The 114,662-nt window shown below is 70.6% G+C and carries 98 protein-coding genes, 1 tRNA gene and 6 pseudogenes (2 of these 105 cut by a window edge); 62 read left to right on the top strand and 43 right to left on the bottom strand.

The window, feature by feature from the left end; genetic code table 11:
• From OG390_RS13555 to OG390_RS13540, 4 genes are all read left to right on the top strand, one after another.
• Positions 1–551: the 3' end of an NYN domain-containing protein gene (locus tag OG390_RS13555; RefSeq protein WP_406167799.1), read on the top strand. The gene continues 667 nt to the left of window position 1, outside the view; 551 of the gene's 1,218 nt are visible here — the last part of the coding sequence; the start codon falls outside the window, past its left edge; its stop codon occupies positions 549–551.
• A gap of 149 nt (positions 552–700) precedes the next feature.
• Positions 701–1,672, top strand: a complete 972-nt coding sequence (locus tag OG390_RS13550; protein ID WP_406177647.1) for an ABC transporter ATP-binding protein — start codon at positions 701–703, stop codon at positions 1,670–1,672.
• 346 nt (positions 1,673–2,018) lie between these two features.
• On the top strand, positions 2,019–2,840 hold the full coding sequence (locus tag OG390_RS13545; RefSeq protein ID WP_189187726.1) for an ABC transporter permease: 822 nt from the start codon (positions 2,019–2,021) through the stop codon (positions 2,838–2,840).
• 34 nt (positions 2,841–2,874) lie between these two features.
• Complete coding sequence (locus OG390_RS13540; protein WP_406167797.1) at positions 2,875–3,546, top strand: AAA family ATPase; 672 nt, start codon at positions 2,875–2,877, stop codon at positions 3,544–3,546.
• Positions 3,547–3,865: 319 nt separating this feature from the next.
• Here OG390_RS13540 and ybaK read toward each other — a convergent pair whose 3' ends face one another.
• The 4 genes from ybaK to OG390_RS13520 all read right to left on the bottom strand — a co-directional run bounded on the left by ybaK (position 3,866) and on the right by OG390_RS13520 (position 7,941).
• Positions 3,866–4,369: a Cys-tRNA(Pro) deacylase gene (gene ybaK / locus OG390_RS13535; protein WP_406167795.1), complete on the bottom strand. Its 504-nt coding sequence runs from the start codon at positions 4,367–4,369 to the stop codon at positions 3,866–3,868.
• Between the two features lie 14 nt (positions 4,370–4,383).
• The gene (locus OG390_RS13530) at positions 4,384–5,121 is read right to left on the bottom strand and encodes an LON peptidase substrate-binding domain-containing protein (RefSeq protein ID WP_406167793.1); all 738 of its coding nucleotides are present in this window, start codon (positions 5,119–5,121) and stop codon (positions 4,384–4,386) included.
• Between the two features lie 11 nt (positions 5,122–5,132).
• Complete coding sequence (locus OG390_RS13525; RefSeq protein ID WP_406167791.1) at positions 5,133–6,164, bottom strand: hypothetical protein; 1,032 nt, start codon at positions 6,162–6,164, stop codon at positions 5,133–5,135.
• A 196-nt stretch (positions 6,165–6,360) separates the two neighbouring features.
• Positions 6,361–7,941 (bottom strand): oxidoreductase, encoded by a 1,581-nt coding sequence (locus OG390_RS13520; RefSeq protein ID WP_406167790.1) that lies wholly within the window; start codon positions 7,939–7,941, stop codon positions 6,361–6,363.
• Between the two features lie 265 nt (positions 7,942–8,206).
• Between OG390_RS13520 and hisD the strand changes: the two genes are divergently transcribed.
• The 10 genes from hisD (at position 8,207) to OG390_RS13470 (ending at position 16,219) form a co-directional block, all read left to right on the top strand.
• Positions 8,207–9,547, top strand: coding sequence for a histidinol dehydrogenase (gene hisD / locus OG390_RS13515; RefSeq protein WP_406167788.1), 1,341 nt, complete (start codon positions 8,207–8,209; stop codon positions 9,545–9,547).
• A 6-nt stretch (positions 9,548–9,553) separates the two neighbouring features.
• Positions 9,554–10,660 carry a histidinol-phosphate transaminase gene (locus OG390_RS13510; RefSeq protein ID WP_406167786.1) on the top strand — a complete coding sequence of 369 codons (1,107 nt, stop codon included), beginning with the start codon at positions 9,554–9,556 and terminating at the stop codon, positions 10,658–10,660.
• The gene (hisB, locus tag OG390_RS13505) at positions 10,657–11,250 is read left to right on the top strand and encodes an imidazoleglycerol-phosphate dehydratase HisB (protein WP_406167784.1); all 594 of its coding nucleotides are present in this window, start codon (positions 10,657–10,659) and stop codon (positions 11,248–11,250) included. Before OG390_RS13510 ends, hisB begins: the two co-directional genes overlap by 4 nt.
• 121 nt (positions 11,251–11,371) lie before the next feature.
• The gene (locus OG390_RS13500; RefSeq protein ID WP_189187717.1) at positions 11,372–11,536 is read left to right on the top strand and encodes a hypothetical protein; all 165 of its coding nucleotides are present in this window, start codon (positions 11,372–11,374) and stop codon (positions 11,534–11,536) included.
• Complete coding sequence (hisH, locus tag OG390_RS13495; protein WP_406167782.1) at positions 11,527–12,174, top strand: imidazole glycerol phosphate synthase subunit HisH; 648 nt, start codon at positions 11,527–11,529, stop codon at positions 12,172–12,174. Before OG390_RS13500 ends, hisH begins: the two co-directional genes overlap by 10 nt.
• Complete coding sequence (priA, locus tag OG390_RS13490; RefSeq protein ID WP_406167780.1) at positions 12,174–12,902, top strand: bifunctional 1-(5-phosphoribosyl)-5-((5-phosphoribosylamino)methylideneamino)imidazole-4-carboxamide isomerase/phosphoribosylanthranilate isomerase PriA; 729 nt, start codon at positions 12,174–12,176, stop codon at positions 12,900–12,902. Before hisH ends, priA begins: the two co-directional genes overlap by 1 nt.
• Entirely contained in the window at positions 12,899–13,294 is a 396-nt protein-coding gene (locus OG390_RS13485; RefSeq protein ID WP_406167778.1) for a RidA family protein, read from the top strand. Before priA ends, OG390_RS13485 begins: the two co-directional genes overlap by 4 nt.
• Positions 13,291–14,046 carry an imidazole glycerol phosphate synthase subunit HisF gene (gene hisF, locus OG390_RS13480; protein WP_399078089.1) on the top strand — a complete coding sequence of 252 codons (756 nt, stop codon included), beginning with the start codon at positions 13,291–13,293 and terminating at the stop codon, positions 14,044–14,046. Before OG390_RS13485 ends, hisF begins: the two co-directional genes overlap by 4 nt.
• Positions 14,047–14,177: 131 nt before the next feature.
• Positions 14,178–14,765 (top strand): ArsR/SmtB family transcription factor, encoded by a 588-nt coding sequence (locus OG390_RS13475; RefSeq protein ID WP_406167776.1) that lies wholly within the window; start codon positions 14,178–14,180, stop codon positions 14,763–14,765.
• 26 nt (positions 14,766–14,791) lie between these two features.
• On the top strand, positions 14,792–16,219 hold the full coding sequence (locus OG390_RS13470; protein WP_406167774.1) for an MFS transporter: 1,428 nt from the start codon (positions 14,792–14,794) through the stop codon (positions 16,217–16,219).
• Positions 16,220–16,222: 3 nt separating this feature from the next.
• On the opposite strand, the gene OG390_RS13465 is transcribed toward OG390_RS13470, so the two are convergent.
• Positions 16,223–16,858 (bottom strand): TIGR03085 family metal-binding protein, encoded by a 636-nt coding sequence (locus OG390_RS13465; RefSeq protein ID WP_406167772.1) that lies wholly within the window; start codon positions 16,856–16,858, stop codon positions 16,223–16,225.
• A gap of 155 nt (positions 16,859–17,013) precedes the next feature.
• Between OG390_RS13465 and hisI the strand changes: the two genes are divergently transcribed.
• The 11 genes from hisI (at position 17,014) to lgt (ending at position 26,267) form a co-directional block, all read left to right on the top strand.
• Positions 17,014–17,412: a phosphoribosyl-AMP cyclohydrolase gene (hisI, locus tag OG390_RS13460; protein WP_406167770.1), complete on the top strand. Its 399-nt coding sequence runs from the start codon at positions 17,014–17,016 to the stop codon at positions 17,410–17,412.
• An 11-nt stretch (positions 17,413–17,423) separates the two neighbouring features.
• Complete coding sequence (locus OG390_RS13455; protein ID WP_406167768.1) at positions 17,424–18,902, top strand: anthranilate synthase component I; 1,479 nt, start codon at positions 17,424–17,426, stop codon at positions 18,900–18,902.
• Positions 18,903–18,978: 76 nt separating this feature from the next.
• Positions 18,979–19,632, top strand: coding sequence for a TIGR02234 family membrane protein (locus OG390_RS13450; RefSeq protein ID WP_406167766.1), 654 nt, complete (start codon positions 18,979–18,981; stop codon positions 19,630–19,632).
• 234 nt (positions 19,633–19,866) lie between these two features.
• The gene (locus tag OG390_RS13445) at positions 19,867–20,115 is read left to right on the top strand and encodes an HGxxPAAW family protein (protein ID WP_406167764.1); all 249 of its coding nucleotides are present in this window, start codon (positions 19,867–19,869) and stop codon (positions 20,113–20,115) included.
• 96 nt (positions 20,116–20,211) lie between these two features.
• Complete coding sequence (locus OG390_RS13440) at positions 20,212–20,658, top strand: DUF2752 domain-containing protein (protein ID WP_406167762.1); 447 nt, start codon at positions 20,212–20,214, stop codon at positions 20,656–20,658.
• 166 nt (positions 20,659–20,824) lie between these two features.
• Positions 20,825–21,634, top strand: a complete 810-nt coding sequence (trpC, locus tag OG390_RS13435) for an indole-3-glycerol phosphate synthase TrpC (RefSeq protein ID WP_399078070.1) — start codon at positions 20,825–20,827, stop codon at positions 21,632–21,634.
• 7 nt (positions 21,635–21,641) lie between these two features.
• Positions 21,642–21,959 (top strand): tryptophan biosynthesis modulator TrpM, encoded by a 318-nt coding sequence (trpM, locus tag OG390_RS13430; RefSeq protein ID WP_406167760.1) that lies wholly within the window; start codon positions 21,642–21,644, stop codon positions 21,957–21,959.
• Between the two features lie 225 nt (positions 21,960–22,184).
• The gene (trpB, locus tag OG390_RS13425) at positions 22,185–23,477 is read left to right on the top strand and encodes a tryptophan synthase subunit beta (RefSeq protein ID WP_406167758.1); all 1,293 of its coding nucleotides are present in this window, start codon (positions 22,185–22,187) and stop codon (positions 23,475–23,477) included.
• The gene (gene trpA / locus OG390_RS13420; protein ID WP_406167756.1) at positions 23,474–24,289 is read left to right on the top strand and encodes a tryptophan synthase subunit alpha; all 816 of its coding nucleotides are present in this window, start codon (positions 23,474–23,476) and stop codon (positions 24,287–24,289) included. The genes trpB and trpA overlap by 4 nt, the downstream gene beginning before the upstream one ends.
• Before the next feature lie 102 nt (positions 24,290–24,391).
• Complete coding sequence (locus OG390_RS13415; RefSeq protein WP_406167754.1) at positions 24,392–25,168, top strand: DsbA family protein; 777 nt, start codon at positions 24,392–24,394, stop codon at positions 25,166–25,168.
• Between the two features lie 118 nt (positions 25,169–25,286).
• Positions 25,287–26,267 (top strand): prolipoprotein diacylglyceryl transferase, encoded by a 981-nt coding sequence (gene lgt / locus OG390_RS13410; RefSeq protein ID WP_406167752.1) that lies wholly within the window; start codon positions 25,287–25,289, stop codon positions 26,265–26,267.
• 286 nt (positions 26,268–26,553) lie between these two features.
• Here the strand turns inward: lgt and OG390_RS13405 are convergent, their stop codons facing one another.
• From OG390_RS13405 to OG390_RS13375, 7 genes are all read right to left on the bottom strand, one after another.
• Positions 26,554–27,390, bottom strand: a complete 837-nt coding sequence (locus OG390_RS13405; protein WP_406167750.1) for an HpcH/HpaI aldolase/citrate lyase family protein — start codon at positions 27,388–27,390, stop codon at positions 26,554–26,556.
• Positions 27,387–28,592: a CaiB/BaiF CoA transferase family protein gene (locus tag OG390_RS13400; RefSeq protein WP_406167748.1), complete on the bottom strand. Its 1,206-nt coding sequence runs from the start codon at positions 28,590–28,592 to the stop codon at positions 27,387–27,389. Before OG390_RS13400 ends, OG390_RS13405 begins: the two co-directional genes overlap by 4 nt.
• Positions 28,589–29,509 carry a ribokinase gene (rbsK, locus tag OG390_RS13395; RefSeq protein WP_406167746.1) on the bottom strand — a complete coding sequence of 307 codons (921 nt, stop codon included), beginning with the start codon at positions 29,507–29,509 and terminating at the stop codon, positions 28,589–28,591. Before rbsK ends, OG390_RS13400 begins: the two co-directional genes overlap by 4 nt.
• Positions 29,506–30,936, bottom strand: coding sequence for an ADP-ribosylglycohydrolase family protein (locus tag OG390_RS13390; RefSeq protein WP_406167744.1), 1,431 nt, complete (start codon positions 30,934–30,936; stop codon positions 29,506–29,508). Before OG390_RS13390 ends, rbsK begins: the two co-directional genes overlap by 4 nt.
• Positions 30,924–32,093 carry an ADP-ribosylglycohydrolase family protein gene (locus OG390_RS13385; RefSeq protein WP_406167743.1) on the bottom strand — a complete coding sequence of 390 codons (1,170 nt, stop codon included), beginning with the start codon at positions 32,091–32,093 and terminating at the stop codon, positions 30,924–30,926. The genes OG390_RS13390 and OG390_RS13385 overlap by 13 nt, the downstream gene beginning before the upstream one ends.
• A gap of 7 nt (positions 32,094–32,100) precedes the next feature.
• Positions 32,101–33,525, bottom strand: coding sequence for an ADP-ribosylglycohydrolase family protein (locus OG390_RS13380; protein WP_406177645.1), 1,425 nt, complete (start codon positions 33,523–33,525; stop codon positions 32,101–32,103).
• 344 nt (positions 33,526–33,869) lie between these two features.
• Positions 33,870–35,087, bottom strand: coding sequence for an ADP-ribosylglycohydrolase family protein (locus OG390_RS13375; protein WP_406167741.1), 1,218 nt, complete (start codon positions 35,085–35,087; stop codon positions 33,870–33,872).
• Between the two features lie 298 nt (positions 35,088–35,385).
• Here OG390_RS13375 and OG390_RS13370 point away from each other — a divergent pair, with 298 nt between their 5' ends.
• The 3 genes from OG390_RS13370 to OG390_RS13360 all read left to right on the top strand — a co-directional run bounded on the left by OG390_RS13370 (position 35,386) and on the right by OG390_RS13360 (position 42,567).
• Positions 35,386–36,117 (top strand): VIT1/CCC1 transporter family protein, encoded by a 732-nt coding sequence (locus OG390_RS13370; protein ID WP_399078048.1) that lies wholly within the window; start codon positions 35,386–35,388, stop codon positions 36,115–36,117.
• A 398-nt stretch (positions 36,118–36,515) separates the two neighbouring features.
• Positions 36,516–41,114: a glutamate synthase large subunit gene (gene gltB / locus OG390_RS13365; protein ID WP_406167738.1), complete on the top strand. Its 4,599-nt coding sequence runs from the start codon at positions 36,516–36,518 to the stop codon at positions 41,112–41,114.
• Positions 41,107–42,567: a glutamate synthase subunit beta gene (locus OG390_RS13360; protein ID WP_406167736.1), complete on the top strand. Its 1,461-nt coding sequence runs from the start codon at positions 41,107–41,109 to the stop codon at positions 42,565–42,567. Before gltB ends, OG390_RS13360 begins: the two co-directional genes overlap by 8 nt.
• A 352-nt stretch (positions 42,568–42,919) precedes the next feature.
• Here OG390_RS13360 and OG390_RS13355 read toward each other — a convergent pair.
• Positions 42,920–43,401 (bottom strand): annotated as a pseudogene (locus tag OG390_RS13355) (chitosanase); the annotation flags it as partial.
• A 201-nt stretch (positions 43,402–43,602) separates the two neighbouring features.
• Positions 43,603–44,523 carry a rhomboid family intramembrane serine protease gene (locus tag OG390_RS13350; RefSeq protein WP_406167735.1) on the bottom strand — a complete coding sequence of 307 codons (921 nt, stop codon included), beginning with the start codon at positions 44,521–44,523 and terminating at the stop codon, positions 43,603–43,605.
• Between the two features lie 165 nt (positions 44,524–44,688).
• Between OG390_RS13350 and OG390_RS13345 the strand changes: the two genes are divergently transcribed.
• Genes OG390_RS13345 through OG390_RS13335 form a run of 3 tightly spaced genes read left to right on the top strand, consistent with a single transcriptional unit; the run spans position 44,689 to position 47,715 of the window.
• Positions 44,689–45,408: a vWA domain-containing protein gene (locus OG390_RS13345; RefSeq protein ID WP_406167733.1), complete on the top strand. Its 720-nt coding sequence runs from the start codon at positions 44,689–44,691 to the stop codon at positions 45,406–45,408.
• Positions 45,405–45,980: a HutD family protein gene (locus tag OG390_RS13340; protein WP_406167731.1), complete on the top strand. Its 576-nt coding sequence runs from the start codon at positions 45,405–45,407 to the stop codon at positions 45,978–45,980. Before OG390_RS13345 ends, OG390_RS13340 begins: the two co-directional genes overlap by 4 nt.
• A gap of 58 nt (positions 45,981–46,038) precedes the next feature.
• On the top strand, positions 46,039–47,715 hold the full coding sequence (locus tag OG390_RS13335; RefSeq protein WP_406167729.1) for a cytochrome bc complex cytochrome b subunit: 1,677 nt from the start codon (positions 46,039–46,041) through the stop codon (positions 47,713–47,715).
• Here OG390_RS13335 and OG390_RS13330 read toward each other — a convergent pair.
• The 3 genes and pseudogenes from OG390_RS13330 to OG390_RS13320 all read right to left on the bottom strand — a co-directional run.
• Positions 47,690–48,217 (bottom strand): annotated as a pseudogene (locus OG390_RS13330) (acyl-CoA dehydrogenase family protein); the annotation flags it as partial. The gene OG390_RS13335 and the pseudogene OG390_RS13330 overlap by 26 nt on opposite strands.
• A 525-nt stretch (positions 48,218–48,742) precedes the next feature.
• Positions 48,743–49,216 (bottom strand): annotated as a pseudogene (locus OG390_RS13325) (acyl-CoA dehydrogenase family protein); the annotation flags it as partial.
• Positions 49,216–50,361, bottom strand: coding sequence for an acyl-CoA dehydrogenase family protein (locus OG390_RS13320; RefSeq protein WP_406167727.1), 1,146 nt, complete (start codon positions 50,359–50,361; stop codon positions 49,216–49,218). The gene OG390_RS13320 and the pseudogene OG390_RS13325, both read right to left, overlap by 1 nt.
• A gap of 72 nt (positions 50,362–50,433) precedes the next feature.
• Here OG390_RS13320 and OG390_RS13315 point away from each other — a divergent pair, with 72 nt between their 5' ends.
• From OG390_RS13315 to OG390_RS13305, 3 genes are read left to right on the top strand one after another with little or no spacing between them, the layout of a single operon-like run.
• A complete protein-coding gene (locus tag OG390_RS13315; protein WP_406167725.1) occupies positions 50,434–51,225 on the top strand; it encodes an SDR family oxidoreductase in 792 nt (263 codons plus the stop codon).
• 15 nt (positions 51,226–51,240) lie between these two features.
• A complete protein-coding gene (locus OG390_RS13310; RefSeq protein WP_406167723.1) occupies positions 51,241–51,852 on the top strand; it encodes a TetR/AcrR family transcriptional regulator in 612 nt (203 codons plus the stop codon).
• Positions 51,853–51,875: 23 nt separating this feature from the next.
• On the top strand, positions 51,876–53,033 hold the full coding sequence (locus OG390_RS13305; protein WP_406167721.1) for an acetyl-CoA C-acetyltransferase: 1,158 nt from the start codon (positions 51,876–51,878) through the stop codon (positions 53,031–53,033).
• Between the two features lie 119 nt (positions 53,034–53,152).
• On the opposite strand, the pseudogene OG390_RS13300 reads toward OG390_RS13305, so the two are convergent.
• Positions 53,153–53,363: pseudogene (locus OG390_RS13300) on the bottom strand (transposase); the annotation flags it as partial.
• A gap of 457 nt (positions 53,364–53,820) precedes the next feature.
• Between OG390_RS13300 and OG390_RS13295 the strand changes: the two are divergent.
• From OG390_RS13295 to OG390_RS13280, 4 genes are all read left to right on the top strand, one after another.
• Positions 53,821–54,024 carry a cold-shock protein gene (locus OG390_RS13295; RefSeq protein ID WP_356065783.1) on the top strand — a complete coding sequence of 68 codons (204 nt, stop codon included), beginning with the start codon at positions 53,821–53,823 and terminating at the stop codon, positions 54,022–54,024.
• A gap of 324 nt (positions 54,025–54,348) precedes the next feature.
• Complete coding sequence (locus OG390_RS13290; RefSeq protein ID WP_406167719.1) at positions 54,349–55,854, top strand: DEAD/DEAH box helicase; 1,506 nt, start codon at positions 54,349–54,351, stop codon at positions 55,852–55,854.
• A gap of 350 nt (positions 55,855–56,204) precedes the next feature.
• Positions 56,205–56,546: a hypothetical protein gene (locus OG390_RS13285; protein WP_406167717.1), complete on the top strand. Its 342-nt coding sequence runs from the start codon at positions 56,205–56,207 to the stop codon at positions 56,544–56,546.
• A 66-nt stretch (positions 56,547–56,612) separates the two neighbouring features.
• Entirely contained in the window at positions 56,613–56,939 is a 327-nt protein-coding gene (locus tag OG390_RS13280) for an SCO5918 family protein (protein ID WP_406167715.1), read from the top strand.
• A gap of 170 nt (positions 56,940–57,109) precedes the next feature.
• Here the strand turns inward: OG390_RS13280 and OG390_RS13275 are convergent, their stop codons facing one another.
• Positions 57,110–57,484 (bottom strand): hypothetical protein, encoded by a 375-nt coding sequence (locus OG390_RS13275; protein WP_406167713.1) that lies wholly within the window; start codon positions 57,482–57,484, stop codon positions 57,110–57,112.
• 482 nt (positions 57,485–57,966) lie between these two features.
• Here OG390_RS13275 and OG390_RS13270 point away from each other — a divergent pair, with 482 nt between their 5' ends.
• Positions 57,967–58,317: a MerR family transcriptional regulator gene (locus OG390_RS13270; protein WP_406167711.1), complete on the top strand. Its 351-nt coding sequence runs from the start codon at positions 57,967–57,969 to the stop codon at positions 58,315–58,317.
• A 196-nt stretch (positions 58,318–58,513) separates the two neighbouring features.
• Here the strand turns inward: OG390_RS13270 and OG390_RS13265 are convergent, their stop codons facing one another.
• The 4 genes from OG390_RS13265 to OG390_RS13250 are packed head-to-tail and all read right to left on the bottom strand — an operon-like array spanning position 58,514 to position 61,966.
• Entirely contained in the window at positions 58,514–59,578 is a 1,065-nt protein-coding gene (locus tag OG390_RS13265) for an NAD(P)H-dependent flavin oxidoreductase (protein ID WP_406167709.1), read from the bottom strand.
• Positions 59,578–60,354: a CoA-transferase subunit beta gene (locus OG390_RS13260; protein ID WP_406167708.1), complete on the bottom strand. Its 777-nt coding sequence runs from the start codon at positions 60,352–60,354 to the stop codon at positions 59,578–59,580. Before OG390_RS13260 ends, OG390_RS13265 begins: the two co-directional genes overlap by 1 nt.
• Entirely contained in the window at positions 60,351–61,217 is an 867-nt protein-coding gene (locus OG390_RS13255; protein WP_406167706.1) for a CoA transferase subunit A, read from the bottom strand. Before OG390_RS13255 ends, OG390_RS13260 begins: the two co-directional genes overlap by 4 nt.
• A complete protein-coding gene (locus tag OG390_RS13250) occupies positions 61,214–61,966 on the bottom strand; it encodes an enoyl-CoA hydratase family protein (RefSeq protein WP_406167704.1) in 753 nt (250 codons plus the stop codon). Before OG390_RS13250 ends, OG390_RS13255 begins: the two co-directional genes overlap by 4 nt.
• A gap of 101 nt (positions 61,967–62,067) precedes the next feature.
• On the opposite strand from OG390_RS13250, the gene OG390_RS13245 reads away from it, so the two are divergent.
• Both OG390_RS13245 and OG390_RS13240 read left to right on the top strand, forming a co-directional pair.
• A complete protein-coding gene (locus OG390_RS13245; RefSeq protein ID WP_406177643.1) occupies positions 62,068–62,808 on the top strand; it encodes an SDR family oxidoreductase in 741 nt (246 codons plus the stop codon).
• Between the two features lies 1 nt (position 62,809).
• The gene (locus OG390_RS13240) at positions 62,810–63,724 is read left to right on the top strand and encodes an SDR family oxidoreductase (protein WP_406167703.1); all 915 of its coding nucleotides are present in this window, start codon (positions 62,810–62,812) and stop codon (positions 63,722–63,724) included.
• A 462-nt stretch (positions 63,725–64,186) separates the two neighbouring features.
• Here OG390_RS13240 and OG390_RS13235 read toward each other — a convergent pair whose 3' ends face one another.
• The gene (locus tag OG390_RS13235) at positions 64,187–64,693 is read right to left on the bottom strand and encodes a MarR family winged helix-turn-helix transcriptional regulator (protein WP_406167701.1); all 507 of its coding nucleotides are present in this window, start codon (positions 64,691–64,693) and stop codon (positions 64,187–64,189) included.
• Between the two features lie 131 nt (positions 64,694–64,824).
• On the opposite strand from OG390_RS13235, the gene OG390_RS13230 reads away from it, so the two are divergent.
• On the top strand, positions 64,825–66,267 hold the full coding sequence (locus tag OG390_RS13230; RefSeq protein ID WP_406167699.1) for an MFS transporter: 1,443 nt from the start codon (positions 64,825–64,827) through the stop codon (positions 66,265–66,267).
• A 210-nt stretch (positions 66,268–66,477) separates the two neighbouring features.
• On the opposite strand, the gene OG390_RS13225 is transcribed toward OG390_RS13230, so the two are convergent.
• On the bottom strand, positions 66,478–67,221 hold the full coding sequence (locus OG390_RS13225; RefSeq protein WP_406167698.1) for an ankyrin repeat domain-containing protein: 744 nt from the start codon (positions 67,219–67,221) through the stop codon (positions 66,478–66,480).
• Between the two features lie 106 nt (positions 67,222–67,327).
• On the bottom strand, positions 67,328–68,224 hold the full coding sequence (locus OG390_RS13220) for a hypothetical protein (RefSeq protein WP_406167696.1): 897 nt from the start codon (positions 68,222–68,224) through the stop codon (positions 67,328–67,330).
• Positions 68,225–68,443: 219 nt separating this feature from the next.
• On the opposite strand from OG390_RS13220, the gene OG390_RS13215 reads away from it, so the two are divergent.
• The 3 genes and pseudogenes from OG390_RS13215 to OG390_RS13205 all read left to right on the top strand — a co-directional run.
• Positions 68,444–69,226 (top strand): S1 family peptidase, encoded by a 783-nt coding sequence (locus OG390_RS13215; RefSeq protein WP_406167694.1) that lies wholly within the window; start codon positions 68,444–68,446, stop codon positions 69,224–69,226.
• Positions 69,227–69,792: 566 nt separating this feature from the next.
• A complete protein-coding gene (locus OG390_RS13210) occupies positions 69,793–70,269 on the top strand; it encodes a GNAT family N-acetyltransferase (protein WP_406167692.1) in 477 nt (158 codons plus the stop codon).
• A 216-nt stretch (positions 70,270–70,485) separates the two neighbouring features.
• Positions 70,486–72,753, top strand: a pseudogene (locus tag OG390_RS13205) (endo-alpha-N-acetylgalactosaminidase family protein); the annotation flags it as partial.
• On the opposite strand, the gene OG390_RS13200 reads toward OG390_RS13205, so the two are convergent.
• Positions 72,645–74,489, bottom strand: coding sequence for a glycoside hydrolase family 35 protein (locus OG390_RS13200; protein WP_406167690.1), 1,845 nt, complete (start codon positions 74,487–74,489; stop codon positions 72,645–72,647). The pseudogene OG390_RS13205 and the gene OG390_RS13200 overlap by 109 nt on opposite strands.
• A gap of 147 nt (positions 74,490–74,636) precedes the next feature.
• On the opposite strand from OG390_RS13200, the gene OG390_RS13195 reads away from it, so the two are divergent.
• The 6 genes from OG390_RS13195 (at position 74,637) to OG390_RS13170 (ending at position 82,410) form a co-directional block, all read left to right on the top strand.
• Positions 74,637–75,554, top strand: coding sequence for a helix-turn-helix domain-containing protein (locus OG390_RS13195; RefSeq protein ID WP_406167689.1), 918 nt, complete (start codon positions 74,637–74,639; stop codon positions 75,552–75,554).
• 11 nt (positions 75,555–75,565) lie between these two features.
• Positions 75,566–75,934, top strand: coding sequence for a chorismate mutase (locus OG390_RS13190; RefSeq protein WP_399077945.1), 369 nt, complete (start codon positions 75,566–75,568; stop codon positions 75,932–75,934).
• A gap of 142 nt (positions 75,935–76,076) precedes the next feature.
• Complete coding sequence (locus tag OG390_RS13185; protein ID WP_406167686.1) at positions 76,077–76,622, top strand: two-component system response regulator; 546 nt, start codon at positions 76,077–76,079, stop codon at positions 76,620–76,622.
• A gap of 94 nt (positions 76,623–76,716) precedes the next feature.
• Positions 76,717–79,206, top strand: a complete 2,490-nt coding sequence (gene pepN / locus OG390_RS13180) for an aminopeptidase N (protein WP_406167685.1) — start codon at positions 76,717–76,719, stop codon at positions 79,204–79,206.
• A 415-nt stretch (positions 79,207–79,621) separates the two neighbouring features.
• Positions 79,622–80,992, top strand: coding sequence for a pyridoxal phosphate-dependent decarboxylase family protein (locus OG390_RS13175; RefSeq protein ID WP_406167683.1), 1,371 nt, complete (start codon positions 79,622–79,624; stop codon positions 80,990–80,992).
• A complete protein-coding gene (locus OG390_RS13170; RefSeq protein ID WP_406167681.1) occupies positions 80,989–82,410 on the top strand; it encodes a lysine N(6)-hydroxylase/L-ornithine N(5)-oxygenase family protein in 1,422 nt (473 codons plus the stop codon). Before OG390_RS13175 ends, OG390_RS13170 begins: the two co-directional genes overlap by 4 nt.
• A 185-nt stretch (positions 82,411–82,595) precedes the next feature.
• Here OG390_RS13170 and OG390_RS13165 read toward each other — a convergent pair whose 3' ends face one another.
• Positions 82,596–84,401 carry a bifunctional metallophosphatase/5'-nucleotidase gene (locus tag OG390_RS13165; RefSeq protein ID WP_406167679.1) on the bottom strand — a complete coding sequence of 602 codons (1,806 nt, stop codon included), beginning with the start codon at positions 84,399–84,401 and terminating at the stop codon, positions 82,596–82,598.
• Between the two features lie 138 nt (positions 84,402–84,539).
• On the opposite strand from OG390_RS13165, the gene OG390_RS13160 reads away from it, so the two are divergent.
• Both OG390_RS13160 and pyk read left to right on the top strand, forming a co-directional pair.
• On the top strand, positions 84,540–85,277 hold the full coding sequence (locus OG390_RS13160) for an SIMPL domain-containing protein (protein ID WP_406167678.1): 738 nt from the start codon (positions 84,540–84,542) through the stop codon (positions 85,275–85,277).
• A gap of 211 nt (positions 85,278–85,488) precedes the next feature.
• Entirely contained in the window at positions 85,489–86,925 is a 1,437-nt protein-coding gene (gene pyk, locus OG390_RS13155) for a pyruvate kinase (RefSeq protein ID WP_406167676.1), read from the top strand.
• Between the two features lie 205 nt (positions 86,926–87,130).
• On the opposite strand, the pseudogene OG390_RS13150 reads toward pyk, so the two are convergent.
• The 3 genes and pseudogenes from OG390_RS13150 to OG390_RS13140 form a co-directional block, all read right to left on the bottom strand.
• Positions 87,131–87,410, bottom strand: a pseudogene (locus tag OG390_RS13150) (alkyl sulfatase dimerization domain-containing protein); the annotation flags it as partial.
• Between the two features lie 30 nt (positions 87,411–87,440).
• Complete coding sequence (locus OG390_RS13145; protein ID WP_406167674.1) at positions 87,441–88,202, bottom strand: transcriptional regulator; 762 nt, start codon at positions 88,200–88,202, stop codon at positions 87,441–87,443.
• Positions 88,203–88,308: 106 nt separating this feature from the next.
• Positions 88,309–88,383: transfer RNA gene (locus tag OG390_RS13140), tRNA-Leu, on the bottom strand.
• A 97-nt stretch (positions 88,384–88,480) separates the two neighbouring features.
• On the opposite strand from OG390_RS13140, the gene OG390_RS13135 reads away from it, so the two are divergent.
• The gene (locus OG390_RS13135; RefSeq protein ID WP_399077926.1) at positions 88,481–89,137 is read left to right on the top strand and encodes an ANTAR domain-containing response regulator; all 657 of its coding nucleotides are present in this window, start codon (positions 88,481–88,483) and stop codon (positions 89,135–89,137) included.
• A 79-nt stretch (positions 89,138–89,216) separates the two neighbouring features.
• Here OG390_RS13135 and OG390_RS13130 read toward each other — a convergent pair whose 3' ends face one another.
• The 8 genes from OG390_RS13130 to OG390_RS13095 form a co-directional block, all read right to left on the bottom strand.
• Positions 89,217–89,933, bottom strand: a complete 717-nt coding sequence (locus OG390_RS13130) for an ABC transporter ATP-binding protein (protein WP_399077924.1) — start codon at positions 89,931–89,933, stop codon at positions 89,217–89,219.
• Positions 89,930–90,838 (bottom strand): ABC transporter ATP-binding protein, encoded by a 909-nt coding sequence (locus OG390_RS13125; protein ID WP_406167672.1) that lies wholly within the window; start codon positions 90,836–90,838, stop codon positions 89,930–89,932. Before OG390_RS13125 ends, OG390_RS13130 begins: the two co-directional genes overlap by 4 nt.
• A 5-nt stretch (positions 90,839–90,843) precedes the next feature.
• Positions 90,844–92,610 (bottom strand): branched-chain amino acid ABC transporter permease, encoded by a 1,767-nt coding sequence (locus tag OG390_RS13120; RefSeq protein ID WP_406177641.1) that lies wholly within the window; start codon positions 92,608–92,610, stop codon positions 90,844–90,846.
• Between the two features lie 5 nt (positions 92,611–92,615).
• Positions 92,616–93,548, bottom strand: coding sequence for a branched-chain amino acid ABC transporter permease (locus OG390_RS13115; protein WP_406167670.1), 933 nt, complete (start codon positions 93,546–93,548; stop codon positions 92,616–92,618).
• Positions 93,549–93,659: 111 nt separating this feature from the next.
• Complete coding sequence (locus OG390_RS13110) at positions 93,660–94,880, bottom strand: branched-chain amino acid ABC transporter substrate-binding protein (RefSeq protein WP_406167668.1); 1,221 nt, start codon at positions 94,878–94,880, stop codon at positions 93,660–93,662.
• 398 nt (positions 94,881–95,278) lie between these two features.
• The gene (locus OG390_RS13105) at positions 95,279–95,941 is read right to left on the bottom strand and encodes a hypothetical protein (RefSeq protein WP_406167666.1); all 663 of its coding nucleotides are present in this window, start codon (positions 95,939–95,941) and stop codon (positions 95,279–95,281) included.
• 136 nt (positions 95,942–96,077) lie between these two features.
• Positions 96,078–96,539, bottom strand: coding sequence for a PaaI family thioesterase (locus tag OG390_RS13100; protein ID WP_406167665.1), 462 nt, complete (start codon positions 96,537–96,539; stop codon positions 96,078–96,080).
• A gap of 61 nt (positions 96,540–96,600) precedes the next feature.
• Positions 96,601–98,880, bottom strand: coding sequence for an FdhF/YdeP family oxidoreductase (locus OG390_RS13095; RefSeq protein WP_406167663.1), 2,280 nt, complete (start codon positions 98,878–98,880; stop codon positions 96,601–96,603).
• Between the two features lie 124 nt (positions 98,881–99,004).
• Here OG390_RS13095 and polA point away from each other — a divergent pair, with 124 nt between their 5' ends.
• Together polA and OG390_RS13085 are read left to right on the top strand one after the other, a co-directional pair.
• Positions 99,005–101,731 (top strand): DNA polymerase I, encoded by a 2,727-nt coding sequence (polA, locus tag OG390_RS13090; RefSeq protein ID WP_406167661.1) that lies wholly within the window; start codon positions 99,005–99,007, stop codon positions 101,729–101,731.
• 721 nt (positions 101,732–102,452) lie between these two features.
• Positions 102,453–103,436, top strand: a complete 984-nt coding sequence (locus OG390_RS13085) for a serine hydrolase (protein ID WP_406167659.1) — start codon at positions 102,453–102,455, stop codon at positions 103,434–103,436.
• On the opposite strand, the gene OG390_RS13080 is transcribed toward OG390_RS13085, so the two are convergent.
• On the bottom strand, positions 103,357–104,211 hold the full coding sequence (locus OG390_RS13080) for a DUF4184 family protein (protein ID WP_406167657.1): 855 nt from the start codon (positions 104,209–104,211) through the stop codon (positions 103,357–103,359). The two genes, OG390_RS13085 and OG390_RS13080, sit on opposite strands and share 80 nt — an antisense overlap.
• 282 nt (positions 104,212–104,493) lie before the next feature.
• Here OG390_RS13080 and OG390_RS13075 point away from each other — a divergent pair, with 282 nt between their 5' ends.
• The 3 genes from OG390_RS13075 to OG390_RS13065 all read left to right on the top strand — a co-directional run bounded on the left by OG390_RS13075 (position 104,494) and on the right by OG390_RS13065 (position 107,515).
• Positions 104,494–106,182: a lytic transglycosylase domain-containing protein gene (locus tag OG390_RS13075; RefSeq protein ID WP_406167655.1), complete on the top strand. Its 1,689-nt coding sequence runs from the start codon at positions 104,494–104,496 to the stop codon at positions 106,180–106,182.
• Between the two features lie 143 nt (positions 106,183–106,325).
• Positions 106,326–106,460: an SPW_0924 family protein gene (locus tag OG390_RS13070; RefSeq protein ID WP_399077904.1), complete on the top strand. Its 135-nt coding sequence runs from the start codon at positions 106,326–106,328 to the stop codon at positions 106,458–106,460.
• 62 nt (positions 106,461–106,522) lie between these two features.
• Positions 106,523–107,515: a DUF3068 domain-containing protein gene (locus OG390_RS13065; protein ID WP_406167653.1), complete on the top strand. Its 993-nt coding sequence runs from the start codon at positions 106,523–106,525 to the stop codon at positions 107,513–107,515.
• Here the strand turns inward: OG390_RS13065 and hrpB are convergent.
• Positions 107,505–110,051 (bottom strand): ATP-dependent helicase HrpB, encoded by a 2,547-nt coding sequence (hrpB, locus tag OG390_RS13060; RefSeq protein WP_406167651.1) that lies wholly within the window; start codon positions 110,049–110,051, stop codon positions 107,505–107,507. The two genes, OG390_RS13065 and hrpB, sit on opposite strands and share 11 nt — an antisense overlap.
• Before the next feature lie 175 nt (positions 110,052–110,226).
• Positions 110,227–111,087, bottom strand: a complete 861-nt coding sequence (locus tag OG390_RS13055) for a class I SAM-dependent methyltransferase (protein ID WP_406167649.1) — start codon at positions 111,085–111,087, stop codon at positions 110,227–110,229.
• A 337-nt stretch (positions 111,088–111,424) separates the two neighbouring features.
• Between OG390_RS13055 and rpsA the strand changes: the two genes are divergently transcribed.
• Entirely contained in the window at positions 111,425–112,924 is a 1,500-nt protein-coding gene (rpsA, locus tag OG390_RS13050) for a 30S ribosomal protein S1 (RefSeq protein ID WP_399077896.1), read from the top strand.
• Positions 112,925–113,073: 149 nt separating this feature from the next.
• On the opposite strand, the gene OG390_RS13045 is transcribed toward rpsA, so the two are convergent.
• Positions 113,074–114,036 (bottom strand): right-handed parallel beta-helix repeat-containing protein, encoded by a 963-nt coding sequence (locus OG390_RS13045; protein WP_406167647.1) that lies wholly within the window; start codon positions 114,034–114,036, stop codon positions 113,074–113,076.
• Between the two features lie 218 nt (positions 114,037–114,254).
• Here OG390_RS13045 and OG390_RS13040 point away from each other — a divergent pair, with 218 nt between their 5' ends.
• Entirely contained in the window at positions 114,255–114,419 is a 165-nt protein-coding gene (locus tag OG390_RS13040; protein WP_406178364.1) for a hypothetical protein, read from the top strand.
• Between the two features lie 177 nt (positions 114,420–114,596).
• Positions 114,597–114,662 carry the 5' portion of a PAC2 family protein gene (locus OG390_RS13035; RefSeq protein WP_406167645.1) on the top strand. 873 nt of this gene lie beyond the right edge of the window, so the window shows 66 of its 939 coding nt (coding positions 1–66); the start codon lies at positions 114,597–114,599; the stop codon falls past the right edge of the window.

The following is a 114,662-nucleotide window of genomic DNA, read 5'->3' as shown; positions in this document are numbered from 1 at the left end:
AGCACCACGCGGCGGCCGAGTCGCAGAACGGCACGGAGGAGCGCGTGCCCGCGCCCAAGGGCGTCCCCACGCCCAAGGATCTGGCCGCGCTGCGCGGCCCCGGCACCCAGCCCGCCCAACATCCCGCCAGCGCGACGCTGCGCTGGTCCTCCGACAAGGGCTGGATCGAGCGGCCCGGGGGCGCCACCGAGTCCGCGGAGGCCGCCGTGCTGCCCACGCTCGCCCAGCTCACCTCCGCCGAGCAGCGGTGGGCGGATCGCGAGGAGGACATCACCACCGTCGGCGGCGATCCGTACGAGGTGGGGCAGGTCTTCGCGCGCCGCTGGATGGAGCGCCTCACCGACCCGAGCCATCTGCAGAAGCTGTCCACGATGTACCCGCGGATTCCGCACCGGGTGGACGGCGAGCTGCTGCGCTACGCGGCCCGCTTCGGCCTGCTCGCGCACAAGGACGATCAGATCGACGAGCACGACCGGTACGCGATCCGGGCGGGCTTCTGGCGCGAGATCGACGTGCGCACGGCGGCGGAACACGCTCCCGCGGGGGAGTGAGCCGGACCCTGGGCCGAGAGTGAGCCGAAGCGCTCGCCGGGGCTGCGCCGAGGCCCCGGGCGCATAACGGGGCATCGGACCCCGTACTCTCGTCCTTCGTGAGTACGCGCACGGCACAGGCAGTCCGGAACGGACACAAGGGTGATGTCGTGTGCGCCGTGCGCGGTCTGACCAAGACCTATCCGGCGGTGCGCGGACGCCGGGGCACCCCGGCAACGCCCGAGGTGCGGGCCACCGACGGGGTGAGTCTGGACATCCGGCGCGGCGAGATCTTCGGGCTGCTCGGGCCGAACGGCGCGGGTAAGTCGACCCTGGTACGGCAGCTGACCGGGCTGATGCGTCCCGACAGCGGCAGCGTGGACATCCTCGGGCACGACATCGTGCGCCACCCGGAACGCGCGGCGCGGATCCTCGCCTACCTCGGCCAGGAGTCCACCGCCCTCGACGAACTGACCGTGTCGCTCGCCGCCGAGACGACCGGACGGCTGCGAGGCCTGGACCTGCGCGAGGCGCGGACCGAGCGGGACGCCGTACTCGACGAACTGGGCCTCGCGCCGCTCGCCTCCCGCGCCCTGAAGAAGCTCTCCGGCGGACAGCGGCGGCTCGCCTGCTTCGCCGCCGCGCTCGTGGGGGCGCGGCCGCTGCTCGTCCTCGACGAGCCGACCACCGGCATGGACCCCGTCGCCCGCCGCGCCGTGTGGTCCGCCGTCGACCGGCGCCGCGCGGAACACGGCACGACCGTCCTTCTCGTCACCCACAACGTCATCGAGGCCGAGACCGTCCTCGACCGGGTCGCCGTCCTCGACAAGGGCCGCGTCATCGCCTGCGACACCCCCGCCGGGCTGAAGGAGCAGGTCGCCGGCGAGGTGCGGGTCGAACTCGTCTGGCGCGAGAGCGCTCCGCTCGAGGTCCCCGAGGTCGCCGCGCTGCGCGAGCGCGCCGTCGAGTCGGGCCGCCGCTGGACCCTGCGGCTCGCCCCCGAGGAGGCCCGCGCAGCCGTCGCCACGGTCACCGGAGGCGCCGCCTTCGCCGCCCTCGACGACTTCACCCTGGCCACGCCGAGCCTGGAGGACGTGTACCTCGCGCTCGGGGGCAATACGCAGGGGCTGGTGAAAGCGTGAGCGCGAGGAACGCGGAATCCGTACGTGAAGCTGTACGGAAGCCGCTGGACGCCTTGGGCGTCGCGACCGGGGAGGCCGCCGTGGGTGTACGGGACTTGCGGGAGGCCGTGGGTGCGCGGGACGCGCGGGCGGCTGTGGGTGCAGGGAAGGTGCACCGGGGCGTGGGTGCGCGGGGCTTGCGGGAGGCTGTGGGCGTACGGAAGCTGCGGGGGGTCGTGGGGACGCGGAACCCTGGGGAGGCCGTAGGTGCGCGGAACCAGGGGGAGGCCGTGGGCGTGTGGAACCCGGCGAAGGCCGTGGGCGTTGGGAACAGGACGGCTGCCGTACTGAAGGGGAACAGCTCGACGTGAGTGTCGTACCCGCTGGAGTTCTGCCGGGCAGTGCGCTGCCCGTGGCCGAGGACGCCGGCGATGCAGCGGAGCTGGGGCCGCGCGCGCGGCTGTGGCCGTCGCTGGCCGCCGTGTACCGCGCGCAGCTCTCCCGGGCGCGCGTCGCGCGGATCCCGCTGCTGTTCGTGGCCACCTTCCAGTCCGTCGGGATCATGATCCTTATGCGGGGCGTGGTGGACGGCGGGGGCGAGGCGCGAGCCGTGGTGGCCGGGTCGTCGGTCCTGGTCGTGGCCTTCGTCGCCCTCAACCTCCTCGCCCAGTACTTCGGGCAGCTGCGCGCCAGCGGCGGCCTCGATCACTACGCGACGCTGCCCGTGCCGCCGGCCGCCGTCGTCCTCGGCGCCGCGGGCGCGTACGCGTCCTTCACCGTGCCCGGGACCGTCGCCACCGCCGTCTTCGGCTGTGTGCTCTTCGGTTTGCCGATGGCGCATCTGTGGGTGCTCGCCGCCGTGATTCCGCTCGCGGGCGCTGCTCTCGCCGGGCTCGGGGCCGCATTCGGGCTGCTCGCGCCACGGCCCGAACTGGCCACACTGCTCGGGCAGTTGGGGATGTCGGCGGCGCTGCTGCTGGGCGTGCTGCCGGCGGACCGGCTGCCCACGGTCGTGCAGTACGGGCGTGATCTGCTGCCCTCGACCTATGGGGTGGAGGCCTTCGCGCGGACTTTCGGGGCGCATCCCGACTGGGCCGCCGTCCTCGGTGACCTGGCGGTCTGCGCCGGTGTCGGGGTGGCCTCGCTGGCCCTTGCGACCTGGGCTTACCGTCGGGCAGCCGTCCGGTGACGCGGCTGACAGCCGGGCCTGGCACGATGGCAGTGTGACCGCTCCGTTGACTCCGCCGCCGCATGAACACTCCCCGCACAATGCCTGGCAGGCTTCGCCCGTTCCCGGACATGGGGCTCCGCCCGCTTATCCGGCCGCGTACGAAGTCTCGTACGGACAGGACGGCCCCGGGATGAAGACCGAAGTGCGAGAGGCCGCCGTGATCACCGTGGTGGTGGCGGTCGCCGGGGTGCTGCTCGGGGTGCTGTGGTGGTGGCTGGCGCCGCATGTGCCGCTGATCGCGGACGACAGTGCGGTGTATCTGAAGGACACCGAGGGTGAGCAGGCCATCGGGGTCGATGGAACCTTCACTTTGCTCGCGCTGGGGTTCGGTGCGGTGAGTGCGCTGGTCGTTTTCCTGGTGCGGCGGCGTGGGGGCGTGCCGTTGGTCGTCGCGCTCGCCGTCGGGGGGTTGCTCGGGTCGCTGCTGGCCTGGCGGGTCGGGGTCTGGCTCGGGCCCACGCAGAACGTGGTCGCGCATGCCAAGGCTGTGGGCAAGGGGGTCACGTTCTCCGCGCCGTTGAAGCTCGGGGCCAAGGGGGCGTTGCTCACGTGGTCCCTGGCCGCGCTGGTGGTCCACCTCGGGCTCACCGCCCTGTTCGGGCCGCGGGACCCCGATCCGTACCAGAGCCCGTACGGGGCGCCTCCCGCGCCTCCGGCTGGGTAGGCACCCCGATCCGTACCAGAGCCCGTACGGGGCGCCTCCCGCGCCTCCGGCTGGGTAGGCCCCCGGCGCCGGGGCGATCGCGGGTGTTTTTTCGACCCTCCGCACCCCTGCCCGTCCCGTACCCGGGGATCCGCCAGGGCCCCGTTCGCGCAGTTCTCCGCGCCCCTTTCAGGGGCGCGGAGCCCCCAGTTACGGGTGGTGGGTCACGCCGGACGGCTGCCGTGGTTGGAGCGGCCCTTCTTGGTGCGCCACTTGCGTTTCCGTGTTTTCTTCGACATGTCCCTTGTGCTTAACCGAGGACGGGACGGACGTCGAGGGGTCACGCACGGGCGACAGGCGCGCAGACCGCTTCCGTGAGGCTCGCCAGATCGACGGGGGCGAGTTCGACCTCCAGGCCGCGGCGGCCCGCCGAGACGCAGATCGTGGTGTGCGCGGAGGCCGAGGAGTCCAGCACGGTGGGGAGCTTCTTGCGCTGGCCCAGGGGAGAGATGCCGCCGCGGACATAGCCCGTCGTGCGTTCGGCCGCCGCCGGGTCCGCCATCGCCGCGCGCTTCCCGCCCACCGCCGTGGCCAGGGCCTTCAGGTCCAGGGAACCGGCCACCGGGACCACCGCGACGACGAGTGAGCCGTCCACGTCCGCCACCAGGGTCTTGAAGACCCGCTCCGGCGAGACGCCCATCGCCTCGGAGGCCTCCTCTCCATAGGAGGGGTGCGCCGGGTCGTGCTCGTACGCGTGGACCGTGTACGGGACTCCCGCCGCGGTCAGGGCCACCGTCGCCGGAGTTCCCCCGGACTGCTGCTGTTTCTTCGACTTCTTCGCCATCGAGGATTCCGGCCTCAGTTCAGACTCGTCGGACCGCGCGTCAGGTCCGACGCCGGCAACGACGGCAGATTACGGATGATCGCGGTCTCCGCGCGCAGGAGTTTCAGCTCCTCGCGCAGCCGCGTTGCCGTGTCCCGGGCCTGGAGCAGCCGCTGCTTCGCCGGAATGTCCAGCATCGCGGCAGCCGCGACGAGGTAGGAGACCACCGCCGGTTCGTCCGGCAGGTCCGCGCCGGTCGACAGCGAGCGCTCACGGGCGCCCGCGAGGCGCTTCTGATACTGGCGGAAGGCCCGCAGGACCCCCTCGGCGAGCGCCCCGGCCTCCTCGCCGGGGTCCTCGGGCAGCTCCTCCAGCTCGGCCGTGAGGAAGGCGCCGGACGCGTCCACCGACAGCAGCCGTACGCGTGTCGTGCCCGTTGCCAGTACCTCGAAGCTGCCGTCGGCGCGCTCCCGGATGGTCGCCGCGTCCGCGATGCAGCCCACCTCGTGGAAGGCCTTCGCCGGATCGTCGCCGAAGCCGGCCGCGGGCCCGCGTCGGGGCACGGCGGTCTGGTCCGGCATGCCGGGCGCGGTGGGCGCGACCTCGTGGCCGTCGCGGATGGCGACGACGGCGAACCGGCGTTCGTCCTCGGGGGTCTTGAGCAGATCGCGCATCATGGCGCGATAGCGCTCCTCGAAAACGTTCAGAGGAAGCACGAGCCCCGGGAACAGGACCGAGTTCAGGGGGAAGAGCGGGAGCCGGACGGTGGTCACGACGCGAAAGCCTAATGGTCGCCGGAGCGGGCGCGTCCGTCGTGCCCATTCCGTGGATGCAGGGGCATGCCGGAAGCGACCTCCAGACGGACACCGTCGCGCAGCTCCAGGAACTGGCCGAGCGGGTCGTCCGACACCCGGTCCCAGGGGAACGAGGTGGCGTACGGACCGATCAGGCGGAGCTGCTCCAGGGCGTCCGTCCAGCGCTCCAGCCGGATCAGCACATAGGTGAGGAGGTTGCGGACCTCCGCGGGCCAGGCATCGGCGGCGCCGTACGTCGCGGAGACCGCGATCGCGAGGTCGGCTGCCGCGTCGAGGCGCTCGCGCGGCACCGCCGCACCGCCGCCCTCGGTCAGATACGCGAAGGCCGCGCGCACCGGCAGCGCCTGCACCAGGGAGCCCGGCAGCGCGTCCTGCGCCGCCCGCTCGGCGAAGTCGAAGCACTCGCGGTGCGAACCGTACCAGGCGGCCGACAGGTACTGCAGGGCGGCCACATGGCAGCCGTAGTGATGCGGGGAGCGCCGTACGGCCTCGCCCCACAGCTTCTCGAACTCGGTGTGCCCGGCATGTGTGCCGCGGGCGTGGTCGAGCGCGATCCGCCAGGGGACGGGATCGCGCGGATCGCCCTCGGCGGCGGCGAGCACCAGCGGGCCGACCTGGCGCAGCAGCTCGACGCGGGCGGGCGACTCCCAGCCGCGGCGCACCGCGAGCTCGGCCTTGACGAGCAGCGCGTCCGGGTCGTGCGCCGAGGCTTCCTGCCAGTCCCGGAGCCACTGGTCACGGAAGCGCGCGAACGTCGCGAGGCGCATCGTGTACCGGTCGCGGTTCTCCCACTCGGCGGCCTCTCGCGTGGTGGCGAGCAGCTTGGCGGCGGGGCCGTGCTCACTGCGGCCCGCCGCGACGAGCGCGGGACCGAGTCGCTCGTCCGGGGCGTCGAGCAGTACCTCGTCGTCGGCGGGTAGTCCGTCGGCGAGGCGCGAAGTGTTCCTGACCATCCGTGCCGTACGGATGAACGCGCGCAGCAGAACCATGGTGGAGACCATTGAAAGCCGCAGGTCGGAGGTGTGCCAGAGGCGTACGGTGACGCTTTCGTAACCGTCGATTGGTTGTATGCCGGGCGGTCAAGGGCGAGTAAAAGGTGACTGTTGTTCACCTGTTCGATATCTGTGCGGAAAGCTGCCGCGTCAGCCGCGATCCGGCCATCGCTTCGGCTGCCTTCTGTGCGGGGAACCGCTCGCGTCAGCCGCGCCGCAGCAGCCGCGTCGCCCCCGCCGCCACCGTCGTCGCCAGGATCCAGCCAAGGAGGATCACCACCGCGGCCAGCCATTGCCAGCCGCCGCTCAGCTGCCAGAAGCCGACCTGGCCGAGGTCGATGACCGGTAACAGCAGGTCCAGGGCGAACAGCGAGGCGTTCCACGGCGGATGCCCGTCACCGTTGATCGGTGGATGGCCGGCGTGCGAGAAAGCGATCGATGTCGCCGCCCACAGCACCGCCATCCACAGCGCGGCCCGCCCGGGCCGGTATCCGTAGGCGACCGTCCAGTCCTGCGCGTACCCCCAGAGCTTGGCGGCGAGCGGCAGGGTCTCGCGGCGGCGGCGCTGCTTGGCGAGCAGCACCTCTCGCGCGTCCTCGTCCTCTCCGCAGTTGCGCAGCACGGTGGCGAGGCGCTCGTACGGCTCCGGGTTGTACTCGGCGGTCGCCGCCGCCACCCACTCCAGCCGCCGGGTCAGCGGGAACGCGCCCTGCGGTACGAGGCTCTCGTACACGAAGCCGCCCATGTGGAGGCTGCCGGGCGCCGGCCAACTGGACGCGCTGTCCACCAGATTGGCGACCCGCGCGCCCGACAGGACCACCTTGCCGCGCTCGGGTCTCTCCCCGAGGAAGCGCAGCTCGGGCGTCTGGACCCGGCGCAGCGACAGCTCCTGGTCGTCGTCGAAGACGAATCGGGCCCGCTCGAAGTCGACCGCGTCCCCGAAGCGCCCGTCGTCGAGGCGGATCCCGCCCTGGCACTCGAACCGCTGCACCAGCGTGCCGCGCGCCGGGGTCGTGCCGCTGGTCAGCAGCGGATTGCCGACACCCGCGGGGGTCATGTAGAGCGTGCGGTTGACGGTGAGCTGGGGGGCGTTCAGGGCGAGCCGTGTGTACGGGTTGTTCAGCTTGCTGCCGCGCAGGCTCAGCGAGACGCCGACGGTGGCGCCGCGCAGACTCAGCTCGCCGTGCGACTCCAGCATCTCGGCCTGGAGGTCCTGCCCCACGGTCATGCCGTCGCAGGTGAGCGAGCGCCCACGCCGGTCCCGGTAGACCACGGCCTGGTTGAGCAGCAGATCCGTGCCGATGTGCGCGTCGGTCAGCCGGACGCCGTTGTGGAACCGGCAGCGCGGCAGATGCAGATCGCCCTCGGTGTGCACCCGTGCCGCCTCCAGGCGCGGCACCGAGCAGTCGACCAGGCGCACGGTCTGGAACCGCGCCTCCGGCAGCAGGATCTCCTTCTCGAACCGGCACCCCTTCATCTCGACGTAGGGCACCACGGTGCCGCCCGCGAGGTCGAGGACGTCGGTGATCTGCACGCCGGTCAGCTTCAGGGAGGAGACCCGGCCCTGGAGGGCGGGCGGGCCGTCGAGCAGCAGCCACGCCACGATCCGTGCCCGGACGCTGCGCCCGGGGCCCCAGGGATGGCCTCCGTGCGGATCGTCGACGGTCATGTTCCCGCTGCGCAGGTCGTACACGCTGCCGTTGCGGAAGGCCTGCCACATCCCGGCTTCGGCGGCGGTCAGTTCGTCCGGCAGGTCCCCACTGCGGATGCCGGCACCCTCGGTCACGGCACTTACCTTCCTCCCCAGCTACTCGCGGGTTTCGTACAACCGTCCAATGCCCGCTCAGTGACGGCCCGAACGCTACTGGTGAAGGGGATCTTCCGCGGAACCGAAGGTGGCCGGTATCAGCCACTCACCAGCCGGATCACGGCGGTTCACGGTGTCGGGTCAGCCGCGGTTCCCGGCGTCGGGTCAGGCACGGTTCCCGGCGTTGTATCAGCCATTGATACGGCCGTCCGGCGTCTTATCGCCGTCTGAGAGAATTGGGACCGTGATCTCCCGAATCGATCTGCGCGGCGACGCCCTCCCCGAGGGCTCCGCCCTGCGCGACCTGCTGCCCCGAGCCGACTTCGACGTATCGGCCGCCCTGGAGAAGGTGCGTCCGATCTGCGAGGCCGTGCATCATCGGGGCGACGCGGCGCTGATCGACTACGCGGAGAAATTCGACGGCGTACTGCTCGAATCCGTACGGGTTCCGGCCCAGGCCCTCGCCGACGCCCTGGAGCGGCTCGACCCGGCCGTGCGCGCGGCCCTGGAGGAGTCCATCCGCCGTGCCCGTTTGGTCCACCGCGAGCAGCGCCGTACGGCGCACACCACCCAGGTGGTGCCGGGCGGCTCGGTCACCGAGAAGTGGGTGCCGGTCGAGCGCGTCGGTCTGTACGCGCCGGGCGGACGCTCCGTCTACCCCTCCTCCGTGATCATGAACGCGGTCCCGGCGCAGGAAGCCGGTGTCGCGTCCATGGCCCTCGCCTCCCCGCCGCAGAAGGAATTCGGCGGGCTCCCGCACCCGACGATCCTCGCCGCCTGCGCGCTCCTCGGCATCGACGAGGTGTACGCCGTCGGAGGCGCCCAGGCCGTCGCGATGTTCGCGCACGGCACCGAGTCCTGCGCCCCGGCCAACATGGTCACGGGCCCGGGCAACATCTGGGTCGCCGCCGCCAAGCGGTACTTCACCGGCAGGATCGGCATCGACGCGGAGGCCGGTCCCACCGAGATCGCGATCCTCGCGGACGAGACCGCCGACCCGGTGCACGTGGCCTCCGACCTGATCAGCCAGGCCGAGCACGACCCGCTGGCCGCCGCCGTCCTCGTCACGGACTCCCTCCCGCTCGCGGAAGCCGTCGAGAAGGAGCTGGAACCGCAGGTCGCGGCCACCAAGCACATCGAGGACCGGATCGTCCCGGCGTTGAACGGCAGGCAGTCCGCGATCGTGCTGGTCGACGGCGTGGACGAGGGCCTGCGGGTCGTCGACGCGTACGGCGCCGAGCACCTGGAGATCCAGACGGCGGACGCGGCGACCGTCGCGGACCGGGTGAAGAACGCGGGCGCGATCTTCATCGGTCCCTGGGCGCCGGTCTCGCTCGGCGACTACGCGGCCGGCTCCAACCACGTCCTGCCCACCGGCGGCTGCGCCTGCCACTCCTCGGGCCTGTCCGTCCAGTCCTTCCTGCGCGGCATCCACATCGTCGACTACACGAAGGACGCGCTGGCGGACGTGGCGCATCACGTGGTGACGCTGGCGGAGGCGGAGGACCTGCCCGCGCACGGCGCGGCGATCAAGGCTCGTTTTGGCGGAGCCGAACAATGGGCTCAGCGGTTGGAAGGTTCCTGAAGGCAAGTGACTGGCATCGACGATCTCCCCGTACGGGACGAGCTGCGCGGCAAGTCCCCCTATGGCGCGCCCCAACTCGACGTCCCCGTACGGCTGAACACCAACGAGAACCCGTACCCGCTGCCCGAACCGCTCGTCGAACGGATCGCCGAGCGGGTGCGCGAGGCCGCCCGTGACCTCAACCGCTACCCGGACCGGGACGCGGTCGAACTGCGCACGAAGCTCGCCGAGTACCTGACGAAGACCGGCAGGCACCGGGTCGGCCTGGAGAACGTCTGGGCGGCCAACGGCTCCAACGAGGTCATCCAGCAGCTGCTGCAGACCTTCGGCGGACCCGGCCGTACGGCGATCGGCTTCGAGCCCTCGTACTCGATGCACGCGCTCATCGCACGCGGCACGGGCACCGGGTGGATCGCGGGTCCCCGCAACGAGGACTTCACGCTCGACGTCGCGGCCGCCGCACAGGCCGTCGCCGAGCACCGGCCGGACGTCGTCTTCATCACCACCCCCAACAACCCCACGGGCAACGCGGTCCCGCCCGAGGTGGTCCTCGCGCTGTACGAGGCCGCGCAGGCGGCGAAGCCGTCGATGGTGATCGTGGACGAGGCGTACATCGAGTTCAGCCACAGCGCCTCGTTGCTGCCGCTGATCGAGGGTCGGCCGAATCTCGTCGTCTCGCGGACGATGTCGAAGGCCTTCGGCGCGGCGGGGCTCCGCCTCGGCTATCTCGCCGCGCACCCGGCGGTCGTGGATGCCGTCCAGCTCGTACGGCTGCCGTACCACCTGTCGGCCGTCGCGCAGGCCACGGCGCTGGCCGCCCTGGAGCACACCGACACGCTGCTGGGGTACGTCGAGCAGCTGAAGACCGAGCGGGACCGGCTGGTCGCCGAACTGCGTGCGATCGGGTACGAGGTGACCGAATCCGACGCGAACTTCGTGCAGTTCGGGCGATTCGAAGACTCCCACACCGCCTGGCAGAAGATCCTCGACCAGGGCGTTTTGGTCCGGGACAACGGCGTACCGGGGTGGCTGCGGGTCTCCGCCGGAACCCCCGCGGAAAACGACGCGTTCCTCGACGCGGTACGTGAACTGAAGAAGGAGCAGAGCGCATGAACCGCGTAGGACGTGTCCAGAGAACGACGAAGGAGACGTCGGTCCTCGTCGAGATCGATCTCGACGGGTCCGGGAAGGTCGATGTGTCGACGGGCGTCGGCTTCTACGACCACATGCTCGACCAGCTCGGCCGGCACGGTTTGTTCGACCTGACCGTGAAGACCGAGGGCGACCTGCACATCGACTCGCACCACACCATCGAGGACACCGCCCTCGCGCTGGGCGCCGCCTTCAAGCAGGCGCTCGGCGACAAGGTGGGGATCTATCGATTCGGCAACTGCACGGTCCCGCTGGACGAGTCGCTCGCCCAGGTGACCGTCGACCTCTCGGGCCGCCCGTACCTGGTGCACACCGAGCCCGAGAACATGGCGCCGATGATCGGCGAGTACGACACCACGATGACCCGGCACATCCTGGAGTCCTTCGTCGCCCAGGCTCAGATCGCGCTGCACGTGCACGTGCCCTACGGGCGCAACGCGCACCACATCGTGGAGTGCCAGTTCAAGGCGCTGGCCCGAGCGCTGCGCTACGCCTCCGAGCGCGACCCGCGCGCCGCCGGAATCCTCCCCTCCACGAAGGGCGCGCTGTGAGCGACGCACGCGCGGCCGCCGGGCCGCAGACGACTGGGAGTACCTCCCAGGCCCTTAAGGCACTGGGGGAGATGCCCGTCCCGCCGCGCCGCGCGGGCGGAGAAGCGAACGGAAAGACACTGTGACCGGCCTGTCGAGCATCCTGATCGTCGTAGGACTCTTCCTCCTCGGCGGCATCTACTCCTTCGTCAAGCAGCAGATGCCCAAGAGCCTCATCGTGCTGCTCTCCATCGGCGCCGCGATGTGTCTGGTCGCGGGCGTCATGAGGCTGGAGGTGTGGAATTGAGCGCACCCAAAAAGGTCGTCGTCTTCGACTACGGCTTCGGTAACGTCCGCTCCGCCGAGCGCGCCCTCGCGCGCGCGGGCGCCGACGTGGAGATAACGCGCGACTTCGACACGGCCATGAACGCGGACGGCCTGCTGGTGCCCGGCGTCGGCGCCTTCGCCGCCTGCATGAAGGGCCTGAAGGACGCCCGCGGCGACTGGATCATCGGCCGCCGCCTGTCCGGTGGCCGCCCGGTCATGGGCATCTGCGTCGGCATGCAGATTCTCTTCGCGCGCGGAATCGAGCACGGCGTGGAGACCGAGGGACTCGACGAGTGGCCCGGCACGGTCGCACCGCTGCAGGCCGACATCGTGCCCCACATGGGCTGGAACACGGTCGAGGCGCCGGCGGGGTCCCAGCTCTTCGCGGGGCTCGACGCCGACGCGCGCTTCTACTTCGTCCACTCCTACGCCGTCCACGACTGGTCCCTCGAAGTCGCGAACCCGGCGATGCGCACCCCCCTGGTCACCTGGTCGACGCACGGCAAGCCCTTCGTGGCAGCCGTCGAGAACGGCGCCCTGTGGGCCACGCAGTTCCACCCCGAGAAGTCCGGCGACGCCGGAGCGCAGCTGCTGAACAACTGGATCGGAACCCTCTGATGGCTTCGAAGCTCGAACTCCTCCCCGCCGTCGACGTCCGCGACGGCCAGGCCGTCCGCCTCGTCCACGGTGAGTCCGGGACCGAGACGTCCTACGGCTCTCCTCTTGAGGCCGCCCTCGCCTGGCAGAGCGCGGGCGCAGAGTGGCTGCACCTGGTCGACCTGGACGCCGCGTTCGGCACCGGTGACAACCGCGCGCTGATCGCCGAGGTCGCCGAGGCGATGGACATCAAGGTGGAGCTGTCCGGGGGCATCCGCGACGACGACACGCTCGCCGCCGCGCTCGCCACCGGCTGCACCCGCGTGAACCTCGGCACCGCCGCCCTGGAGACCCCCGAGTGGGTCGCCAAGGTCATCGCCGAGCACGGCGACAAGATCGCGGTCGGCCTCGACGTACGCGGCACGACCCTGCGCGGCCGCGGCTGGACCCGCGACGGCGGCGACCTCTACGAGACGCTGGAGCGCCTCAACAAGGAGGGCTGCGCGCGGTACGTGGTGACCGACATCGCCAAGGACGGCACGCTCCAGGGCCCGAACCTGGAGCTGCTGAAGAACGTGTGCGCGGCGACGGACCGCCCGGTGGTGGCGTCGGGCGGGGTGTCCTCGCTGGACGACCTGCGCGCCATTGCCGAGCTGGTGCCCCTCGGTGTCGAGGGCTCGATCGTCGGAAAGGCCCTGTACGCCAAGGCGTTCACGCTGGAAGAGGCCCTGGAGGCGGTAGCCCGGTGAGCGACGTGCGACGCGTCCGGACCGGCGTGCCCTGGGAGGATGCCTTCGGCTACTCCCGCGCGGTGGAGCTGCCGAACGGCCTGGTGCTGGTCTCCGGCTGCACCTCCGTGATAGACGGAGCGATCGTCGCGGGGGACCCGCACGAGCAGGCGGTCAACTCGTTCAACGTCGCGCTCCAGGCGCTGGAGCAGCTCGGCCTCGGCCGCGACGATGTCGTCCGTACGCGCATGTACATCACCCATGCCCGGGACGTGGAGGAGGTCGGGCGCGCTCACAAGGAGCTGTTCGACGCCGTCCGTCCCGCCGCATCCATGATCATCGTCTCCGGCCTCGTGGACCCGCGTCTGGTCGTCGAGGTCGAGGTGGAGGCGTTCCGAGGAGCGCAGTCATGACCCTTGCCGTACGAGTCATCCCCTGCCTGGACGTGGACAACGGCCGGGTCGTCAAGGGCGTGAACTTCCAGAACCTGCGGGACGCGGGTGACCCCGTCGAGATGGCCAAGGTGTACGACGCCGAGGGTGCCGACGAGCTGACGTTCCTGGACATCACGGCGTCCTCCGGCAACCGCGAGACCACGTACGACGTGGTGCGCCGTACGGCCGAGCAGGTCTTCATCCCGCTGACCGTGGGCGGCGGTGTGCGCACCGCCGAGGACGTGGACAGGCTGTTGCGGGCGGGCGCCGACAAGGTCGGGGTCAACACCGCCGCGATCGCCCGGCCGGATCTCATCCGTGAGATCGCCGAGCGGTTCGGGCGGCAGGTGCTGGTGCTGTCGGTGGATGCCCGGCGTACCGAGGGCGGTTCCTTCGAGGTCACCACCCACGGCGGGCGCAAGGGCACCGGTATCGACGCCGTCGAGTGGGCGCACCGGGCCGCGGAGCTGGGTGCGGGGGAGATCCTGCTCAACTCGATGGACGCAGACGGCACGAAGGACGGGTACGACATCGAGATGATCGAGGCCGTACGCAAGCACGTGACCGTGCCACTGATCGCCAGTGGCGGCGCGGGGCGGCTCGCCGACTTCCCGCCGGCCATCGCCGCGGGCGCCGACGCGGTGCTCGCCGCCTCGGTCTTCCACTTCGGGGATCTACGGATCGGTCAGGTGAAGGAGACGTTGCGGGGAGCGGGGCATCCCGTTCGCTGACGTCCGTCTTTTTCAAGGGGTGTCGCTGAGCCCCGGTCACTGAGTGGCCGGGGCTTCGCTCTGGGCGGATGTGAAAGGAAAGTTGCGCAATTTTTCTTGCGCAATTTTCCTTTCACATCTAGCGTGAGGCCATGGCAAGCAAGGAGAACCGCCGGATCACCGACATGGGCACGCTCAAGGCGATCGCCCATCCGCTGCGGATGCAGCTGTTCCGTGCCCTGTTCGTCGCGGGCTCGGCCACCGCCTCGCAGCTGGCCGAGCAGGTCGACGAGGCCCCCTCGCTGGTCAGCTACCACCTGCGCAAGCTCGCCGAGCACGGGCTCATCGAGGAGGCCGAACCACGGAGCGGGGACGGTCGCGAGCGCTGGTGGCAGCCCGCGTCGGACGGTGTGACCGTCCGCGACGAGGACTTCCGGGGCGCGCCCGAGAAGGCGGCCGCACACACCGCGTTCTCCCGGCTTCTCGTCGACCAGCGTGCCGACCTCTACCGGCGCTTCCTGGACGAGCGCCACGCCTGGGGCCCCGAGTGGAGCACCGCCGCCTCCGACTCCGAGTCGACACTGCGGCTGACGGCGGCAGAACTGGCCGCGCTCAACGAGGAGTTGCTAGCCGTCGTCAGGAAGTACGACGCGAAGGGCCGTGAGGACGAAGCGGCCGGTGACACCGAAGGGCGCGAGAACGTCGCGCTGCACCTGTACGGCTTCCCGTTCCGCGTCTGACTCGGCGTCCGAGAGGACCTGGCTCCTTGACCACGACTGTCATACCCCCGGCCCCGGCCACCACCGGCAGACCCGCCCACCGCGACGGCAACGTCCTGCGCTGGCTCGGCGCCTACGCCTCGTCGATGATCGGCGACAACATCTGCTACCTCGCCCTCTCCTGGGCGGCCGTGCAGTCCGGAACGCCCGCGCAGGCAGGGCTCGTGATGACCGTGAGCGCGGTTCCCCGGGCCCTGTTGATGCTCGGCGGAGGTGTGGTCGCCGACCGGTTCGGGCCGCGGAAAGTCGTCATCGGCAGTGACACCGTGCGCTGCGTCGCCGTGCTCGCCCTGGCCGCGCTGCTGTTCGCGACCAGCCCGAGTCTGTGGCTGCTGGCCCTGCTCGCCGTCGTCTTCGGCACCGTCGACGCCGTCTTCATGCCCGCCGTGGGTGCCCTGCCGGCCCGCATCACGAGCCGGGACCAACTCGCCCGCGTCCAGGGCATGCGGGGCCTCGCGATCCGCTGCGCCAATGTGATCGGCGCACCGCTCGGCGGTCTCGGTGTGGCGCTCGGGGGAGCGGCGGCGGCCTTCGGGCTCGCGGGGATGCTGATCGCCGTGTCGGTGCCGCTGCTGATCTCCGTACGGATGCGGGAGCTGCCGGGGGGCGACGTGGACGGGGCAGTCGGGGCAAGTGCCCCGTCGGACACGGGGCACGCGCGGGTGGCTGCCGACACGGGGCACGCGCGGGTGGCTGCCGACAGGGGGCATGCGCGGGTGGCTGTCGGCACGGGGCACGCACGCGTGGTCGGCGGCGAGGACAGTGAGGACGTTGAGGGTGCCGCACAGGGGCAGCCCGCACGGGCCACCGCCTGGCGGGACCTCCGCGAGGGGCTGCGCTACATCCGGCGCCACCGCGTCCTCGCCCCGCTCATCGCCGCCATCGCACTCGGCGACCTCGGATTCGTCGGGCCGCTGAACGTGGGCCTGACCCTCCTGGCCGACCAGCGCGGCTGGGGCGCGTCCGGAATGGGCTGGGTGCTCGCCGGATTCGGCACCGGCGCGGGGGCCGCCGCACTGCTGCTGGCCGTCCGGGGACGGCTGCCGCACGCGGGACGTCTGGCCGCGGTGGCCATCCTGACGGGCTCGGTCGCGATCGGTGCGCTCGCCTTCGTACCGAATGTCGCGGCGGCCATCGGGGTCGCCCTGCTCGTCGGGCTGCTCGCAGGGCTCAGCGGCGCTCTGTGCGGCGCGCTGCTGCAGACCCAGGCGGACCCCGCCTACCTGGGCCGGGTCAGCGCCGTCTCCGGCATCGTCAGCCTGGGTCTCGCCCCGCTCAGCATGCCGCTGACAGCCGCCGCGATCGGCTGGTGGGGCACCGGCCCCGTCTTCGTCACCAGCGCCGGGGTCTGCGGCCTCGGCGGGGTCCTCGCCCTGTGCGTCGGACCCCTGCGCCGGGCCGAACTCCCCGCGTAGCGGTCAGAGCCCCAGCTGCTTCGTCTCGTGCAGCTTCGCGATCGCATCCTTGTCGCCGTCCAGCTCAACGTCGGCCACCTTCTGACGTCCGTATGCGAACAGCAGCAGCTCCGAGGGCTCGCCGGTCGCCGTCACGACCGGCGTGCCCTTGTGCGCCACCACCGTCTGGCCGTTCGGGCGGCGCAGCACAAGACCGGTCGGGGCGCCGCGGCCGGTCAGCCGGGCCGTGCGCTCCAGCCGGGACCACAGGGCCTCCTGGAAGACCGGGTCCAGCTCCCGCGGCGTCCAGTCGGGCTGTGCGCGCCGTACGTCCTCGGTGTGGACGTAGAACTCGATCGTGTTCGACGCCTCGTCGATCTGCTTCAGCGCGAAGGGCGAGAAGCGCGGCGGGCCCGTACGGATCAGCTGGATCAGCTCCTCGTACGGCTTCTCCGCGAACTCCGCCATCACCCGCTCCAGGCGCGGCACGAGCTGCTTGATCAGGATCCCGCCGGCGGCGTCGGCGCGGCGCTCGCGGACCACCACGTGCGCGGCGAGATCCCGGGTGTTCCAGCCCTCGCACAGGGTCGGGGCATCCGGTCCCACGGCTTCCAACAGATCGGCCAGGAGGAGTCGTTCACGCTTGGCATGGGTCGACATGAGAATCAGCCTACGACCGACTCACCGGTCCGCCCAGTGGAGGACGGCGCGGACCCGCCGGTCGAGGGTGGCGAGGTCCGGCCTGTGGACAACGGTGAGGTCCGGCCTGTGGACAACCGCGGGGCACGTCCGTGCGGCGCGGCACAATGGCACCCATGACCAGCACGCCTCCGCCCAGCAGCCTGGACCCCGAGATCGCCGCGCGCCTCAAGCGCAGTGCCGACGGGCTCGTCCCCGCCATCGCCCAGCAGTACGACACCGGTGAGGTGCTGATGCTCGGCTGGATGGACGACGAGGCACTGCATCGCACGCTCACCACGGGCCGCTGCACCTACTGGTCGCGCAGCCGACGGGAGTACTGGGTCAAGGGCGACACATCCGGTCACTTCCAGCACGTGAAGTCCGTGGCCCTGGACTGCGACGCCGACACGGTCCTGGTGAAGGTCGACCAGGTGGGCGCCGCCTGCCACACCGGCGCGCGTACGTGCTTCGACGCCGATGTCCTGACCGTGCGAGAAGACGCCGTGTCCGACGTACAGCCCCTGGATCAGTAAGGTCAGCCGCCATGGACCTCGAGACGTTCCGCAAGCTGGCCACCGACCGGCGCGTGATCCCCGTCAGCCGCAAGCTCCTCGCGGACGGCGACACGCCGGTCGCGCTCTACCGCAAGCTCGCCGCCGAGCGCCCCGGCACCTTCCTCCTGGAATCCGCGGAGAACGGCCGCTCCTGGTCCCGCTACTCCTTCGTGGGCGTCCGCAGCCACGCCACCCTCACAGAGCGCGACGGGCAGGCCCACTGGCTCGGTACGCCACCCGTGGGCGTCCCCGTCGACGGCGATCCGCTCGCCGCCCTGCGCGCCACCATCGAGGCGCTGCACACCCCGCACGGCGAGGGCCTGCCCCCGTTCACCGGCGGCATGGTCGGCTATCTGGGCTACGACATCGTGCGCCGCCTGGAGAAGATCGGCCCCGGCGAGCGGGACGACCTGAACCTCCCCGAGCTGACCATGCTGCTGACCAGCGACCTCGCGGTCATGGACCATTGGGACGGCTCGGTCCAGCTGATCGCCAACGCGATCAACCACAACGACCTCGACACGGGCGTCGACGAGGCCTACGCGGACGCCGTCGCCCGCCTCGACGCCATGGAGGCCGACCTCTCCCGCGCGGTCTCGCAGCCGCCGGCCGCGCTGCCGCCCTCCGAGCTCCCCGAGTACACCGCGCTCTGGGGCGGCCCCGACTTCCAGGTGGTCGTCGAGGACATCAAGGAGCGCATCCGGGCGGGCGAGGCCTTCCAGGTAGTCCCCTCCCAGCGCTTCGAAACCCCGTGCACCGCAAGCGCCTTGGACGTGTATCGCGTGCTGAGGGCGACCAATCCCTCCCCGTACATGTACCTCTTCCGCTTCGATGGCTTCGACGTCGTCGGCTCCTCCCCGGAGGCCCTGGTCAAGGTCGAGGACGGGCAGGCGATGGTGCACCCCATCGCGGGCACCAGGCCGCGCGGCGCCACCGTCCAGGAGGACCAGGCCCTCGCCGACGAACTGATCGCCGACCCCAAGGAGCGCGCCGAGCACCTGATGCTCGTCGACCTGGGACGCAACGACCTCGGCCGGGTCTGCGAACCCGGCACCGTGGAGGTCGTCGACTTCATGTCCATCGAGCGGTACTCGCACGTGATGCACATCGTGTCGACCGTGACCGGGCGGGTCGCGGCGGGCCGTACGGCCTTCGACGTGCTGACTGCCTGCTTCCCCGCGGGCACCCTCTCCGGCGCCCCCAAGCCGCGCGCGATGCAGATCATCGACGAACTGGAGCCGTCCAGGCGCGGGTTGTACGGCGGCTGCGTGGGTTACCTGGATTTCGCGGGCGACTCCGACACCGCCATCGCCATCCGTACCGCCCTGCTGCGGGACGGCACCGCGTACGTGCAGGCGGGCGCCGGGATCGTCGCCGACTCCGACCCCGTCGCGGAGGACAACGAGTGCCGCAACAAGGCGGCGGCGGTGCTGCGCGCGGTGCACACGGCGAACCGACTCGGGCAGTAGACGGCCAATTGCCTTCGGTACTGGGACGAGGCTCACGTGAACCCCGGGTGACGGTTCGCCCGGGGTTCAGGCGATAGTGGAGTACGTGACTGCTGTCCCTCACCCCCGATCCGAAGCCGCCGGGCCCGCCCGGTCCGGCCGCCGCAGCCTCGCTGTCGCCCTGATGGCCGGCGCCCTCGGCGCGGCTGTGGCCCTGCTGTCCACCCGGCAGAGCTGGTCGGAGGGCACCGCGACGGTGGCCGGCGGCGCCTTCCCGCTGACCGCCAAGGGCAGCGACGTCACGGGCGTTCCCGCGGCGCTCGCCATAGTGGGTCTCGCCGCGCTCGTCGCTGTCTTCGCCGTACGCAGCTCCGGCCGCCTCCTGGTCTCCGCGCTGCTCGCGCTCTCCGGCGCGGGCACGGTCGTCGCGGCCGTGCTCGGCGCGAGCGACAGCTCGGCGCTCGACGAGAAGGCCGCGGCGGCCTCCGGCAACACCGCCGCCACCGCGGACGCGCTCAGCCACACCGCCTGGCCGTATGTCGCGGCCGCGGGCGGGGCGCTGATCCTCCTCGCCGGACTGCTCGCGCTGCGCTACGGGCGGCTGTGGCCCGCGATGTCGGGCCGCTACGAGCGCGACGGGACGCCCCGGCCGCGCAAGGCCAAGCCGGTCGACGCGGACCGCCCCGAGGATCTCTGGAAGGCGCTCGACCGCGGCGAGGACCCGACCGGGCCGGACCCGGCCGGGACCTAGTGCCTGTCGTTTGGATCCGGCCGGGGCTCGAGGGACCGGCTCAAAGGTCCGGCGCAAGGGACTTAAGTCCTGCCGTACCCGCGTCCCCAGGGTCCTTCGTCCCAGGACTTACGTCGTGACTTGGCGGAACCGACGCGCTAGCGGAGACCCCCCGCTCACAGGTCGGGCAGTTGTACGGGACAATGGACATCGAGTGTCCGACTCACACACGCACACAGCAACGAGGAGCAAGTCATGGCGGGCAGCAGCCACGGTCACACCCCGGCCGCCTGGACCGGCGTCATCATCGCCTTCATCGGTTTCTGCGTGGCGGGTGCCTTCATGGTGATGGCCAACCCGCTGGGCTTCTGGGCCGGCATGGTCGTCATCGCCCTCGGCGGTGTCGTCGGCATGGCGATGCGGGCCGCGGGCCTGGGTCAGCCGAAGACCCTGCACGCGCAGCCCGCGCGCCCGGTCCGCGAGACCGTGGGCGCCGAGAGCTGATCGCCCCCAGCGCTTCGTGAGAGGCGGTCCCGGCGCAGCCGCCGGGGCCGCCTCTCCCGTGTGCACGGCGGGCGCGGTGCGCGGAGGAAGGGCAGAATGCGTGGGGTGAACGCAGAAACCCAGAGGGTGACGCGGGCCGCGGGCCCTGTCGTGCTGCGGCGGCTCGGCGTCCCCACCGGGGTGCTCGCGTCCGTCGTCGGCGCCTTCGCGTACGTCGGGGCCGTCGACCCCAATCAGCCCGGGCACTACCCCGTCTGCCCGCTGCTGCGCTTCACGGGCCTGTACTGCCCCGGCTGCGGCGGTCTGCGCAGCGCGCACGCCTTCGTGCACGGGGACTTCGCGGCGGCGCTCACCGACAACGCGCTTGCCGTCGCGGGATACCTGGTCTTCGCGGTGATGTGGACCGTCTGGGCGGTCCGCTCGGCGCGCGGCCGGCCGGTGCGGCTGGATCTCGGGCCGGTCCACCTGTGGAGCGTGGGCGCGTTGGTTCTGGTCTTCACCATTGTCCGGAACCTACCGTTCGGCGGCTGGTTGCATCCTTGATCGAATGGCAAATGTCCAGGTAGTGGGACCGGCGTCAACCGGATGCGAGGGCTACGCCTTCCTCCGGATACCATCGCAGTGACCCGTCTTTTCCGTCCGAGGCGGTGAACCCGGGTCAGCTGCTCAACCGCTTCGACTGTCCACCGCAGGGAAGGGGGCCGCTCGCGTGAGTGTGCTCGACGAGATCATCGACGGAGTCCGTGCCGACCTCGCGGAGCGGCAGGCGCGCGTCAGCCTCGACGAGCTCAAGGAGCGCGCGGCGAAGGCTCCGGCTGCCAAGGACGGAGTGGCCGCGCTGCGCGGTGACGGCGTCAAGGTCATCTGCGAGGTCAAGCGCTCCAGCCCGTCCAAGGGCGCGCTCGCCGCGATCGCCGACCCGGCCGCGCTCGCCGCGGACTACGAGGCGGGCGGCGCGGCCGTCATCTCCGTCCTCACCGAGCAGCGCCGCTTCGGCGGTTCGCTCGCGGACCTGGAGGCCGTCCGCGCCCGCGTGGACATCCCGGTCCTCCGCAAGGACTTCATCGTCACGTCGTACCAGTTGTGGGAGGCCCGTGCGTACGGCGCCGATCTCGCGCTGCTGATCGTGGCCGCCCTCGACCAGTCGGCCCTGGAGTCCCTCATCGAGCGCGCCGAGTCCATCGGGCTCACGCCGATCGTCGAGGTGCACGACGAGGACGAGGCCGAGCGGGCGGTGGACGCCGGCGCGAAGGTGATCGGTGTCAACGCGCGCGACCTGAAGACGCTGAAGGTCGACCGTTCGACCTTCGACCGCGTCGCCCCCGAGATTCCGGCCCACATCGTCAAGGTCGCCGAGTCCGGTGTCCGCGGGCCGCACGACCTGATCGCGTACGCCAACGCCGGCGCCGACGCGGTCCTGGTGGGCGAGTCGCTCGTCACCGGCCGCGACCCGAAGACGGCGGTCTCCGACCTCGTCGCGGCCGGGGCCCACCCCGCGCTGCGCCACGGACGGGACTGACCCGCAGGTGCCCACGCCGGCCCCCGCTCCTGCCGCTCCCCGTCCGGGCCCGAGCCCCGACGGCGGCTCGGCGCGCACGGGGGCGGCCGCGCCGGGCTTGGGCGCCGTCCTGGTTCCGGTCGCCGCGGCGGCCAGGGATCCCTATGCCCGCCTTGCCCGCGGCTGTCGTCCGCGAGGCTGCCGGGCGCCCGCACGGCGGGTGCACGGGCGCCGGGTTCGCTATGTCATCGGGGATGAGCCGGGGCAGGTCAACGGCATGCGATGGCCCGAGCGCGTACGCGCGCTCGCGCTCTCCGCGGCCGAGTTCACCCTGCGGGTGGGCTGAGCCGAGTCCGGCACAGTCGGTCCACGCCGTGGGGCTTCTCGCCGTCGCGGTGGAGAGGACTGCCTGCGTTCACCCGGCGACGGCTCTGCCGCCTCGCGGGGCCGGGCGGTTCAGGCGAGGGGCCCCCAGGCGGGGCCCGGTGCCGGAGGCGTTCGCGTGCGTACATGGCTAACGTGACCCATGTCCGACCTTTAACCGGGGCTGACGCCCCTGCGAGGTAACCGCATGCCCAGCGAGTTCTTCATTCCCGACCCGGAGGGTCAGGTCCCCAGCGCCGAGGGCTACTTCGGCGCGTTCGGCGGCAAGTTCATCCCGGAGGCGCTGGTCGCCGCCGTGGACGAGGTCGCAGTCGAGTACGACAAGGCGAAGGCGGACCCCGAGTTCGCCCGCGAGCTCGACGACCTGCTCGTCCACTACACCGGGCGCCCGAGCTCACTCACCGAGGTGCCCCGGTTCGCCGAGCACGCCGGTGGCGCCCGCGTCTTCCTCAAGCGGGAAGACCTCAACCACACCGGATCCCACAAGATCAACAACGTGCTCGGCCAGGCCCTCCTCACCAAGAGGATGGGCAAGACCCGCGTCATCGCGGAGACCGGGGCCGGTCAGCACGGCGTCGCCACCGCCACCGCCTGCGCGCTCTTCGGCCTCGAATGCACCATCTACATGGGCGAGATCGACACCCAGCGCCAGGCCCTCAACGTCGCCCGCATGCGCATGCTCGGCGCCGAGGTCATCGCCGTGAAGTCCGGCAGCCGCACCCTCAAGGACGCCATCAACGAGGCGTTCCGGGACTGGGTCGCCAACGTCGATCACACCCACTACCTGTTCGGGACCGTCGCCGGACCCCACCCCTTCCCCGCCATGGTCCGCGACTTCCATCGCGTCATCGGCGTGGAGGCCCGGCGGCAGATCCTGGAGCGCGCCGGACGGCTCCCGGACGCCGCCATCGCCTGCGTCGGCGGCGGATCGAACGCCATCGGCCTCTTCCACGCCTTCATCCCGGACACCGACGTCCGCCTCGTCGGCTGCGAGCCCGCAGGGCACGGCGTCGAGACGGGCGAGCACGCGGCCACGCTGACGGCCGGCGAGCCCGGCATCCTGCACGGCTCCCGGTCGTACGTCCTCCAGGACGAGGAGGGCCAGATCACCGAGCCCTACTCGATCTCGGCCGGACTCGACTATCCCGGCATCGGGCCCGAGCACTCCTACCTCAAGGACAGCGGCCGCGCCGAGTACCGCGCGGTCACCGACGACGCGGCCATGCAGGCACTGCGCCTGCTGTCGCGCACCGAGGGCATCATCCCGGCGATCGAGAGCGCCCACGCGCTCGCCGGGGCCCTGGAGGTCGGCAAGGAACTCGGCAAGGACGGGTTGATCATCGTCAACCTGTCCGGCCGCGGTGACAAGGACATGGACACGGCCGCCCGGTACTTCGGTCTGTACGACACCGGCGCCGACGCCGTCGTCGCCGCGGACGCCGACAGCGAGAACGCCGAGATCGAGGGGGACGTGAAGTGAGCGGCAACACCCAGCTGTTGAGCGACACCCTCGCGGGGGCCAAGGCGCAAGGGCGGTCCGCCCTCATCGCGTATCTGCCGGCCGGCTTCCCGACCGTCGACGGTGGCATCGCGGCCATCAAGTCCGTCTTCGAGGGCGGCGCGGACATCGTCGAGGTCGGTCTGCCGCACAGTGACCCGGTCCTCGACGGTCCCGTCATCCAGACCGCCGACGACATCGCCCTGCGCGGTGGCGTGAAGATCGCCGACGTCATGCGGACGGTGCGCGAGGCGTTCGAGGCCACCGGCAAGCCCGTCCTCGTGATGACGTACTGGAATCCGATCGACCGCTACGGCGTCGAGCGCTTCACCGCAGAGCTGGCGGAAGCCGGCGGAGCGGGCTGCATCCTGCCCGACCTGCCCGTCCAGGAGTCGGCGCTGTGGAGGGAGCACGCCGAGAAGCACGGCCTCGCGACCGTCTTCGTCGTCGCGCCCAGTAGCAAGGACGCCCGGCTCGCCGACATCACCGCGGCGGGCAGCGGCTTCGTGTACGCGGCCTCGCTGATGGGCGTCACGGGCACCCGGGAGTCGGTGGGGGCCCAGGCCCAGGACCTGGTGCGGCGCACCAAGGCCACCACCGAGCTGCCCGTCTGCGTCGGCCTCGGTGTCTCCAACGCCGCCCAGGCCGCCGAGGTGGCCGGCTTCGCCGACGGAGTGATCGTCGGCTCGGCCTTCGTGAAGCGGATGCTGGACGCGCCGGACGAGGCGGCGGGCCTGGAGGCCGTGCGGGCGCTCGCGGCCGATCTGGCGAAGGGCGTGCGCGGGACGGCGTAACGCAGGATCCGCATAGACACGTAACGGACAATCCGCTCACTCGAACGGGTGGACCTGGGACCGGGGAGGCGCGCTGCGCCTCCCCGGTTCGTTCTGCCGGATGTGAGCGAGAAGAACCGTGACGGAAAGCGCACCGCCCGCGAGCGGCTTGCGGTCGAGCGAGAGAAGCAGAGGGCCGCGGAGAAGCGTCGGCGGGCGTTGATCGTAGGGGCGTCGGTGGTCTGCGTCCTGGGCCTGGCTGCGGTCGTGGGCGTGCTGGCCGCCAACTCCGGCAAGACCAAGAAGAGCGACACATCGGGCCCGCTCGTGTCGCCCTCGGGGGCGATCGGCAAGGACAGTCTCGCGATCCCCGTAGGCAAGGACGGCGCCAAGTCGGCCCTCACGGTGTGGGAGGACTTCCGCTGCCCGGCGTGCCAGGCCTTCGAGACCCTGTACCGCCCGACGATCCAAGAGCTGGTCGACTCCGGTCAGCTGAAGGTCGAGTACCACCTCGTCACGCTGATCGACGGGAATCTGGGCGGCACCGGCTCTCTCCGCGCCGCCAATGCCGCGGCCTGCGCCCAGGACGCCGGGAAGTTCACCGCGTACCACGACGTGCTGTACGCGAACCAGCCCAAGGAAACCGAAGACGCCTTCGCCGACAACAGCAAACTCATCGAGCTGGCGGGCAAGGTCGACGGCCTGGACACCCCGGCCTTCCAGAAGTGTGTCAACGACGGCACGCACGACAGCTGGGTCGAGAAGTCGCAGGCCGCCTTCAAGAGCAGTGGCTTCACCGGCACGCCGACCGTGCTGTTCGGCGGCAAGAACATCAACTCGGACCCGACGATGACTCCCGCCAAGCTGAAGCAGATGGTGGAGGCGGAGAACAAGGGCTGAGCCCTCCGCGGCCCTGGTGCCCCCGGCCGTCGGCTGCTCCGGGGGCGCCGCACGTTATGGACCCGTTGCCGGGCTGCTTGCCGTGGGTGGTGTCCGGCACGGTAGCGTCGACCTTGCCATGGAACTTGCCTTCATTCCCAGCCCGTCGCGCGGTGTGCTGCATCTCGGTCCCATTCCGCTGCGCGGCTACGCGTTCTGCATCATCATCGGCGTCTTCGTAGCCGTCTGGCTCGGCAACAAGCGCTGGGTCGCCCGGGGAGGGCGGACCGGCACGGTGGCCGACATCGCGGTCTGGGCCGTGCCCTTCGGCCTCGTCGGCGGTCGGCTGTACCACGTGATCACGGACTACGAGCTGTACTTCAGCGAGGGCCGCGACTGGGTGGACGCCTTCAAGATCTGGGAGGGTGGGCTCGGCATCTGGGGCGCGATCGCGCTCGGTGCGCTGGGCGCGTGGATCGGGTGCCGCCGCCGTGGCATCCCGTTGCCCGCCTGGGCCGATGCCGTCGCGCCCGGTATCGCGTTCGCGCAGGCGATCGGGCGCTGGGGCAACTGGTTCAACCAGGAGCTGTACGGCAGGGCGACGGACGTTCCGTGGGCGTTGCACATCACGTCCTCCACCGACGGGCGGGTGCCGGGGTACTACCACCCGACGTTCCTGTACGAGTCGCTGTGGTGCATCGGTGTCGGCTTCCTCGTCCTGTGGGCCGACCGCCGCTTCAAGCTGGGCCATGGGCGGGCGTTCGCCCTGTACGTCGCCGCGTACTGCGTCGGCCGCGGCTGGATCGAGTACATGCGCGTCGATGACGCCCACCACATCCTGGGCCTGCGTCTGAACGACTGGACCGCGATCGGTGTCTTCCTTCTCGCGGTGCTGTACATCGTCGTCTCCTCGCGCCGTCGGCCGGGGCGGGAGGAGATCGTGGAGCCCGATGCGGGCGCCTCCGGCGAGGGCGACAGCGAGGGTGAGCGTGCGGGGGACGGCGACGGCGTCGAGCTCGACAAGCCGGCTGCTGCCGAGCCCGAGGGGGCGGTCGAGTCGGCCGAGTCCGTCGAGTCCGTCGAGTCGGCCGAGTCGGCCGAGTCGGCCGAGAAGAGCTGACTGACGGCTTTCGGAGCATCGAAGGGGGCGCCGCGTCCTGGAACGCGGCGCCCCGTTCGCGTGCCCCTGCGGTGGCTGGGGTGGGGTTGTTCGCCCCCTCCGCCCCTGCCCGTCCCGACCAGCCTTTCGGCCGCGGGTGGGTGGGGGTTGTTCGCGCAGTTCCCCGCGCCCCTAAAAGGGGCGCGGGGAACTGCGCGATCTTTTGAGCGGGGGTCTGGGGGCGGCAGCCCCCAGGGACGGGAATGGGCAGGGGCGGAGGGGGCGAGAACGGCCGGCGGCGGGAGGGTCAGCTCAGGCGGCGGGCCAGGGCCAGGGTGCGGTGGGCGCCGACTACCACCGCTGCGTCGATGAAGCGGCCATCGGGCAGGGCCTGGGCGCCCGGGTCGTTGGCAGCGGCCTTCACGATGGCTTCGGCGGAGTCGATCTCCGCCGGAGTCGGGAGGTAGGCCCGCTCGATGATGGGGAGCTGGCGGGGATGGATGGCCGCGCGGCCGAGAAAGCCCAGGGCGCGGCCGTGGGCGCAGGACGCGGCGAGACCCTCCACGTCGCGGATGTCCGGGTAGACGGACTGGACCGGCGGCGGCAGACCCGCCGCGCGGGCGGCCACGATCACCCGGGCGCGCGACCAGTCGAGGCCCGCGTCGTCCCGTACGCCCAGGTCGGCCCGCAGATCGGTTTCCCCGATGGCGATGCCGCGCAGTGCGCGGTGCGACGACGCGATGGCGAAGGCCTGTTCCACCCCGAGGGCGGTTTCCAGGAGGGCGTACACGGGGATCGCCCCACCCTCCGCGGGGGTGGCGCCCTCCGCGACCCGTACGACGTCGGCCGGCGAGCTCACCTTGGGCAGGCGGAGACCGGAAAGGCCGGGGAGCGGGGCCAGGCTCTTGAGGTCGGTCTCGGCCAGGGGGCTGTCGAGGGCGTTCACGCGGACGTGGACCGGCACCGGCGGCGGCTCGGACAGGAGGTCGGCCGTGGCCGCGCGGGCGTACTCCTTGCGGTCCGGGGCGACCGCGTCCTCCAGGTCGACGAGGACGACGTCGGCCCCTGAGGCGAGAGCCTTGACCACGACCTCGGGGCGGTCCCCGGGGACGTACAGCCACGTGAGGGGGAACTCCGCGGTCACAGAGCACCCTCCGCTCGCAGGGCGGCGATCTCGGGCCCCGTCAGGCCGATTTCGGCGAGCACCGTCTCCGTGTCCGCGCCGTGCGGGCGGCCCGCCCAGTGGATCGCACCGGGGGTGGCGGAGAGCCGGAAGAGGACGTTCTGCATGCGCAGGGGGCCCAGTTCGGGGTCGTCGATCGTGGTGATCGTGTCCAGGGCCGCGTACTGCGGGTCGGTCATGACGTCCCTTACGTCCTGGATGGGGGCCACCGCCGCCTCCGCCTTCTCGAAGGCCTCAAGGACCTCGGCCCGGGTGCGGCGGGCGATCCAGGCCCCGACCGCCTCGTCGAGGATGTCCGCGTGGCGTGCCCGGTCCGCGCCCGTGGCGAACCACGGCTCGGCGATCAGGTCCGGGCGCCCGACCAGCCGCATCACCCGCTCGGCGATCGACTGCGCCGACGTCGAGACCGCGAGCCAGGAACCGTCCGCCGTGCGATAGGTGTTGCGGGGCGCGTTGTTCGCGGAGCGGTTGCCGGTGCGCGGCTGGACGTGGCCCAGCTGGTCGTACCAGATCGGCTGCGGGCCGACGACGGTCAGGATCGGTTCGATGATCGCCATGTCGATCACTTGGCCCTCGCCGGTTCGGTCCCGGGCCGTCAGCGCGGTCATCACCGCGTACGCCGTCGCCAGGCCCGCGATCGAATCGGCCAGGCCGAAGGGCGGGAGCGTGGGCGGGGCGTCCGGCTCGCCGGTGATCGCCGCGAAGCCGCTCATCGCCTCGGCGAGCGTGCCGAAGCCTGGGCGGTGCGCATACGGGCCGAACTGGCCGAAGCCGGTGACGCGGGCGAGGACGAGTCGTGGGTTGGCGGCCGACAGCTCCGCCCAGCCCAGGTCCCATTTCTCCAGGGTGCCGGGGCGGAAGTTCTCGATGATCACGTCGGTGGTTTCGGCGAGCCGCAGCAGGGTCTCGCGGCCGCCGGACTTCGACAGGTCGAGCGTGATCGTCCGCTTGTTGCGGCCGAGCAGCTTCCACCACAGGCCGACGCCGTGCTTCGACGGGCCGTGGCCCCGGGACGGGTCCGGCTTGGCCGGATGCTCGACCTTGATGACCTCCGCACCGAAGTCGCCGAGCAGGGTGGCGGCGAGCGGTCCGGCGAAGAGGGTCGCCAGGTCGAGGACGCGCAGACCGGTGAGCGGGCCGCTCCGTTCGGGGTGCCCGCTCATGAGGTGTGCCGCGGGTGCTGCGTGTGCTGCGCCGCCTGGGCGTCGATCTCGGAGCGGTACGGCATCGAGGACGACGCCCCGGGCCGCTGCACGGACAGGGCGGCCGCCGCCGACGCCCGTACGAGCGCCTCCGGCATCTCCCGGCCCTCGACGAGCGCCACCGCGAGGGTGCCGACGAAGGTGTCGCCCGCGCCCGTCGAGTCCACGGCGGTCACCCGGGGCGCGGGCACGGTGAGGGGTGCGGCACCCCGGGCCGCGTACAGGCTGCCCGCGGCGCCCAACGTGACGACGACTTCCGGGACCTGGTCGAGCAGGGCGGTGGCCGCCTCGCGCGGGTCGGTGATGCCGGTGAGCGCGGCGGCCTCGTGCTCATTGGGCACCAACAGGTCGATGGAGGAGAGGAGCTGGGGTGGCAGGGGCTGGGCGGGGGAGGGGGTGAGGACCGTGCGGACGCCGTGGCGGCGCGCGGCCTCGGCGCCAGCGACGACCGCGTCCAGCGGGATTTCGAGCTGGAGCAGCAGCGCGTCGGCGGTGGCGATGAGGGTCTCGTCGCCGGGGGCGAGGGCCGTGACGGTGCCGTTCGCGCCGGGAATGACGACGATCGCGTTGCCGCCCTCGTCGTCGACGATGATGTGCGCGGTGCCGGACGGGCCCTCGGTGGTGCGCAGATGGTCGGTGTCCACGCCCGAGTGCTCCAGCGTGGACCGGAGCTGGCTGCCGAAGCCGTCCGCGCCCACCGCTCCGATCAACGAGACGTCGGCGCCCGAGTGCGCCGCGGCCACCGCCTGGTTGGCGCCCTTGCCGCCGGGGATCGTACGGAACTCGCGTCCCGTCACGGTCTCTCCGCGCTGCGGGGCCTTGGCGACGTACGCGACGAGGTCCATGTTCGTGCTGCCGAGTACGGCGATGTGGGTCATGGGCGACGGGTCTCCCGGTGCGTGAGGTGGGCGAGCATGTCGAAGCCGATGCCGTTGAGGTCGGCGATCGAAGTGGCCAGTCGGTTCTTGAGGGGGCTTGTCCAGTGGTCGGGGAGGGCGCCGGGGCCACCGGCGAGCAGGCCCGCGATGCTGCCGGCCGTGGCGCCGTTCGAGTCCGTGTCCAGGCCGCCGGACACAGCACGGCAGATGGATCCGGTGAAATCGCCGTCCGCGTGGGTGAGGGCGGCGGCGATCAGGGCGGTGTTGGGGACGGCGTGAACCCAGTGGTAGGCGGAGTGGGTGGTGTGCAGTTCGTCGACCACGGTGTCGAAGTCGGCCGTCGTGCCGGCGAGTTGGACGGCGTGACGGATCGCCCGGGCGAGGCGGGAGGCCGGCGGAACGACGGTGAGGCCGGTGCGCAGGCATGCGTGGACGTCGCTCGCTCCGGTGGCCGCCCCGGCGATGGTGGCCGCCGTGAACATCGCCGCGTAGACGCCGTTGGCGGTGTGGGTGAGGGTGGCGTCGCGGTGGGCCTGTTCCGCGGCGGCGGCGGGGTCGCCGGGGTTCGTCCAGCCGTGCACGTCGGCGCGGATCAGGGCGCCGATCCATTCGCGGAACGGGTTGCGATGCCGGGCCGTGCGCGGGGGTTCGATGCCGGTGAGGAGGTTGCGGTAGGCGATGCGTTCCGCGGTGAAGGTGCGGCCGGCCGGGAGTTCGTCCAGCCAGAGGCGGGCCACGTCCGTGGTGGTGAAGGTCCTGCCGTGGCGCTGGAGCAACAGGAGGTTGAGGAGAGGGTAGTTGAGGTCGTCGTCCTCCGGCATGCCGTCGATGTTCTCGGCGAGGGAGGTGGGGGCGGAGCGTTTGTTCCACGGGTACGTGTGCAGGAGGTCGGCGGGGACGCCACGTGCGGTGAACCATGTGCGCAGGGGCCAGTTGCCGGTGGCTCGGGCGAGTTCTCGGATCCCTTGCAGAGGGAGCTTTTCTACCGGTTTGCCCAGGAGGCAGCCGACGGCTCTCCCCAGCCAGGCCGCTTCCAGGCGGGCCTGGGTGGGGGCGGGGGTGGAGGCGCTTGCCGGCGCTTCCAGGGTGCCGCCATTCCTTGGGGCGGGCGCCGCCTCGGCGGCACGATTGCCCGCAGGTAGGTTGGGCCAGTCGGGACAGTGGGCCTTGATCCCGCTCAGGTCCGTCGGTTCCTGGTCCGTCAATCTGCTGGGCAGGTCAGCCAGTTCGTCCAGGAGGTCCTCCGCGAGGACGCGGAGGTACCGGGTCGCCGGATTCGTCGACGCGCCGGTGCGGAGAGGGGCCTGCGGGCCGCCCGCCGCTCGCCAGCGGGTGGCGATGGCGCCCGGCTCGCGGCCGTCCTGGGAGGCCTGGTGGAGTTCGTGGCCGAGGAGGTCCTCCGGTTGGACCCAGGTCAGTCGGAGCATGGCGTTCCCGTCAACGCCGCGTACGCCGACTCGTGGGCGCGGCGGCGGCGTACGTCCCGTTCGAAGACCTCGCGGGTGACCTCCGCGAGGGTCCGCGCCGGGGCGTCCAGGTCGAGGCGGCTCGACTCCGCGACGGTCTTCGCCCAGTCGTGGGGGACCTGGGAGCCGAGGGCGCCGGCGAGGGCGCCGGACATGGTGGCGATGGAGTCGCAGTCGCGGCCGTAGTTGACCGAGCCGAGGACGGCATGGCGGTAGTCGCCGCCGGAGACCACCAACATGGCCAGGGCGATGGGGAGTTCCTCGATGGAGTGAAGACGGGACGGGCGGCGGGCGCCTAGGGACGGGGACCGGTAGTCGGGGCCCACCGTGTCGTAAGGAGCCACCGCCTCTCGTAGTGGACCCAGTGCCGACTCGAAGTCCGTATGCCGGGCGGCGACTTCGCAGACCGCCTGGATGGCCGAACGCGTGCCGTCCTTCGCCAGGGCCAGACAGGCGGCCACGACCGAGTCCGGGGTCGCCCCGGGTGTGCAGGCCGCTGCCACCGCTGCCGCGAAGATCCCCGCCGCCTCACGTCCGTACGAGGACTGGTGGGCGCCCGCGATGTCGAGCGCCTCGGCGTACGCGGCCGTGGGGTTCGCCGCGTTGACCAGGCCGACCGGGGCCATGTACATCGCGGCGCCGCAGTTGACGATGTTGCCGGTGCCTGCCTCGCGGGGGTCCACATGGCCGTGGTGGAGGCGGGCCACCAGCCATTTCTCCGCGAGGAAGATCCGCTGGAGGGGGAGGGCCTCGGCCTCCAGTTCGGGGATCCAGCGGGGGGTGCCCATGAGGTCGGGGACCAGGTGCTCGGCGACGGCGTACGCGTCGAGGTGGTCGCGGACGGTGGCGTACACCCGTACCAGCGCATGGGTCATCAGGGTGTCGTCGGTGACGTGTCCGTCGCCCTTGTGGTACGGGGCGATGGGGCGGGCCGTACGCCAGCGGTCGCCGTTCCAGGGGCCGACGATGCCGTGCACGCGACCGCCGTGGCGTTCGGTGATCTGCTCGGGGGAGTACCCCTCGACGGGGCCGCCGAGCGCGTCGCCGACAGCGGCTCCGACGAGGGCTCCGGTGATCCGTTCGTCGAGGGTTCCTGTTTCTTCTCCTTTGGGCGTCATGCCCGAATCATCCCTCTGGGGTGGCCAGTTCCGTCGCTTCCAGCAGATCGGCGAGTCCGATGAGGTCGGTGCCGGTGAGGCGGGGCAGCGCGCAGCCCGACAGGGTGCGGCAGGCGTCGCGCCAGGCGGCGGGGATCGCGTCGCCGCCGCCGAGCGCGCCGGTGAGCGCGCCCGCGAGCGCCGGGGCCGAGTCGGCGACCCGGGACAGACACGCGGCGGCGGGCACCGCCTCGGCGATCCGGCCGCGCGCGGCGGTGGCGAGGGCGAGGGCGACGGGGACGGTTTCGGCGGCCGCGATGCCGTAACTGTAGACGTGGTCGACGATCTGGTGCTCCAGCAGGGGGACGAGGGCGAAGGTGCCTTCGCTGTCGCGGGCGAGCTTGACCGCGTGCCGGGCGTTGCGGCCGATCTCGGTGGACTCGGGCAGTTCGCCGAGGGCGGCGTCCACGCAGGCGTCGACCTCGACCCCGGCCAGGGCGAGGGCCAGCGCCGAGGCCATGGCGCGGGCGCCGTGCACGCCATCGCCGTCCTGGGTGTACCGGGCGTCGAACTCGGCCAGTTCCGCGGCGAGTCGGGGGTCGCCCGGGTGGGCCACGGCGAGAACGCAGGCTCGTACGCAGGCCGCGTCGTCGAAGTAGTGCGGATTGTCGTGGCCGGTGGCGGGCGGGCGCAGTCCGGTGGCGAGGTTGCCGAGTCCGGCCCGTACGGAGATCCGGGCACGGAGGGGGAGCAGCGCGGACTCGACCTCGGGGGCGCGCTCGGCCGCGGCCGCGACCTCGCTGGCGATGGCGTTCCACGACAGGTCGATGGACGCCCGCATCCGCCGCTCCCGGCTCAGGTCCCCGAGGGCGCTGCCCTCCCCGCCCCGCAGCACGGCCTCCGCCGCGAACGCCGCCCACTCCGCGTCGTCCGAGGGGCCGAGCCGCAGCGGCTCCGGCGGCTGGTTCAGCGCGATCGGCACGGGCAGCGTCGTCGTCGCGTTCTGCTCCGCGAACGTGTCCAGCTCCCGCGTCAGCCGCCGCGTCCACTCGGGCATCCGCGCGGCCCGATGCCGCGCGGCGGGCCACCCGGCGGCGTCACCTGCGGCGAGCCCGAGGAGCAGCCCCTCGATACGGCGGGGGCGCGTACGGGGTGCTTGCGCGCGGAGAGCCGGGGAGAGCCCCTCGGCGGGGGGCGTCGTCGTGCCAGGCGCCGCCGTGTCGGGCAGGCCCGAGGGGGGCTCCGCCGTGGGGAGTTCTGCCGGGCGGGGTGTCGTGGTGCCGGGTGGTGCGGCGAGGGCTTGCTTCGTGTGGGGTGTCGTCGTGCCCGGTGGCTTGGCGACGGGTTTCCTCGTGCGGGGTGTCGCCGAGGGGGATGTCGTCGTGCCGGGTGGCTCGGCGGCGGGTTGCTTCGTTCGGGGTTCCGCCGAGGGGGGTGTCGCCCCGCTGAGCATCTGCGCGAGGGCGTTCTTCGTGCGGGGCTTCGCGGAGCGGGATGTCGGCCTGCTGAGCATCTCCGCGAGGGCTTCCTCCATGCCGGATTCCGCCCAGCGTGACGTCAGTGCGCCGAGCGCCTCCGTGAGAGGCTCCTCCTCCCCGGGCTCCTCTGCTCCCGGGCCCGTCGTGTGGGGCTCCGCCGGCGTCGGGCCCGTCGTGCCGGGCTCCGCCGGCGTCGGCCCCGTCGTGCCGGGCTCCGCTGAGACCGGTCCCGGCGTTCCGGCGTCCACCGCGGCGCCCGCCCCCGCGCCGGCGCCCTCGCCGGTGCCCTCTCCGGGTTCGTCCCCGACCAGGCCGGGCCTCACGGTCGTACCTCGTCGTCATCAATGGCGAGTACGTAGGCGTCCGCTACGGGAAGAACGGTTGCCGGCGCGTAGGGCAGGGCGTACGTGTCCGGGGTGGCCAGCAGGCGGCCGCCCGGGCCGGGGACCGCCCACTCGCCCCCCGGATCCCGCACGAAGCCGGTGCCACCCCCACCCCCACCCGCACCTCGCACGCGCCCCCCGGCCGCCCACTTCCCGTCGTCCCCAGGCGTGAGCAGTTCCGCCACGTCCAGTACGTGGTGGCCCTCCATGGAGGGCAGGCAGCTGCCCCGGGCCGGGCCGATCGCCGCTGCCCAGGCGGGTGGGATCGACGAGGCGCCGCGTGTGGCGCCGGCCAGCGCGCCCGCGACCGCCGCCGTCGTGTCCGCGTCGCGGCCCATGTTCACGGCGGTGAGCACGGACTCGGTGAAGGCGCCGTCGGCGGCCGCGTACGCGCCGAAGGCGAGGGCGACGGCCTCCGGGGCGAGGTCCGTCCATGGGTAGCCGCCGATGACGACCGCGGAGCGGACCGCACGCTCGCCGCGATGGGCGACGGCGACCGCCCGGCGCAGGGAGCGGGCCGTCCAGGAGTCGTCCGGGATCACCGCGAGCGCGGAGGCGACCACCGCGATCGTGGGGGCGCCCGCCATGGCCGCCGCGACGCCCGCCGCGACCGCCTGGCCGCCGTAGATGCCCTCGCCGTCGTGGCTCACCGAGCCGTCGATCGCCACGAGCCGGGCGGCTTCGGCGGGCCGACCGGCCGCGAAGACGCCGAAGGGCGCCGCGCGCATGGCCAGGCCGTCACTCCAGGCGTGCCGGTGTTGCGCCGAGATGGGGGCGGCCAGGCCGCGGCGCAGGTTTTCCAGCGTGCCGCGCTCGCTGAAGCCCGCCCCGCGGAACGGGCCCTCGTCACGGTCCGCGATCCACTGGTGCCAGGCCGACTCGACATGGGCCACGGTGAGCGCCGAACCGTGCCGGGCCAGCAGCAGGCCCGAGAAGATCGCGTACTCGGTGTCGTCCGTCCCGGCCGGGTGCTCGTCGACGTACCCCGTGATCCGGCCCCATTTCGCACGGATCTCCGACGGCTTCATGTTCTCGGCGGGCGCGCCCAGCGCGTCCCCGACGGCGAGTCCGAGCAGCGCACCGCGCGCCCGTTCGCGGAGATCGGTGGCGTCCCCCGGCGCCGGGACCGAGGGAATGCAGGCGATGGAAGCCATACGTGCCTCTCCTCTCAGGGCCCCTGTCAGGACGCGGAGCTCAGTGCTCGGAGCTCGGCGCGCGGAACCCTTTGCGGATCTGTCCCACCTTGGCGGTTGACAGGAGCCTCGCAGGCCGTGACGTCACCCGGTCGACATCTGTGCATGGATCGACACGGATGAGCGTTGCCACGTAAAGCCGCAGGTAAGCCGAGCCTTTCCTTGCTGGCGAGAGGGAAATGAAAGGCATAAGTTCAGTGTTGTCGAAAAGTAGAACTCATCCAAAGTTAGCCTTACCTTAGCAGCCTGGGGGACCCGCATGGCCATCATCGAGACCGAAGCGACACTGCACGAGGCGCACCGTGACAACCACACCCACCGTGACGTCAACGGCGGCTGGCTGCGTCCCGCGGTGTTCGGCGCGATGGACGGCCTCGTCTCCAACCTCGCCCTCATGACCGGCGTCGCCGGCGGGTCCGTCTCTCATCAGACCATCGTCATCACCGGGCTCGCGGGTCTGGCCGCGGGTGCCTTCTCCATGGCTGCCGGCGAGTACACCTCCGTCGCCTCGCAGCGCGAACTCGTCGAGGCCGAACTCGACGTGGAGAGAAGGGAGTTGCGCAAGCACCCCAAGGACGAGGAGCGCGAGCTCGCCGAGCTCTACCAGGCCCGTGGCGTCGAGCCCGAGCTCGCGCTGGAAGTCGCCAGACAGCTCTCCCGCGACCCCGAGCAGGCCCTGGAGATCCACGCCCGCGAGGAGCTGGGCATAGACCCGGGCGACCTGCCCTCCCCGACCGTCGCCGCCGTGTCGAGCTTCGGGTCCTTCGCGCTCGGCGCCCTGCTCCCCGTGCTGCCGTTTCTGCTGGGCGCGACCGCCCTGTGGCCCGCGCTGCTGCTCGCGCTGATCGGGCTCTTCGCGTGCGGCGCGGTCGTGGCCAAGGTGACGGCGAGGTCCTGGTGGTTCAGCGGGCTGCGACAGCTCGCCCTCGGTGGTGCCGCGGCGGGTGTGACGTACGTCCTGGGCAGCTTCTTCGGTACGGCCGTAGGATGATGCATCGAGCACCTATGCAAGGGACTGCATAAGTAGCCGTTACTCGGCGGTTTCGATTCCTTAACCACCGGGCATGAGCCGTAAGCGCCGCGGGCAATGACGCCTGCTCCGCACCACTCGTAGCGGGCGACGAAGCCTGCCGCGAATCGGACCGACGGTCACTGATCTGTCCGCTTAGGTCCCCTAATTCCCACCGCTGCGCGCGGTACCCCGCCGCGCCCCTGCGGTGTCCGCATGTTGGAACGCGGTATCCGGTTCCCGAGAATCGCTCCATCATGTAACCTGCGTGAAATTTTGCACCCCCAGCAGAGGGCCAACGTCGTCCCTCGGCAGATGTCTCCCCCAGAGCCTTGAAGGCCTGGGAGGAGCCCCCAGCCACGACGACGACGGGAGAGCCGATGCGTACGCCGCGCCAGCCGTCCCAGCACTCCGCGAACGGCCAGAACTGGTCCTTCATGGATGCTCGCCCTGCTGCGCAGGGTATGTACGACCCCCGCAACGAGCACGACGCCTGTGGCGTCGGCTTCGTGGCCACCCTCACCGGCGAGGCGAGCCACGCGCTGGTCGAGCAGGCGCTCACGGTTCTGCGCAACCTGGAGCACCGCGGTGCCACCGGCTCCGAGCCCGACTCCGGCGACGGCGCCGGCATTCTCTCCCAGGTTCCCGACGCCTTCTTCCGCGAGGTGGCCGGATTTGAATTGCCCCAGGCCGGTGCGTACGCGGTAGGTACCGCCTTCCTGCCCGAGGACGGCGCCGAGGCCGCTGTCTCGCAGATCGAGACGATCGCCGCCGACGAGGGTCTCACCGTCCTCGGTTGGCGCGAGGTCCCGGTCGCCCCCGAACTCCTCGGCGCCACCGCCCGCTCGACGATGCCCGTCTTCCGCCAGGTCTTCGTGACCGACCGCGAGTCGGCTTCGGAGGGCATCGACCTCGACCGCAAGGCCTTCGTGCTGCGCAAGCGCGCCGAACGCGAGGTCGGCGTCTACTTCCCGTCGCTGTCCGCGCGGACCATCGTCTACAAGGGCATGCTGACCACCGGCCAGCTGGAGCCCTTCTTCCCGGACCTGTCCGACCGCCGCTTCGCCTCCGCGATCGCGCTCGTGCACTCCCGGTTCTCCACCAACACCTTCCCGAGCTGGCCGCTCGCCCACCCGTACCGCTTCGTCGCGCACAACGGCGAGATCAACACGGTCAAGGGCAACCGCAACTGGATGCGGGCCCGCGAGTCCCAGCTCGTCTCGGACCTCTTCGGCGACAAGGGCCTGGAGCGGATCTTCCCGGTCTGTACGCCGGACGCCTCCGACTCGGCCTCCTTCGACGAGGTGCTCGAACTGCTGCACCTGGGCGGTCGTTCGCTCCCGCACTCCGTGCTGATGATGATCCCGGAGGCGTGGGAGAACCACGACTCCATGGACCCGGCCCGGCGTTCCTTCTACCAGTTCCACTCCACGATGATGGAGCCCTGGGACGGTCCCGCCTGTGTCACCTTCACCGACGGCACCCAGGTCGGCGCGGTCCTCGACCGCAACGGTCTGCGCCCCGGCCGCTACTGGGTCACCGACGAGGGCCTCGTCGTTCTCGGCTCCGAGGTCGGCGTCCTGGACATCGATCCGGCGAAGGTCGTCCGCAAGGGCCGCCTGCAGCCCGGCAAGATGTTCCTCGTCGACACCGTCGAGCACCGCATCATCGAGGACGACGAGATCAAGGCCGGCCTCGCCGCCGAGAAGCCGTACGCCGAGTGGCTGGAAGCCGGCGAGATCGAGCTCTCCGACCTCCCCGAGCGTGAGCACATCGTGCACACCCACGCCTCGGTCACGCGTCGCCAGCAGACCTTCGGCTACACCGAGGAGGAGCTGCGCGTCATCCTCGCGCCGATGGCCAAGGCCGCTGTCGAGCCGATCGGTTCGATGGGTACGGACTCGCCGATCGCCGCGCTGTCCGAGCGCCCGCGGCTGCTCTTCGACTACTTCACCCAGCTGTTCGCGCAGGTCACCAACCCGCCGCTGGACGCGATCCGCGAAGAGCTGGTCACCTCCCTGCGCTCCTCGCTGGGCCCGCAGGGCAACCTCCTCGAGCCGACCGCTGCTTCGTGCCGCTCGGTCACCCTGCCCTTCCCGGTGATCGACAACGACGAGCTGGCCAAGCTCATCCACATCAACGCCGACGGCGACATGCCCGGCATGAAGGCCGCGACCCTCTCCGGCCTCTACCGGGTCTCCGGTGGTGGTGACTCGCTCGCCGCGCGCCTCGAGGAGATCTGCGCCGAGGCCGACGCCGCCATCGAGAACGGCGCCCGGCTCATCGTCCTGTCGGACCGCCACTCGGACGCCGAGCACGCGCCGATCCCCTCGCTGCTGCTCACCGCGGCCGTCCACCACCACCTCATCCGCACCAAGCAGCGCACCCACGTGGGCCTGCTGGTCGAGGCGGGCGACGTCCGCGAGGTCCACCACGTAGCGCTGCTCATCGGCTTCGGCGCCGCGGCGGTCAACCCCTACCTGGCGATGGAGTCCGTCGAGGACCTGGTCCGCGCGGGCACCTTCCTGCAGGGCATCGAGTCCGAGCAGGCCATCCGCAACCTGATCTACGCGCTCGGCAAGGGCGTCCTCAAGGTCATGTCCAAGATGGGCATCTCGACCGTCGCCTCCTATCGCGGCGCCCAGGTCTTCGAGGCCGTCGGTCTCGACCAGGCCTTCGTCGAGAAGTACTTCAACGGCACGGCCACGAAGATCGGCGGCGCCGGTCTCGACGTCATCGCCAAGGAGGTCGCGGCGCGTCACGCCAAGGCCTACCCGGCCTCCGGCATCGCGCCCGCGCACCGCGCCCTCGACATAGGCGGCGAGTACCAGTGGCGCCGCGAGGGCGAGCCGCACCTGTTCGACCCGGAGACGGTCTTCCGCCTCCAGCACTCGACGCGCTCCGGCAGCTACGACATCTTCAAGAAGTACACGGACCGCGTGAACGAGCAGTCCGAGCGCCTCATGACGCTGCGCGGCCTGTTCGGTTTCACGTCGGACCGCCCGTCGATCTCGATCGACGAGGTCGAGCCCGTCTCCGAGATCGTCAAGCGCTTCTCGACCGGCGCCATGTCGTACGGCTCCATCTCCAAGGAGGCGCACGAAACCCTCGCCATCGCCATGAACCAGCTGGGCGGCAAGTCCAACACCGGTGAGGGCGGCGAGGACGCGGACCGGCTGTACGACCCCGCGCGCCGTTCGTCCATCAAGCAGGTCGCCTCCGGCCGCTTCGGTGTCACGTCCGAGTACCTGGTCAACGCCGACGACATCCAGATCAAGATGGCGCAGGGTGCCAAGCCCGGCGAGGGCGGCCAGCTGCCCGGCCACAAGGTGTACCCCTGGGTCGCCAAGACCCGGCACAGCACCCCGGGCGTGGGCCTGATCTCCCCGCCCCCGCACCACGACATCTACTCCATCGAGGACCTGGCTCAGCTGATCCATGACCTCAAGAACGCCAACCCGCAGGCCCGCATCCACGTGAAGCTGGTCTCCGAGGTCGGCGTCGGCACGGTCGCCGCGGGTGTCTCCAAGGCCCACGCGGACGTCGTGCTGATCTCCGGTCACGACGGTGGTACGGGTGCCTCCCCGCTCACGTCGCTGAAGCACGCGGGCGGTCCCTGGGAGCTCGGCCTCGCCGAGACCCAGCAGACACTGCTGCTCAACGGCCTGCGCGACCGGATCGTCGTGCAGACCGACGGTCAGCTGAAGACCGGCCGCGACGTCGTCATCGCCGCGCTCCTCGGCGCCGAGGAGTTCGGTTTCGCCACCGCGCCGCTCGTCGTCTCCGGCTGCGTCATGATGCGCGTCTGCCACCTGGACACCTGCCCGGTCGGTATCGCCACGCAGAACCCGGTGCTGCGCGACCGGTTCGCCGGCAAGGCCGAGTACATCGTGAACTTCTTCAAGTTCATCGCCGAAGAGGTCCGCGAGATCCTCGCCGAGCTGGGCTTCCGCTCCATCGAGGAGGCCGTCGGCCACGCCGAGACCCTCGACGTGGCCCGGGCCATCGACCACTGGAAGGCGCAGGGCCTGGACCTGTCCCCGCTCTTCCACGTGCCCGAGCTGCCCGAGGGCGCGGTGCGCCACCAGGTCATCGGGCAGGACCACGGCCTGGAGAAGGCGCTCGACAACGAGCTGATCAAGCTCGCCGCCGACGCGCTGGCCGCGGACTCCGCGACCGACGCCCAGCCGGTCCGCGCGCAGGTCGCGATCCGCAACATCAACCGCACGGTCGGCACCATGCTCGGCCACGAGGTGACGAAGAAGTTCGGCGGCGCGGGTCTGCCCGACGACACGATCGACATCACCTTCACGGGCTCGGCGGGCCAGTCCTTCGGTGCCTTCCTGCCGCGCGGTGTCACGCTGCGCCTGGAGGGCGACGCCAACGACTACGTCGGCAAGGGCCTCTCCGGCGGCCGGGTGATCGTCCGTCCCGACCGGGGCGCCGACCACCTCGCCGAGTTCTCGACGATCGCGGGCAACACCATCGCGTACGGCGCGACGGGCGGCGAGCTCTTCCTGCGCGGCCGCACCGGCGAGCGCTTCTGCGTCCGCAACTCCGGCGCGACGGTCGTGTCCGAGGGCGTGGGCGACCACGGCTGTGAGTACATGACCGGCGGTCACGCGGTGGTCCTCGGCGAGACGGGCCGCAACTTCGCGGCCGGTATGTCCGGCGGTGTCGCGTACGTCATCGACCTGAACCGCGACAACGTGAACGTCGGCAACGTGGGCGCCGTCGAGAAGCTCGACGACACCGACAAGCAGTGGCTGCACGACGTGGTGCGCCGGCACGCGGAGGAGACCGGCTCGACGGTCGCCGAGAAGCTCCTCGCCGAGTGGTCCGTCTCCGTGGACCGCTTCAGCAAGATCATCCCCAGCACGTACAAGGCAGTGCTCGCCGCCAAGGACGCCGCCGAGCGAGCCGGACTCCCCGAGTCCGAGATCACCGAGAAGATGATGGAGGCGGCGACCAATGGCTGATCCCAAGGGCTTTCTGAACCACGGCCGCGAGGTCGCCAGGACCCGCCCGGTCGACGAGCGTGTCAAGGACTGGAACGAGGTCTACGTTCCGGGCTCGCTGCTCCCGATCATCTCCAAGCAGGCCTCGCGCTGCATGGACTGCGGCATCCCGTTCTGCCACAACGGCTGTCCGCTGGGGAACCTGATCCCCGAGTGGAACGACTACGCGTACCGCGAGGACTGGTCCGCCGCGTCGGAGCGCCTGCACGCCACGAACAACTTCCCGGAGTTCACCGGCCGCCTGTGCCCCGCTCCCTGCGAGTCGGCGTGCGTGCTCGGCATCAACCAGCCCGCCGTGACGATCAAGAACGTCGAGGTCTCGATCATCGACAAGGCGTGGGACACGGGCGATGTCGCCCCGCAGATCCCCGAGCGCCTGTCGGGCAAGACGGTCGCGGTCATCGGGTCCGGTCCCGCCGGTCTCGCCGCCGCCCAGCAGCTGACCCGGGCCGGCCACACGGTCGCGGTGTACGAGCGCGCGGACCGCGTCGGCGGCCTGCTCCGCTACGGCATCCCCGAGTTCAAGATGGAGAAGCGGCACATCAACCGCCGTATCGAGCAGATGCGCGCGGAGGGCACCCGCTTCCGTACCGGTATCGAGATCGGCCGCGACCTCAAGGCGACGGACCTGCGCAAGCGGTACGACGCCGTGGTCATCGCCGCCGGTGCGACGACGGCTCGTGATCTCCCCGTCCCCGGACGGGAGTTGAACGGCATCCACCAGGCAATGGAGTACCTGCCGCTGGCCAACAAGGTCCAGGAGGGCGACTACGTGACGCCCCCGATCACGGCCGAGGGCAAGCACGTGGTGGTCATCGGCGGTGGCGACACCGGCGCGGACTGCGTGGGCACCGCCCACCGCCAGGGCGCGGCCTCGGTCACGCAGCTGGAGATCATGCCGCGTCCGGGCGAGGAGCGGAACCCGGGCCAGCCCTGGCCGACGTTCCCGATGCTCTACAAGGTCACCTCCGCGCACGAGGAGGGCGGTGAGCGGGTCTACTCCGTCAACACCACCCACTTCGAGGGCGACGAGGACGGCAACGTCCAGTGGCTGCACCTCGTCGAGGTCGAGTTCGTCGACGGCAAGCTGAACCAGAAGCCGGGCACGGAGCGCAAGATCCCCGCCCAGCTGGTGACGCTGGCCATGGGTTTCACCGGCACGGACGTCGAGAACGGTGTGGTCTCCCAGTTCGGCCTGGAGCTCGACGCGCGCGGCAACATCGCGCGTGACGCCGAGTTCGCGACGAACGTCCCGGGCGTGTACGTCGCCGGTGACGCCGGCCGCGGTCAGTCGCTGATCGTCTGGGCGATCGCCGAGGGCCGCTCGGCGGCCCGTGGCGTCGACCGCTTCCTCACCGGCGCCAGCGATCTCCCGGCGCCGATCCGCCCGACGGACCGCTCGCTGGTGGCCTGACCCCCCGGGCCGACCTCCCTTACGTGACCTGACGGTCACTCAAAAACGTCCCGTACAAAGGCGTACGGAACAACCACGGCGCTCGCCTTGTCCCCGACCGGACGTTGGCGGGCGCCGCTGGCTTTTTCGTCAACTCACCTTCAGGCCTGGAACTGCACCGTGGCATCCTCGGTGTACGCGCCCACCCTGCTCTGGGTGTAAGGGCGTTCGGTGCCGGTGAAGGTCACCAGCAGGCGCGCTCGCCGAGTTCACGCGGGCGAGCCTGGCCAAGCCGGCGCTGTGGACCACCCCGCACCATGCGGGATCCGCCGCCGACTACAAGGTATTCAGTCAGTGGGCGCGCCGAGGGGCGCTACGGCACGTGGTACCTCTCCCCGTAGACCTTCCACTTCAGCGGCGTGTGCAGATCCAGGCTCCCGTCGTACACGAACTGCCGTTGGGCCGTGTCGATGCGGGTGGCGTCGTGGTCCGGGTTCTTGGACTTCATGCTCGTACGGCGGATGTCGAGGAAGATGTCCAGGTACGACTTCTCGCTGCCGCCCTGGGAGGGCAGGTCGGCCTCGCGCAGGCGCGTTCGTGCAGGCCGAAGAAGCTGTCGGGGCTGGGGCCGGGGCCGTGCAGCACCATGGCGTCGTAGTAGATGAACTGGCCGAGGGTGCCGAGGCCGTCGAGTTTGGCGAGGCGGACCGCGGGGTCGAAGTAGACGCGGTCTCGTTCGCTGTCCTGCGCCGCGCGGAACGCGGTGACACCGGCCTCCTTGCGCCAGGCGGCCGGGAAGCCGTCGAGGCCCTCGTGGGAGTCCGTGCCGTCGACCTTGCGCAGGGAGGGGAGGTGCACCTCCGTGCGTCGGCGGGTGCGGGCGCGTGGGGGCGTGCGTCGCCACTGCGGGCGGGCGCAGGCGGATGGGTGCGGGTGCGTGGGGGTGCGCGTCGGCGGCTGTGGGTGCGTCGGGAGTGGGGCCTTCTTCCGGACGGGGCGTGCGGCGGCGACCGCGGGTGTATGGGGGAGCTCGGACTCTTCCGGTCGGGTCTGTTGCTACGCCGTTCCGTTCTTCAGCTCCATCACCTTGCCTACCGCCGACACCACCAGCAGGATCAGCAGCCCCGCGCAGGCCGCCGCCTGGATCGGGGTGCGGCGGCGGTCGCGGGGTGCGTACGCGTAGGCGAGCGTCACGACGCCGCCCGCCAGCAGACCGCCCAGGTGGCCCTGCCAGGAGGTGATCCACGCCGAGATCACCAGCCACACCAGGAGCCCTGCCATGAATTGGTTGACGCTCCGCATATCGGCCCCCAGCCGGCGGGCCATCACGTAGTACGCGGCTCCCAGGCCGAAGATCGCGCCGGACGCGCCGAGCGTGGGGGTGTCCGGCGCGATCAGCAGGACGAGGACGGAGCTGCCGAGTGCCGAGAGCAGATAGAGGGTGATGTAGCGGACGCGGCCGAGCTGGGCCTCCACGACCCGGCCGATGTTCCACAGCGAGACCATGTTCATCACGATGTGCAGGATCCCGAACGTGCCCTCGGTGGGCGGCAGATGGAGGAACGCCCCGGTCAGCAGCCGGTACCACTCACCGTCGATGACGCCCTCGGGGTGGAAGTCCGACGGGTACGGGGCCTGCCACATGTAGTGGCCGCCGTCCGGCCCCACCAGACCGGCGCCCAGCATCTCGAAGCGGTCCACCACCGACGAACGCACCAGCTCGGCCAGATAAGCGAGCACGTTGAGACCGATCAGGGCGTACGTCACCAGGGGCACTGTGGAGATCCGGCCACCGAAGGCGGTGCGGGCCTGGCGGATCGAGCGCGCCCCCTCCTTCACGCACTCCACGCACTGGTGGCCGACCGCTGCCTCGCGCATGCAGTCCGGGCAGATGTAGCGGTCGCACCGGGTGCAGCGCACATGGGACTCCACCTTGGGATGGCGATAGCAGGTGGTGACGGCGGACTCGGGCTCCACGGCCGGCTCCTCGGAGTTCAATGGGAAGGGGGGACGATCAGCCGGTGGGGTCGGCGGCGAACAAAATAGCGAACACCGGGGTGCGGGTGGGACGGCAGGGGCCGGAGTGCCCGTGGTGACGTAATCTCGGCACTCCCGTACCCCTCGTTGCAATGGGAGTCCCGCATGGCCGGAATCAGCCTCACCAAGGTGGAGGCGACCGCGCCCGCGCTGGTCAGTCTGTACAAGAGCGCGGGAGTCTCCCTCACCAAGCACGGGCTGAACGGGCAGCGGGCCGCCGTGTATCTGGTGGTCGACTACTCGGGGTCGATGAAGCCGTACTACCAGGACGGCAGTGTGCAGGCGCTCGCCGACCGGGTGCTCGGCATGGCGGCCCACTTCGACGACGACGGGACGGTGCCGGTCGTCTTCTTCTCGACCGACATCGACGCCGTCACCGACATCGCGCTCGACAACCATCAGGGCCGCGTCGAGCGGATCGTGGCCGGGCTCGGGCACATGGGCAAGACCAGCTATCACCTCGCCATGGACGCCGTCATCGACCACTACCTGGACAGTGGCTCCAAGGACCCCGCCCTCGTCGTCTTCCAGACCGACGGCGGTCCGATCAACAAGCTCGCCGCCGAACGGTACTTGTGCAAGGCGGCGAAACTTCCGCTGTTCTGGCAGTTCATAGGGTTCGGGGATCCGGGCAGCAGGCAGTTCGAATTCCTGTGCAAGCTGGATGAGTTGGCGGTGCCGCAGAAGCGGGTCGTCGACAACGCCGGGTTCTTCCACGCCGGTTCGGATCCGCGGAAGGTGTCCGACGGGGAGCTGTACGACCGGCTGGTGGGCGAGTTCCCGCAGTGGCTGGCGGCGGCCCGGGCGCAGGGGATCGTGCAGTGACGGTACGACCGCTGCCCGCCGCCGAGCGGGTCGCCGTGGCCTGGAAGAACGGGGGAGGGGTGACCCGTGAGATCGCCGCCTGGCCCGAGGGCGCGGGCATGAGCGATTTCGTGTGGCGGGTGAGCCTCGCCGACGTCGGCGCCGACGGGCCGTTCTCGGCGTTCGCCGAGGTGGACCGGATCCTCACCATGGTCGAGGGCGAGGGGATGGATCTGACCGTCGGGGGCGAACATCGTCGTGTCGATACGCGGTATGTGCCGAGGGGCTTCCCCGGCGACCTGCCGACCGACTGCCGCCTGCTCGGGGGCCCGGTCGTGAACCTCAACGTCATGTGGCGCAGGGGCGGCGATGCGACCCCCACCGTCAGGGTCGTGCGTTCTCGGCTGCCCGTCGCCGTCCCGGCGGGGCCGGCCGTGCTGGTCGTCGCACTCGACGGGACCGCCGAGGTGGCCGGACTGACCCTCGGGCGGTACGACGCCGCGCTGCTGACCGGCGAGGACGCCGAGCTGCGCGCGACGGGACGTACCGCTGTCATCGCTCTCCTGCCACAGGGGGCTGAGCTCGGCTCGTGACGCCCCGTTGGCTTCGGCCGGACGCCATGCCACCCTGGGGGGCCGAGGGGAGCGGCGTATGGGTGTGCGAGACGTCAACACCGGTCGGGATACGGGGACTTCACCTGTGGGGACCTCGAGTACCGGGCGGCGGGGCGAGGTGGGCAAAGGTGAGCGGCTCGCGGACTGGGCCGACGGGCGGCTGGGCATCTACGGGCTGGCCAAGGCCAATATGCGCAAGGTCTTTCCGGACCACTGGTCGTTCATGCTCGGCGAGGTCTGCCTCTACAGCTTCCTCATCCTGATCCTCACCGGCGTCTATCTCACCCTGTTCTTCGAGCCGAGCGGCGTCGAGGTCGTCTACCACGGCTCGTACAAGCCGCTGAACGGCATCATCATGACGCGGGCGTACGAGTCCACGCTCGACATCAGCTTCGACGTGCGCGGCGGACTGCTGATCCGGCAGATCCACCACTGGGCGGCGCTCGTCTTCCTCGCCGGGATGCTCGTGCACATGATGCGGGTGTTCTTCACCGGCGCGTTCCGCAAGCCGCGCGAGGTCAACTGGCTGTTCGGCTGGACCCTGTTGATGCTCGGCCTGATCACCGGGCTGACCGGCTACTCGCTCCCCGACGACCTGCTCTCCGGCACCGGCGTCCGCTTCGCGCAGGGCGCCATTCTGTCGGTCCCGATCGTGGGGACGTACCTGTCCTTCTTCCTCTTCGGAGGAGAGTTCCCGGGGCACGACATCATTCCGCGGTTCTTCCCGATTCACGTACTCCTGCTGCCCGGGATCATGCTGGGCCTGGTCGTCGCCCATCTGATCCTGGTCTTCTACCACAAGCACACGCAGTACCCCGGGCCCGGACGGGACCAGAAGTCCGTGATCGGCATGCCGTTCATGCCGGTCTACATGGCCAAGGCGGGCGGCTTCTTCTTCCTCGTCTTCGGCGTGCTGTCGATCATGGGCGCGATCGCGACGATCAACCCCGTGTGGGCCTTCGGGCCCTACCGCCCCGACCTGGTGACCACCGGCGCGCAACCCGACTGGTATCTGGGGTTCTCCGAGGGGCTGATCCGGGTGATGCCGGGATGGGAGATCAACGCCTGGGGCCACACCCTGCAGTTGGGCGTCTTCATCCCCTTCTCCCTCTTCCCGCTCATCATGACCGCCATCGCCGTCTACCCGTTCATCGAGGCGTGGGTCACCGGGGACAAACGCGAGCACCACATCCTCGACCGGCCGCGCAATGTACCCACCCGCACGGGGCTCGGTGTCGCCTGGCTGACGCTGTACGCCGTGCTGCTGGTCGGCGGCGGCAACGACCTGTGGGCCACCCACTTCCACCTCTCGATCAACGCGATCACCTGGTTCGTACGGGTCGCCGTCTTCGTCGCGCCCGCGCTCGCCTACGTCGTGACGAAACGGATCTGTCTGGGGCTGCAACGCCGGGACCGCGACAAGGTGCTGCACGGGCGCGAGTCCGGCATCGTCAAGCGGCTCCCGCACGGCGAGTACGTCGAGGTCCACGAACCGCTCTCGCAGGCGCAGCGGTTCACCCTCACCCAGCATGAGCAGGCGCCGCCGTACGAGGTGGGTCCGCTCGTCGACGCCAACGGCGTGGTCCGTCGGGTGGGCTCCTCCCGCCGGCTGCGCGCCCGGTTGGCCCGGGCCCTGTACGGACCCGATACGCAGATCCCGAAACCGACGGTCGAGGAGTACCGGGAGCTCACGAGCGAGGACCATCACCACTGAGACCGGCCAGCACCGCCGCCCGGCACTCGGCCGGGCTGCCCCACGCGGTGCGCAGGGCGCGGGCCTTGGTGAGCCAGAGGGAGAGGTCGTACTCGGCCGTGTAGCCGATCGCGCCGTGCAGTTGGAGCGCGGTACGGGCGGTGGCGTACGCGGCCTCGCAGGCCGTGACCTTGGCGGCGGCCACATCGGCCGGGGCCATGGACAGGGCGGCCCCGAAGAGGAGCGGCCAGGCGAACTCCAGGGCGATCTTCGCGTCCGCCAGCCGGTGCTTCACGGCCTGGAACGAGCCTATGGGTACCCCGAATTGGCTTCGCTGCTTCACATAGCCGACCGTCCGGTCGAGGAGCGCGAGCCCGACCCCCAGGGCTTGGGCAGCGGTGGCGAGCCGAGCCCACGCTAGGGCCTGGGCGGCAGCGCGAGCCACGTGGGGCCCCGTGGCGACGAGCTCACCGCCCGAGAGGGGGAGGGTGAGCCGGCGCGCGGGGTCGAGGGAGGGACGAGGGGACGCGCGGGGGGGTGTGGGGGTGTCGGGAATTCGGGAGGTCGTGGGCGTGCCGGGGGTTCCGGACGCCGCGGTGGTGCCGGGGCTCCCCAGGGGCGCGGAGATCCCGGAGGTCTGAGGGCCCCCGTGTCCCGGCGCGCCCGCTCCCGTTGTGCCGCTGCCGCTGCCGCTGCCGCTGCCGCTGCCGCTGCCGCTGCCGCTGCCGCTGCCGCTGCCGCTGCCGCTGCCGCTGCCGCTGCCGCTGCCGCTGCCGCTGCCGCTGCCGCTGCCGCTGCCGCTGCCGCTGCCGCTGCCGCTGCCGCTGCCGCTGCCGCTGCCGCTGCCGCTGCCGCTGCCGCTGCCGCTGCCGCTGCCGCTGCCGCTGCCGCTGCCGCTGCCGCTGCCGCTGCCGCTGCCGCTGCCGCTGCCGCTGCCGCTGCCGCGGACCGGTGCTTGCTCTGTCGCGTCGTGCGATGCGGGCGACGCGCCGCCGTTGTCGGTGTCGTCGGCGGTTGTCGGTGTCGTGGTCGGCGTGGAGGCGTGTACCGGCGCCTGTGTCAGGTGCAATTCGGAGGTCTCACCGGTGCTCCGCACGGCCAGGTGCACTTCCGCCGCATCCCCGTCGAGCAGGTACGGCGCCCCGCCCGGGATGACCAGCGTGGCCACCGCCTCGCCCGACGCGAGCGTCGGCAGGAGGCGCTTGGCCGGGCCCGATTCGCCGAGCGAGGACAGGAGCGCGGCCGTCGCCACCGTCTCCACCAGGGGGCCCGGCACCGCGTGTCGACCCAACTCCAGGAAAGCGACGGCCAGTTCCGCGGGAAGGGGGCCCACCCCCTCGTACGCCTCGGGTATCGCCAGCGCGAAGACGCCCGCGTCGGCGAGGCGGGACCACAGGGCGCGGCCCGGCTCGTGGTCGCCCGCGGCCCAGGCGCGGACGGCCGTGGGCGTGTCCGCGGAGGTCAGCATCGCGTCCAGGGAGGCGGCGAAGGCGCGCTGCTCGGTGTCGAGGAGGAAACGCATCAGCGGCGTCCCTTCGGGAGGCCGAGCAGCCGCTCGGCGATGATGTCGCGCTGGATCTCGTTGGTGCCCGCGTAGATGGGACCCGCGAGGGAGAAGACGTACCCCTCGGACCAGGCGGTGTCCGCCAACTCGCCTTCCGGTCCGAGGAGATCGAGCGCGGTCTCGTGCAGCGCGATGTCGTACTCGGACCAGAAGACCTTGTTCAGGCTGGACTCCGGGCCGAGGCTCTCGCCGTCGAGGAAGCGGGAGGCGTGGGCGTACGTGAAGAGCTGGTAGGCGCGGGCGCCGATCACCGCGTCGGCCACCCGGTCGCGCAGGGCCGTGTCCGTGGGGTCCGCCCGGGCGCGCCAGAGGGACACCAGCCGGTCGGCGGCGGCGAGGAAGCGGCCCGGTGAGCGCAGCGTCAGCCCGCGTTCGTTGCCCGCGGTCGACATGGCGACCCGCCAGCCCTGGCCCGGCTCGCCGATCACATCGTCGTCCGGGACGAACACGTCGTCCAGGAAGAGCTCGGCGAACGCCGGTCTGCCGTCCAGACGGCCGATCGGGCGGACCGTCACGCCCGGTGCGCGGAGGTCGAACATCAGGTAGGTCAGGCCCTGGTGGGGCTTGGGGGTGTCCGGATCGCTTCGGAACAGGCCGAACGCGCGATCGGCGAACGCGGCCCGTGACGACCAGGTCTTCTGCCCGCTCAGCAGCCAGCCGCCGGCCGTGCGCACCGCGCGCGAGGTGAGGGAGGCCAGGTCGGAGCCCGCCTCGGGCTCGGACCAGGCCTGTGCCCAGATGACCTTGCCCGTGGCCATCGACGGCAGCACGCGCGCGCGTTGCTCCTGGGTTCCGTGGTCGAAGAGTGTCGGCGCGAGAAGGCTGATGCCGTTCTGGCTGACCCGGCCCGGCGCGCCCGCCGCGTAGTACTCCTCCTCGAAGGCCAGCCAGCGGACGATGTCCGCCCCCCGTCCGCCGTACGCCGTCGGCCAGGACACCACCGACCAGCGGTCCGCGGCCAGTTCGGCCTCCCACGCGCGGTGCGCGGCGAAGCCCTCCTCGGTCTCCAGCGAGGGGAGGGGGACGGCCGGGACATGGGCGTCGAGCCAGGCCCGGGCCTCGGCGCGGAACGCCTCGTCGGCGGGCGAACGGGCGAGATCCATCGGCGGCACCTTTCGGTGGTGATCTCTGCGGCAAGCTTCCCTAACAAGTGTTTGGTAGGTTAGCGTGGAGTCATGACAGACGTCGAGGGTCCGGAGTACGTGCCTGGGCACGGGCTGCTGCGGGGGCGCACCGCCGTTGTCACCGCAGCGGCGGGCGCGGGGATCGGCGGGGCCACGGCGCGCAGGTTCCTGGAGGAGGGCGCGCGCGTACTGATCAGCGACGCGCACACACGGCGGCTCAAGGAGACCGAGCAGGCACTCGCCGAGGAGTTCGGTGCCGCGAATGTCGCCGCACTGCCCTGCGACGTCACCGACGAGGACCAGGTCCAGGCCCTCTTCGACACGGCCGCCGACCTGCACGGCGGCCTGGACGTCGTCGTCAACAACGCCGGCCTGGGCGGCGCTTCGGCGCTCGTCGACATGACCGACGAGCAGTGGTCGAAGGTGCTCGACGTAACGCTGAACGGCACGTTCCGGTGCACCCGGGCAGCCCTGCGCCGACTCAAGGAGCAGGAGGGGGGCGGGGTCGTCGTGAACAACGCCTCCGTCGTCGGCTGGCGCGCCCAGGCCGGCCAGGCCCACTACGCCGCCGCGAAGGCCGGCGTCATGGCGCTCACCCGATGCGCCGCCATCGAGGCCGCCGCGTACGGAGTGCGTGTCAACGCCGTGTCACCGAGCCTCGCCATGCACCCGCACCTCGCCAAGGTCACCACGCCCGAGCTGCTCGAAGAACTGACCGCGCGCGAGGCCTTCGGACGCCACGCCGAGCCCTGGGAGGTGGCCAACGTGATCGTGTTCCTGGCGTCGGGCTACTCCTCGTACATGACGGGCGAGGTCGTCTCCGTCAGCAGCCAGCACGCCTAGGACGACAATGGGACCGTGCCTACCAAGAAGAAGCCCCAGGTGACCGCCTCGCCGGAGCGCCGACGTGAACTCCTCGACACCGCCGCCGAGGTTTTCGCCGAGCAGGGCTACAACGCCACCACCGTCCGCAAGATCGCGGACGAGGCCGGGATGCTCGCGGGCAGCCTCTACTACCACTTCGACTCCAAGGAATCGATGCTGGAGGAGATCCTGCGGACCTTCCTCGACGAGCTCTGGAACGGGTACGACGCCGTCCTGGACGCCGAACTTGGTCCCAGGGAAACCCTGGAGGCCCTGATCACCGAGTCCTTCCGGGAGATCGACCGGCACCGCGCGGCCGTCGCCATCTACCAGAAGGAATCCAAGCACCTAGCCGCCCAGCAGCGCTTCGCGTTCCTCGCCGAGTCGCAGCGCAACTTCGAGAAGGCGTGGCTGAGCACGCTGGAGCGTGGCGTCGACGCCGAGGTCTTCCGGGCCGACCTCGACATCCGGCTCACCTACCGGTTCGTGCGCGACACCGTGTGGGTCGCCGCGTCCTGGTACCGGCCCGGTGGACAGCACAGCCCTGAGGAGATTGCCCGGCAGTACCTGTCGATGGTCCTCGACGGGATCTCCGTACGCGAATAACCCATGTCTGCGAGGGAGTTGTCATGTCCGAGGCCTACATCGTCGAAGCGGTCCGCACGCCCGTCGGGCGGCGCGGGGGAGGCCTGAGCGGTGTCCACCCGGCCGACCTCGGAGCACATGTCCTCAAGGCCCTGGTCGAGCGGTCCGGAGTCGACCCGGCCGCCGTCGAGGACGTCGTCTTCGGCTGCCTGGACACGGTGGGGCCGCAGGCCGGTGACATCGCCCGCACCTGCTGGCTGGCGGCCGGGCTGCCCGAGGAGGTGCCGGGCGTCACGATCGACCGGCAGTGCGGGTCCTCGCAGCAGGCGATCCACTTCGCCGCGCAGGGCGCGCTGTCCGGCACCCAGGACCTGGTGGTCGCCGGTGGCGTCCAGAACATGTCGCAGATACCTATCGCCTTCGCCTCCCGCCAGGCCGCCGAACCGCTCGGTCTCACCGAGGGCCCCTTCGCGGGCAGCAAGGGCTGGCGGGCGCGCTACGGCGACCGGCCCGTCAACCAGTTCCACGGCGCCGAGCTGATCGCCGCCAAGTGGGGTATCAGCCGCCGTGACCAGGAGGAGTTCGCGCTCCGCTCCCACCAGCGGGCGATCCGCGCCATCGACGAGGGCCGCTTCGCGCGCGAGGCCGTGGCCTACGGGGAGGTCACGGTCGACGAGGGTCCGCGCCGGGACACCTCGCTGGAGAAGATGGCCGGCCTGAAGCCGGTCGTCGGGGGCGGCACCATCACCGCAGCCTGCTCCTCCCAGGTGTCCGACGGCGCCGCTGCGATGCTGCTCGCCTCGGAGCGAGGGGTCCGCGAACACGGGCTGACGCCCCGCGCGCGGGTCCACCACCTCTCGGTGCGCGGCGAGGATCCCATCCGCATGCTGTCGGCCCCCATCCCGGCCACGGCGTACGCCCTGAAGAAGACCGGCATGTCCATCGGCGACATCGACCTCGTCGAGATCAACGAGGCCTTCGCTCCGGTCGTCCTCGCCTGGCTGAAGGAAACCGGGGCCGATCCGGAGAAGGTCAACGTCAACGGTGGCGCGATCGCGCTGGGGCATCCGCTCGGCGCCACCGGGGTGAAGCTCATGACGACGCTCCTCCATGAACTGGAGCGCACCGGCGGCCGGTTCGGCCTCCAGACCATGTGCGAGGGCGGCGGCCAGGCGAACGTGACGATCATCGAGCGGCTCTGAGGCGACGGGCGGTGCCCCTATGGGTTTCGTCAACCCATGAGGGCGGGTTGTGGGTCGTGGAAGGTGCCGTCGCAGAGCATCGCGAGGAGCAGGTCGGCTCGCCGTCCGGCCGGACGGATCGAGCACGGCAAGGACGGCCGGGTGCTGCAACCGTGGCCCCAGGACCCGTTCCAGGGAGGGGCGGATCTGTGTGAGCAGGCCGTGGAGTCGGTTGGCGACCCCGGTCGCTTCGTCGGCCAGGTCGTCGTCGAAGCCCACGCTCATCTCCAGCTCGGCGATCGTCTCGTCCTCGCCGCCGATTACCCGCAGCGTGTGGGGCATCGCGGGAGCCTCAGTTCGCCTCGTACTTCATCGAACTTGTCCCAGGCCTCGATAAGGTCCTTCGGGAAGTCCCGCCCGGTGGACGGGACTTCGGTGCCGACGCCGGTCGGAACCGCGGGTCCGCGAGGGGATCTCGACGAGCCGCCGCCCCTCGAATCCTCGGCAGAAACCATGGGCCCCGGGCACGCCAATATCTGTGCCTGCAAAGTGAGAATTGAGCTTGAAGCGCGGTGAATATTACTCACTCGACAGGCATGGCGGAGTTATTTGTCGCGCACGGCCGATCGCACCGTGCTACTCTCGATCTCAGTTGCAGTTGTGGTTCCCGAAATCTTGCAGGTGTTCCCACCAATTCATTCCAGTGGGGATTCTTTATGGCTCCGGTTATTTCCGGCAGGGTGATCATCGCGGCGACACGGAGTACACACAGCGTGAACCCCGAGCACCGCCCCGAAGGAGAAATAACATGGCTTCCGGAACCGTGAAGTGGTTCAATGCAGAAAAGGGCTTCGGCTTCATCGAGCAGGACGGTGGCGGCGCTGACGTCTTCGCCCACTACTCGAACATCGCCGCCCAGGGCTTCCGCGAGCTGTCGGAGGGCCAGAAGGTCACGTTCGACATCGCGCAGGGTCAGAAGGGCCCGACGGCCGAGAACATCGTTCCCGCCTGACGTCGGCACGTACTTCGCAGCTGGGGCCCGCACCTTGGGTGCGGGCCCCAGCTCGCTGCGTTTCAGGAGATTCGCGACCCACTCTCCAGGGTCCCGTCCGAGCTCCGGACGAAAATCCGTCGGGCCTTCATACGGAGCGACCGGCACCCTCGCAGGAATCGCACCATGCGCTCCGGCGAAGCCTCCCGTGAGTAATCCCCCCCGGCCGATCCGATTTCCCATCCGGTTCGGCTCCCATTTTCTTCGGCTCGTTCTTGCAATTCTCTGCGCTGCTCGTTTTCTGCGGGAATTCCTTGATACGCGCCACGTCAAGGAAGGTTCCACGTGAACCGCACGCGCACAAATGAGCGCTTCGCCCGCACTCGCACCGGAAATCCGGGCTTCGCGAGGGGCGGAAACCGCACCGGCTCCCCGCGCCGTCCCGAAGGCCACGGACGCCGACAGACCTCGCCCCAGGGCGAGTTCGCACTGCCGAAGACGGTCACCCCGGCACTGCCCGCCGTCGAGGCGTTCGCCGATCTCGATATGCCGGCGCAGTTGCTGCGCGCGCTGGACCACGAGGGCGTGACCGTACCGTTCCCGATCCAGGCCGCGACCCTGCCGAACTCCCTGGCGGGCCGTGACGTACTGGGCCGTGGCCGCACCGGTTCGGGCAAGACCCTTGCCTTCGGCCTCGCCCTGCTGGCCCGTACGGCCGGCCGACGCGCCGAGCCGCGGCAGCCGCTGGCCCTCGTCCTCGTACCCACCCGCGAGCTGGCCCAGCAGGTCACCGACGCCCTCGCTCCGTACGCCCGCTCCGTGAGGCTGCGGCTGACCACCGTGGTCGGCGGCATGTCGATCGGCAAGCAGGCCGGTGCGCTGCGTACGGGGGCGGAGGTCGTCGTCGCCACGCCGGGTCGGCTCAAGGACCTCATCGACCGTGGCGACTGCCGCCTGGACCACGTCGCCGTCACCGTGCTCGACGAGGCCGACCAGATGACCGACATGGGCTTCATGCCCCAGGTCACCGAGCTGCTCGACCAGGTGCGGCCTGGAGGCCAGCGGATGCTGTTCTCGGCCACACTGGACCGCAACGTCGATCTGCTGGTCCGCCGCTACCTGACCGACCCCGTGGTCCACTCCGTCGACCCGTCCGCGGGCGCGGTGACCACCATGGAGCACCACGTACTCCACGTGCACGGCGCGGACAAGCACCGGACGACGACCGAGATTGCGGCCCGGGACGGCCGGGTGATCATGTTCCTGGACACCAAGCACGCGGTGGACCGGTTGACCGAGCACCTCTTGAACAGTGGTGTCCGGGCCGCCGCCCTGCACGGCGGCAAGTCCCAGCCGCAGCGCACGCGGACCCTGTCCCGCTTCAAGTCCGGGCATGTGACGGTGCTGGTGGCGACCAATGTCGCGGCACGGGGGATCCACGTCGACAATCTCGACCTGGTCGTGAACGTCGACCCGCCCAGCGACCACAAGGACTACCTGCACCGGGGAGGCCGCACGGCCCGCGCCGGTGAGTCCGGCAGCGTCGTCACGCTGGTGACCCTCAACCAGCGCCGCGACATGAGCCGGCTGATGGCCGCCGCCGGCATCACCCCGCAGACCACACAGGTGCGCTCGGGCGAAGCCGAACTGAGCCGCATCACCGGTGCCCAGGCGCCCTCGGGCATCCCGGTCACCATCACCGCGCCGGCCACGGAACGTCCCCGGCGCGGCGCATCCTCCCCGTCCTCCTCGTCCCGCGGCCGGCGTGGTCGCGTCGGCCGGGGCCGGTCCACCGGCGATGCGGCACGCCGCACGGCGCAGCGCTCGTCCGCCGTCGACGCGGCCGCCTAGATCCGGACTTCGCAGGTCGCTGAAAAGGTTCGACGCAGCAGCCTCTCAGCGTCCGCGAGTGACCGGGGCAGCCCTTCGTCGGCGGCTCGCGGCCGATCCCGCCCGCCGGACGATCGAACCCGACCTGTTGATCTTCACGATCGGGTGACCTGCGAAGTCCGGGCCTAGACCGTCGCGGTCCGCACCGTCGTACCCGAGCCCGTCGCGGCCCGCACCGTCATACCCGAGCCCGTCGCGCCCGGCCCGTCGTGACCGGAAAATCCGCCCGTCCCCGCAGGAGGCATCCTTTGACACCGGCCCAGACTCGGCAACGCCCCGCACACCCCCTCCCCTCGGTTTCGGCCGGGGCCATGGACCTGTCCGGACCGCAGGTCTGTGACGACATGACCGTCGAGGTGGCGCTGTCCGTCATGGTCGGTGCTCGTGTCGGGTTTCTGGTCCTGTGCGACCGGGACGAGCAGGTCACGGGGTCGATCACCCGGACCCGGCTCGTCGCTGTCCGCGACAGCTCCGCCTATACGGACCGGCTCCGGCTGCGGGACGTCCTCGGCGCCGACGGGCCGTCCGCCCCGCCTGTGACCACGACGACGCCCGGAGCCGGGCACGCGACGCGGTGTCGGCAGCCCGGCGCCCCGTCCGTCATCGCCGGCGAGCACGGTCCCGCCCTGGGCGCTCTCGCAATGTCCCGCTGATCGACCCCGTCCCGACCCCAGCCGGCCCGGTCCCCTTCTTCCTTCCCTGTGATCTTGTGAGGCATCATGCGCTGCGTCATCGCCCGGTTCCCGTTCGACCTCACCAAGAGCGGGGTACTGACCTCGATGAAGGGTGTGAAGCCGGAGACCATCACGGGTGAGTCCGTGCTCATCGGCCGCCGCCACTACCCCGTCAAGCAGGTGGGCGAAGTCATCACCCGGCAGGACCGCCGCGACTTCACCAGCGGAGAGGTCACCCGGGCCATGGCGCGGCTCGGCTTCACCTGCCGAAGCGGCCATGAGGCCACGCCCGTCCCGCATGCTTCGCACGCCCCCACGCCGCTCGAGACCGCCTCGGCGCTGCTCGGCAGCCCCACCCCCCTGGGGGTGTGACGACGACCGCCGGAAGCTGATCCACCGGACGGCGTCCGGCACAGGACAGCGATGAAGGGCCCTGCCGACGCGCGTCGGCAGGGCCCTTCATCGCTGTCGGCGTCCGGTTGTTCCGGTCGACCGACACTGTCCATCAGAAGGCGCCGGACACGGCGTCTCAGTACGACGTCTCAGTGATCGGAGTAGCTGAAGTCGCCCACGGTCCAGGCGCTGACGTCCTTGATCGCGACGCGGTACATCCCACCGGTCTCGGGAATTCCGATGTTGCCCTGGAGGATCCGGGCGAGATGGAAGTGCAGATGCGTGGGCGCCTCGCCGCGGTCGGCGCGGGCCGGCGGCCGGTCTGCGATGAAGACGCCGGAGAACGAGTCGAGGTGGTCGGAGTCCTTGAGCACCTCCGAAACCCGCTCCCTCCACATGGCTTCGGGAGCCAGTCGGCCGGTGATGACAGCACCACCGACAACCACGGTCAGTGACATCCGATTGCTCTGCCCGGACTCCACCATGGCGGAGATGCCGACGAGCAGCTCGTCAGGGTTCGACATGGGAGCCGATTCTATCCAGCGGCCGTTCCCGCTACCCACCCGTAGAGGTGACGTGAGGATATTTGGCACTTGTGCCGATCAAAATCTGTGTTTGTCAGAGTAGACATTGGCTGGGTGTGTGGTTAGGGTTTCTCTCGTTGACGCAGTCGGAGATGCCCGGCAGACACGAACTGGCGGGATAGCACGGGCAGTACCGCAGTACCGGTTCTGCACACACCGATTCACCAGAGGACGGAGGGAGCAGACGCCATCAGGATCGCCCGGCCGGAGAGCGTTCGGACCGGGTACCGCAAGGCCCCGGAACGGAAGGTGGTCCCCGGTCACGCAATCGCGATTCCCGTACTCCCTGCCCTCTCCCGGGCCGGGGGTCGGAAACAGAAGGTCGGCGCGGCAGTAACGCCGGCAGATGGTGTTCAATTTCCCTCGGGGCCCTGGTGCCGTACGGCACCAGGGCCCCTCGACGCGTTGCAGAACGAGGTGACATGACAGCAGACAGTCCACTGAGCGATCGTCTGGATGACGACGACTACCCCGCATACACGATGGGCCGGGCCGCCGAGATGCTCGGCACCACCCCGGGTTTCCTCCGGGCCATCGGCGAGGCCCGGCTCATCACTCCGCTCCGCTCCGAGGGCGGACACCGGCGCTACTCCCGATACCAGCTCCGGATCGCCGCTCGCGCCCGCGAGCTGGTCGACAGAGGGACCCCGGTCGAGGCCGCCTGCCGCATCGTCATCCTCGAGGACCAGCTCGAGGAAGCACAGCGCATCAACGCCGAGTACCGCCGCACGGCGAAGCAGGCATCGGACGGTTCCGGTTCCGGTTCCGCCTGAGTACGTCGGCCGAACCGGCCGGTGCACGCGATGGGTTTTTTCGCCCCCTACCAGCCTTTCGGCTGCAGGTGGATAGGGGCGCGGGGAACTGCGCAATCTTTTGAGCGGGGGTCTGGGGGCGGCAGCCCCCAGGGACGGGTAGGGGCGGAGGGGGCGAAAACATTGTGGGGACCCTCCGTCGGGCTCCGAGCCGACGTCAGGCGGGCAGTGACGCATCGGGCGCCGGCAGGGAGCCCAGCGTCGCGTCGGCCTTCGCCATCACCCGCCCGACCAGCTCCGCGCACGACGGCAGGTCCTCGATCACTCCCGCGACCTGCCCAGAGGCCATCACCCCCAGGTCCGTACGCCCGTCCACCATCGAGGACTTGAGCAGCATCGGCGTATTGGCGGCGAGCAGGACCTGGCTCCAGGAGAGGTCCTTGCCGTGCTTCATGGCCAGGCCGTCACGGATCATCTGCGACCAGGAGAGGCCCGACATCCTCCGGAACCCGGCGGCTCGGCGAACGGCCGGCGCGAGGGCGCTCGTACGGCCGGACCTCTCGAGGGAGTCGACGAGTTCGCTGCGCAGCATGCGGTGCGGGAGCCCGTCGACTGCCGTCGTGACCGTGATGTCCTTGACCGTCGCTGCCAGGTACTTGGCCTTCACCGCGTCCGGGACGGTCGAGTCGGAGGTCAGAAGGAAGCGCGTCCCCATCGCGATGCCCGCCGCGCCGTACGCCAGCGCCGCCACCAGCCCCCGGCCGTCGCAGAAGCCGCCCGCCGCCACGACCGGTATGTCGACCGCGTCCACCACCTGCGGCAACAGCACGGTCGTCGCCACCTCGCCGGTGTGCCCGCCACCCTCGCCGCCCTGCACGATCACCGCGTCGGCACCCCAGGCGGCCACCTTCTCGGCGTGCCGGCGCGCCCCGATGGACGGGACGACGATCACGCCCGCCTCCTTGAGCTCGGCGATCAGCTCGCGCGAGGGGGCGAGGGCGAAGGACGCGACCCGCACGCCCTCGTCGACGATGATCCGCACCCGGTCGCCCGCGTCCCCGGCGTCCGCGCGCAGATTCACCCCGAACGGCTCGTCCGTACGGGACTTGACCTCTCGTACGGCGTCCCGCAGCTGGTCGAGCGTCATCGTCGCGGAGGCCAGGATGCCCAGCGCGCCCGCGTTCGCCGTGGCGGAGACCAGGCGCGGGCCGGCCACCCAGCCCATGCCGGTCTGCACGATGGGGTGGCGGACGCCGACGAGCCGGGTCAGCGCGGTCTCCATCAGTGCCCGACCTTGCCGCTGTCCGGGACCTCGCGATCCCGGGTGCCCTTCGGGTCGATGATCTCGCGGATCAGCTCCAGCTCTTCCAAGGTCGGTTCACGGGTGTACGGCACCTCGTCGGAGACCGTCAGCTCGAAGCCCGTCGCCGCCCTCACCCGCTCGACCGTGACGCCGGGGTGCAGCGAGGCGAGGCGCAGCGAGTGGTCGGGCGTCGCGAAGTCGAGGACCGCGAGGTCGGTCACCACACGCGGGATGCGATGGAAGCGCGTGGCGCTCGGCCCCGCGGCGGCGGCGCGGTCGTATCCCACCCCGCACACCATGTCGACCCGCTCGACGAAGACACGCGGCGAGTGCTTCGGGACCCAGTAACTGGTCGGGTTGTTCAGCGTGTTGACCGGGGCGCCGCGCACGCCCAGCAGTTGGCGCCTGGGCTTGGACCAGTCGCCGATGCAGGAGATGTTCTGGTTGCCGAAGCGGTCGATCTGGCTCGCGCCCATCATCACGTGCCGGCGGCCGCCTGTGACCATCGTCAGATGCTGTCGGTACGGCAGCCAGCCCTCCGGAGTGCCGTCGAGGCCGACGAGCATCGCCTCGCCGTCGGTCAGCAGCAGGTCGGGCGAGAAGGTGCGCTTGGCGAGGCGGGCGCCGATGGACGGGATCACGCCCATCGGGCCGGCGAGCACCTCGCCATTGCCCCGCCAGGCCTCGGCACAGGCGATCACGCAGTACTCGGCGCGAGACGCCTTCGCTTCGGTCTCCGCTCGGGTCGTGCTCACTGGTTCTGCTCCCTCTGCCAGGCCTGGACGGCGCTGCGGTAGGCGTGCTCGTCCCCGCCCAGGAACCGCTCGGCGAACTCGGCGTGCGGTGTGGTGGCGTACAGCCTCTGGAAGGCTTCGTCGCGCCCGTAGTCGGGCACGCACGAGGTGAAGTGCGCGCCGTTCGGCGTCTCGACGACCCCCGTCACGCTCGACCGCTTGAGCAGCAACGTCTGCGGCGCGGCCTCCTTGGTGAGCTCCGCCGTGTCCACAATCCGCTCGCAGGACACATACGCGGCGTCCGCCGCCTCGCAGAACAGGTCGTCGAAGTACGGGTCCGGGCCCAGGTACTGGCCGTTGCCGAGGCGGTCCGCGCGGTTCATGTGGACCAGGGCCGCGTCCAGGCGCAGCGCGGGCATGGCGACGAACTCCTCCCGTATCCCCGAGGATTCGTCGGCGTACGGCGAAGTGACCGTTCGCAGACCGGGGTTGACCCGCATCACGTCCGAGCCGATGCCCGCCCGCACCGGCAGGAACGGCAGACGGTTCGCGGCGGCGCGCAGCCCCCACATGAACATCGCCTCGTCGACCTCCATCAGCTCGAAGGCGCCGCTCTCGCGTGCCGCGCGGTAGTGCGGTTCGAGCGGGATCGAGTCGAGGGTCGTGAAGGCGGTGACGAGTTTCCGTATCCGTCCGGCGGCGGCCAGCAGGCCCACGTCGGGGCCGCCGTACGAGACGACGGTGAGATCGGTGATCTCGGTGCGGAGCAGCGCTCTCACCAGCGCCATCGGTTTGCGGCGCGAGCCCCAGCCGCCGATGCCGAGGGTCATCCCGCTCTCCAGCCGGGCGACGGCTTCGTCGGCCGACATGGTCTTGTCGCTCACTGGGCGGCCTCCTTTCCGAAGGTGTCACGGACGCGGTCGGCCACTCCGTCGAGGTTCGCCTCGAAGGTGAAGCCCTGCTCGAAGCGGTAGCTGCGGCGCACGTCGACGGGATCGATGCCGTTGATCGCCGCCTTCGCGAGGCGGATGAGGTGACCGTCCTTGGCGGCTATCTCGCGCGCCAACTCCAGGGCTGCCGCGCGCAGTTCCTCGCGCGGCACGACCCTCCACACCGAGCCGTGCGCGTGCAGTTCGGCGGCGGTGGCGGTGCGCGAGGTGTAGTACAGGGCGCGCATCAGGTGCTGCGGGACAAGGCGGGCCAGATGCGTGGCCGCCCCGAGCGCTCCCCGGTCCAGCTCGGGCAGCCCGAAGGTCGCGTCCTCGCTCGCCACGATCGCGTCCGCGTTCCCCACCAGCCCTATCCCGCCGCCCAGGCAGTAGCCCTGCACCGCCGCGACGACGGGCACCTCGCACTCGTACACCGCGGCGAATGCCTCGAAGCAGCCGCGGTTGGCGCCTATGAGCGCGCGATGCCCCTCCGTGTCGCGCTGCATCTCCTTGATGTCGACGCCCGCGTTGAAACCGCGCCCCTCGGCCGTCAGCACGACACAGCGGATCTCGGGGTCGTGGCCCGCCGCGCGGACGGTGTCGGCCAGGTCGAACCAGCCACGCACCGGCAGTGCGTTCACCGGCGGGAAGTCGACCGTGACGACGGAAATCCCCTTTTCCGGGGACGAGGTGGAGACACCCATGGGCGCATCAGCTACCTTTCCACCAAACGTTTGTTAGGCACAGTCTCGAAGCTAGCAGCGAATGCATCCGCGCGGGAGGCCCTGTGGACAACGTGGACACCATGGATCTCGGAGGCAGGACCGTGGTCGTCACCGGCGGCACCCGTGGGGTCGGGGCCGGGATCGCGCGGGCGTTCGCGCGGGCGGGCGCGCACGTCGTGGTCTGTGCGCGCAGGCCGCCCGAGGCGCCCCTGGAGGGAACCGATTTCGCATCCGTCGATCTGCGCGACCCGGCCGCCGTGCGCGCCTTCTTCGACGCGATGCCCCGGCTCGACGTCCTGGTCAACAACGCGGGCGGCACGCCCTACCGGCCGCTGGCACAGGCGGACGCCGAGCGGCACGCGCGCGTGATCGAGCTCAACCTCACCGTCCCGCTGACCGCGTCGATCGCCGCGTACGAGCACCTCAAGCGGGCCAAGGGCTCGGTCGTGATGATCGGCAGTGTCAGCGGGACGCGACCGTCACCCGGCTCGGCGGCCTATGGGGCGGCCAAGGCGGGCCTGGAGAACCTGGCCCGTTCGATGGCCGTCGAATGGGCCCCCGACATCAGGGTCAACACCCTGATCGTCGGCATGGTCCGCACCGAGCTGGCGCATCTGCACTACGGCGGCGAGGACGGCATCGCCGCCGTCGCGCGCACCGTCCCACTGGGCCGTCTCGCCCAGCCGTCCGATGTCGGCGAGGCCGCCGTCTTCCTCGCCTCGGACGCAGCCGCCTACATCAGCGGGGCCTCGCTGCTCGTCCACGGGGGCGGGGAGCTGCCCGCCTTCCTCGACGCCGCAAGCGCCAACAAGGAGAAGTGAGATGAGCGCACCGCTGCTGTGCGAGGGGCGTGTCGTGATCGTCACGGGCGCGGGGCGTGGACTCGGTCGGGCACATGCGCTCGCGTACGCCGCCGAGGGCGCGCGCGTCGTCGTCAACGATCTCGGGGTCGGCCTCGACGGCATACCGGGACCGGACAGCCCTGCCCGGCAGGTCGCCGACGAGATCCGTGCGGCGGGCGGCGAAGCCGTGGCCCACGGCGGCGACGTCGCGACGACCGAGGGCGCCGCATCGCTCATCCGCACCGCCCTGGAGGCGTACGGACGCCTCGACACGCTCGTCAACAACGCCGGGTTCCTGCGCGACAGGATGCTCGTCAACCTCGACGAGGAGGACTGGGACGCCGTGCTGCGCGTCCATCTGAAGGGCCACTTCCTGCCGCTCAAGCACGCGGCGGCACACTGGCGGGCGGAGGCGAAGGCGGGGCGTACGCCGGTGGCCCGGGTCGTCAACACCAGTAGCGGAGCGGGGTTGTCGGGGTCGGTCGGGCAGGGCAACTACAGCGCCGCGAAGGCAGGGATCGTCGGGCTGACGCTCGTCGCCGCCGCCGAGATGGGGCGGTACGGCGTCCACGTCAACGCGATCGCTCCCGCGGCCCGCACCCGGATGACCGAGCGGACCTTCGCGGAGGCCATGGCGACGCCCGGCACCGGTTTCGACGCCATGGCGCCCGAGAACGTCTCACCGCTGGTGGTCTGGCTGGGGTCGGCCGCGAGTGCGGGCGTCACCGGACGGGTCTTCGAGACCGAGGGCGGGCGGATCACCGTCATGGAGGGCTGGCGCCCGGGCCCGACCGCGGACAGGGGCGCACGGTGGACGCCGTCGGAGGCGGGCGAGGCGACGCTGAAACTGCTCGCGGAGGCAGAGGCTCCGGGGGCGGTGTACGGGGCGCAGTAGGGCGACGGTGCGGGCCCCTCCGCTCAACCGGGGCCGGGCGGCGAGTTCGTCGGCCGCGCGGACAGCCTCGCGCCGCCGGCCTCCGTCCGCCAACGGGGCCCGCGCCGGCCCCCTGAACCGGAGGGCCCGCCAACGGGGCCCGCGCCGCCCCCCTGAACCGGAGGGCCCGCCAACGGGGCCCGCGCCGCCCCCCGAACCGGAGGGTCCGCCAACGGGGCCCGCGTCGCCCCCCCCGAACCGGAGGGCCCATCAACGGGCCCGCGCCGCCCCCCGAACCGGAGGGCCCGCCAACGGGGCCCGCGCCGCCCCCCGGACCGGAGGGCCCGCCAACGGGGCCCGCGCCGCCCCCGAACCGGAGGCCAGGGCGAGCGGCGCGTTCCCGGCGGGGGAGCGTGACGTCCGCGGAAGCCCGATGGGTTCGGGGGATATGGGGAGTGCGGGTGCCGGAGGGCCGTTGCGTGTCTAGCGGGAGAGGCGCGCGGCGGCCTTCCGCTGCTGTTCGGACATGACGGACAGGAAGCGGATCACGGTCTCCAGCTCGTCCGTGCTGAACTCCTCGCAGGCCTCGATGACATCGCGCGCCCAGTCGTCGAAGAACACGGCCAGCTCGGCGATCTTCTCCTGGTTCAGCTCGACGACCACCCGGCGCTTGTCGGTCGGGTGCTTGACCCTGCGGACGAAGCCCCTGCCCTCGAGGCGGTCGACCAGGCCGGTGACGGACGCGGGGGCCAGCCCCGTGCGTTCGGCCAGGTCCTTCGCGGTCAGCGGGCCGAACCGCTGGAGCAGATCGAGGGTCTTGCTCTCGGTGGCGCTCAGGCCCTGCTGGGCCGCGACCGCCGAATGGAACATCACCGTGACGCCACTGTGCTCGCGGCCCACGGTCATGAGCTGGTCCAGCGTCTTGGCCCGCCTGTCGTCGGCGGTTCCGGCACCCCTGTCGCCCTTGGCGTCCTTGTCTCCGCTGCTCATGGGGCCAGGTTAACAAATATTTCGTTCGGTCGAACTAAAGACTTGCGATCGCGGCTGAGTCGATGCAAGTCTTTCGTTAGCCCGAACGAAATAAATGTCGAGCGAATGAATCCGGAGCAACGGGAGACGCCATGTCCACGAGCCTCACAGCCGCACCCCCCTCACCCCCCGCGGAGCCGTATCCGCGTCGCTGGGCCGCCGCCGTCGTGATGATGATCGCGGCGCTGATGGACCTGCTGGACGTGACGATCGTGAACGTCGCGATCCCGTCCATAGGCCGTGACCTGGACGCCTCACAGAGCGCCCTGCAGTGGCTGGTCTCCGCGTATCTGCTGGGCTTCGCCGCGACCCTGATCGTCTCCGGGCATCTCGGGGACCGGTTCGGGCGCCGCTTCCTCTTCCTCGCCGGCACGGCGGGCTTCGGGCTCGCGAGCCTCGGGTGCGGGATCGCCCAGTCGCCTGGACAGCTGATCGCCGCGCGGGCCGTGCAGGGCGTGATGGCGGCGGTGCTGATGCCACAGGTGCTCGGCTCGTTCCGCACGCTCTTCCAGGGCAAGGAGCGCGGAGCGGCCTTCGGGATGTACGGCGCGGTCGCCGGATTCGCCTCCGCGGTCGGGCTGCTGCTCGGCGGGGTGCTCACCGATGCGGATCTGTTCGGCTGGGGCTGGCGGTCCGTGTTCCTGGTGAACGTGCCGGTCGCCATCTGTACGTTCATGGCGGGACTCGTCCTCGTCCCGGCCACACGTGAGCGGTCCGCCGGGCGGCCCGACGTGCTCGGCAGTGTGCTCCTCGCCGGCGGGCTCGTCGCGATCGTGCTTCCGCTGGTGCAGGGGCGTGGCAACGGGTGGCCGCTGTGGGGATGGATCTGCCTCGCCGGTGGAGTGCTCGTGGTGAGTGGGCTCGGGGTGTACGAGGCGCGTCGACGCGGATCGGTGACGGTGCCGCTGCTGCCCTCCCGCGCCTTCCGGCTTCCCGCGTTCTCGGTGGGCGTCCTGGTCCAACTCATCTTCTCCGTCGGGATGCAGGGCTTCTTCCTGATCTTCGCGATCTGGCTGCAGGGCAGCGAGGGCTACACCCCGACCCAGGCGGGTGTGCTGACTGTGGCCTTCTCGGTCGGCGGCTTCCTCACCGCGCCTGCGGCGGACGGGTTGGCCGTGCGCTTCGGGCGGCTGGTGCTGGGGGCGGGGGCGCTGCTGATGGCCGGGGGCTTCGGGTGGATCTGGGCGGCGGTCGAGGACTCCTCCGCCGTGCACACCGGGGCGTGGCCGCTGGTGCCGGGGCTGGTGCTGGCGGGGGCGGGGCTGGGGTTCCTGGTGGTTCCGCTGGTGAATGTGGTGCTGTCCGCGGTGCCCGGTGAGCTCGCGGGTGGGGCGTCCGGGATCTTTTCCACGGCTCAGCAGTTCGGTGGGGCTGTGGGGGCCGCGGTGATCGGGAGCGTGTTCTTCGGGCATGCGTCGGGTGGATTGACGGGGGCGCTGACCTCGGCGATGCCCTGGGTGATGGGCGGGTTCGTGCTCTGCGCCGGGCTGTGTGCGGCATTGCCGGGGCGGGCGGTGGCTGAGCAGCGGGGGTGAACGGTGGGGGCGGGGCGGGGCGGGGCAGGGCGGGGGGGGGGTTTCCCCCCCCCCCCGCCCCTGCCCCTTCTCGTCACTCGGGGTCTCCGCCCCCAACCCCCATCGGGCTGAACGGCCTTGTCCTCAATCGCCGGAGGGGCTGAAAATCGGCCCCTCCGGCGATTGAACGGGTAGGGCGAAGGGGCGAATAGATCCCTGAACGGCCCCCGCTCAGGGAGCCGCCCCCAAGGCCGTCTCCAGAAGCGCTGCAGTCTCGGCATGCCCCGTCTGCTGGTCGTCGGCGGCGAACGGCTGACCTTCCGCGTCGAGGAGCTGGACCTCGACGATGATGCCGTCCTCCGCCGGATGGCGGTGGGTCGCGGACGGGTGACCGGGGCCGTGGGTCCGGGCCAGGCCCGCGCGGAGTTCGGCCTCCACGTCCAGGGACAGCCACCGGCGGGCTTCGGCGAGAGCCTCGGCGACCGCCTGCGCTCCGTACGCGAGAAGGACTCGCACGCACCCCGGCGAGCCGCGGTGCGCGGCCGCCACGAGCGGCGGCTCGCCGGTCGGGCCGGGCCGGTTCGGGTCCGCACCGGCCGCGAGGAGGGCGTCCGCCATCTCGGTGTGACCGCGCCGCAGCGCCCACGTCAGGGCCGTGAAGCCGAACGCCTCCACCGTGTCCGGGCCGGCCCCGGCCGTGAGCAGCGCGCGTACCACCGACGTATGGCCGCCGCAGGCCGCACCGCACAGCGGAGCGTCCGTACCCTGACTGAGCCGGTCGGGGTCGGCGCCGGCCGCCAGCAGCAGTCGTACGATGCCGGGTTGGTCGCTCACCGCGGCCAGATACAGCGCCGTCTGGCCGTCCTCGTCCACCGACTCCGGGCTCACGCCGGAGCGCAGCAGCCCTACGACCGCGTCCTCGTCACCCTCGTACACAGCGGTGAAGAGGCGCGCCGCGGGGTTGTTCGTGCTCATCCTTCGACCCTCGCTCGCGAAGGACGCCTCAGGCAAAGGCTTTTGGGGTGTTCTGTCTCACCTCTTACGCCTCACCTCTCTCTCTTCGCATCTCACATCTCACCGGTCACGTGTCACACTCCAGCACCGTCCGGCACAGCGCGCAGCGTGCCCGAACCCGGCCGCGCACCGGCACCCTGATCCGCTGGTGGCAGGTCGGGCAGGGGAACGACACACGCAGGGGGCCGCGGGTGTCCGGGGTGAAGGCGTAGGGGGCGCCGGGGTGGGAGTCGGGGGCGTGGTGGTCCTGGGCGTAGCGGCGGTCCTTCGCGTAGCGGCGGCGGCCCGCCCAGCCTGCGGCGGTCAGCGGGGGCTGCTGTTCGTCGCGGCGGGCCTGCGCCATGCCCTTGGCGTACGCGGTGTACGCCTGCGGGCTGGTGAACCAGATCGCGGGGTCCTCGCCGAAGACGAGGGCCCGTTTGGCGAGGACGTAGCCGAACTCCTCGGGAGTGAGGTAGCCGAGCTTCTGCGAGGACGCCGCGTCCTCGCGGTAGGCGTCGAGGAGGAGCCAGCCGGCGCCGAGGTACGTCGCTGCCGTGTCCGTGAGGATCTCGGTGTCGCGGGTGCCGGGGAAGGAGAGGTCGAGGCGGTGCAGATAGACATGCATCACCTCGTGGGCGAGGGCGGCGCCGATGTCGCGGCGGTGGGTGCGGAAGCGGTCGTTGAGCTCGATGAAGTACTCGGGGCCCGCGGCGAGTTCGACGTTCGCCGCGTGGGTCATCTCACGGAAGCCGATGATCATCCGGGCGTCCGGCAGCCGGTAGTGCCGCACCATCTCGCGGGCCACGCGCTGCGCGCCCAGATGCAGGTCGTCGATGTCGGCGAAGGCCACGTCGGCGGGGGCCACGCTGGTCGCGAAGGTGTGGATGGTGTCGTACGAGAGCCGCTTGTAGAGCGCGGTGATCGACGCCCGCACCGTGTCCAGATGCGGGAAGCCGTGCTCGACGGGTCCGCCGTTCGCCACGTCCGCACCCCCTGAAGACGTCAGCACTGGATTCCACTCTAAGCGGGCTTTCTCCCGGCGGCGGGGTGGCCGGGCGCGCGGAGCGGTGTCTGGCCGGAATGCGGCTCTTGCCCGAGCTGCGCGGCGGTCCTCATAATCCGCACCAGCTTGGCAGGAGCATGCCATCACGCCTCTCCGTGCCCTGCGCCTCGCGTTCAACCCCCCACGAAAGGAAGCGCGTTGAAGTCTCTCAAGAAGTTCAGCCTCATAAGAAGAGCGCTCGCCGTTGCCGCGGTCGCGCTCGCCGCGGTGTCTCTCCAGCCGCTGTCCGCGCAGGCCGCGCCCGCGCCCGTCGTCGGCGGGACCCGGGCAGCGCAGGGCGAGTTCCCGTTCATGGTGCGGCTGTCCATGGGCTGTGGCGGCGCCCTCTACACCAAGAGCATCGTCCTGACCGCCGCGCACTGCGTGGACGGCTCGGGCGCCAACACCTCCATCACCGCCACCGCCGGCGTCGTCGACCTGCAGAGCAGCAGCGCGATCAAGGTCAAGTCGACCAAGGTGCTCCAGGCGCCCGGCTACAACGGCAGGGGCAAGGACTGGGCCCTGATCAAGCTCGCCAAGCCGATCGAGCAGCCCACCTTGAAGATCGCCACCACCACCGCGTACAACAACGGGAACTTCACCGTCGCCGGCTGGGGCGCCACCCGCGAGGGCGGCGGTCAGCAGCGCTACCTGCGCAAGGCCGCCGTTCCCTTCGTCGACGACGCCACCTGTCAGCAGGCGTACGGCAGTGACCTCGTCCCCGGTGACGAGATCTGCGCCGGATTCGTCCAGCAGGGCGGCGTCGACACCTGCCAGGGCGACTCCGGCGGGCCCATGTTCCGCAAGGACAACACGGGTGCCGACATCCAGGTCGGGATCGTCAGCTGGGGCCAGGGCTGCGCCGAGCCCGGATACCCGGGCGTGTACAGCGAGGTCTCGACGTTCGCGGCCGACATAGCCCGGGCGGCGTCCGGACTGTGAGGGCTGGGGCCGTCGCCCCGTACGCATGACGGTGCGGGCGCCCGTGACCCCGGTTGCGGGCGCCCCGCTGCGCCGGTCCCATGGAGGGGAGAGCCCGTTTCCGGGGCCCGTTTCCGGAGCCCCTTTCCGGAGCCCGTCTCGGGAGCCGGCCTCGGTCCCCACCGGCCTGGAGGTAGGCGTCGCCGACGACGGCACCAAGCCGCTCCCCGGCCTCCCCGGCAGCGGCTTCGGTCTCGTCGGTCTCACCGAACGCGTCACCGCCCTCGGGGGCACCCTCACCGCCGGCCCCGCACGGGAGGGCGGCTGGCAGGTCCGCGCGTGCTGCCGTACGAGAAGACCGGCCGGCGATGACGCGGCAGCGCACGGCGGTGGAAAACCTCCCTCGGTTGTGGTGCGTGTCCGGTGGGGGGAGTGTGCTCGGTTGTGGTGTGCGCGCGGTGGTGGGAAGGCCCTCGGTTGTGGTGCGTGTCCGGCGGGGGGAGTGCGCTCGGCCGTGACCCGTGACCCGTGCCCCGCGCCGGAAATGCGTTCGGCGGTCGTCCCGGGGCGCTGGCATACTCCGCGCCATGAGCACCGAAGAGCACCCCGCCGACCCCACCCAACAGCCGCCCCCCTCCGCATCGTTGGAGGTCGGCGGCAAGGACCGCGCCCTGGAGCGGCGGCTCGACGACGAGCTCACCGCATTCAACGCGGAAGCCACCGGCGCCGGTGTTCCCGCGCCGCTCTCGGTCCGCGTGACCGACGCCGCGGGCGAACTCGTCGGCGGGCTCACCGCCTGGGTCTGGGGCAGTTGCTGCGCGGTCGACATGCTGTGGGTGCGTGCGGACCAGCGGCATGCGGGCTGGGGGAGCAAGCTGCTCCGGGCGACCGAGGAGGAGGCCGCCCGGCGCGGCTGCGCCGAGATGATCGTCTCGTCGTTCACTTTCCAGGCCCCCGACTTCTACCGCGGGCACGGCTACCGCGAGACGGGCCGCACGGAGGGCATCCCGGGCGGGCATCAGGACGTGCACTTCCACAAGGTGCTGCAGGCGTCGGACCGTTAGACCACCGACCCGTTAGTCCAACTCCTCTCCCTCCTTTGTCCATGGGCACGTTCGCCCCACCCGGCGCAGGCTGACGGCACGGAACCCGCCCCCAGGAGGAGTGCCTTGCAGCCCTCAGCCATGCCCTCACAAGCCCTGCCCTCGGACTCGTTCGCACCCACCCGCCGCGCCGTCGTCGCGGCGGGCGCCGCGGCCGGAATCGGGGCCGCACTCGGTATGCCGGGTGCGGCCTCCGCCGAGGCGGCCGCCTCCGGCGAAGACCTCGTCATCCGCTCCCGCGCCCTCGAGGTCCGCGTCGCCGCGGCGTTCCCGCGGATCGTCTCGTACACCGACCGCGCCACCGGCGCTGTCCTGCACGGTCAGGAGGACGAGGTCACCTCCGTGCTCGTCGACGGCGCCGAGCGCACCCCGACGGTCACCGCCACGGCGGGCGACACCGCGGTCGCGTACCGGCTCGCCTTCGACGGCGGCACCACGATCGACGTCGAGATCTCCGTGACGAACCGTCAAGTGACCTGGTGTGTCACGGAGATCGCGGACACCGCGGCCCTCTCCGTCGGAACGCTCCGCATCCCGGGCCTCGCCCTGCTCTCCGTCCGTAGCGATCAGCCCGGCGCCCAACTCCTCGCTGCCCGCATCCAGTTGGACAAGTCGCAGAGCGGCGACACCCTACTCACCCCGAGCGCCGACAGCCCGACCGGCACGGCCACCGGATGCGCGTACGCCGTCGTCGCGCACCAGGGACTGGCGGACCTGCGAGCCGACGCGCACCCCGCCCTCAACTCCCTCTACATCGACGTCTTCCGCGAGTCCGGGTGGACCTCCGACCGCCTCCAGCGCGCCCTGCGCGACCAGGGCTGGCACGTCACCTCCGAGTGGGGCCACGGCCTGGAGCGCTCCTCCCTGTGGTCGCACTGGGCGACCGAGACGGACTACGGCCCCGACACGTCCCGCGGCATCAACTCACGGCTCATCCGCTTCGTCCGCAACCACCAGAAGGACGTCTTCGCCGACAAGTGGCCCACCCTGCTGGGCATCGCCCGCATGGGCAACTTCGAGGGCTGGACCGGCAAGACCGACTGGACCTACTTCTACGATCTGATCTGGACCCACTCGCTGCCCGCCAAGTACCTCCAGGCGTACCCGATCAGGACGTGGGGCGAGCACGAGATCACCTTCGAGGGGGCCACGTCCGTCTCCGACGCCGACGGCACCCGTCGCATCACCACCGACGGACGGCTCGTCTACGAGGGAGGCTCTTATCTCCTCCCCTGGGACCCCAAGAAGCCCACCAAGCTGTACCACTACAACCCCGCGGGCGGCAGCAGCAGCTGGCGGCTCCCGCGCACATGGGAGGGACTGTCCCGGGTCGCCCTGTACCGGCTCACCGACCAGGGCCGGGTGTTCCTGACATACGTCCCCGTACGCGCCGGCAGGATCACCCTCGACGCCTCGGCGAAGCAGCCGTACGTCCTCTACCGCACCCGTGTCGCCGACACCCCCGACCCCGCCTGGGGTCAAGCCACTCCGCTCCATGACCCGGGCTTCAACTCCGGCTCTCTGAAGGGCTGGACGGTCAGCGGTCCCGCCTCCGTCGAGCTCAGCGACCTCGGCGACTACGAGCTGGTGATCGCCTCCGGCGGCGCCGCCACCGTCTCCCAGCGGCTCACCCGCCTGAAGCCCGGCCCGTACGCCGCCTCCGTCCAGGTCGAGGTCGGCGAGAGCGCGGACGACACCCGCAAGGCCTCCCTCCAGGTTCGTACCGCCGACGGTGTCACCGCCGCCAACTGGACCGAGACGTCCACCGCGGGCAACTACGTCGCCGCCGACCGCAAGCACGGCACCCGCTTCCAGCGGCTGTTCACGTACTTCACGGTGCCCGAGGGCGGCGGCCGGGTCGACCTCACCCTGCGCGCCGCCGCCGGGCACGCGCGCGTGCGGTTCGACAACGTACGGGTCGTGCCGGCACGCCCTACGGCGAAGCAGGGCACCCTCGTCTTCGAGGACTTCGAGAACGTCCCCCAGGGCTGGGGCCCCTTCGTCAAGGGCGACGCGGGCGGCGCCACCGACCCGCGCACCCACATCGCCCAGCGGCACGCGCCGTTCACCCAGCGCGGCTGGAACGGCAAGACGATCGACGACGTCATCGACGGCTCCCAGTCGCTGAAGTCGCGCGGCGAGAACGACGGCCTGGTCTATCGGACCGTGCCGCACGCCGTCCGGTTCGAGCCGGGCAGGCGCTACCGGGTCACCTTCCGCTACGAGAACGAGAAGGCCGGACAGTACGCCTGGATCACCGCCGTCGACCGAGGGGCGACGACGAGCGAGACCGACCGCACCGACCTGCCCGTCGCCACCGAACCGACCGAACTCACCTACGAGTTCACCGCGCCCTGGGACGGCGAGGCCTGGGTCGGACTGCGCAAGATCGGGGACGACGGCACGGCGGAGTTCTCCCTGGACTCCTTCGAGGTCACCGAGGTCTCCAGGGTCACCGGGGTCTCCTCAGGCGCCGGAGCCTCCTGAAGTTCCAGTACCCACACCTCGTTGACGCCCTCGCGCAGGACAGGACCAGGGACGTACAGCGAGCGCTGTGGACCCACGGACCAGTACCGTCCGAGATTGAACCCGTTGATCCAAACGAACCCCCGGTTCCAGCCCGGGAGTTCGAGGAGGGCGTCCCCGGCGCCGCGCACCTCGACGGTGCCGCGGTACAGGCCGGGGGCGCCGTCCTCGGGGAGTTCCCGGAAGGGGACACCCCGGATGTCGTCCAGGGCGTCGAGGCGCAGCCCCCGCGCCCGCACTCCGTGCAGATACTGCCGCTCGTGCACCACGCCCCCCGTGATGCCCTTCGGCTCGCCGGTGCGCGGCCCGTAGTTGACCCGCCCCAGGGACTCCACCCACAGCTCCACGCGCGCGTGCCCCGCGACGGGCTCCTTGAGGTGCGGCTCGTCCTCGGTGAGCACCCCGGCCCGCGCGCCGTCGACGTACACCACCGCGAGGTCCCGCAGCCCACGCAGGGTCAGCGGATAGGGCTGCCGGGGGCCGGGCACGGTCACCTCGTACTTGACCAGCCCCTGGTCCACGTCCAGTTCCTCGAAGGTCGGCGGCACGGGGTACTCGCCCCCGGGGCCGCCCAGCGTCTCCAGGACGGCGTCCAGAGAGGCCCATTGCCGAAGGCCGGCCGACGCGGACGCCCCGAGGCGCGCGGGCGGCGGCGGTACGTCGGGCAGCGGCCCGTCCGCGTACCCGGCGAGGATCTCCCGGAAGCGCCGGAACTTCTCGGTGGGGCGCCCGAGCTCGTCGATCGGCGCGTCGTAGTCGTACGAGGTGACGTCCGGCTCCAGCGGGCCCTCGTGCAGATCGCCGCCGCCCCGGTTGGCGCCCGCCCAGCCGGCGAAGTTGGTGCCCCCGTGCGCCATGTAGACGTTGACCGAAGCCCCGCACTCCAGGATCTCCCGCAGCGCGTCCGCCGCGTCCCCCGGATCGCGTACGACGTGGTCGGCGCCCCAGTGGTCGAACCAGCCGCACCAGAATTCCATGCACATCAGCGGGCCCTCGGGCCGGTGCCGGCGCAGTGTCTCGAAGGCCACGCGCGCGTGGGAGCCGAAATTGGCGGTCGCCAGGATGCCGGGGATCGAACCGCCGGTGAGCATGTGGTCCTCGGGGCCGTCCGAGGTGAACAGCGGAACGCTCACGCCCTCGGCGCGCAGCAGCTCGGCCAGCCGGCGCAGATACACCTGGTCGGAGCCGTAGCTGCCGTACTCGTTCTCGACCTGCACCATCAGCACCGGGCCGCCGCGGTCGATCTGCCGCGGCACGATCTCGCCCAGCAGATGGTGGAACCAGCGCTCCACATGCCCCAGATACTCGGTGTCCCGTGTCCGGATCCGCCCGGTCAGCCAGTGCGGCAGCCCGCCGTTGTCCCACTCGGCGCAGATGTACGGCCCGGGGCGCACGATCGCCCACAGCCCGGCCTCGTGGGCCGCGTCCAGGAAGCGGCCCAGCTGCCGGACGTCCCGGAAGACGCCGGGGCGGGGCTCGTGGAGATTCCACGGAACGTACGTCTCCACACAGTTGAGCCCCATCGCCCGCAGCATCCCCAGCCGATGCGCCCACTGCTCCTCGTGCACCCGGAAGTAGTGCAGTGCGCCGGACAGCAGCCGCACCGGGCGTCCGTCCAGCAGAAAATCCGTGTCCCCCACCGTGAACTCGCTCATGGCCACACGATCACCCCCTGGCGGCGGCCGCGTCCATGGACAAAGATCAGCGCTGATTGGACGCAAGCGACGCGTGCGGACACGCGGTGACGTTCAGGTACGCGTGCAGACACGCAGGAGTCGCCGAGCGGGGCGGGAGGAAAGCGGATGTACCACACCTGGATGCGCTATTTCACCCCCGCTCCTGCCCATCACCGGCTCGGCCTCGTCTGCCTCGGCGTCGGCCTCCAGTACGGCGAGCTGCCCGTCGTCGGACCGCGCACCCTCGACCACCACGTCGCGGTCGTGATCAGCGCGGGCAGCGGCTGGTACCGGACCCCCGACGGGCACCGCCACCCCGTCACCGCGCCCGCCCTGATCTGGCTCACCCCCGGCGTACCGCACCACTACGGGCCCGACCCGAGCTGGGACGAGTGCTTCGTCGACTTCACCGGGCCCGCGACAGCGACATACACCGAACTCGGCTACATCGAACCGGACCGGCCCGTCGTGCCCCTCGCCGACGCGAGCGCCGCCCGCGCCGTCGTCGGCCGCATCGCCCGCGCCGCCCGCCGCGGCAACCCCCTCCTCGAGGTCGAGACGGGAGCCGCCGTCCACGAACTCCTGGTCGCCCTGCGCCGCGCCCGCGCCGACCTCGCCCCTGACGGCGACGAGGTCCTGCAGGCCCTCGCCCGCGACGCCTTCCAGCCGCTGTCCGTCGCCGAACACGCGGCCCGGCACGGGATGACCCCCGCCGAACTGCGCACCGCCGTCCGCCGCGGCGCCGGATGCAGCCCCAAGGACTACCTCCTCGGTATCCGCCTGGGCCGCGCCAAGGAACTCCTCGCCGCCACCGAGCTCCCGGTCGCCGCCGTCGCCCGCCGCGTCGGCTACGACGATCCCGCCTACTTCTCCCGCCTGTTCACCCGCCGCGTCGGCATGGCGCCCGTCCGCTTCCGCGAGCAGCAGGGCCGAACCGTCCCCGGCGGCTGGAGCAACCGGATACCGGACCCCGACGATCCGCCGATGATCGAGGGGCCGCACGCCACCCAGGGATCCATGATCGAGCCGCTGGAGGCCACGTAGGGTTGGACCCCATGACGACGAGCAACACCAACGAAGCGACCGGCGGCGGAAGCGGCCAGGTCGACCCCGCGGTCCGCGCCGAACTCGCCCGGCTGCGCGACAGCATCGACAACATCGACGCCGCCGTCGTGCACATGCTCGCCGAGCGCTTCAAGTGCACCCAGCAGGTCGGCCACCTCAAGGCCGCACACCAGCTGCCGCCCGCCGACCCGTCCCGCGAGGCCCACCAGATCGCCCGGCTCCGCCGGCTCGCCGAGAACGCCAAGCTGGATCCGGCCTTCGCCGAAAAATTGCTGAATTTCATCATCGCCGAGGTCATCCGCCACCACGAGCGCATCGCGGACGACGCGGGCAACGGTACGGCCGACGCGGGGGAGTGACACCGGGCGGTCGCAGCGTGCATGCTGCGTGAGCACTCTTCGCCGGGCACTCGCCGCCGGCACTTCCCGCCACAACCACGGGCGCACCTCGTGAGTCGGTACGGGCAGAAGCTGGTATGTCCAAACGAGGGGACGTCGGGCCATGCCGTCTGATGCCAAGATCCTCATCGTCGACGATCACGAGGACACGCTGTACGCCCTGGAGAGCGCGCTGGCCCCGCTCGGCTACCAGGTGTCCCGCGCGACCAGCGGCGACGAAGCGCTCAAGGAAGTCCTGCGCGGCCAGGTCGGACTGCTCCTCCTCGACGTGCGCATGCCCGGCGTCAGCGGCCTGGACGTCGTGCGCTACATGCGGCGCGTGGAGCAGACCCAGCACATCCCCATCATCCTGCTCACGGGATTCGGCCCGGACGCCGAACTCGCCTCCATCGCCTTCGGCCTCGGCGTCGCCGACCTCGTCATGAAACCCATCGACCCCTGGGCGCTGCGCACCAAGGTCCGCTACCTGTACGACACCCACCGGCGCCACCGAGCACTCGAACGGGAGCTGCGCGAACTGCGCGCCCAGGCCAAGGGGCACATACCGCCCGTCCCCGTCCCCGGCCCAGGCCTGCCGCACCCGGACACCCGTGTCCCCGGCCGGCGCGAGGTCCGCAACAAGAAGCTGGAGCAGGACCGCACCCCGTAGCCGACGCGCGCCTGCTCCCGCGGCCGCCGTGGGACATAAAGCCTGTATCGGGCCACCTCTGTGCCCTGTCAGCAGCATCAGGCAGCATGGCCCCATGTCCGTACTGACGCGCGACGAAGCGCAGACCCGTGCCAAGCTCCTCGACGTCCACCACTACGGGATCGAACTCGATCTGACCCGCGGGGACGAGACCTTCGACTCCCTGACCGTCATCAGGTTCACCGTCCGCGCCGACGCGGACACCTTCGTCGAGCTGAAGCCCGCCGAGCTGCGCTCCGTCACCCTCGACGGGCAGCCCCTCGACCCCGAGACCCTCGTCGAGAACCGGCTGCCGCTCAAGGGACTCACCGCGGGCGAGCACGAGCTGCGCATCGACGCCGCCATGCGCTACTCCCGCACCGGCGAGGGCATGCACCGCTTCACCGACCCCACCGACGGCGAGACCTACCTCTACACCCAGCTGTTCATGGAAGACGTCCAGCGTGTCTTCGCCGCCTTCGACCAGCCCGACCTGAAGGCCGTCTTCGACCTGTCCGTCACCGCCCCCGACGGCTGGACCGTCCTCGCCAACGGCGTCACCGAGCACCTCGGGGAGGGCCGCTGGAAGGCCGCGCCCACCCCGCTGATCTCCACCTACCTGGTCGCCGTCGCCGCGGGACCCTGGCACTCCGTCCGCACCGAACACCGCGGCCTGCCCTTCGGCATCCACTGCCGCCGCTCCCTGGCCCCCCACATGGACGCCGACGCCGACGAGATCCTCGACGTCACCCGCGCCTGCTTCGACCGCTACCACGAGAAGTTCGACGAGCCCTACCCCTTCGACTCCTACGACCAGGCGTTCGTCCCCGAGTTCAACGCCGGCGCCATGGAGAACCCCGGGCTCGTCACCTTCCGCGACGAGTTCATCTACCGCTCCGCCGTCACCGACACCGAGCGGCAGACCCGCGCCATGGTCATCGCCCACGAAATGGCCCACATGTGGTTCGGCGACCTCGTCACCCTGCGCTGGTGGGACGACATCTGGCTGAACGAGTCCTTCGCCGAGTACATGGGCTACCAGACCCTCACCGAAGCCACCCGTTTCACCGACACCTGGACCGACTTCGGCGTCGCCCGCAAGTCCTGGGGCTACGACGCGGACCAGCGCCCCTCCACCCACCCCGTCGCCCCCGACCCGGACGCCGTCCCCGACACCGCGTGCGCCATGCTCAACTTCGACGGTATCTCCTACGCCAAGGGCGCCTCCGCCCTGCGCCAACTGGTGGCCTGGCTCGGCGAGAAGGACTTCCTCGCCGGCATCAACACCCACTTCGCCCGCCACAAGTTCGCCAACGCCACCCTCGCCGACTTCATCGACAACCTCGCCTCCGCCACCGAACGCGATGTGCACGCCTGGGCCGACGCCTGGCTGCGCACCACCGGCGTCGACACCCTCACCCCCACGATCACCGCGGCGGCCGACGGCACCCACACCCTCACCGTGCGGCACGACGGCAGCCGTCCGCACCGCATCGCCGTCGGCCTCTACGACCAGGACCTCACCGGCGAGGGCCGCCTCACCCTGCGCGAGCGCCTCGACGTGGACGTACCGCAGGCCGAGCCGACGGCGATCGGCAAGGGCCCCGCCCTGCTCCTCCTCAACGACGGCGACCTGTCCTACGCGAAGGTCCGCTTCGACCCCGCGTCCTTCGAGACCGTCCACGCGGCCCTCTCCGGCCTGCCCGACCCGCTCACTCGGGCCGTCGTCTGGAACGCCCTGCGCGACGCCGTACGCGACGGCGAACTGCCCGCCATGGCCTACATCGACGCCGCCCGTGTCCACCTCCCGCACGAGACCGACCTCGCTCTCGTCCAGGGCGTTCTGTCCTTCGCGGCCGCCCACGTCGCCGACCGCTACCTGGCGCCCGAGGAGCGCCCCGCCGCCCTCGCCACCCTCACCGCCCTGTGCCGCGACCTCATCCGCCGCACCGAGGACGGCTCCCACCCCGGACTGCGCCTCACCGCCGTACGCCACTTCATCGACGTCGCCGCCCACCCCGACACCATCAGCGCCTGGTTCTCCGAAGGCACCGTGCCCGGCGGTCCCGAGCTCGACCCCGAGCTGCGCTGGCGCATCCTCGGGCGGCTCGCCGTCCTCGGCGCCGTCGACGACGCCGTCATCGACGCCGAACTCGTCCAGGACCCCAGCGCCACCGGCCAGGAAGGCGCCGCACGCTGCCACGCCGCGCTGCCCGACCCCGAGGCGAAGCGCACGGCATGGGAGGCGATGTTCTCGACCGACGACCTCTCCAACTACCTCTTCACCGCCACCGCCCAGGGCTTCTGGCAGCCAGAACAGGCCGACCTCGTCCGCGAGTACGTCGAGCGCTACTGGCCCGACGCCGTGGCCGTCGCCGCCCGCCGTGGCCCCGCCATCGCCGAGGCCGCGGGCCGTTGGGCCTTCCCCGTCCACGCCATCTCCGCCGAGACCCTCGCCCTCGGCGAGGCATGCCTCCGCGACGCCGACCCCATCCCGGCACTGCGCCGCAAGCTCGCCGACCAACTCGACGACCTGGAAAGGGCATTGCGGGTACGCGAGGCGTAGGGTTCCCGCCCCGCCGCCCCCAGAGCCCGCTCAAAAGATCGCGCAGTTGCCCGCGCCCCTTCAGGGACGCGGGCAACTGCGCGACCAGCCTCAACCCACCCTCAGCCGAAAGGCATGCACGGGACGGGCCGGCGGGGGCGAACAAAACCCACCGCATCCACAGGCGGCCGGCGGTCATCGAACAGCAGGTCCGCGACAGCGGGCCCGCAGTGGGCCCACTCCCTTCGGCGCCCCACGTCAATGCGAGACGTCAACCCGGCCCGGGCGCAGGACATCTAGCACCTCCGCCGACCCAACACGCTTCCTCCGCACGGCAGTACCCCCTTTTGGGTCGGATCGTTTCCTATACGGGCGCGGAAACCCTGAATGCGTACACCCTTGGATTCCCCGCGCCGCGCGCCCACCGGAGGACCCCATGAGCACGCCGCCCCTCGCCTCAGGCCCCGAAGGTCCTGGCGCACTGCGGCCGTTGCTCGACACCGTCCTCGACGCACTCCAAGAGGGCGGCGCCGCCCGCGGAGGACCACTGCCCGCGGGAGGACCCGAGGCGGTGGCACGGCGCGTACGGGACGCGGTCGGCGACGTACTGCCCCGGCAGGGCAGCGAGGACGCCCTGCACATCCTCGTGCGCGCCCTCGCCGAGGGCGCAGCCGACCCCGCAGACCCGCTCTGCGCGGCCCACCTGCACTGCCCACCCCTCGCCGTCGCCACCGCAGCCGACCTCGCCGCCTGCGCCCTCAACCCGTCCCTGGACTCCTGGGACCAGGCGCCGTCCGCCTCGGAGCTGGAGGCCCTCGTCACCGGGGCACTGGCCCACGAGGTGTACGACGCGCAAGGCACCGCCCTCGTCACCACCGGCGGCACCGAGTCCAACCAACTCGCCCTCCTCCTCGCCCGCGAAGCCCACGGCGGCGTACAACTCGTCTGCGGAGCCAACGCCCACCACTCCCTGCACCGCGCCGCCTGGCTGCTCGGCCTGCCCGACCCCGTCGTCGTCCCCGCCCCGGCAGGCACGATGGACCCGGCCGCCCTCGACGAAGCCCTCACCGAGTTGCACGGCCCGCGCGGCTCCTTCGTCGTAGCCGCCACCGCGGGCACCACCGACGCAGGTCTCATCGACCCGCTGCCCGACATCGCCGACCTGTGCGCCGCCCACGGTGCCCGCCTCCACATCGACGCCGCCTATGGCGGAGGGCTCCTCTTCAGCGACCGGCACCGCGCCCGACTCGACGGGCTCGGCCACGCCCACACCGTCACCCTCGACCTGCACAAACTCGGCTGGCAGCCCGTCGCCGCCGGACTCCTCGCGGTACGCGATCCCAGCGACCTCGCCGTACTGGAACACCGCGCCGACTACCTCAACGCCGACGACGACACCGAGGCAGGCCTCCCCGACCTCCTCGGCTGCTCCCTGCGCACCACCCGCCGCCCCGACATCCTCAAAATCGCCGTCACCCTCAAAACCCTGGGCAGGGACGGCATCGGCGCCCTCGTCGACCAAGTCTGCGCCCGGGCAGGCGAGCTGGCCGACCTGATAGCCGCCCACCCCGGCTTCGAGCTCTACGACCGGCCGGTCATCAGCACCGTCCTGCTCCGGCCCGCGGGGGCCACCGACGACACCATCGCCGCCGTACGCCGCACCCTCCTGCACGAAGGACGCGCCGTCCTCGGCCGCGCCGCGCTCGACGGCCGCCTCTGGCTCAAAGCCACGCTCCTCAACCCCCACACCCGGCCGGGCGACCTGGCCGCGCTCCTGAAACTGGTGGAAGGACACACACCCCGATGAGCCCGACGCCCACCCCTCCACGTCCCGCCGCCGAAGCACCCCGCGACCTGGTGGGGATCGGCATCGGCCCCTTCAACCTCTCCCTCGCCGCCCTCGCCCACCCCCTCGTCGAACTCGACACCGTCTTCTACGAACAACGCCCCGGCTTCGACTGGCACCCCGGCCTCCTCATCGACGGCGCCACCCTCCAAGTTCCCTTCCTCGCCGACCTGGTGACCCTCGCCGACCCCGTGAACCCGTGGTCGTTCCTCAACTACCTCAAAGCCCGCGAACGCCTCTTCCCCTTCTACTTCGCCGAGCGCTTCCACATCCAGCGCGCCGAATACGACGCCTACTGCCGATGGGTCGCCGACAGCATCCCCGGACTCCGCTTCGGCCACCAGGTCGACGCCGTCCGCTGGAACCCCGAACGCGCCCTGTTCGAAGTCGACTTCACCCAGCTCGGCACCGACGGAGAAGCCCAATCCCTCGGCCGCTCCTACACCCGCAACATCGTCCTCGGGGTCGGCACCGCCCCGCACATCCCCGAACCGCTCAAACCCCTCGTCGAAGCCCCCGGCGTGCCCGTCATCCACGCCTCGGACTACCTCAAGCACCGCGAGCAGTTCCTCACCGCCGAACACATCACCGTCATCGGCGCGGGGCAGTCCGGCGCCGAAGTCTTCCTCGACCTCCTGCGCAACCGCCCCTCGGGCCGCGAGAAGATCCACTGGCTCGCCCGCACCGAAGCATTCGCACCCATGGAGTACTCCAAGCTCGGCCTGGAACACTTCACCCCCGACTACACGCGCTACTTCCACGCCCTCACCGAACCCGTCCGTGACCGGCTCGTCGCCGCCCAATGGCAGCTCCACAAAGGCATCGACGCCGACACCATCGCCGCCATCCACGACGAGCTCTACCGCCGCACCCTGCACGGCGGCTGGCCCGACGCCGTCCTCACCCCCGCCGTCACCGTCCGCACCGCCGGCCGTGTCGCCACCGCCAAGGTCGAACTCCACCTCGAACACGGCCAGCAGGGCGCCCGCTCCCGACTCACCACCGACGCCGTGGTCCTCGCCACCGGCTACCGCGAACGCCCCCTCGGTCAGATCCTCGCCGGACTCGACCCCTATCTGCGCCGCGACGGCAGCGAACGCCCCAGCATCGACGACCAGTTCCGCCTCGTCCTCGACCCCTCCGTCGCCGGTCACGTCTACGTCCAGAACGCCGAACTCCACACCCACGGCGTCGGCGCCCCAGACCTCGGCCTCGCCGCCTGGCGCAGCGCCACCATCCTCAACTCCCTCACCGGCAAGGACCCCTACCCGCTGCCCGGCCGAACCGCCTTCACCACCTTCGGACTCGAACCGCGCCCGCAGGTCCCACCCGCACGCCGGACGACCCCGGCCCTCACCTCCCTCGTCGAGGGACGGTAAAAACGCCGGCGGGCGCGGAAGATGCCCGCCGGCGACGAGGCCGCCCGGCGTGCGACTCAGCAACCGCTACGGCAAAGCGCCCCTGGACATCGCCAGGGCACGCGTCGCCGGACAGACCGCTCTGGAAACGGACCGCTCTGGAAACGGACCGCTCTGGAAACGGACCGCTCTGGAAACGGACCGCTCTAGAAGACGGGCGTTCCCTCCCGCGTCAGCTTCCAGTCCACCGAGGCGAACTCCTTCGGGTCGAGCGTGCCCTTCGCGGTCACCCACTCGGAGATCCGCGTACGGATCTCCGTCGACTCCGACCACACCTCGGTGGCCGAAGCGACATGCGGGAAGGCACCGCCGCCATTGGCGCGGTAGTTGTTCACCGCCAGCACGAACTGCTGCGCGTCATCCAGCGCCGCACCGTTGTAGGTCAGGTTCTTGATCCGCGAGCCCTCCGCCTGCGCGATGTCGATGTCGTACTGAAGACCCGACACGTAGTCGTAGTTGTAGTCCGGGCGGTTGTTCGCGTTCGTCAGCTTCTCCACGTCGATCGTGGCGTCCGCCGCCGTCTGCACGAAGTAGTTCGCGGAGTACTCCAGGTACGCCCGGATCTGCGCCCCCGTCATCACCTTCGCGACCAGCGTGTTGTCGTACACGTACAGGCTCGACAGATCCCGGATCGTCACGTCGCCGGCCGGAATCTCCGACGTACGGGAGAACGGCGACGCCTGCGCGATCACCGGCAGCGACGCGTACGCCGTGCCCGCCAGCGCCGCCTTGACCACGTCCTCCTGCACCTTGGTGATCAGGTCGATGATCGGAGCGTCCTTGTACCGCGCCTCCACCGTCGTCAGCGTCTGGGTCGCCGTACCGACCACCTGGTTGACATATGCCACGACCACGTCGTGCTCGTCCTTCAACAGCTTGGTGATCTTCGGGTCGTCGGCCACCGAGTTCGAGTTGCGGACCGCCGCCGCCACCGACTCGACCTGCCACTTCCCCTTCTCGAGGACCAACTCGAAGTCGAAGACCGACAGCCGCTCCGCGTACGCCAGCGGCTCCGACAGCACGACCGTCCTGCCGGTCGCCGCGTTGGTGACCTTCAGCTCGGGAATCTCCACATGCGCGTGCCCCACGAGAATCGCGTCGATACCCGGCACCTGCTGCGCGACCAGCGCCGCCGAGTTCTCGACGTACGGCAGCTGATCACCGTACGACGAGGTGCCCGACGAGCCGGAGTGCGCCGACACGACCACGACGTCCGCACCCATCGACCGCAGCTTCGGCACCCACTTCGCCGCCTGCTCCTCCAGGCCCGGGAACGTCAACTTGCCCTGGACGTAGGCCTTGTCCCAGATCGCGATCCCCGGGTTCGTCAGACCGAGGACCGCCACCTTCACCGGCGGGGCGCCCGGGACGTGGAACTTCTTGATGAAGTACGGAGGGAACGCCGGCTTCAGCGTCTTCGCGTCCAGCGCGTTCGCGCCCAGCAGCGGGAAGTGACACTGCGACTCGAACTTCCGCAACGTCTCGATGCCGTAGTTGAACTCGTGGTTGCCGAGCGCCGCGGCGTCGAACCCGATCGCGTTCATCGCCTGCGCCATCGGGTGGACGGGACCGCCCTTGGCGGTGATCGGGTCCACCTTCGCGTAGTAGTACGTCAAAGGAGTGCCCTGGATCGTGTCGCCCGCGTCCAGCAGCAGCGTGTTGCAGCGGCCCTTCTCCGTGCGGATCTCGTTCACCAGCGTCGAAATCCGCGCCAGACCCTGCGCGTTGCCCGCCTTGTCCGTGTACTCCGCGTTCTTGAAGTAGTCCCAGTTGAAGACGTGGCCGTGCAGATCCGTCGTGCCCATCACCGTCAGCGAGTACCGCTTCGGGGACTTCTTGCCCCCCGAGGCCTCGGCAGCCCGCGCCGCCGGAGCCGCGGCCGCCCCGGCGAGTGCGACCCCCGCACCCGTCACGGCGGACTTCTTCAGGAACTTCCGGCGGTTCAACGGCATCTCTGTGGCTCCTCGGGAAAAGGTCAACGACGCGCGTAGATTCTGGCCCAACAGCCAACCCCGCAACAGGTCCAGGAGGTTTCGATCTGATGACCTGTGAGCGCCACAGCCGGCCCTCCCGGTGACAGAGTGGGACGTATGGCCCCCACCGCGGACTCCACCTCACAAGAACCCCAACCCGCCGTCCCCTACGGCACACCCGAATCCCCACGCATCGCCGTGCGAGGCGAAGCCCACCTCGAAGTCGACCCCGAGATCGCCCGCATCGGCATCAGCGTCGAGGCCCACGGCCGGGACCGCCGTGAAGCCCTCGCCGATCTCACCCGCCGCAATGCCGCCGCCCTCGACCTCGTGAAGTCGTACGGCGACGCAGTCGAACGCCTGGAAACCGGCGCCTTCTCCATCAGCCCCGAACTCAGCAGACGCGGCCGTGGCGAACGCGTCCGTACGTACCACGGCCGCGTCCACATCGGCGCCGAACTCACCGACTTCACCGCACTCGGCGAACTCACCTCCGCACTCGCGGACCGCGACCTCACCCGCGTCGACGGCCCCTGGTGGGCCCTGCGCCCCGACTCACCCGCCCACCGCACCGCCAGGCAGCAAGCCGTTCGCGAAGCCCTCCAACGCGCCCGCGAATACGCCGAGGCGCTCGGGACCCACCTCTCCGCACTGGTCGAACTCGCCGACATCGGCGCCGAAAGCGCCCCACCGTATGCGTTCGAAGCCCGGACCTCCCGCGCCCTGCGCACCAGATCCGCCTACGGCGGCGGCCCCATCGAGGACGAAGCCGCCGCCCTCGACCTCGAACCCCAACGCCAACACGTCTACGCCCAGGTCAACGCCCGATTCACGATGGCGCCGCCGCAGTTGTAGAGAAAGTGACGGTCGGTGACCGACTGCTTCTCCTGTGCAGGCTCGCGCAGATGAATGGATAAATGCGACCGAGGCGCGCCCAAATCCCATTCTGCTCATCGGAGCGCACCCTCGCACAATTCAACAGTTGTCAATAGCTCTTCACGCAAAGGTTGTTGGGTAGTCACGTCCGACCAATTCTCTACCCGCCGGTAAGGCCTAGGCTCGAACCATGCGCCGAGCAAAAATCGTCTGTACATTGGGCCCCGCCACCGACTCGTACGACCAGATCAAGGCCCTGGTCGAAGCCGGCATGGACGTAGCCCGCTTCAACCTCAGCCACGGCACCTACGCCGAACACGAGGAGCGCTACCACCACGTGCGAAAGGCCTCCGACGAGACCGGCCGCAGCGTCGGAATCCTCGCCGACCTTCAAGGCCCGAAGATCCGACTCGGCCGCTTCAGCGAAGGCCCCGTACTCCTTGAACGCGGAGACACCTTCACCATCACCGTCGAAGAGGGCGTCGAAGGCGACCGCCAGACCTGCGGAACGACCCACGAAGGGCTCGCCGCCGACGTCACCCCCGGTGAACGCATCCTCGTCGACGACGGCAAAGTCACCCTCGAGGTCACCGCCGTCGACGGCCCCCGCGTCCACACCGCCGTCGTCGAAGGCGGCATGGTCTCCGACCACAAGGGTCTCAATCTCCCCGGCGTCGCCGTCTCCGTCCCCGCCCTCTCCGACAAGGACGAAGCAGACCTCCGCTGGGCCCTCCGCACCGGCTTCGATGTCATCGCACTGTCGTTCGTCAGAAGCGGCAAGGACATCCACGACGTCCACCGCATCATGGACGAAGAAGGCCGCCGCCTCCCCGTGATCGCCAAGGTGGAGAAGCCCCAGGCCGTCGACAACATCGACGACATCGTCGCCTCCTTCGACGGCATCATGGTCGCCCGCGGCGACCTCGGCGTCGAGATGCCCCTGGAACAGGTCCCCATCGTCCAGAAGCGCGCCATCAAGCTCGCCAAGCGCAACGCCAAGCCGGTCATCGTCGCCACCCAGATGCTCGACTCGATGATCGACAACTCCCGCCCCACCCGTGCGGAAGCCTCGGACGTCGCGAACGCGGTCATCGACGGCACGGACGCGGTGATGCTGTCCGGGGAGACCAGCGTCGGCAAATACCCCGTCGAGACGGTCAGGACGATGGCGCGGATCGTGGAGGCGGCCGAGGAGGACATCCTCGCCAAGGGCCTCCCGCCCCTGACCGAACGCAACAAGCCCCGGACCCAGGGCGGCGCCGTCGCCCGAGCCGCCGCCGAAATGGGCGACTTCCTCGGCGCCAAGTTCCTCGTCGCCTTCACTCAGTCCGGCGACACCGTCCGGCGCCTGTCGCGCTACCGCTCACCCATCCCCCTGCTGGCCTTCACCCCGGCCCAGGCCACCCGCTCCCAACTCAATCTCACCTGGGGCGTCGAAACGTTTCTCGGCCCCCACGTCGACTCCACCGACGCCATGGTCGACCAGGTCGACGAACTCCTCCTCAATTACGGCCGCTGCCGGAAGGGCGACATCGTCGTCATCACCGCAGGCTCCCCGCCCGGAGTCTCCGGCTCGACGAACCTCGTACGCGTCCACCACATCGGCGAGGACGACAGCCCCAAGTAGGACGCGAAGCGGGGCCCTTCAAGGAGGGCCCCGCTTCGGCATTCCTACGGCGTGACGATGTCGAAGTCCGCCGACGGCGACCACCGAGAACCATTCGGGGAGCAGCGCCGTGTCGCCGGAGGTCGGAATCGACCGCAGCCCCCTACCGGCCAACAGCTGCAACAACTGGGCTTCGGCCGCTGGGCAATGGCTCCGCGAAAACTCAATGATTGAGCAGAGTCGCCGCAAAACCGCAGATCGCCATCCCGAAGGAATCCCCGAGCCTTCGAAACAGCGGCCGGCATCCCGTCCAATGCCTTCATATACCGCTTCGGCTCCGCGACCGGCGGATGCTCCCACAAATGCGCGGGATTCCCATCGAACCAGCCCATGTGACGCTGATAAATGCCCTTCACGTCATGGCTCGGAGACCCGTAATAATCCCGGTTCGCCCACACCTCGGCAAGCGTCGGAGGCAGCACGAACTCCTCCGCGATCTCCCGCCCGAGCGAGTGGTGACGGGTCATATTGCGGGGTCAGTACTTGGGGCCTACGTGGGTGTCCATGAGGGCGACGGAAGCGCGTCGGGCGACCGAGATGTTGCGTGAGTTTGGTTGCTTCCAGTCGACACCGACCTTGTCGAGCGTGTCGGTGTAGAGCTGCCTGATGTCCGCCGAGAGATTCGTGAAGAAGTACCGCGGGTACTCGTAGCGCTTGCGCTCGCCGTTGATGACCTTCTCGGTCCAGTTGGTGACACGGCAGCCGTCCGAGTGGATGAGCCCCCGGATGAAGTCCCAGGGGTGGGTGTCGACGACGGCCTGTTGCCAGGGTTCGAGCGCGATCTTGCGGTTGTGCTTCAGGCCGGGCCCATGCTGAGGGATGAGGCAGGGCCAGTGTTTGCTGGAGCCGGTGACTGCGACACAGCCTTGCTTCCTGACGCGGCACACGCTGTTGTCCGGGCGGACCGATCGCAGGGCGGCTTCGCACGCGCCGATGATGCCGGGCCAGGCGTTGTCCAACACGATGCGGATGAAGTAGACGCCTCTCCGATGGGCGTTGATGCACCCGTCGCCCAGATAGAGCCCCAACAGGTAGGCGTAGGCCGCCTGGTTCGCGGGTGGGGTCGGTATGTCCTGGCACCTGGGGCAGGGGCGTGCTGAGTGTCCGCGCGGTTCGACGCGGGTCAGCCAGGAACGGATGGCGGCCCGGGAGACACCCGTCTCCTTGCTCACCGCGTTCAGGCTGCGCCCTTGAGCCACCAATGCCAAAGCCCGCTTGCGTGTACCCATGTCGTACATGCGGCCACTCTGTGTGACCGATCGTCGCGCCACGCAGCAAAAAGCGGATGTTCACGAGAATGTGAACGTCCGCTTCTGAATAGCGACCTTGAAAACCAAGGAAAAGTGCCCCGGGTCGGACTCGAACCGACACTGTATGGGTTTTGAATCCATTGCCTGCTGCCAATTGGGCTACCGGGGCCCGCGAATCAAAGGTTGACCCCGACCCGCTGCCCGACCACCATACCGCAGCTAGGTAGGCTCTTGGGAGCAGTACCCGGCCTGAACGAGGAGCCCCCGTGACCGCCCCCGAGTCGCCCCAGCCCGTAGACGCGCCCGACGACGACAAGTCGCACGTGCCTCCGCTGACGACCCGCGTCGTCATCGCTGAGGACGAGGCGCTGATTCGTCTCGACCTCAAAGAGATGCTGGAGGAAGAGGGGTACTCCGTCGTAGGCGAGGCGGGCGACGGTGAGCAGGCCGTCGAGCTGGCCCGGGAGCACAAGCCGGACCTGGTGATCCTCGACGTGAAGATGCCCAAGCTGGACGGAATCTCGGCGGCGGAGAAGATCGCCGAGGAGTCCATCGCCCCCGTTCTCATGCTCACCGCCTTCTCGCAGCGCGACCTCGTCGAGCGGGCGCGCGACGCCGGCGCCATGGCGTACCTCGTGAAGCCGTTCAGCAAGAGTGACGTCGTACCGGCGATCGAGATGGCCGTGTCGCGGTTCACCGAGCTGAAGGCGCTGGAGAAGGAGATCGAGGATCTCACGCAGCGCCTGGAGACGCGGAAGCTGGTCGACCGTGCGAAGTCGGTGCTGCAGACCGAGTACGGGCTGACCGAGCCCGCCGCGTTCCGGTGGATTCAGAAGACCTCCATGGACCGTCGTATGTCCATGCAGCAGGTCGCCGAGGCGGTCATTCAGGACGCCGAGGAGAAGAAGTCCGCGAAGGGCTAGTCCCAGCCCCGCAGTACAGCGAGAGAGGCCCGCGCCCCCCTGACAAGGGCGCGGGCCTCTTCGTATCCCCGGAGTGAACTCAGTCCTCGCCGAGGTACGCCTTTCGTACGGACTCGTCGTGCAGCAGGTCCTGCCCGGTGCCGGAGAGGACGATGTTGCCGACCTCCATGACGTGTCCTTGGTCGGCGAGGGAGAGCGCCGCCTGGGCGTTCTGCTCGACGAGGAGGATGGTCGTGCCGGAGGCCTTGAGTTCGGCGATGGTGGCCATGATCTTCTGCATCATGATCGGCGAGAGGCCCATGGAGGGTTCGTCGAGCATGAGCAGCTTGGGCTGGGACATCAGGGCGCGTCCCATGGCCAGCATCTGCTGTTCGCCGCCCGAGAGGGTGCCTGCCGCTTGCTTACGGCGCTCGCCCAGGATGGGGAAGAGGTCGTACGCGCGCTGGATGTCCTTTTCGATGCCTGCCTTGTCGGAGCGCAGGAACGCGCCGAGTTGGAGGTTTTCGGCGATCGTCAGCCGGGGGAAGATGTGGCGTCCCTCGGGGGAGTGGGCGAGGCCCAGGGCGACGATCTTGTGGGCGGGGACTCCGGAGAGGGGTTGGCCGTCGAAGAGGATGCGGCCTCCGCTGGGCTTGAGGAGCCCGGAGAGGGTGCGCAGGGTGGTCGTCTTGCCGGCTCCATTGGTGCCGATGAGAGTGACGATCTGGCCGGCCTCGACGGTGAAGGAGATGCCCTTGACGGCTTCGATCTTGCCGTAGGCGACCTTGAGGTCTTCGACCTCCAGCAGTGCGGTCACGGGGCGGTTCCTTCCTTGCTGGTGCTGCTCTGCGCGTCGTTGGCGTCGGAGGCGTCGGAGGCGTCGGAGGCCTCGGCGGCCTCGGCGGCCTCGACTTCGGCGACTTCGTCGTCGCCGGGGGCGCCTTCGAACGGCTCACCGAGGTAGGCGGCGATGACGCGTTCGTCGCCCTGGACGACCTCCGACGTTCCCTCGACGAGCTTTTCGCCCTGGACGAGGCAGGCGACGCGGTCCGACAGGTTGAAGATGAAGCGCATGTCGTGCTCGATGACGAGGACGGCGATGCCCCTGTCGCGGATGGCGAAGACGAGTTCTTCGGTCGCCCGCGTTTCTTGGGGGTTCATGCCGGCGGTGGGTTCGTCGAGGAGCAGGAGGCCGGGCTCGCTGGCCATGGCGCGGGCGATTTCGAGCTTGCGCTGTTCGCCGTAGGGGAGGTTGCGGGAGAGGTGGTCGGCCTTGTGGGCGAGGCCGATGAACTCCAGCAGTTCCATGGCCCGTTCACGCGAGGCTGCCTCCGCCTTGCGGAAGCCCGGGCCGCGGAGCAGGGCCGACCACAGGCCCTCCTTCGTCCTGGTGTGGCGGCCGACGAGCACGTTTTCCAGGACGGTCATGTTGGCGAAGAGCCGGATGTTCTGGAAGGTGCGGGCGATGCCGGCGCTGGTGACCAGGTGCGGCTTGGGCGGGAGGACGGTGCCTTTGTAGGAGACCTTGCCCTCTGTCGGCACGTACAGGCCGGTCAGACAGTTGAAGAAGGTCGTCTTGCCGGCGCCGTTGGGGCCGATGAGGCCGACGATCTCGCCGGTGTTGACGGTGAGGTCGACGCTGCGTACGGCGGTGAGGCCGCCGAAGCGCATGGTGACGCCGCTGGCTTCGAGGACGGGCGTGGGGGCTGTGGTGGTGGTCATGTGGGTCACGCCCCTGCCTTGGTGACGCCGACGGTGCTGTCGGGCAGGCCTTGTTCGGGGATGTCGAGTTGGCCGGTGTCGTGGAATTCGAGCTGGCGGCGGCGGTTGGCGATGATGCCCTCGGGGCGGAAGCGCATGAGGATCACGAGCGCGAGGCCGAATGCCAGGAGCTGGTACTCCTTGAGGAAGCTGAGCTTCTCGGGGAGGAGGTAGAGCAGCGTGGCGCCGAGGATGGGGCCGTTGACGGTGCCCATGCCGCCGAGGACGACCGCGGCGAGCAGGAAGGCGGAGTTCGGGGGCACGGAGCCGGCGAACTGGTACGGGGCCGGGTTGACGCTGTATCCGACGTGGGCGCTGACCGTACCGGCAAGGCCTGCCAGCGACGCACCCAGCGCGAAGGCGATGAGCTTGACGCGGAAGCCGTTGATGCCCATGGCGGTGGCGGCGGTCTCGTCCTCGCGGATGGCGATCCAGGAGCGGCCGATCCGGGAGTCGGCGGCGCGGTTGAAGACGAGGACGACCAGCGCGGTGATGAGCAGCATCAGCAGGAAGTAGTTCGCGAAGCGGCCGAGGCTGACTCCGCCGACGTCGTGGGTGCTTCCGAAGTTGAACCCGAAGATCTTGAGGTCCGGGATCATGGAGATGCCGTTGGGGCCGTTGGTGAGGTTGGGCCCCGAGGAGCCGTCGAGGTTGTTGACGGAGATGCGGAAGATCTCTCCGAAGCCCAGGGTCACGATGGCGAGGTAGTCGCCGCGCAGTCGCAGGGTGGGGGCGCCGATGAGGACGCCGAAGACGAGCGATGCGGCCATACCGGTGAGCATGGCGGCCCAGAAGGGGAACTGGACGCCGGAGAAGCGGGAGAACTCGGAGCCGGAGACGAGGGCCGCGGCGTAGGCGCCGACGCCGAGGAAGGCGACGTATCCGAGGTCGAGGAGTCCGGTGAGGCCGACGACGATGTTGAGGCCGAGGGCGACGGTGGCGACTACGAGGATGTTCACGCCGAGGTTGGCGTTGTGCTCGTTGTTCTCGACGAAGGGGAAGATCGCCGCGGCGAGGAATGCCATGGAGGTGGCGAATCCCTTGTGGCGGGCGTTGAGTTCGGCGAAGCGGTCGAAGAGTCCGGCGGTGAGCAGGGCCCAGGTGCCGAAGATGATCAGGAGCAGGTAGCCGAGGAACGTTTCGCTTGCGTCGGGGTCGACGCCGATGCCGTAGGTGAAGACGATCAGGGCTACGACGGTGGCGCCGGTGATGACGAGGCGCTCGCCCCAGGCGGGGAGCTTGGCGGCCGGGGGGATGTTGTCGGGCTTGCTGACCCAGTCCTTGAAGGTGTCGCCGGGGCTGGGGAGTGCCAGGGCGCCGAGGAGGGCGACCAGGGAGCCGACGGCGGCGATGTAGGCGCCGGGGTCGAGGGCGACGAGGCCCTTGAGGTCGACGGCGATGGCGATGGCGCTGAACCAGCTGACCGCGAACGCGGAGGCGGTGGCGAGGACGACGGGCTGGGTGGCGCCTGCCGGGTTGAGCCAGCCGAGGCCGCGGACGCGCCAGAGGGTGAGCGCGAAGAGCAGGGTGAGGGCGCCGGCGACGAGGTCGAGGATCTGGAGTCCGGCCGGGGAGCCGTAGTAGGTGAGGTCCCCGGGGAAGTCGGACGTGTAGGTCCAGGACATGAAGGTGCTGGCGATGGTGGCGACGGCGCCGATGGCGATGAGGGCGCGGGCGGCCGTCTGGGGGAGTGCGATCAGTCCGCGCTCTGCCGTGTTCTCGATGGTTGCCATGGTGCTCACGCCCTGTCCGCGACGCGTTCGCCGACCAGGCCTTGTGGCCTGAACAGCAGTACGAGGATGAGGAGGACGAAGGCCCAGACGGAGGACCAGCCGCCGCCGCCGAGCTGCTGCATGCCGGGGATGCCGTCGATGTAGCTGGTGGCCATCGTTTCGGCGAGGCCGAGGACGAGTCCGCCGATCATGGCGCCGTAGATGTTGCCGATGCCGCCGAGGACGGCTGCGGTGAAGGCCTTGAGACCCATCTGGAAGCCCATGTCGTACTTCACCGTGCCGTAGCGCAGGCCGTAGGCGACGGCTGCGACGGCGGCGAAGAAGCCGCCGATGGCGAAGGCGATGACGATGATGCGGTTGGTGTCGATGCCCATGAGCTGGGCGGTGTCCGGGTCCTGTGCGGTGGCCTGCATGGCGCGGCCGGTGCGCGAGAGGCGGACGAAGAAGGCGAGGGCGGCCATGCAGATGGGGGCGGCGATGATGACGAAGACGGAGCCGCTCTGGATGCTGATGGAGCCGATGTGCCAGGGACCGAAGGGGAGTTGCGGGAAGTTGATGTCGGTCTTGGCGTCGGGGTACCAGTTGAAGACGGCCTGCTGGAGGGCGAGCGAGAGGCCGATGGCGGTGATCAGTGGTGCGAGGCGTGGTGCTCCGCGTAGTGGTCGGTAGGCGAAGCGTTCCGCCCCGACGGCGATGAGGACGGCGACGAGTCCGCCGCCTATCAGCATCGCTGGAAGGGCTATCCACATGGATGTGCCGTCGGGCAGGACGTAGAGGTAGACCGTGAGTGCGCCGAAGCCGCCGGTCATGAAGATCTCGCCGTGGGCGAAGTTGATGAGCTGGACGATGCCGTACACCATCGTGTAGCCGATGGCGATCAGCCCGTACATCGAGCCGAGGAACAGCCCGTTGGCCAGCTGCTGCGGCAGGGTGTTCACCGCATGGCCTCCATGTGGTGGGGAGAGTTGAGCAGGGCGTATGAAACGGGCCGCGCGGTGACGGGTGGTCTGGCCGCGCGGCCCTTGGGTGGTGCTAGCGGCAGGTGGAGATCAGCCGTTGAAGGTGCCGCTCTTGACGGCCTTCCACTTGCCGTCGACGACCTGGTAGACGGTGAGCTGCTTGTTGGTGGTGTCGCCGTACTCGTCGAAGGCGACCGGGCCGGCGATGCCGTCGAACTTGGTCTTCTGCACCTCGTCGACGATCTTGGCGCGGGCGTCGCTCGGGACCTTGCCGTCCTTCACGACGTTGCCGATGGCCTTGATGATGGCGGTGGCGGCGTCGTAGGAGTAGCCACCGTAGGTGCCGTAGTCGCCCTTGAGGCCGGAGGCCTTGTACTTCTTGATGAACTCGGCGGCGGTGGGCAGGGAGTCGACGGGCTGGCCGACGGAGGTGACGAGGTCACCTTCGGAGGTCTTGCCGGCGGTCTCGATGTAGGTCGGGGTGAACATGCCGTCACCGCCGAAGAGCGGGATCTTGGCTCCGCCGTCCTTGAGCTGCTTGGTGAGCTTCTCGGACTCGTCGTACTGGCCGCCGTAGTACACGAGGTCGGCCTTGGCGTTCTTGATCTTGGTGACGAGTGCCGAGAAGTCGGTGTCGCCGGTGTTGACGTGGTCCTGGCCCGCGACCTTTCCGCCCGCCTTGGTGAAGCCGGCCTTGAAGAGCTTGGCGAGGCCGGCGCCGTAGGTCTGCTTGTCGTCGACCACGAACACCTTGCGCTTCTTCAGGGTGTTGTAGGCGTAGTCGGCGGCGAAGCCGCCCTGGAGGGCGTCGGTGGTGGCGGTGCGGAAGTACGTCTTGAAGGGACGCGACTTCGACGTCTGCCAGTTCTTGCCCTGGGTGAGCTCGGGCGCCGTGTTGGACGGCGAGATCTCGACCAGGTTGGCCGTGGCGAAGACCTGCTGCATCTGGGTGGCGACGCCGGAGTTCAGCGGGCCGACGACACCGAGGACCTTGTCGTTCTGGACGAGCTGGGTGGCGTTCTGCTGGCCGGAGGCCGGGATCGCCTTGTCGTCGAGCGCCTGGACCTTGAACGTCACGCCGGGAACGGTGTTGTTCTTGTTGGCGTCGTCGACAGCGATCTGGACGCCGCCCTGGATGCCGAGGCCGGTGGCGGAGTTCTGACCGGTCAGCGGCGCGTCCACGCCGATGATGATCTCGGTCTTCTTGCTGCTCTTGCTGTCCCCGCTGTCGTCGCGCGAGCCGCAGGCGGTCAGCGTGAGTGCTCCCGTAGTGAGCACGGAGGTGAGTATGACCAAAGAACGCTGTCGCACGTTGAATCCTCTCCCTGGCGCGGCACCCCAGGGTGGGGGCCGTGAGTCTCGCCGGGCCGTACTGGGTGGTACAGGCCGTGCAGTAGACGCGCCCGGCGGCGCGGTGACTGGCCGTGACTATAAGCGCAGGTAGGGGGAGCTCACAGGGGCCTAAGGAAGGCTGTGACGCTCTTGTTATGCGGGGGATGTCCTGGTGGGCACAGAATGGGCAATTCGGGCATTTCAGGATGCAGTTGAGGGATGTCGCTACCTGTTCGCATCGTGAGAACGCCCTGTTCCGGTTCATGGGGCAGAGCGGGTTCGGATGTTGTGGCTGTGGGCTGGGACATTGCGTCGCACGCGGCGCGGAGGGTCGCGGGGCGTGAGCATTGCTTCATTACGGCAGAGGTAACCCACTGTTACCGGCGTGTGAGGCTGCGCCAGGTGTCCCGGTCGAGAGAAGTGGGCGCGGGGGAGGCCCTGTTGGGGAAGCAGGCGGCGCGCAGGTCGGCCCACAGGTCGCGCGGGTAGGTGCCGCCGAAGAGAAAGCTCTGCTGCTGCCGTGCGGTCCTGTTGCTGAGGAGCAGGTCGAGGTGGGGGAGGTCGAGGGCGGGTGGCAGGGCGGCGCACTTGTATACGGAGATGCGCACGGTGATCAGGCGGGGAGACCCGGCCTTCACTGTCAGTGGCAGCGGGGGTGTGGTGGTGGCGCCCAACTCGGGTAGTCCGGCGCCGACTTGGAGGACGGTGACGGGACTGCCGCGGGCGACGTCGATCTCGAACCGGTAGGTCGCGGAGGTGGGCCCGCGGCCCTTGTAGTGGAGAGTGGTGACGCCGGCGGGCCAAGGGTAGGGGGTCGGGGGGACCTGGGTGACCGGGCTCGGGCGCAGGGTGAAGAAGGCGCCGGTGGCGGCCGCGGCGACGATCAGGGCCTGCAGGAGGCGACGGCGAGAGCGGGGGAGCGCGGCCCAACGGGTGGTGGCGGGCGCGGATTTCGACCACAACAGGTCGGTCGGGGAGTCCTCGTGAGGGCCGTCGGTGTCATCGGGGTGGTACGGCTCGACGGGCCCGATGCCGGTCATGCTTCACGCTATGCCGGAGCGTGGGGCTCCGCCAATGCCCGCTCGCGCCCCCGGGCGCCGTGCGGCGGGTGCCCCGGCGCTGCGGGAGGCGGGCGAACTCCCGCACCGCGCACCGGGGAGCGGGTGCCCTTCGACGTCAGTGGGTGGGCGCGTCCTTGAGGACGCAGGTCAGGCGGGCGCTGCAGACGCGCTTGCCGTCCTCGTCCGTGATGGCGATCTCGTACGTCGCCGAGGTGCGCCCGCGGTGTACGGGTGTGGCCACGCCGGTGACCAGGCCGGAGCGCACTCCGCGGTGGTGCGTGCAGTTCAGGTCGACGCCCACGGCGATCTTGGAGCTGCCGCCGTGGAGCATGGCGGCGACGGAGCCGATGGTCTCGGCGAGGACGGCGGAGGCGCCTCCGTGCAGCAGGCCGTAGGGCTGGGTGTTGCCCTCCACCGGCATGGTGCCCACGACGCGGTCCGAGGAGGCCTCGACGATCTGCACGCCCATGCGGGCGCCGAGGTGGCCCGCGGAGAACAGCGCGGGCAGGTCGACGCCGAGCGCGGCGTACTCGTCGATGACCTCTTGCGGGAACTTCACGGTGTGCTGCTCGCCCATCGGGCCCGGCTCCGTTCGTCGTGGATCGCTTCGTCGTGGATCACTCTCACTGAGCAAACGCTCAGTCGGTTGCCGATTGTTCCAGACGTACGACGACGGACTTGCTGGCAGGGGTGTTACTGGTGTCGGCGGTCGCGTCCAGCGGGACGAGGACGTTTGTCTCCGGGTAGTAGGCGGCCGCGCAGCCACGCGCGGTCGGGTAGTGCACGACGCGGAAGCCGGGCGCACGCCGCTCGAGGCCGTCCGTCCACTCGCTGACCAGGTCGACGTAGGAGCCGTCCGAGAGCTTCAGCTCGCGCGCGTCCTCGGGGTTGACGAGCACGACCCGGCGACCGTTCCTGATCCCCCTGTAGCGGTCGTCCAGGCCGTAGATCGTGGTGTTGTACTGGTCGTGCGAGCGCAGGGTCTGGAGCAGCAGGCGGCCCTCGGGGAGCTTCGGGTATTCGACGGGAGCGGCCGTGAAGTTGGCCTTGCCGGTGGCCGTCGGGAAGCGGCGCTCGTCGCGCGGGGCGTGCGGGAGCGCGAAGCCCCCGGGGTGCGCCACGCGCGCGTTGAAGTCCTCGAAGCCGGGGATCACGCGCGCGATGCGGTCGCGGATGGTCGCGTAGTCCTTCTCGAACTCCTCCCATGGCGTGCGGGATTCGTGCCCGAGGACCCGGCGGGCGAGTCGGCAGACGATGGCCGGCTCGGACAGCAGCTGCCCGCTCGCGGGCTCCAGACGGCCGCGTGAGGCGTGCACCATGCCCATGGAGTCCTCGACGGTCACGAACTGCTCGCCGCTGCCCTGGAGGTCGCGCTCCGTGCGGCCGAGGGTCGGCAGGATCAGGGCACGCGCGCCCGTGATCGCGTGCGAGCGGTTCAGCTTCGTGGACACATGCACAGTGAGGCGGGCGCGGCGCATGGCCGCTTCGGTCACCTCGGTGTCGGGCGACGCGGAGACGAAGTTGCCGCCCATCGCGAAGAAGACCTTCGCCTCGCCGTCGCGCAGGGCGCGGATGGCTCGTACGACGTCGTAGCCGTGCTCGCGGGGCGGTGCGAACCCGAACTCCTTCTCCAGGGCGTCCAGGAAGGCGGGGGCGGGGCGCTCGAAGATGCCCATCGTGCGGTCGCCCTGCACGTTCGAGTGGCCGCGCACCGGGCACACGCCCGCGCCGGGGCGGCCGATGTTGCCGCGCAGCAGCAGGAAGTTGACGACCTCGCGGATCGTCGGCACGGCGTGCTTGTGCTGGGTGAGGCCCATCGCCCAGCACACGATGGTGCGCTCGGAGGCGAGGACCATGCGGAGGGCCTCGTCGATCTTCTCGCGGGTGAGGCCGGTAGCGGTGAGGGTCTCGTCCCAGTCGGCGGCGCGGGCGGCGGCCGCGAACTCCTCGTACCCGTGGGTGTGTTCGCCGATGAACTCCTCGTCGACGGCGCCTTCCGTGTCGAGGATGAGCTTGTTCAGCAGGCGGAAGAGGGCCTGGTCGCCGCCGAGGCGGATCTGCAGGAACAGATCGGTGAGGACGGCGCCCTTGAGCATGCCCTGGGGGGTCTGCGGGTTCTTGAAGCGTTCGAGGCCCGCCTCGGGCAGCGGGTTGACCGTGATGATCTTCGCGCCGTTCGCCTTGGCCTTCTCCAGGGCCGACAGCATGCGCGGGTGGTTCGTGCCGGGGTTCTGCCCGGCGACGATGATCAGGTCCGCCTTGTAGAGATCGTCGAGCAGGACGCTGCCCTTGCCGATGCCGATGGTCTCGGAGAGGGCCGACCCCGAGGACTCGTGGCACATGTTCGAGCAGTCCGGCAGGTTGTTCGTGCCGAGCTCGCGGGCGAACAGCTGGTAGAGGAAGGCGGCCTCGTTGCTCGTGCGCCCGGAGGTGTAGAAGAGGGCCTCGTCGGGGGAGCCGAGGCTCTTCAGGTCCTCGGCGACGATGTCGAAGGCGCGCTCCCAGGTGACCGGCTCGTAGTGGTCGGCGCCCTCGGGGAGGTACATGGGGTGTGTGAGGCGGCCCTGCTGGCCCAGCCAGTAGCCGCTGCGGGTCGCGAGGTCGGTCACCGGGTGCGCGGTGAAGAAGTCGGGGGTGACCCGGCGCAGGGTGGCCTCCTCGGCGACCGCCTTCGCGCCGTTCTCACAGAACTCCGCCGTGTGCCGGTGCTCCGGCTCGGGCCAGGCGCAGCCCGGGCAGTCGAAGCCGTCCTTCTGGTTGACACGCAGCAGGGTCAGCGCGGTGCGGCGCACACCCATCTGCTGCTGTGCGATGCGCAGGGTGTGCCCGATGGCGGGCAGCCCGGCCGCGGCGTGCTTCGGCTCGGCGACCTGCGGCGCGTCCTGAACCGGATCGCTTTTCGGCGGCTTGCTGGCCATCGCTGAACCCCTTCGCGTGCACACGTCCCCTGTACATATTCGATCCTCGCACGCGGCACCGACAACGACGGTGCCCGGTCCCGGGCGGTCCGCACTGTCAGTGCGCCGTGGCAGGATCGGGGGCGTGGCAGAAACAGCATCGAAGAAGACCGAGAAGAAGCCTGGCAGCGGCCGTCCGCGCCTCATGCTCATGGACGGGCACTCGCTGGCGTACCGCGCGTTCTTCGCGCTGCCCGCGGAGAACTTCACCACCGCGACCGGCCAGCCGACGAACGCCATCTATGGTTTCGCGTCGATGCTGGCGAACACGCTGCGCGACGAGGCGCCCACGCATTTCGCGGTGGCGTTCGACGTTTCCCGCAAGACATGGCGCTCCGAGGAGTTCACCGAGTACAAGGCGAACAGGTCGAAGACCCCGGACGAGTTCAAGGGGCAGGTCGAGCTGATCGGCGAGCTCCTCGACGCGATGCACGCCCAGCGGTTCGCGGTCGACGGCTTCGAGGCCGACGACATCATCGCGACCCTCGCCACGCGGGCCGAGGCCGAGGGCTTCGAGGTGCTGATCGTCACCGGTGACCGCGACTCCTTCCAGCTGGTCTCCGAGCACACGACGGTGCTGTATCCGACGAAGGGCGTCTCGGAGCTGACCCGGTTCACTCCGGAGAAGGTCGTCGAGAAGTACGGGCTGACGCCGGCGCAGTACCCCGACTTCGCGGCGCTGCGCGGCGACCCGTCCGACAACCTGCCGGGCATCCCCGGGGTCGGCGAGAAGACGGCCGCGAAGTGGATCAACCAGTTCGGTTCCTTCGCGGAGCTGGTCGAGCGTGCCGACGAGGTCAAGGGCAAGGCCGGGCAGAATCTGCGCGACCACCTGGAGGCGGTGAAGCTCAACCGCCGTCTCACCGAGATGGTGAAGGACGTGGAGCTGCCCAGGACGGTCGCGGACCTGGAGCGCGCGGCGTACGACCGCAAGGCCGTCGCGATGGTCCTGGACACCCTGGAGATCCGTAACCCGTCGCTGCGCGAGCGGCTCCTCGCCGTCGACCCGGGCACCGAGGAGGCCGAAGGGACGCAGCCTGTCGCCGCGGGCGTCGAGCTCGACGGTACGGTGCTGGGCGCGGGCGAGCTGCAGCCCTGGCTCGCCGAGCACGGCACGACGGTCCTCGGTCTGGCCACCGTCGACGCGTGGGCGCTGGGCACGGGCTCCGTGGCCGAGGTCGCGCTCGCCGCCGCCGACGGTGCGGCCGCGTGGTTCGACCCGTCGCAGCTGGACGAGGCCGACGAGAACGCGTTCGCGAAGTGGCTCGCCGACCCCAAGAAGCCCAAGATCATGCACAACGCCAAGGGCGCGATGCGGGTCTTCGCCGAGCACGGCTGGAGCATCGAGGGCGTGTCCATGGACACCGCGCTCGCCGCCTATCTGGTCAAGCCCGGGCGTCGCTCCTTCGCGCTGGACGCGCTGTCCCTGGAGTACCTCGGCCGGGAGCTGGGGCCCGCCGCCGCGGCCGACGGCCAGCTCGCCTTCGGCACCGACGAGCAGGCCGAGGCAGATGCGCTGATGGCGCAGGCCCGCACGATCCTCGACCTGGGCGAGGCGTTGGGCGAGAAGCTGACGGAGGTCGGCGCGGCCGACCTGCTCCGCGACATGGAACTGCCCACGTCCACGCTGCTGGCCCGCATGGAGCGGCACGGCATCGCGGCGGACAAGGCCCACCTGGAGGCCATGGAGCAGATGTTCGCGGGCGCCGTGCAGCAGGCGGTGAAGGAGGCGCACGCGGCCGCAGGGCACGAGTTCAATCTGGGCTCGCCCAAGCAGCTTCAGGAAGTCCTCTTCGGCGAGCTGGCCCTGCCGAAGACGAAGAAGACGAAGACGGGCTACACGACGGACGCGGACGCGCTGGCGTGGCTCGCGACGCAGACCGAGAACGACCTGCCGGTGATCATGCTCCGCCACCGCGAGCAGGCGAAGCTGCGTTCCACGGTCGAGGGCCTGATCAAGACGATCGCGGCGGACGGCCGCATCCACACGACGTTCAATCAGACGGTGGCGGCGACCGGCCGCCTCTCCTCCACGGACCCGAACCTGCAGAACATCCCGGTCCGTACGGACGAGGGCCGCGCCATCCGGCGCGGTTTCGTGGTCGGCGAGGGCTTCGAATCCCTCATGACCGCCGACTACAGCCAGATCGAACTGCGCGTCATGGCCCATCTGTCAGAGGACGAGGGCCTGTTGGAGGCGTTCACCTCCGGCGAGGACCTGCACACCACCGTCGCCTCCCAGGTGTTCTCCGTGGAGCGGTCCGCGGTCGACGCGGAGATGCGGCGCAAGATCAAGGCGATGTCGTACGGCTTGGCGTACGGGCTGTCGGCCTTCGGCCTCTCCCAGCAGCTGAACATCGACGCGGGTGAGGCGCGGGCGCTGATGGACACCTACTTCGAGCGCTTCGGAGGCGTACGGGACTATCTGCGCCGCGTGGTCGACGAGGCGAGGGCGACGGGCTACACGGCGACGCTCTTCGGCCGCCGCCGCTACCTGCCGGACCTCAACAGCGACAACCGCCAGCGCCGCGAGGCGGCCGAGCGCATGGCCCTCAACGCCCCGATCCAGGGCACGGCGGCGGACATCGTCAAGATCGCCATGCTGAACGTGGACCGTGCGCTGCGCGAGGCGGGCCTCAAGTCCCGCATGCTCCTCCAGGTCCACGACGAAATCGTCCTGGAGATCGCCCCGGGCGAGCGTGCCAAGGCCGAGGAACTCCTCCGCCACGAAATGGCGTCCGCCGTCGACCTCCGGGCTCCCCTGGACGTGTCCATCGGCTCGGGCACGGACTGGGAGTCGGCGGCGCACTAGCCTGCGGCGCACCAGCCTCCGGCGGCTGGGCGGCTCCCGCCGAAGGGACTTGTCTGCGGGCGGGGAGGCACTGTCCTCCGGCCCGCGCTTCAGGGGCCCGGCACCGCAGGGTGCCGGGCCCCTGCGTGTCCGCCCGCGATGGCGCTGGTCGGCGACAACCTTCACGGCGCTGGTCGGCGAGAGCCTCCACGGCGCTCGGCGGTGCCGAACCGGTCGGAAGCCCTGGGGCCGCCCGCGGGGCGAGCGTCGTCCAGCCGGGCCGGGAAAACCGGGCCCCGCCCCAAAGGCGGTCTGCGGGGCGTGCCCCATCTCGGCTTGGTCGGAGGTGAGCCTTTGGCACCTGGGGCGGTCTGCGGGGCGTGCCCCATCTCGGCTTGGTCGGAGGTGAGCCTTTGGCACCTGGGGCGTTCTGCGGGGCGTGCCCCATCTCGGCTTGGTCGGAGGTGAGCCTTTGGCACCCGGGGCGTTCTGCGGGGCGTGCCCCACCTCGGCTTGGTCGGAGGTGAGCCTTTGGCACCCGGGGCGGTCTGCGGGGCGTGCCCCACCTCGGCCTGGCCGGAGGCGAGCCCCTGGCACCCGGGGCCGCCCGCGGGGCAAGCCCCACCCGGGCCGAGCCGGAGAGCGCAGGCCCGCCGTCCCCGCCCAACCCCCGGAGGGAACCGTCACCCGCGTGGCCCCCGCAAAGGCGCCCCCCGCCCAGAGGGGCCGTAAGGATGCGGGCATGGGCATACGCACGCTCCACTGCCGCACGGCCATGGCCACCGCCGTCGTCCTCGCGGCCACAGCTGTCGTCTCGGCGCTTCTCGCGCCGACATCCGCGGTCGCCGCGGAAGCCGGCACCGCTCAGGTGCCCGCGGCCTGCCGCTCCACCCGTGACCCCGGCCTCGCCGCCCGGCTGTCCCGTGACATCCATGCGGCGCTGTCGTCCCGCCAGGGCACCGTCTCCGTGGCGGTCAGCGACGACGACACCGGCCTGACCTGCGCCCTCGCGAGCGAACGGCAGTACGACTCGGCGAGCATCGTCAAGGTCGTGATCATGGAGGGCACCCTGCGGCGGGCGGAGGAACTCGGCCGCTCACTCACCGACTGGGAACTGGCCAACATCCGCCCCATGATCACCAGGTCGGACAATGCGTCCGCCCGGCGGCTGTGGGCCGATCTCGGGCACGCCTACCTCGGTCGCCTCCTCGCCCGCGTCGGGACGTCCGGGACCCTGCTCGGCCCGGACGGCTACTGGGGCCTGACCCGCACCACGGCCGCCGACCAGATGCGGCTTCTGGACGTCCTCACCAACGCCCGCTCGTTCCTGAAGACCCGCGCCTACGGCCTGAAGCTGATGAGCCAGGTCCGCAGCGATCAGCGCTGGGGGGTGCGTGCCGGCATGCCGAAAGGCCTCAAGGCCCAGGTGAAGAACGGCTGGCTGCCCCGGGCGACTCACGGCTGGCGGGTGCACAGCGTGGGCGCGTTCACGGGCCCCCACCGCACGTACCGCATCGTCGTCCTGTCGCACGACAACCCGACGATGGCGTACGGGGTCCGCACCATCGAGCGCATCGCGCAGGCCGTGCACCGCGGTCTGAACCCGGGACGCGGCGTGATCCAGAGTCCCACCCCGGAGCGCGTGATCAGCGAGAAGTCGGACGGCTCGGCTCCCTACGAGCCGCTGCCGGGCTGGGACGAGCAGGAGCCGGACGCCACACCCTGACCCCCACGGCATACAGCCCGAGGCCGAGCACCAGGCCCGCGCCCGCGCCGAAGCACAGGGGCGGGATCAACTCCCACGGCTTCGCGCGGGAGCCCCAGTAGGCCCACCAGCGCGAAGCCCGCTGCACCGCGCCCACGAGCGCGCAGCACCCGAGAACGCCAGCCGCCAGCCACCGGTCGGAGGCGGACAGCACCGGCACCCCCACGGGTGCGCCGGAGGACGTCCGGCGCAGCGCGACGACCACGAAGACCGCGATCACGACGGCCGCCACCGCCGAACTCCCGTACTGCGCGTACAAGAACACCGGCGTGCCCCCGACGTCCCGCCCCAGCACGGGGAACAGCCGCACTCCCCATCGGTCGTGATGCGTGAACGCGTCCCACACGACATGCGTCAGCGCGCCGAGCACAGCGGAGCCGTACCACCACAAGGCCGTCGATGTACGCGGGCGTCGGCGTGGCGCCCCGCAGCGCAGCAGCCGTGCCGGACGCCCCTGCCGGGTCGGCGGCAGCAGTGCCACCAGGGGCTCGCGCAGCACCAGCCAGGCGCCCACGAGTGCCCACGCGACGAGCACGTCGAAGGTGAACACGCCGGTGAACGAATGCGTGAAGGCGCCGAACTCCATCGCCCCGGGCAGCACACTCGCCGCGTAATAGGTCATGTCGGGAGCGAACGAACCGGCCACGAGAACGGCGGGAACCAGGCGGCCACGACCGCTTCCGTCACCGCGCACGGCGGGCAGTACGGCCGCCGCATGGCTGAGAGTGAAGGGCAAGTCGTCCCCCTGCGGCTGAGGTTGGGCGGTTATGTCCGCTCCGCTGATCGCTGACGCCCAGTATGAGGGGCGTGTGAAAACAGCTGAGTGAGTCACTCGCAGACGGCGTTTCGCGCACCATCACACATGGTCAACCGGTGAATACCGGGCGCGAACGGGTGCCCGGGCGATGGAAGTTGTCGTAGGGTCACCTGGGTCGCCGTGCCGGGAAGCACGGTCGAACACCAGCAGGAAGCACACGACGAAGCGCGGAAGCGGTCGTCCACGGGAGGGGTTCACTCAATGGCGGCGCATTTCGGCAGGAGGCTGCGCAAGGGGGCGGCTACCACCGCCGTGGCCGCGGCCGCGGTCGCGGCCCTGTCCGCGTCCCAGGCCCCGGGAGTGACCACCGACGATCACGGCAGACAGACGACCGGCGCCGAAGCCGCACCGGACGCGAGCGGCGACGACACCGCGACCGGCAACTCGCGCTACTACACCGACCTGCCGCCGCTCGACAGCCCGAGCCCGGCGCCGACCATAGGCACGCCCGTTTCCAGGGGTGACACCGAGGCGGGCATTCCGGCGACCGTCCTCGACGCCTACAAGAAGGCCGAGGCGTCCCTGCGTACGTCCAAGCCGGGCTGCAACCTGCCCTGGCAGCTCCTCGCCGCCATCGGCAAGGTCGAGTCGGGCCAGGCCCGCGGCGGTCGTGTGGACGCGAGCGGCACGACGTACTCGCCGATCCTCGGCCCGGTCCTCAACGGCAACGGCTTCGCGAACATCAGCGACACCGACAACGGCGTGTACGACGGTGACTCCACGCACGACCGCGCGGTGGGGCCGATGCAGTTCATCCCCTCCACCTGGGAGTGGGCGGGCCGCGACGGCAACGGCGACGGCAAGAAGGACCCCAACAACATCTACGACGCGGCGCTCGCGGCCGGCCACTACCTCTGCCGGTTCGACCACGACATGTCGGTCCAGTCGCAGATGAATGCCTCGATTCTCAGCTACAACAACTCGACGGCGTACCTGAACACGGTCCTGTCGTGGCTGGAGTACTACCGCAAGGGCAGCCACGAGGTGCCGGACGGTACGGGAACGCTGCCTTCGCGCAACAGCGACGAGAACTCCGGGGCGAGCCCCAGCCCGACGCCGCCCGTGCCTTCGACGCCGAGCCCGAAGCCGAGCACTCCCAAGCCGGGCGACGGCGGGTCGAGCAGCCCCAGCCCGGACCCGTCCACCCCGTCCACCCCGTCGACGCCGTCGCCGAGTCCGACGCCGCCCATCCCCACGGAGACCGTGGACCACCTGGAGGACGCGGGCACCGGGAAGCTCACGGCGACGGCGGGCGACACGTTCGCCGAGAAGGTCGCGGTACGGACCGAGACCGAGGCCGGCAAGGCGGTGGCGAAGGTCCGGGTGCGGTTCATGATCGTCGGCGACGACACGGACGCCACCTTCACCGGGGGCGAGACCGTCGCCACGGTCGTCACCAACAGCACGGGTACGGCCACCGCGCCCGCGCTCGTCGCCGGCGAGAAGACCGGCGACTTCACGGTGCGCGCCACCGTCGTCGGCCGCGTCATGGCCGGGCTCGACTACGTGGCGACCGTCACCCCGCGCCAGGCCGACACCCTCACCCGCACCAGCGACACCGCGCTGACCTGCGTGCCGGGCGGCGAGTTCGCCGACCAGGTCGAGGTGAAGGCCACTTACAAGGGCGCCGTCGCGGACAAGGTCGCGGCCACCGCGACGCTCATCAAGTCGGCGGACGACGCGACCGAGAACGACAAGGGACCGTACTTCAAGGACGCGGACGGCAAGACCGTACGCACCCTCACGGACCTCACCACGGACGCCGACGGTGCGCTCAAGCTCCCGAAGCTGTACGCGGACGACACCACCGGCACGTTCCTGCTCCGTATCGACACCACGGGCGGCGCGACGCTGACCGTGGAGCTGAAGGTGGCGGCAGCCACCTCGTAGTCCGTACGCGCGTCCAGGGCGCTCCTCCGCTTCCGGGCGGACGAGCGCCCTCGTCCATGTGTGCAACGTGTTCTCATCTCGGCCCGCCGTTGCTACGGTGCCGGACCTGACGAACTATCAGTTCCTGGCTCTCGGGAGGCCGCATGCGTGCACTCATCGCCGCCGCGATCGGTCTCGCCGTGGCGCTCGCCCTGGTGCTGACCATCACGGCCATGGGCTCACCGGCTGGAAAGACGTCACCGAAGCCGCTGCTGACCACTGTGCCCGAACACCCGTAGCAAGTGCCCCGCACCCGTACCCCGTGCCCGCACGCCCGTAACTCCCAGGGAGGGACGCCGAGATGCGCCGCAAGGCAAGCCTGATCCTGCTCGCCTTCGCCGTGTTCTTCACGGCGCTGTCCCCACTGCTGCGCTGGTACGCCTTCCCGCGCCTGGCGAAGATCCCCGCCAACCAATACCAGGACATGGTCCTGGAGGCGAAGGACGCGACCCTCCTCGACTACGGCACCATGAAGGCCAGGAAGGTCCCCAAGGTCACCGTGGTACAGACCCTCAAGGGCAACGTCGAAGCCTCCGAGAAGATCGAGAAGACCGCGGGCCGGGACGTCGTCGTCTGGGACTCCCTCTCCTACATTCAGGGCCCCGACGGCAAGATGGTCTCCAAGATCCCCGAGCGCTACATCTTCGACGCGCACAGCCAGGAACCCGTCCACGCCACGGGCGAGATGGTCGACGGCGACCCCGTCACACGCGAGGGCATCGAGTTCAAGTGGCCCTTCATGACGGAGAAGCGGGACTACGAGTACTTCGACATGCAGACCCGCACCACCCACCCCATCCACTACAAGGGCACCCAGAGCTTCCGCGGAGTCAAGGTCTACTACTTCGAGCAGACCATTCCCTGGACCAAGGTCCACTTCCCGAAGGCCATGCCCGTCAAGGGCATCACCCAGGAGTCGCTCGCCAAGACAGGGACGACCATCTGGTACACGACGGTCCGCAAGTTCTGGGTGGAGCCGGTCACCGGGGCGCCCGTCTACGGCGAGGAGATTCACAAGGAGGAACTGCGCGGCGGGACCCTGCTGGGCGGCCGTGACAAAGTGACCGCCTTCTCCGGGCGCGTGAAGATGCGCGAGGACTACATCAAGCACACGGTCGACCTGGTCAAGTCGAACCGCACCCTGGTCCTCCTGATGACCTCGTATCTCCCCTGGGGCTTCCTGCTCCTGGGCGCCGGTCTGCTGTCGCTGTCGTTGTACCTGGAGGCCCGCAGCCGCAGGCCCGGCGATCCGGCGCCGACTCAGGCCGCGGAACCCGAGCCTGTCACCGCCTGAGCCTGGCGTTGGTGTGCCGGGTGGGCTCGGCGGTGGCCGGGTCCTCGGGCCAGGGGTGCTTGGGATAGCGCCCGCGCAGTTCGGCCCGCACGGCCTTGTAGCCGTCCCTCCAGAACGAGGCGAGGTCGGCGGTGACGGCGGCGGGCCGTCCTGCGGGGGAGAGCAGATGCACGAGCACCGGCACACCGGCGGCGCGGGGAGTCTCGGCCAGCCCGAACATCTCCTGCAGCTTCACCGCCAGTACGGGACGTTCAGGATCCTGGTAGTCGATCCGGATTCTGGACCCACTCGGCACCTCGATCCGTTCCGGCGCGAGCTCGTCGAGCCGCGCGGCATCGCCGGTGGCCCATGGAAGCAGCCGGCCGAGCCCCTGACCGACATCGATCCTCCCCAGGTCGGCCCGCCGACGCGCCCGCCCGAGCTCCGGCTCCAACCATTCCTCCACGCGCGCGTGGAGGGCGTCGTCGCGCACGTCGGGCCAAGGAGCACCCAGGTGGTGGTACAGAAAGGCGAGCCGCTGCCGCAGCAGCTTCGCGTCCCGCGTCCACCGCAGCAGCCCGAGCCCCTCCTCCCGCAGCCCCTCCAGAAGAGCCTCTCGTACGAGCCCGGAGTCGGTGTCCTTCATCGCGCGCACTGCCAGCTCCACGGCCCCCAGTCGCTCCACCCGCCGCGCAACGACGTCCCCGCCGGCCCAGTGGACCTCGGCGCCCTCGGCATACAGGCTCCCCGCGGCCCGACGCGCCGTCTCCTCGTCGATGGCGGCGCCGAGCCGCACACGGGCGTGCCCGGCGCCCACGGGCCGATCCGCCACCGCCACGGCGAGCCAGGGCGCCCCGCGCAGCCCCGAGCCGTCCCCGAGCTCGGCCCGGGTCCCGGAGGCCATCAGATACGAGCCGCCTTGCGCTCGCGCGACCCGCTCGGGGAAGGCGAGGGCAGCGACGAGACCCACGACGCGGTCGTCCCCGGCGCTCGCCCGCCCACCCGTCACGGTGGAGGCGGGCGTGGAAGGCGCGTCGGCTGTCTCTGTGCCGGTAGAGGCGCCGGCCCGCAGGCGCCGGGCCTCCGCACGCCAGCGACCGGCGTAGGCGTCCCTCCCACGCCGGGCGGCACGCCACGCCGCGGCGAGGTCGTCGCCGTACTCCCGAGGCGGCTCCTCGCTCAAGAGGGCGACGACCTCGGAGGCCCGCTCCGCACCGACCGAGGGCGCCGCGTCCAGCAGCGCCCGGGCCAGCCGCGGGTGCAACCCGAGCCGGGACATTCGCGCACCCCGTTCCGTGGCCCGCCCGGCGGAATCCACCGCACCGATGGCCGACAGAACCGAGCGCGCCGCGGCCATCGCCCCACCCGGCGGCGGGTCGAGGAGTGCGAGCCCCGTCGCCTCCGGGTCGCCCCAGCAGGCCGCCTGGAGGGCGAACGCCGTCAGGTCGGCCACCTTGATCTCCGGCGCGGGGAAACGGGCCAGACGCGCGTCCTCGGCCTCCGCCCAGCACCGGTACACCGCTCCCGGCGCCTCACGCCCGGCACGCCCCGCCCGCTGCCGCCCCGCCGCCTGCGAGGCCCGTACGGTCGTCAGCGCGCTCAGCCCGCGCGCGTGGTCCACCCGCGGCTCCCGCGCGAGCCCGGAGTCGACGACCACCCGTACTCCGGGAACCGTCAGCGACGACTCGGCCACCGCGGTCGCGAGGACCACCCGGCGCCGTACACCCGGCGACAGCACCGCGTCCTGCACGGGGGCCGGCGCCCGTCCGTGCACCTGAAGGACGTCGATCTCGCCGAGGTCCCCCAGCTGCCCGGCGACCCGCGCGATCTCCCCGACGCCGGGCAGGAAGCACAGCACGTCCCCCTCGCGCTCGGCCAGCGCCCGCCGCACCACCGACGCCACATGTGTCAGCAGCGCCGGGTCCACCCGCATCCCGTGCGGCGGCCGTACCGGGCGTACCGGCGGCGCCCACACCACCTCGACCGGATGGGAGACTCCCTGCGCCTCGACCACCGGTGCGTCGCCCAGCAGCCGGGCCCACCCCTCGGCGTCCGTCGTCGCGGACGCGGCCACCAGTCGCAGCTCGGGGCGGAGAGCGGCCCGTACGTCCAGCAGAAAGGCGGCCACCGTGTCGGCGTCCAGATGTCGCTCATGGCACTCGTCGAGCACGATGACGTCGACGCCCGCCAGCTCCTGGTCCCGCTGGAGCCGCTGCAGCAGGACACCGGTCGTGACGACCTCCACGCGCGCGCGGCGGCCGACGACCCGCTCCCCGCGCACGGTGTAGCCGACGCTCTCGCCGACCTTCTCGCCGAGCAGCCACGCCATCCGCCGCGCGGCGGCCCGGGCGGCGATCCGCCGCGGCTCGGCGACGACGACCCGGCGCAGCGGCCGCCCGTCCTCCAGCAGACCGGCGAGCGCCAGCGGGACGAGGGTCGTCTTGCCGGTGCCGGGCGGCGCCACGAGCACCGCGCTGCCGCCGCCCTCCAGGGCGTCGTTCAGACCGGGCAGCGCGCCGCGTACGGGCAGCAGGTCCAGGGCGTCGAAACGGATCACGCCCCCAGTCTCGTACGAGCGTCAAACCAGTCCCGTACGCGCGTCGAAATGCCCTGTCGCGCGCGTGCGCGTGCGGGCCGCCACGCGCACGCGCGCGACAAAGAAAGAGGGGCGCACGCACGCGTGGGCCCCTCTCTTTCCGTGCGTTCAGTCCCGCTCGCAGCTTTCCGTGCGTTCAGTCCCGCTCGCAGACGAAGATCGCCGTCCCCGGGATCAGATTCCCGCGCAGCGGGGACCAGCCGCCCCACTCCTGGGTGTTCCAGGCGGGCCACTCCGGCTCGACGAGGTCGACCAGGCGGAACCCGCCGGCCACGACGTCGCGGACGCGGTCGCCGATCGTCCTGTGGTGCTCGACGTACATCGCGCGGCCCTCTTCGTCCTGCTCCACATAAGGAGTGCGGTCGAAGTAGGAGGCGGCGACGCTCAGCCCTTCGGGGCCGGGCTCGTCCGGGAACGCCCAGCGGATCGGATGCGTCACCGAGAAGACGAAGCGGCCCCCGGGGCGCAGCACCCGGCGTACCTCCCGCAGGACGCGGACCGGGTCGGCGACGAACGGCAGCGCGCCGTAGGCCGAGCACGCGAGGTCGAAGGAGCCGTCGGCGAACGGCAGGGCGCCCGCGTCCGCCTCCACGAGCGGCACGGAACCGCCGATGCGCAGCGCGTGCTGGAGCTGGCGGTGGGAGAGGTCCAGGGCCACCGGACGCGCCCCCTGGCCGGCCAGCCAGCGCGAGCACTGCGCCGCGCCGGCGCCGATCTCCAGGACGTCCTTGCCCTTCAGGTCCTCCGGTGGGCCGAGCAGCTCGGCCTCCACCTCGTCGAGACCCTCGGGTCCCCACACGAAACGGTCGTCTCCGAGGAACGTGCCGTGCTCGATCTGGTACTCGTCCGCGTTCCGGTCCCACCAGCCGCGACTGGCGCGGGAACTCTCCGTGACGCCCGCGTCGCGTCGGGTGGCTTCGGGTTCGAACGGTTCGGGCTCTTGGATGATCGGCTCCCTCGTCGTACTCTTCCGTCCAACCCGTCTCGGGGATGTCACGACAGAGGCGCGCTACGGCACGCGTGGCCCCATGAGACAGGTCTTGTGCCGGGTATGCGGCGATCCGCCCCGGGTGTGCGCCTTCGCGCATTGACCCTGCCCGGCTGCCCCCGTATGCTACAAGTTGCGCTGCGGGCCTGCGCTCCTCAGACGTAGCAGGCTGCGCTCGCATCTGTATGTATGTCCCCTCGGTTTTCGAGGCGCCACTGGGATGTGTTTGAAAAAACACCGTCCAGGCTGGGCGCTTCCTTGGCTGTCCGGCCTTCTGCAGAGCGAAACGGGCTCCCGGCGTAAGCAGTACCTACGACTCACCGTCCGTACCGGAGCCCTTTCCCACATGACGAGCAGCACCGAGACCACCGCCACCACCCCGCAGGTTGCGGTCAACGACATCGGTAACGAGGAAGCCTTCCTCGCCGCGATCGACGAGACGATCAAGTACTTCAACGACGGCGACATCGTCGACGGCGTCATCGTGAAGGTCGACCGGGACGAGGTCCTGCTCGACATCGGTTACAAGACCGAAGGTGTCATCCCGAGCCGCGAGCTCTCGATCAAGCACGACGTCGACCCGAACGAGGTCGTCGCCGTCGGTGACGAGATCGAAGCCCTTGTTCTCCAGAAGGAGGACAAGGAAGGCCGCCTGATCCTCTCGAAGAAGCGCGCCCAGTACGAGCGCGCCTGGGGCACCATCGAGAAGATCAAGGAAGAGGACGGCATCGTCACCGGTACCGTCATCGAGGTCGTCAAGGGTGGTCTCATCCTCGACATCGGCCTCCGTGGCTTCCTGCCGGCTTCCCTCGTCGAGATGCGCCGTGTCCGCGACCTCCAGCCCTACGTGGGCAAGGAGCTCGAGGCCAAGATCATCGAGCTGGACAAGAACCGCAACAACGTGGTCCTGTCCCGCCGCGCCTGGCTGGAGCAGACCCAGTCCGAGGTTCGCCAGACGTTCCTCACCACCCTGCAGAAGGGTCAGGTCCGCTCCGGCGTCGTGTCCTCGATCGTCAACTTCGGTGCCTTCGTGGACCTGGGTGGCGTCGACGGTCTCGTGCACGTCTCCGAGCTCTCCTGGAAGCACATCGACCACCCCTCCGAGGTTGTCGAGGTCGGCCAGGAAGTCACCGTCGAGGTTCTCGACGTCGACATGGACCGCGAGCGCGTCTCCCTGTCGCTCAAGGCGACGCAGGAAGACCCGTGGCAGCAGTTCGCCCGTACGCACCAGATCGGTCAGGTCGTCCCGGGTAAGGTCACCAAGCTCGTTCCGTTCGGTGCGTTCGTCCGCGTGGACGAGGGCATCGAGGGTCTGGTCCACATCTCCGAGCTGGCCGAGCGCCACGTGGAGATCCCGGAGCAGGTCGTCCAGGTCAACGACGAGATCTTCGTCAAGGTCATCGACATCGACCTCGAGCGCCGCCGCATCAGCCTCTCGCTGAAGCAGGCCAACGAGTCCTTCGGTGCCGACCCGGCCTCGGTCGAGTTCGACCCGACGCTGTACGGCATGGCCGCGTCGTACGACGACCAGGGCAACTACATCTACCCCGAGGGCTTCGACCCCGAGACCAACGACTGGCTCGAGGGCTACGAGACCCAGCGCGAGGCCTGGGAGCACCAGTACGCCGAGGCGCAGCAGCGCTTCGAGCAGCACCAGGCGCAGGTCATCAAGTCCCGCGAGGCCGACGCCCAGGCGGCGGCCGAGGGCGGCGACGCGGGTGCGGCTCCGGCCGCCGCCGGCGGCGGCGGTTCGTACTCCTCGGAGTCGGACGACACCTCCGGCGCCCTGGCGTCGGACGAGGCCCTCGCCGCGCTTCGCGAGAAGCTCGCGGGTGGCCAGAGCTGAACCGTGTAGTTTCCGCTAGGCAGTAGCTGGTCGGTGGGCCGTACCCCTTGTGGGGGTGCGGCCCACCGCTCCTTTGTTTCACTCCTCGGGTTCGCGGGGGCTGATCGTGCAGCGTCCCGCGCCTCTGCGGGGCGCTCCTGCGGACGACGCTATGGAGTGACCGTGATGTTGGTGAGGCCCCTGCCTCCCGTCACCGTGTTCGTCGCATGAACCGTCGTCCTGCAGCTCGCGCCGTAGTTGGTCACGTTGATCGCGAGCTGCTGGTCGCCGGTCGTGCCCGTCAGGTCCGAGGTGTTGGAGCGGAACACCGTGCCGCAGCCCCAGCCGGACTGCTGGGTGTGGGTCTGGTAGCCGTCGTTCGTCGTGGACGTGCCCTTGTTGTTCTCCACGAGGACGTCGTTGCCCTTCACATCGACCCAGGAGTCGTCGTAGTTGGCGCCGGTGAGGCCGCTGCCGTCGAAGGTGTTGCCGGTGATGAGGGCGCCGGTGGTGCCCTCCTTGATGTCGACGTTCTCCCCGCCCACGTCCGGGCCGATCGTGTTGCCGGTGATCTGGATGCGGTCGCTCTTGTCGGAGGTTCCGCCGGCGGTTCCGACGTACACGCCCTCGCCCATGCCACGGCCGTCGTTGCCGGTGTCGTAGATCTTCGAGTTCTTGATCACGCCGTCCGTGCTGGAGTTGCGGAAGTGGACGCCCTCCATGTCGAGTCCGTGGACGGTGACCGTGTCGACGACTACCCCCTTCGCCGAGTCGATCATGATGCCTTTCTGTCCGCCGGTGATGGTGAGGCCCTGGACCGTCCAGTACGCGGCGCCGTTGAGATGGAGTCCGTAGCCGCCGCTCGCCTTGAGGACGGCCTTCGAGGATCCGGTGAGGGTGATGCGGGAGCCGGAGCTCGCCGCCGTCGACGCCTTGAAGTTGCCCGTGTACGTGCCGTCGGTGAGGTGGATCGTGTCGCCGGGGGATGCCGAGGTGAGCGCGGACTTCAGCTGGGCGGCGGTGGAGACCTCGATGACCTGGGCGGCCTCGGCCGGGGGAGCGGTCAGGGCTGCGCCGACCGTGGCTGCCGTCGCGGCGAGCAGCGGGACGAGGAGCGTGCGCCGGATACGCATGTGGGGGACCTTCCCGTCGGTTCGCATAGAAGCGTGTTCTTGTACATGAACGCCGGGTATCCATATGAACGTAGGGGTGCCGCATGTTCGCGTCAAGGTCTGGACCGGTCCGGGTGTGCGGGGAGGGAAACGTGGCAGATATACGAGTAACTCCAGCGCTGTAACAGGTCGTTGCCAGGATCCCCGGATCATTCAAAATCGTGAGGGGAGCCGAAGTCATGGCAGCACAGCGACGATCCACCGACGCGAGCCGGCGCACCTTTCTCCGCACTGTGGATCTCACCGGTGGTGCGGGCGCGATGTTCGCCACCATGGGGGCCCTCGGCCTCGCGCCCACCGCGCAGGCCGCAGGACGTGAACAGCCCTTCCGTGCACTGTGGTAGCCGTCGGTGGATGCCCGGACAGCCCTTTGCAGATGACTCGGCATCCGTCCACGGATGTCCTTCCAGCCGCTCGTGGTGGCTGAGAAGTCGGTAAGAGGCGGTGGCGCGGAGCGCGGGCGGGAATGCCCGCGCTCCGCATCACGTTGTGGAGTACGAACACGAGGAGGAGCGGTCACAGTGCTTGATCCGCAGGGTTTGTACGCATGGGAGCCGAAGGGCTTGGCCGTTGTCGACGTGGCGCTC

Source organism: Streptomyces sp. NBC_00996, from assembly GCF_045162675.1.
Lineage (GTDB): Bacteria > Actinomycetota > Actinomycetes > Streptomycetales > Streptomycetaceae > Streptomyces.
The sequence above is the reverse complement of the archived record's forward strand: the minus strand, read 5'-3'. Positions and strand labels throughout refer to the sequence as shown.

Excerpts from the sequence above, each read along its gene's own strand:
- OG390_RS13175 (WP_406167683.1), top strand. The coding sequence starts at position 79,622 with ATGAGCACGCCGCCCCTCGCCTCAGGCCCCGAAGGTCCTGGCGCACTG.
- hisF (WP_399078089.1), top strand. The coding sequence starts at position 13,291 with ATGACCCTTGCCGTACGAGTCATCCCCTGCCTGGACGTGGACAACGGC.
- OG390_RS13275 (WP_406167713.1), bottom strand. The coding sequence starts at position 57,484 with ATGTCGAACCCTGACGAGCTGCTCGTCGGCATCTCCGCCATGGTGGAG.
- OG390_RS13105 (WP_406167666.1), bottom strand. The coding sequence starts at position 95,941 with ATGACCGGCATCGGGCCCGTCGAGCCGTACCACCCCGATGACACCGAC.
- OG390_RS13370 (WP_399078048.1), top strand. The coding sequence starts at position 35,386 with ATGGCCATCATCGAGACCGAAGCGACACTGCACGAGGCGCACCGTGAC.
- OG390_RS13195 (WP_406167689.1), top strand. The coding sequence starts at position 74,637 with ATGTACCACACCTGGATGCGCTATTTCACCCCCGCTCCTGCCCATCAC.
- OG390_RS13165 (WP_406167679.1), bottom strand. The coding sequence starts at position 84,401 with ATGCCGTTGAACCGCCGGAAGTTCCTGAAGAAGTCCGCCGTGACGGGT.
- OG390_RS13375 (WP_406167741.1), bottom strand. The coding sequence starts at position 35,087 with ATGGCTTCCATCGCCTGCATTCCCTCGGTCCCGGCGCCGGGGGACGCC.
- OG390_RS13065 (WP_406167653.1), top strand. The coding sequence starts at position 106,523 with ATGCGCCGCAAGGCAAGCCTGATCCTGCTCGCCTTCGCCGTGTTCTTC.
- ybaK (WP_406167795.1), bottom strand. The coding sequence starts at position 4,369 with ATGGCGAAGAAGTCGAAGAAACAGCAGCAGTCCGGGGGAACTCCGGCG.
- OG390_RS13270 (WP_406167711.1), top strand. The coding sequence starts at position 57,967 with ATGACAGCAGACAGTCCACTGAGCGATCGTCTGGATGACGACGACTAC.
- rbsK (WP_406167746.1), bottom strand. The coding sequence starts at position 29,509 with ATGACCCACATCGCCGTACTCGGCAGCACGAACATGGACCTCGTCGCG.
- pyk (WP_406167676.1), top strand. The coding sequence starts at position 85,489 with ATGCGCCGAGCAAAAATCGTCTGTACATTGGGCCCCGCCACCGACTCG.
- OG390_RS13335 (WP_406167729.1), top strand. The coding sequence starts at position 46,039 with ATGGGTGTGCGAGACGTCAACACCGGTCGGGATACGGGGACTTCACCT.
- OG390_RS13285 (WP_406167717.1), top strand. The coding sequence starts at position 56,205 with ATGGACCTGTCCGGACCGCAGGTCTGTGACGACATGACCGTCGAGGTG.
- OG390_RS13190 (WP_399077945.1), top strand. The coding sequence starts at position 75,566 with ATGACGACGAGCAACACCAACGAAGCGACCGGCGGCGGAAGCGGCCAG.
- OG390_RS13265 (WP_406167709.1), bottom strand. The coding sequence starts at position 59,578 with ATGGAGACCGCGCTGACCCGGCTCGTCGGCGTCCGCCACCCCATCGTG.
- hisB (WP_406167784.1), top strand. The coding sequence starts at position 10,657 with ATGAACCGCGTAGGACGTGTCCAGAGAACGACGAAGGAGACGTCGGTC.
- OG390_RS13445 (WP_406167764.1), top strand. The coding sequence starts at position 19,867 with ATGGCGGGCAGCAGCCACGGTCACACCCCGGCCGCCTGGACCGGCGTC.
- OG390_RS13280 (WP_406167715.1), top strand. The coding sequence starts at position 56,613 with ATGCGCTGCGTCATCGCCCGGTTCCCGTTCGACCTCACCAAGAGCGGG.
- OG390_RS13440 (WP_406167762.1), top strand. The coding sequence starts at position 20,212 with ATGCGTGGGGTGAACGCAGAAACCCAGAGGGTGACGCGGGCCGCGGGC.
- priA (WP_406167780.1), top strand. The coding sequence starts at position 12,174 with ATGGCTTCGAAGCTCGAACTCCTCCCCGCCGTCGACGTCCGCGACGGC.
- OG390_RS13070 (WP_399077904.1), top strand. The coding sequence starts at position 106,326 with ATGCGTGCACTCATCGCCGCCGCGATCGGTCTCGCCGTGGCGCTCGCC.
- OG390_RS13170 (WP_406167681.1), top strand. The coding sequence starts at position 80,989 with ATGAGCCCGACGCCCACCCCTCCACGTCCCGCCGCCGAAGCACCCCGC.
- OG390_RS13075 (WP_406167655.1), top strand. The coding sequence starts at position 104,494 with ATGGCGGCGCATTTCGGCAGGAGGCTGCGCAAGGGGGCGGCTACCACC.
- OG390_RS13085 (WP_406167659.1), top strand. The coding sequence starts at position 102,453 with ATGGGCATACGCACGCTCCACTGCCGCACGGCCATGGCCACCGCCGTC.
- OG390_RS13465 (WP_406167772.1), bottom strand. The coding sequence starts at position 16,858 with ATGTCGACCCATGCCAAGCGTGAACGACTCCTCCTGGCCGATCTGTTG.
- lgt (WP_406167752.1), top strand. The coding sequence starts at position 25,287 with ATGGAACTTGCCTTCATTCCCAGCCCGTCGCGCGGTGTGCTGCATCTC.
- OG390_RS13120 (WP_406177641.1), bottom strand. The coding sequence starts at position 92,610 with ATGGCAACCATCGAGAACACGGCAGAGCGCGGACTGATCGCACTCCCC.
- OG390_RS13235 (WP_406167701.1), bottom strand. The coding sequence starts at position 64,693 with ATGAGCAGCGGAGACAAGGACGCCAAGGGCGACAGGGGTGCCGGAACC.
- gltB (WP_406167738.1), top strand. The coding sequence starts at position 36,516 with ATGCGTACGCCGCGCCAGCCGTCCCAGCACTCCGCGAACGGCCAGAAC.
- OG390_RS13295 (WP_356065783.1), top strand. The coding sequence starts at position 53,821 with ATGGCTTCCGGAACCGTGAAGTGGTTCAATGCAGAAAAGGGCTTCGGC.
- hisI (WP_406167770.1), top strand. The coding sequence starts at position 17,014 with ATGACCAGCACGCCTCCGCCCAGCAGCCTGGACCCCGAGATCGCCGCG.
- OG390_RS13225 (WP_406167698.1), bottom strand. The coding sequence starts at position 67,221 with ATGAGCACGAACAACCCCGCGGCGCGCCTCTTCACCGCTGTGTACGAG.
- OG390_RS13380 (WP_406177645.1), bottom strand. The coding sequence starts at position 33,525 with ATGCTCAGCGGGGCGACACCCCCCTCGGCGGAACCCCGAACGAAGCAA.
- OG390_RS13245 (WP_406177643.1), top strand. The coding sequence starts at position 62,068 with ATGGATCTCGGAGGCAGGACCGTGGTCGTCACCGGCGGCACCCGTGGG.
- OG390_RS13305 (WP_406167721.1), top strand. The coding sequence starts at position 51,876 with ATGTCCGAGGCCTACATCGTCGAAGCGGTCCGCACGCCCGTCGGGCGG.
- OG390_RS13160 (WP_406167678.1), top strand. The coding sequence starts at position 84,540 with ATGGCCCCCACCGCGGACTCCACCTCACAAGAACCCCAACCCGCCGTC.
- OG390_RS13200 (WP_406167690.1), bottom strand. The coding sequence starts at position 74,489 with ATGAGCGAGTTCACGGTGGGGGACACGGATTTTCTGCTGGACGGACGC.
- OG390_RS13475 (WP_406167776.1), top strand. The coding sequence starts at position 14,178 with ATGGCAAGCAAGGAGAACCGCCGGATCACCGACATGGGCACGCTCAAG.
- OG390_RS13390 (WP_406167744.1), bottom strand. The coding sequence starts at position 30,936 with ATGCTCCGACTGACCTGGGTCCAACCGGAGGACCTCCTCGGCCACGAA.
- OG390_RS13525 (WP_406167791.1), bottom strand. The coding sequence starts at position 6,164 with ATGGTCTCCACCATGGTTCTGCTGCGCGCGTTCATCCGTACGGCACGG.
- OG390_RS13145 (WP_406167674.1), bottom strand. The coding sequence starts at position 88,202 with ATGTACGACATGGGTACACGCAAGCGGGCTTTGGCATTGGTGGCTCAA.
- rpsA (WP_399077896.1), top strand. The coding sequence starts at position 111,425 with ATGACGAGCAGCACCGAGACCACCGCCACCACCCCGCAGGTTGCGGTC.
- pepN (WP_406167685.1), top strand. The coding sequence starts at position 76,717 with ATGTCCGTACTGACGCGCGACGAAGCGCAGACCCGTGCCAAGCTCCTC.
- OG390_RS13250 (WP_406167704.1), bottom strand. The coding sequence starts at position 61,966 with ATGGGTGTCTCCACCTCGTCCCCGGAAAAGGGGATTTCCGTCGTCACG.
- OG390_RS13240 (WP_406167703.1), top strand. The coding sequence starts at position 62,810 with ATGAGCGCACCGCTGCTGTGCGAGGGGCGTGTCGTGATCGTCACGGGC.
- OG390_RS13045 (WP_406167647.1), bottom strand. The coding sequence starts at position 114,036 with ATGCGTATCCGGCGCACGCTCCTCGTCCCGCTGCTCGCCGCGACGGCA.
- OG390_RS13320 (WP_406167727.1), bottom strand. The coding sequence starts at position 50,361 with ATGGATCTCGCCCGTTCGCCCGCCGACGAGGCGTTCCGCGCCGAGGCC.
- OG390_RS13400 (WP_406167748.1), bottom strand. The coding sequence starts at position 28,592 with ATGAGCGGGCACCCCGAACGGAGCGGCCCGCTCACCGGTCTGCGCGTC.
- OG390_RS13125 (WP_406167672.1), bottom strand. The coding sequence starts at position 90,838 with ATGACCACCACCACAGCCCCCACGCCCGTCCTCGAAGCCAGCGGCGTC.
- trpB (WP_406167758.1), top strand. The coding sequence starts at position 22,185 with ATGCCCAGCGAGTTCTTCATTCCCGACCCGGAGGGTCAGGTCCCCAGC.
- OG390_RS13385 (WP_406167743.1), bottom strand. The coding sequence starts at position 32,093 with ATGACGCCCAAAGGAGAAGAAACAGGAACCCTCGACGAACGGATCACC.
- OG390_RS13455 (WP_406167768.1), top strand. The coding sequence starts at position 17,424 with ATGGACCTCGAGACGTTCCGCAAGCTGGCCACCGACCGGCGCGTGATC.
- OG390_RS13315 (WP_406167725.1), top strand. The coding sequence starts at position 50,434 with ATGACAGACGTCGAGGGTCCGGAGTACGTGCCTGGGCACGGGCTGCTG.
- OG390_RS13040 (WP_406178364.1), top strand. The coding sequence starts at position 114,255 with ATGGCAGCACAGCGACGATCCACCGACGCGAGCCGGCGCACCTTTCTC.
- OG390_RS13185 (WP_406167686.1), top strand. The coding sequence starts at position 76,077 with ATGCCGTCTGATGCCAAGATCCTCATCGTCGACGATCACGAGGACACG.
- OG390_RS13100 (WP_406167665.1), bottom strand. The coding sequence starts at position 96,539 with ATGGGCGAGCAGCACACCGTGAAGTTCCCGCAAGAGGTCATCGACGAG.
- OG390_RS13230 (WP_406167699.1), top strand. The coding sequence starts at position 64,825 with ATGTCCACGAGCCTCACAGCCGCACCCCCCTCACCCCCCGCGGAGCCG.
- OG390_RS13360 (WP_406167736.1), top strand. The coding sequence starts at position 41,107 with ATGGCTGATCCCAAGGGCTTTCTGAACCACGGCCGCGAGGTCGCCAGG.
- OG390_RS13210 (WP_406167692.1), top strand. The coding sequence starts at position 69,793 with ATGAGCACCGAAGAGCACCCCGCCGACCCCACCCAACAGCCGCCCCCC.
- OG390_RS13345 (WP_406167733.1), top strand. The coding sequence starts at position 44,689 with ATGGCCGGAATCAGCCTCACCAAGGTGGAGGCGACCGCGCCCGCGCTG.
- OG390_RS13095 (WP_406167663.1), bottom strand. The coding sequence starts at position 98,880 with ATGGCCAGCAAGCCGCCGAAAAGCGATCCGGTTCAGGACGCGCCGCAG.